At 67.3% G+C, this 109,170-nt stretch carries 114 protein-coding genes and 2 tRNA genes (2 of these 116 only partly in view); 63 read left to right on the top strand and 53 right to left on the bottom strand.

Annotated elements, in window-relative coordinates; all coding sequences use genetic code 11:
* On the bottom strand, positions 1–1,550 hold the 5' portion of the coding sequence (gene secA / locus L1087_RS03455) for a preprotein translocase subunit SecA (RefSeq protein WP_234557646.1). The gene continues 1,447 nt to the left of window position 1, outside the view; the window shows 1,550 of its 2,997 coding nt (coding positions 1–1,550); the start codon lies at positions 1,548–1,550; the stop codon falls past the left edge of the window.
* Positions 1,551–1,682: 132 nt separating this feature from the next.
* The gene (tsaD, locus tag L1087_RS03450; RefSeq protein ID WP_234557643.1) at positions 1,683–2,654 is read right to left on the bottom strand and encodes a tRNA (adenosine(37)-N6)-threonylcarbamoyltransferase complex transferase subunit TsaD; all 972 of its coding nucleotides are present in this window, start codon (positions 2,652–2,654) and stop codon (positions 1,683–1,685) included.
* 227 nt (positions 2,655–2,881) lie between these two features.
* Here tsaD and L1087_RS03445 point away from each other — a divergent pair, with 227 nt between their 5' ends.
* The 15 genes from L1087_RS03445 to L1087_RS03375 all read left to right on the top strand — a co-directional run bounded on the left by L1087_RS03445 (position 2,882) and on the right by L1087_RS03375 (position 15,729).
* A complete protein-coding gene (locus L1087_RS03445; protein WP_234557641.1) occupies positions 2,882–4,216 on the top strand; it encodes a vWA domain-containing protein in 1,335 nt (444 codons plus the stop codon).
* Between the two features lie 7 nt (positions 4,217–4,223).
* Positions 4,224–4,649 (top strand): DUF1999 family protein, encoded by a 426-nt coding sequence (locus L1087_RS03440; RefSeq protein ID WP_234557639.1) that lies wholly within the window; start codon positions 4,224–4,226, stop codon positions 4,647–4,649.
* Between the two features lie 4 nt (positions 4,650–4,653).
* On the top strand, positions 4,654–4,863 hold the full coding sequence (locus L1087_RS03435) for a hypothetical protein (RefSeq protein ID WP_038045921.1): 210 nt from the start codon (positions 4,654–4,656) through the stop codon (positions 4,861–4,863).
* Between the two features lie 68 nt (positions 4,864–4,931).
* A complete protein-coding gene (locus tag L1087_RS03430) occupies positions 4,932–6,089 on the top strand; it encodes an acyl-CoA dehydrogenase family protein (RefSeq protein ID WP_234557637.1) in 1,158 nt (385 codons plus the stop codon).
* A 15-nt stretch (positions 6,090–6,104) separates the two neighbouring features.
* Positions 6,105–7,013: a DNA polymerase III subunit delta gene (gene holA / locus L1087_RS03425; RefSeq protein ID WP_234557635.1), complete on the top strand. Its 909-nt coding sequence runs from the start codon at positions 6,105–6,107 to the stop codon at positions 7,011–7,013.
* 31 nt (positions 7,014–7,044) lie between these two features.
* Positions 7,045–8,439, top strand: coding sequence for a TldD/PmbA family protein (locus tag L1087_RS03420; protein WP_234557633.1), 1,395 nt, complete (start codon positions 7,045–7,047; stop codon positions 8,437–8,439).
* A complete protein-coding gene (locus tag L1087_RS03415; protein ID WP_234557631.1) occupies positions 8,436–9,746 on the top strand; it encodes a TldD/PmbA family protein in 1,311 nt (436 codons plus the stop codon). The genes L1087_RS03420 and L1087_RS03415 overlap by 4 nt, the downstream gene beginning before the upstream one ends.
* Before the next feature lie 43 nt (positions 9,747–9,789).
* Positions 9,790–10,044: an AbrB/MazE/SpoVT family DNA-binding domain-containing protein gene (locus L1087_RS03410; RefSeq protein WP_038041848.1), complete on the top strand. Its 255-nt coding sequence runs from the start codon at positions 9,790–9,792 to the stop codon at positions 10,042–10,044.
* Positions 10,041–10,442: a type II toxin-antitoxin system VapC family toxin gene (locus L1087_RS03405; RefSeq protein WP_038041846.1), complete on the top strand. Its 402-nt coding sequence runs from the start codon at positions 10,041–10,043 to the stop codon at positions 10,440–10,442. The genes L1087_RS03410 and L1087_RS03405 overlap by 4 nt, the downstream gene beginning before the upstream one ends.
* Complete coding sequence (locus tag L1087_RS03400; protein ID WP_234557630.1) at positions 10,439–11,374, top strand: 2-hydroxyacid dehydrogenase; 936 nt, start codon at positions 10,439–10,441, stop codon at positions 11,372–11,374. Before L1087_RS03405 ends, L1087_RS03400 begins: the two co-directional genes overlap by 4 nt.
* Positions 11,375–11,378: 4 nt before the next feature.
* On the top strand, positions 11,379–12,131 hold the full coding sequence (locus L1087_RS03395) for a sulfite exporter TauE/SafE family protein (protein WP_234557629.1): 753 nt from the start codon (positions 11,379–11,381) through the stop codon (positions 12,129–12,131).
* A gap of 383 nt (positions 12,132–12,514) precedes the next feature.
* Entirely contained in the window at positions 12,515–13,060 is a 546-nt protein-coding gene (pyrR, locus tag L1087_RS03390; RefSeq protein ID WP_234557627.1) for a bifunctional pyr operon transcriptional regulator/uracil phosphoribosyltransferase PyrR, read from the top strand.
* Positions 13,057–13,962 carry an aspartate carbamoyltransferase catalytic subunit gene (locus L1087_RS03385; protein WP_234557626.1) on the top strand — a complete coding sequence of 302 codons (906 nt, stop codon included), beginning with the start codon at positions 13,057–13,059 and terminating at the stop codon, positions 13,960–13,962. Before pyrR ends, L1087_RS03385 begins: the two co-directional genes overlap by 4 nt.
* Entirely contained in the window at positions 13,962–15,248 is a 1,287-nt protein-coding gene (locus L1087_RS03380; RefSeq protein WP_234557624.1) for a dihydroorotase, read from the top strand. The genes L1087_RS03385 and L1087_RS03380 overlap by 1 nt, the downstream gene beginning before the upstream one ends.
* A 4-nt stretch (positions 15,249–15,252) precedes the next feature.
* The gene (locus tag L1087_RS03375) at positions 15,253–15,729 is read left to right on the top strand and encodes a Uma2 family endonuclease (protein WP_135259737.1); all 477 of its coding nucleotides are present in this window, start codon (positions 15,253–15,255) and stop codon (positions 15,727–15,729) included.
* Here the strand turns inward: L1087_RS03375 and L1087_RS03370 are convergent.
* Positions 15,719–16,762 carry a quinone-dependent dihydroorotate dehydrogenase gene (locus tag L1087_RS03370; protein ID WP_234557622.1) on the bottom strand — a complete coding sequence of 348 codons (1,044 nt, stop codon included), beginning with the start codon at positions 16,760–16,762 and terminating at the stop codon, positions 15,719–15,721. The two genes, L1087_RS03375 and L1087_RS03370, sit on opposite strands and share 11 nt — an antisense overlap.
* Before the next feature lie 38 nt (positions 16,763–16,800).
* Between L1087_RS03370 and L1087_RS03365 the strand changes: the two genes are divergently transcribed.
* Positions 16,801–17,322, top strand: coding sequence for a hypothetical protein (locus tag L1087_RS03365; protein ID WP_234557620.1), 522 nt, complete (start codon positions 16,801–16,803; stop codon positions 17,320–17,322).
* 62 nt (positions 17,323–17,384) lie between these two features.
* A complete protein-coding gene (gene lon / locus L1087_RS03360; RefSeq protein ID WP_234557618.1) occupies positions 17,385–19,772 on the top strand; it encodes an endopeptidase La in 2,388 nt (795 codons plus the stop codon).
* Here the strand turns inward: lon and L1087_RS03355 are convergent.
* Positions 19,769–21,454 carry a hypothetical protein gene (locus L1087_RS03355; RefSeq protein ID WP_234557617.1) on the bottom strand — a complete coding sequence of 562 codons (1,686 nt, stop codon included), beginning with the start codon at positions 21,452–21,454 and terminating at the stop codon, positions 19,769–19,771. The genes lon and L1087_RS03355 overlap by 4 nt on opposite strands.
* A 167-nt stretch (positions 21,455–21,621) precedes the next feature.
* Between L1087_RS03355 and L1087_RS03350 the strand changes: the two genes are divergently transcribed.
* The 6 genes from L1087_RS03350 to L1087_RS13155 all read left to right on the top strand — a co-directional run bounded on the left by L1087_RS03350 (position 21,622) and on the right by L1087_RS13155 (position 28,091).
* On the top strand, positions 21,622–22,422 hold the full coding sequence (locus L1087_RS03350) for an NUDIX hydrolase (RefSeq protein WP_038041827.1): 801 nt from the start codon (positions 21,622–21,624) through the stop codon (positions 22,420–22,422).
* A gap of 71 nt (positions 22,423–22,493) precedes the next feature.
* Entirely contained in the window at positions 22,494–23,228 is a 735-nt protein-coding gene (locus tag L1087_RS03345) for a hypothetical protein (protein WP_135343854.1), read from the top strand.
* Positions 23,229–23,240: 12 nt separating this feature from the next.
* Positions 23,241–23,918, top strand: coding sequence for a hypothetical protein (locus L1087_RS03340; RefSeq protein ID WP_234557616.1), 678 nt, complete (start codon positions 23,241–23,243; stop codon positions 23,916–23,918).
* 58 nt (positions 23,919–23,976) lie between these two features.
* Complete coding sequence (locus L1087_RS03335) at positions 23,977–24,762, top strand: fimbrial biogenesis chaperone (RefSeq protein ID WP_038041823.1); 786 nt, start codon at positions 23,977–23,979, stop codon at positions 24,760–24,762.
* The gene (locus L1087_RS03330) at positions 24,762–25,232 is read left to right on the top strand and encodes a hypothetical protein (protein WP_038041822.1); all 471 of its coding nucleotides are present in this window, start codon (positions 24,762–24,764) and stop codon (positions 25,230–25,232) included. Before L1087_RS03335 ends, L1087_RS03330 begins: the two co-directional genes overlap by 1 nt.
* Positions 25,233–25,235: 3 nt before the next feature.
* Entirely contained in the window at positions 25,236–28,091 is a 2,856-nt protein-coding gene (locus L1087_RS13155; protein WP_267964668.1) for a hypothetical protein, read from the top strand.
* Here the strand turns inward: L1087_RS13155 and L1087_RS03320 are convergent.
* The 7 genes from L1087_RS03320 to L1087_RS03290 form a co-directional block, all read right to left on the bottom strand.
* The gene (locus tag L1087_RS03320; RefSeq protein WP_234554197.1) at positions 28,088–28,645 is read right to left on the bottom strand and encodes a molybdenum cofactor guanylyltransferase; all 558 of its coding nucleotides are present in this window, start codon (positions 28,643–28,645) and stop codon (positions 28,088–28,090) included. The two genes, L1087_RS13155 and L1087_RS03320, sit on opposite strands and share 4 nt — an antisense overlap.
* 4 nt (positions 28,646–28,649) lie before the next feature.
* Positions 28,650–29,552, bottom strand: coding sequence for an FAD-dependent oxidoreductase (locus L1087_RS03315; protein ID WP_234557615.1), 903 nt, complete (start codon positions 29,550–29,552; stop codon positions 28,650–28,652).
* Between the two features lie 58 nt (positions 29,553–29,610).
* Complete coding sequence (locus L1087_RS03310; RefSeq protein ID WP_038041816.1) at positions 29,611–29,943, bottom strand: hypothetical protein; 333 nt, start codon at positions 29,941–29,943, stop codon at positions 29,611–29,613.
* A gap of 9 nt (positions 29,944–29,952) precedes the next feature.
* Entirely contained in the window at positions 29,953–31,275 is a 1,323-nt protein-coding gene (gene miaB, locus L1087_RS03305; RefSeq protein ID WP_234557614.1) for a tRNA (N6-isopentenyl adenosine(37)-C2)-methylthiotransferase MiaB, read from the bottom strand.
* A 164-nt stretch (positions 31,276–31,439) separates the two neighbouring features.
* Positions 31,440–31,516 (bottom strand) — tRNA-Met (locus tag L1087_RS03300).
* Positions 31,517–31,563: 47 nt separating this feature from the next.
* Entirely contained in the window at positions 31,564–32,013 is a 450-nt protein-coding gene (locus L1087_RS03295) for a YbjN domain-containing protein (RefSeq protein ID WP_234554275.1), read from the bottom strand.
* 56 nt (positions 32,014–32,069) lie between these two features.
* Positions 32,070–33,182 carry an NAD(P)/FAD-dependent oxidoreductase gene (locus L1087_RS03290; RefSeq protein ID WP_234557612.1) on the bottom strand — a complete coding sequence of 371 codons (1,113 nt, stop codon included), beginning with the start codon at positions 33,180–33,182 and terminating at the stop codon, positions 32,070–32,072.
* A 61-nt stretch (positions 33,183–33,243) separates the two neighbouring features.
* Between L1087_RS03290 and icd the strand changes: the two genes are divergently transcribed.
* Positions 33,244–34,521: an NADP-dependent isocitrate dehydrogenase gene (gene icd / locus L1087_RS03285; RefSeq protein WP_135259749.1), complete on the top strand. Its 1,278-nt coding sequence runs from the start codon at positions 33,244–33,246 to the stop codon at positions 34,519–34,521.
* 4 nt (positions 34,522–34,525) lie between these two features.
* Here icd and L1087_RS03280 read toward each other — a convergent pair whose 3' ends face one another.
* Positions 34,526–36,313, bottom strand: a complete 1,788-nt coding sequence (locus L1087_RS03280) for an RNB domain-containing ribonuclease (RefSeq protein WP_234557610.1) — start codon at positions 36,311–36,313, stop codon at positions 34,526–34,528.
* 39 nt (positions 36,314–36,352) lie between these two features.
* Here L1087_RS03280 and L1087_RS03275 point away from each other — a divergent pair, with 39 nt between their 5' ends.
* Positions 36,353–38,068 (top strand): M3 family oligoendopeptidase, encoded by a 1,716-nt coding sequence (locus tag L1087_RS03275; protein WP_234557608.1) that lies wholly within the window; start codon positions 36,353–36,355, stop codon positions 38,066–38,068.
* A 14-nt stretch (positions 38,069–38,082) separates the two neighbouring features.
* Positions 38,083–39,138: a tRNA pseudouridine(13) synthase TruD gene (gene truD / locus L1087_RS03270; protein WP_234557606.1), complete on the top strand. Its 1,056-nt coding sequence runs from the start codon at positions 38,083–38,085 to the stop codon at positions 39,136–39,138.
* A 127-nt stretch (positions 39,139–39,265) separates the two neighbouring features.
* On the opposite strand, the gene L1087_RS03265 is transcribed toward truD, so the two are convergent.
* The 3 genes from L1087_RS03265 to L1087_RS03255 are packed head-to-tail and all read right to left on the bottom strand — an operon-like array spanning position 39,266 to position 40,723.
* Positions 39,266–39,706, bottom strand: a complete 441-nt coding sequence (locus L1087_RS03265; protein WP_234557604.1) for a hypothetical protein — start codon at positions 39,704–39,706, stop codon at positions 39,266–39,268.
* A 22-nt stretch (positions 39,707–39,728) separates the two neighbouring features.
* A complete protein-coding gene (locus L1087_RS03260; RefSeq protein WP_234557602.1) occupies positions 39,729–40,094 on the bottom strand; it encodes an alpha/beta fold hydrolase in 366 nt (121 codons plus the stop codon).
* Positions 40,091–40,723 (bottom strand): alpha/beta fold hydrolase, encoded by a 633-nt coding sequence (locus tag L1087_RS03255; RefSeq protein ID WP_038041791.1) that lies wholly within the window; start codon positions 40,721–40,723, stop codon positions 40,091–40,093. Before L1087_RS03255 ends, L1087_RS03260 begins: the two co-directional genes overlap by 4 nt.
* 22 nt (positions 40,724–40,745) lie before the next feature.
* Between L1087_RS03255 and L1087_RS03250 the strand changes: the two genes are divergently transcribed.
* Positions 40,746–41,150, top strand: a complete 405-nt coding sequence (locus L1087_RS03250; protein ID WP_234557600.1) for a PaaI family thioesterase — start codon at positions 40,746–40,748, stop codon at positions 41,148–41,150.
* On the opposite strand, the gene L1087_RS03245 is transcribed toward L1087_RS03250, so the two are convergent.
* On the bottom strand, positions 41,133–42,095 hold the full coding sequence (locus L1087_RS03245; RefSeq protein ID WP_234557598.1) for a dipeptidase: 963 nt from the start codon (positions 42,093–42,095) through the stop codon (positions 41,133–41,135). The genes L1087_RS03250 and L1087_RS03245 overlap by 18 nt on opposite strands.
* 14 nt (positions 42,096–42,109) lie before the next feature.
* On the opposite strand from L1087_RS03245, the gene uvrC reads away from it, so the two are divergent.
* A complete protein-coding gene (gene uvrC / locus L1087_RS03240) occupies positions 42,110–43,894 on the top strand; it encodes an excinuclease ABC subunit UvrC (protein WP_234557596.1) in 1,785 nt (594 codons plus the stop codon).
* Here uvrC and L1087_RS03235 read toward each other — a convergent pair.
* The gene (locus L1087_RS03235; protein WP_234557830.1) at positions 43,881–44,891 is read right to left on the bottom strand and encodes an RCC1 domain-containing protein; all 1,011 of its coding nucleotides are present in this window, start codon (positions 44,889–44,891) and stop codon (positions 43,881–43,883) included. The genes uvrC and L1087_RS03235 overlap by 14 nt on opposite strands.
* 130 nt (positions 44,892–45,021) lie before the next feature.
* Here L1087_RS03235 and L1087_RS03230 point away from each other — a divergent pair, with 130 nt between their 5' ends.
* The 5 genes from L1087_RS03230 to L1087_RS03210 are packed head-to-tail and all read left to right on the top strand — an operon-like array spanning position 45,022 to position 50,557.
* Complete coding sequence (locus L1087_RS03230) at positions 45,022–46,800, top strand: arginine--tRNA ligase (RefSeq protein WP_234557595.1); 1,779 nt, start codon at positions 45,022–45,024, stop codon at positions 46,798–46,800.
* 4 nt (positions 46,801–46,804) lie between these two features.
* Complete coding sequence (locus tag L1087_RS03225; protein WP_234557594.1) at positions 46,805–47,854, top strand: S1C family serine protease; 1,050 nt, start codon at positions 46,805–46,807, stop codon at positions 47,852–47,854.
* 20 nt (positions 47,855–47,874) lie between these two features.
* Positions 47,875–48,483, top strand: coding sequence for a deoxynucleoside kinase (locus L1087_RS03220; RefSeq protein WP_038041786.1), 609 nt, complete (start codon positions 47,875–47,877; stop codon positions 48,481–48,483).
* A gap of 8 nt (positions 48,484–48,491) precedes the next feature.
* Positions 48,492–49,100 (top strand): deoxynucleoside kinase, encoded by a 609-nt coding sequence (locus tag L1087_RS03215; RefSeq protein WP_234557593.1) that lies wholly within the window; start codon positions 48,492–48,494, stop codon positions 49,098–49,100.
* Positions 49,097–50,557, top strand: coding sequence for a Mur ligase family protein (locus tag L1087_RS03210; protein WP_234557592.1), 1,461 nt, complete (start codon positions 49,097–49,099; stop codon positions 50,555–50,557). Before L1087_RS03215 ends, L1087_RS03210 begins: the two co-directional genes overlap by 4 nt.
* Here the strand turns inward: L1087_RS03210 and trmFO are convergent.
* Positions 50,534–51,847 (bottom strand): methylenetetrahydrofolate--tRNA-(uracil(54)-C(5))-methyltransferase (FADH(2)-oxidizing) TrmFO, encoded by a 1,314-nt coding sequence (trmFO, locus tag L1087_RS03205; RefSeq protein WP_234557591.1) that lies wholly within the window; start codon positions 51,845–51,847, stop codon positions 50,534–50,536. The genes L1087_RS03210 and trmFO overlap by 24 nt on opposite strands.
* A gap of 61 nt (positions 51,848–51,908) precedes the next feature.
* Between trmFO and L1087_RS03200 the strand changes: the two genes are divergently transcribed.
* From L1087_RS03200 to L1087_RS03175, 6 genes are read left to right on the top strand one after another with little or no spacing between them, the layout of a single operon-like run.
* The gene (locus L1087_RS03200) at positions 51,909–52,205 is read left to right on the top strand and encodes a PDDEXK family nuclease (protein WP_234557590.1); all 297 of its coding nucleotides are present in this window, start codon (positions 51,909–51,911) and stop codon (positions 52,203–52,205) included.
* Positions 52,202–52,960 (top strand): imidazole glycerol phosphate synthase subunit HisF, encoded by a 759-nt coding sequence (gene hisF / locus L1087_RS03195; RefSeq protein WP_135259769.1) that lies wholly within the window; start codon positions 52,202–52,204, stop codon positions 52,958–52,960. The genes L1087_RS03200 and hisF overlap by 4 nt, the downstream gene beginning before the upstream one ends.
* A 5-nt stretch (positions 52,961–52,965) precedes the next feature.
* Complete coding sequence (gene hisIE / locus L1087_RS03190; RefSeq protein ID WP_234557589.1) at positions 52,966–53,604, top strand: bifunctional phosphoribosyl-AMP cyclohydrolase/phosphoribosyl-ATP diphosphatase HisIE; 639 nt, start codon at positions 52,966–52,968, stop codon at positions 53,602–53,604.
* Positions 53,605–53,622: 18 nt separating this feature from the next.
* Positions 53,623–54,591 (top strand): class II fructose-bisphosphatase, encoded by a 969-nt coding sequence (glpX, locus tag L1087_RS03185; RefSeq protein ID WP_135343512.1) that lies wholly within the window; start codon positions 53,623–53,625, stop codon positions 54,589–54,591.
* Positions 54,592–54,600: 9 nt separating this feature from the next.
* Positions 54,601–56,364: an adenosylcobalamin-dependent ribonucleoside-diphosphate reductase gene (locus L1087_RS03180; RefSeq protein WP_234557588.1), complete on the top strand. Its 1,764-nt coding sequence runs from the start codon at positions 54,601–54,603 to the stop codon at positions 56,362–56,364.
* Positions 56,361–57,035 (top strand): DUF58 domain-containing protein, encoded by a 675-nt coding sequence (locus L1087_RS03175; RefSeq protein WP_234557587.1) that lies wholly within the window; start codon positions 56,361–56,363, stop codon positions 57,033–57,035. Before L1087_RS03180 ends, L1087_RS03175 begins: the two co-directional genes overlap by 4 nt.
* Positions 57,036–57,205: 170 nt before the next feature.
* Here L1087_RS03175 and L1087_RS03170 read toward each other — a convergent pair whose 3' ends face one another.
* Entirely contained in the window at positions 57,206–59,056 is a 1,851-nt protein-coding gene (locus L1087_RS03170; RefSeq protein ID WP_234557586.1) for an aldehyde ferredoxin oxidoreductase family protein, read from the bottom strand.
* A 26-nt stretch (positions 59,057–59,082) separates the two neighbouring features.
* Here L1087_RS03170 and tsaB point away from each other — a divergent pair, with 26 nt between their 5' ends.
* Positions 59,083–59,631 (top strand): tRNA (adenosine(37)-N6)-threonylcarbamoyltransferase complex dimerization subunit type 1 TsaB, encoded by a 549-nt coding sequence (tsaB, locus tag L1087_RS03165; protein ID WP_135343515.1) that lies wholly within the window; start codon positions 59,083–59,085, stop codon positions 59,629–59,631.
* 4 nt (positions 59,632–59,635) lie between these two features.
* Here tsaB and L1087_RS03160 read toward each other — a convergent pair whose 3' ends face one another.
* On the bottom strand, positions 59,636–60,289 hold the full coding sequence (locus tag L1087_RS03160; protein ID WP_135259776.1) for a flavodoxin family protein: 654 nt from the start codon (positions 60,287–60,289) through the stop codon (positions 59,636–59,638).
* A 46-nt stretch (positions 60,290–60,335) separates the two neighbouring features.
* On the bottom strand, positions 60,336–61,322 hold the full coding sequence (locus L1087_RS03155) for a lipocalin family protein (protein ID WP_234557584.1): 987 nt from the start codon (positions 61,320–61,322) through the stop codon (positions 60,336–60,338).
* Between the two features lie 63 nt (positions 61,323–61,385).
* Between L1087_RS03155 and L1087_RS03150 the strand changes: the two genes are divergently transcribed.
* The 4 genes from L1087_RS03150 to aspS all read left to right on the top strand — a co-directional run bounded on the left by L1087_RS03150 (position 61,386) and on the right by aspS (position 64,339).
* Positions 61,386–62,141, top strand: a complete 756-nt coding sequence (locus L1087_RS03150) for a TatD family hydrolase (RefSeq protein WP_234557582.1) — start codon at positions 61,386–61,388, stop codon at positions 62,139–62,141.
* 199 nt (positions 62,142–62,340) lie between these two features.
* Positions 62,341–62,670: a hypothetical protein gene (locus L1087_RS03145; RefSeq protein ID WP_234557580.1), complete on the top strand. Its 330-nt coding sequence runs from the start codon at positions 62,341–62,343 to the stop codon at positions 62,668–62,670.
* Positions 62,657–62,956 (top strand): hypothetical protein, encoded by a 300-nt coding sequence (locus L1087_RS03140; protein WP_038041763.1) that lies wholly within the window; start codon positions 62,657–62,659, stop codon positions 62,954–62,956. The genes L1087_RS03145 and L1087_RS03140 overlap by 14 nt, the downstream gene beginning before the upstream one ends.
* A gap of 114 nt (positions 62,957–63,070) precedes the next feature.
* Complete coding sequence (aspS, locus tag L1087_RS03135; protein ID WP_135343518.1) at positions 63,071–64,339, top strand: aspartate--tRNA(Asn) ligase; 1,269 nt, start codon at positions 63,071–63,073, stop codon at positions 64,337–64,339.
* A 47-nt stretch (positions 64,340–64,386) separates the two neighbouring features.
* Here aspS and L1087_RS03130 read toward each other — a convergent pair whose 3' ends face one another.
* The 4 genes from L1087_RS03130 to sdhC are packed head-to-tail and all read right to left on the bottom strand — an operon-like array spanning position 64,387 to position 67,579.
* Positions 64,387–65,085, bottom strand: a complete 699-nt coding sequence (locus L1087_RS03130; RefSeq protein WP_038041761.1) for a succinate dehydrogenase iron-sulfur subunit — start codon at positions 65,083–65,085, stop codon at positions 64,387–64,389.
* Between the two features lie 8 nt (positions 65,086–65,093).
* Positions 65,094–66,827: a succinate dehydrogenase flavoprotein subunit gene (gene sdhA, locus L1087_RS03125; RefSeq protein WP_038041759.1), complete on the bottom strand. Its 1,734-nt coding sequence runs from the start codon at positions 66,825–66,827 to the stop codon at positions 65,094–65,096.
* Position 66,828: 1 nt separating this feature from the next.
* A complete protein-coding gene (locus tag L1087_RS03120) occupies positions 66,829–67,224 on the bottom strand; it encodes a succinate dehydrogenase hydrophobic membrane anchor subunit (protein ID WP_234557579.1) in 396 nt (131 codons plus the stop codon).
* Positions 67,214–67,579, bottom strand: a complete 366-nt coding sequence (sdhC, locus tag L1087_RS03115; protein ID WP_038041755.1) for a succinate dehydrogenase, cytochrome b556 subunit — start codon at positions 67,577–67,579, stop codon at positions 67,214–67,216. Before sdhC ends, L1087_RS03120 begins: the two co-directional genes overlap by 11 nt.
* Before the next feature lie 293 nt (positions 67,580–67,872).
* Here sdhC and speD point away from each other — a divergent pair, with 293 nt between their 5' ends.
* From speD to L1087_RS03095, 4 genes are all read left to right on the top strand, one after another.
* Positions 67,873–68,307, top strand: a complete 435-nt coding sequence (speD, locus tag L1087_RS03110) for an adenosylmethionine decarboxylase (protein WP_038041754.1) — start codon at positions 67,873–67,875, stop codon at positions 68,305–68,307.
* Between the two features lie 87 nt (positions 68,308–68,394).
* Entirely contained in the window at positions 68,395–69,546 is a 1,152-nt protein-coding gene (locus L1087_RS03105; protein WP_038041753.1) for an NEW3 domain-containing protein, read from the top strand.
* Position 69,547: 1 nt separating this feature from the next.
* Positions 69,548–70,471, top strand: a complete 924-nt coding sequence (locus L1087_RS03100; protein WP_135260800.1) for an ABC transporter ATP-binding protein — start codon at positions 69,548–69,550, stop codon at positions 70,469–70,471.
* Entirely contained in the window at positions 70,461–71,417 is a 957-nt protein-coding gene (locus tag L1087_RS03095) for an ABC transporter permease (RefSeq protein ID WP_038045774.1), read from the top strand. Before L1087_RS03100 ends, L1087_RS03095 begins: the two co-directional genes overlap by 11 nt.
* Before the next feature lie 60 nt (positions 71,418–71,477).
* Here the strand turns inward: L1087_RS03095 and L1087_RS03090 are convergent, their stop codons facing one another.
* Positions 71,478–71,858 (bottom strand): cupin domain-containing protein, encoded by a 381-nt coding sequence (locus L1087_RS03090; RefSeq protein WP_038041750.1) that lies wholly within the window; start codon positions 71,856–71,858, stop codon positions 71,478–71,480.
* Positions 71,846–72,472 (bottom strand): phosphoribosyltransferase, encoded by a 627-nt coding sequence (locus L1087_RS03085; RefSeq protein WP_038041749.1) that lies wholly within the window; start codon positions 72,470–72,472, stop codon positions 71,846–71,848. Before L1087_RS03085 ends, L1087_RS03090 begins: the two co-directional genes overlap by 13 nt.
* Positions 72,473–72,559: 87 nt before the next feature.
* Here L1087_RS03085 and L1087_RS03080 point away from each other — a divergent pair, with 87 nt between their 5' ends.
* Positions 72,560–74,242: a long-chain-fatty-acid--CoA ligase gene (locus L1087_RS03080; RefSeq protein WP_234557577.1), complete on the top strand. Its 1,683-nt coding sequence runs from the start codon at positions 72,560–72,562 to the stop codon at positions 74,240–74,242.
* A gap of 104 nt (positions 74,243–74,346) precedes the next feature.
* Here L1087_RS03080 and L1087_RS03075 read toward each other — a convergent pair whose 3' ends face one another.
* From L1087_RS03075 to panB, 5 genes are all read right to left on the bottom strand, one after another.
* Positions 74,347–75,495 (bottom strand): cysteine desulfurase family protein, encoded by a 1,149-nt coding sequence (locus L1087_RS03075; protein WP_234557575.1) that lies wholly within the window; start codon positions 75,493–75,495, stop codon positions 74,347–74,349.
* A 48-nt stretch (positions 75,496–75,543) separates the two neighbouring features.
* Positions 75,544–75,990 carry an RrF2 family transcriptional regulator gene (locus tag L1087_RS03070; protein WP_038041747.1) on the bottom strand — a complete coding sequence of 149 codons (447 nt, stop codon included), beginning with the start codon at positions 75,988–75,990 and terminating at the stop codon, positions 75,544–75,546.
* 23 nt (positions 75,991–76,013) lie between these two features.
* Positions 76,014–76,820 carry a metal ABC transporter permease gene (locus L1087_RS03065; protein ID WP_135343523.1) on the bottom strand — a complete coding sequence of 269 codons (807 nt, stop codon included), beginning with the start codon at positions 76,818–76,820 and terminating at the stop codon, positions 76,014–76,016.
* Positions 76,813–77,553, bottom strand: coding sequence for a metal ABC transporter ATP-binding protein (locus L1087_RS03060; RefSeq protein WP_038041745.1), 741 nt, complete (start codon positions 77,551–77,553; stop codon positions 76,813–76,815). The genes L1087_RS03065 and L1087_RS03060 overlap by 8 nt, the downstream gene beginning before the upstream one ends.
* Positions 77,554–77,671: 118 nt before the next feature.
* A complete protein-coding gene (gene panB, locus L1087_RS03055) occupies positions 77,672–78,457 on the bottom strand; it encodes a 3-methyl-2-oxobutanoate hydroxymethyltransferase (protein ID WP_038041743.1) in 786 nt (261 codons plus the stop codon).
* A 30-nt stretch (positions 78,458–78,487) separates the two neighbouring features.
* On the opposite strand from panB, the gene ruvB reads away from it, so the two are divergent.
* Positions 78,488–79,459, top strand: a complete 972-nt coding sequence (gene ruvB / locus L1087_RS03050; RefSeq protein ID WP_038043425.1) for a Holliday junction branch migration DNA helicase RuvB — start codon at positions 78,488–78,490, stop codon at positions 79,457–79,459.
* Positions 79,460–79,462: 3 nt separating this feature from the next.
* Positions 79,463–80,500, top strand: coding sequence for a DUF4388 domain-containing protein (locus tag L1087_RS03045; protein ID WP_234557573.1), 1,038 nt, complete (start codon positions 79,463–79,465; stop codon positions 80,498–80,500).
* Between the two features lie 97 nt (positions 80,501–80,597).
* Here the strand turns inward: L1087_RS03045 and L1087_RS03040 are convergent, their stop codons facing one another.
* On the bottom strand, positions 80,598–81,950 hold the full coding sequence (locus L1087_RS03040; RefSeq protein ID WP_234557571.1) for a tetratricopeptide repeat protein: 1,353 nt from the start codon (positions 81,948–81,950) through the stop codon (positions 80,598–80,600).
* Between the two features lie 73 nt (positions 81,951–82,023).
* Between L1087_RS03040 and ftsH the strand changes: the two genes are divergently transcribed.
* The gene (gene ftsH / locus L1087_RS03035; protein WP_234557570.1) at positions 82,024–83,877 is read left to right on the top strand and encodes an ATP-dependent zinc metalloprotease FtsH; all 1,854 of its coding nucleotides are present in this window, start codon (positions 82,024–82,026) and stop codon (positions 83,875–83,877) included.
* Here ftsH and L1087_RS03030 read toward each other — a convergent pair.
* From L1087_RS03030 to L1087_RS02990, 9 genes are all read right to left on the bottom strand, one after another.
* Positions 83,874–85,412 carry an FAD-dependent oxidoreductase gene (locus L1087_RS03030; protein WP_234557829.1) on the bottom strand — a complete coding sequence of 513 codons (1,539 nt, stop codon included), beginning with the start codon at positions 85,410–85,412 and terminating at the stop codon, positions 83,874–83,876. The two genes, ftsH and L1087_RS03030, sit on opposite strands and share 4 nt — an antisense overlap.
* A gap of 50 nt (positions 85,413–85,462) precedes the next feature.
* Positions 85,463–86,506 (bottom strand): galactose-1-phosphate uridylyltransferase, encoded by a 1,044-nt coding sequence (gene galT / locus L1087_RS03025; RefSeq protein WP_234557567.1) that lies wholly within the window; start codon positions 86,504–86,506, stop codon positions 85,463–85,465.
* Between the two features lie 2 nt (positions 86,507–86,508).
* Complete coding sequence (locus L1087_RS03020; RefSeq protein ID WP_234557565.1) at positions 86,509–86,922, bottom strand: hypothetical protein; 414 nt, start codon at positions 86,920–86,922, stop codon at positions 86,509–86,511.
* 250 nt (positions 86,923–87,172) lie between these two features.
* Positions 87,173–88,141, bottom strand: coding sequence for a D-alanine--D-alanine ligase (gene ddl, locus L1087_RS03015; protein ID WP_234557563.1), 969 nt, complete (start codon positions 88,139–88,141; stop codon positions 87,173–87,175).
* A 9-nt stretch (positions 88,142–88,150) separates the two neighbouring features.
* On the bottom strand, positions 88,151–88,729 hold the full coding sequence (gene pth, locus L1087_RS03010; RefSeq protein ID WP_234557561.1) for an aminoacyl-tRNA hydrolase: 579 nt from the start codon (positions 88,727–88,729) through the stop codon (positions 88,151–88,153).
* A gap of 79 nt (positions 88,730–88,808) precedes the next feature.
* The gene (locus L1087_RS03005; RefSeq protein WP_135260791.1) at positions 88,809–89,429 is read right to left on the bottom strand and encodes a 50S ribosomal protein L25; all 621 of its coding nucleotides are present in this window, start codon (positions 89,427–89,429) and stop codon (positions 88,809–88,811) included.
* Positions 89,430–89,508: 79 nt separating this feature from the next.
* On the bottom strand, positions 89,509–90,432 hold the full coding sequence (locus L1087_RS03000) for a ribose-phosphate diphosphokinase (protein WP_038043416.1): 924 nt from the start codon (positions 90,430–90,432) through the stop codon (positions 89,509–89,511).
* Between the two features lie 17 nt (positions 90,433–90,449).
* Entirely contained in the window at positions 90,450–91,112 is a 663-nt protein-coding gene (gene mtnN, locus L1087_RS02995; RefSeq protein WP_135343530.1) for a 5'-methylthioadenosine/S-adenosylhomocysteine nucleosidase, read from the bottom strand.
* Complete coding sequence (locus L1087_RS02990; RefSeq protein WP_135343531.1) at positions 91,109–91,573, bottom strand: S-ribosylhomocysteine lyase; 465 nt, start codon at positions 91,571–91,573, stop codon at positions 91,109–91,111. The genes mtnN and L1087_RS02990 overlap by 4 nt, the downstream gene beginning before the upstream one ends.
* Positions 91,574–91,604: 31 nt before the next feature.
* Between L1087_RS02990 and guaA the strand changes: the two genes are divergently transcribed.
* Genes guaA through L1087_RS02950 form a run of 8 tightly spaced genes read left to right on the top strand, consistent with a single transcriptional unit; the run spans position 91,605 to position 98,010 of the window.
* A complete protein-coding gene (gene guaA, locus L1087_RS02985) occupies positions 91,605–93,116 on the top strand; it encodes a glutamine-hydrolyzing GMP synthase (RefSeq protein WP_234557560.1) in 1,512 nt (503 codons plus the stop codon).
* A complete protein-coding gene (locus tag L1087_RS02980) occupies positions 93,116–93,685 on the top strand; it encodes a Uma2 family endonuclease (RefSeq protein WP_234557559.1) in 570 nt (189 codons plus the stop codon). Before guaA ends, L1087_RS02980 begins: the two co-directional genes overlap by 1 nt.
* 24 nt (positions 93,686–93,709) lie before the next feature.
* A complete protein-coding gene (locus L1087_RS02975; RefSeq protein WP_038041720.1) occupies positions 93,710–93,997 on the top strand; it encodes a glutamine synthetase/cystathionine beta-lyase binding protein in 288 nt (95 codons plus the stop codon).
* The gene (locus L1087_RS02970; RefSeq protein ID WP_135260786.1) at positions 93,997–94,377 is read left to right on the top strand and encodes a VOC family protein; all 381 of its coding nucleotides are present in this window, start codon (positions 93,997–93,999) and stop codon (positions 94,375–94,377) included. The genes L1087_RS02975 and L1087_RS02970 overlap by 1 nt, the downstream gene beginning before the upstream one ends.
* 4 nt (positions 94,378–94,381) lie before the next feature.
* A complete protein-coding gene (locus tag L1087_RS02965; protein WP_234557558.1) occupies positions 94,382–94,903 on the top strand; it encodes a Uma2 family endonuclease in 522 nt (173 codons plus the stop codon).
* The gene (gene rnhA, locus L1087_RS02960; protein ID WP_038041717.1) at positions 94,900–95,385 is read left to right on the top strand and encodes a ribonuclease HI; all 486 of its coding nucleotides are present in this window, start codon (positions 94,900–94,902) and stop codon (positions 95,383–95,385) included. The genes L1087_RS02965 and rnhA overlap by 4 nt, the downstream gene beginning before the upstream one ends.
* Before the next feature lie 24 nt (positions 95,386–95,409).
* Positions 95,410–97,092, top strand: coding sequence for an acyl-CoA carboxylase subunit beta (locus tag L1087_RS02955; RefSeq protein ID WP_234557557.1), 1,683 nt, complete (start codon positions 95,410–95,412; stop codon positions 97,090–97,092).
* A gap of 60 nt (positions 97,093–97,152) precedes the next feature.
* On the top strand, positions 97,153–98,010 hold the full coding sequence (locus tag L1087_RS02950) for a hydroxymethylglutaryl-CoA lyase (RefSeq protein WP_135260782.1): 858 nt from the start codon (positions 97,153–97,155) through the stop codon (positions 98,008–98,010).
* Between the two features lie 173 nt (positions 98,011–98,183).
* Here the strand turns inward: L1087_RS02950 and L1087_RS02945 are convergent, their stop codons facing one another.
* The 3 genes from L1087_RS02945 to L1087_RS02935 form a co-directional block, all read right to left on the bottom strand.
* Positions 98,184–99,428 (bottom strand): MFS transporter, encoded by a 1,245-nt coding sequence (locus tag L1087_RS02945; protein WP_234557556.1) that lies wholly within the window; start codon positions 99,426–99,428, stop codon positions 98,184–98,186.
* Between the two features lie 306 nt (positions 99,429–99,734).
* Positions 99,735–100,130: a DUF3197 domain-containing protein gene (locus L1087_RS02940; protein WP_234557555.1), complete on the bottom strand. Its 396-nt coding sequence runs from the start codon at positions 100,128–100,130 to the stop codon at positions 99,735–99,737.
* 39 nt (positions 100,131–100,169) lie between these two features.
* Positions 100,170–100,661: a DinB family protein gene (locus L1087_RS02935; protein WP_234557554.1), complete on the bottom strand. Its 492-nt coding sequence runs from the start codon at positions 100,659–100,661 to the stop codon at positions 100,170–100,172.
* Positions 100,662–100,693: 32 nt separating this feature from the next.
* On the opposite strand from L1087_RS02935, the gene L1087_RS02930 reads away from it, so the two are divergent.
* Both L1087_RS02930 and L1087_RS02925 read left to right on the top strand, forming a co-directional pair.
* Positions 100,694–100,897: a hypothetical protein gene (locus tag L1087_RS02930; protein ID WP_234557553.1), complete on the top strand. Its 204-nt coding sequence runs from the start codon at positions 100,694–100,696 to the stop codon at positions 100,895–100,897.
* Positions 100,894–101,517, top strand: coding sequence for a YkgJ family cysteine cluster protein (locus tag L1087_RS02925; protein ID WP_234557552.1), 624 nt, complete (start codon positions 100,894–100,896; stop codon positions 101,515–101,517). Before L1087_RS02930 ends, L1087_RS02925 begins: the two co-directional genes overlap by 4 nt.
* A gap of 118 nt (positions 101,518–101,635) precedes the next feature.
* On the opposite strand, the gene L1087_RS02920 is transcribed toward L1087_RS02925, so the two are convergent.
* From L1087_RS02920 to L1087_RS02900, 5 genes are all read right to left on the bottom strand, one after another.
* Complete coding sequence (locus tag L1087_RS02920; RefSeq protein ID WP_038041704.1) at positions 101,636–102,028, bottom strand: type II toxin-antitoxin system VapC family toxin; 393 nt, start codon at positions 102,026–102,028, stop codon at positions 101,636–101,638.
* Complete coding sequence (locus L1087_RS02915; RefSeq protein WP_038041702.1) at positions 102,025–102,243, bottom strand: hypothetical protein; 219 nt, start codon at positions 102,241–102,243, stop codon at positions 102,025–102,027. The genes L1087_RS02920 and L1087_RS02915 overlap by 4 nt, the downstream gene beginning before the upstream one ends.
* 63 nt (positions 102,244–102,306) lie before the next feature.
* A tRNA-Ser gene (locus L1087_RS02910) sits at positions 102,307–102,398 on the bottom strand.
* Positions 102,377–103,921, bottom strand: a complete 1,545-nt coding sequence (tilS, locus tag L1087_RS02905; RefSeq protein WP_386083362.1) for a tRNA lysidine(34) synthetase TilS — start codon at positions 103,919–103,921, stop codon at positions 102,377–102,379. The genes L1087_RS02910 and tilS overlap by 22 nt, the downstream gene beginning before the upstream one ends.
* Complete coding sequence (locus L1087_RS02900; RefSeq protein WP_234557550.1) at positions 103,914–104,306, bottom strand: hypothetical protein; 393 nt, start codon at positions 104,304–104,306, stop codon at positions 103,914–103,916. The genes tilS and L1087_RS02900 overlap by 8 nt, the downstream gene beginning before the upstream one ends.
* A gap of 31 nt (positions 104,307–104,337) precedes the next feature.
* Here L1087_RS02900 and L1087_RS02895 point away from each other — a divergent pair, with 31 nt between their 5' ends.
* On the top strand, positions 104,338–104,547 hold the full coding sequence (locus tag L1087_RS02895) for a CDGSH iron-sulfur domain-containing protein (protein ID WP_038041695.1): 210 nt from the start codon (positions 104,338–104,340) through the stop codon (positions 104,545–104,547).
* Between the two features lie 111 nt (positions 104,548–104,658).
* Here L1087_RS02895 and L1087_RS02890 read toward each other — a convergent pair whose 3' ends face one another.
* The 3 genes from L1087_RS02890 to otsB form a co-directional block, all read right to left on the bottom strand.
* Positions 104,659–105,861: a glycosyltransferase family 4 protein gene (locus L1087_RS02890; protein WP_084584765.1), complete on the bottom strand. Its 1,203-nt coding sequence runs from the start codon at positions 105,859–105,861 to the stop codon at positions 104,659–104,661.
* Between the two features lie 100 nt (positions 105,862–105,961).
* Positions 105,962–108,871 (bottom strand): maltose alpha-D-glucosyltransferase, encoded by a 2,910-nt coding sequence (gene treS, locus L1087_RS13150; RefSeq protein ID WP_326490692.1) that lies wholly within the window; start codon positions 108,869–108,871, stop codon positions 105,962–105,964.
* Positions 108,872–108,890: 19 nt separating this feature from the next.
* A protein-coding gene (gene otsB / locus L1087_RS02875) for a trehalose-phosphatase (protein WP_038041694.1) crosses the window boundary here: on the bottom strand, positions 108,891–109,170 show its 3' portion. Its footprint extends 410 nt past the window's final position; the window shows 280 of its 690 coding nt (coding positions 411–690); its start codon lies beyond the right edge, outside the window — the gene reads right to left on this strand; it ends in the stop codon at positions 108,891–108,893.

The following is a 109,170-nucleotide window of genomic DNA, read 5'->3' as shown; positions in this document are numbered from 1 at the left end:
ATGAGGCCCTCGAAGGGGGCGAGGTCCTCGTCCTTGAGCTGGGTGGGCTTTTCCAGAAGCTTCCTCAGGCGCTCCCACTCCTCCCCCTGTTGCTTCTGGCTGGCCTTCTTGAAAAGCTCCAGGCGCATCTCCAACCGGGGCAGGTAGAGGCGGGGCTCCTTGAGCATCTGGGAAAGCCTCTCCGACTTCTCGATGCTGATGGTACCCACCAATACGGGCTGGCCCCGCTCGTACTTCTCGGCGATCTCCTCCACCACCGCGTAGAACTTCCCCTTTTCCGTGCGGTAGACCACGTCGGGGAAGTCCTGGCGGATCATGGGGCGGTTGGTGGGCACCACCACCACGTCCATGCCGTAGATCTCCTGGAACTCCTTCTCCTCGGTCTTGGCGGTGCCGGTCATCCCGGCCCGCTTCTCGTAGAGGCGGAAGAAGTTCTGGTAGGTGATGGTGGCCAGGGTCTGGTTCTCCCGCTCGATCCTGACCCCCTCCTTGGCCTCGATGGCCTGGTGGAGGCCTTCCCCGTAGCGGCGGCCCGGCATGAGGCGGCCCGTGAACTCGTCCACGATGATGACCTGGCCATCCTGGACGATGTAGTCCCGGTCCCGGTGGTAGAGCTCCTTGGCCCGGATGGCCTGGATGAGCATGTGAGCAAGCTCCATGTTCTCCGGGCTGAAAAGCCCCTCCACCCCCAGGAGCTTTTCCGCCTTGGCGATCCCCTGAAGGGTGAGGTGCACGGAGCGGTTCTTCTCCTCGACGGTGTAGTCCCCTGTGGGCTCCTTGCGCACCCCAGGCTCCGGGGGAAGGCCCCTTTCCAGCTTCTTGGCGATCTCCGCCATCTTGTAGTAGAGGTCCGTGGCCTTTTCCGCCGGGCCGGAAATGATGAGGGGGGTGCGGGCCTCGTCGATCAGGATGGAGTCCACCTCGTCGATGATGGCGTAGTGCAAGGGGGTGTCGTGGCGGAGCACCAGCTGGTCCGGGCTGATGGCCATGTTGTCCCGGAGGTAGTCAAAGCCCAGCTCGGAGTTGGTCACGTAGGTGACGTCGGCCAGGTAGGCCCTGCGGCGCTCCTCGGGGGTGGAGCTGTGCTGGATGACCCCCACGGAGAGGCCAAGACCGCGGTACACGGGCCCCATCCACTCCGCATCGCGCCGGGCCAGGTAGTCGTTCACCGTGACCACGTGTACGCCCTTACCGGTGAGGGCGTTGAGGGCCACGGCCAAGGTGGCCACCAGGGTCTTGCCCTCCCCGGTTTTCATCTCGGCGATCTTGCCCTCGTGGAGGACGGCCCCCCCGATGAGCTGCACGTCGAAGTGGCGCATGCCCAAATAGCGCTTGGCCGACTCCCGGGTCAAGGCGAAGGCCATGGGGAGAAGCTCCTCCAGGCTGGCCCCCCGCCGGTGCCTCTCCCTTAGCTCGGCGTAAGCCGCCTGGAGGTCAGCGATCCGCTCCACCTCCGGTTCCAACCGGTTGGTGGGCTCCACCACTTGCTTGTAGTAGCGGGCGATCTCCCGCTCGTTGTTGTCAAAAAGCTTCCGTATGAGGCCCAGCATCCTAGGGCCGATTGTACTCCCCTTTTGGATGAGAAACCCTCCTGAGGGCCCGCATGCAAAGCCCCCTATAGCCGGCGGAAGGGCATAACCATCGCCTCCTTAGGGCCCCCACCACAGGCCACAGCGGAGCATTTAAGCCTCCTCGAGGGGCCAGTAGGCGGTGGCCCCAAGCGACAGGGGGCTTGGGGGAAAGCCCGCCTGGTGGCGCCTCCAGGCCGCCAGGGCCACCATGGCCCCGTTGTCCTGGGAAAGGCCTTTGGGAGGAAAGTACACGGTAAGCCCCGCCTCCTGGAAGCGAGCCTGCAGGGCCCGGTTGGCGGCCACACCTCCCGCTACCAGAAGCACCCTGTGGCTCGTGTCCTGGGCAGCCCGGATGACCACCTGGGCCAGGTGCTCCACCGCCGCCTCCTGAAACCCCCTGGCCAAGGCTGGAGCGGGATGCCCAGCCTCCACCAGCTGCACCGCCTTCGTCTTTAGGCCGGAGAAGCTGAACTCGTACCCCTTCTGGTCCTTGAGGGGGACGGGGAAGGGCACTTTCTCCCTGGCTTCCTGGGCCAGGCGCTCGATCTCGGGTCCCCCAGGAAAGCCCAGGCCCAGAAGCCTCGCCACCTTGTCAAAGGCCTCCCCAGCGGCGTCGTCCCGGGTGGCCCCCAGAAGGCGGTACTTTCCCAGGCCCCGAACCTCAAAGAGGTGGGTGTGCCCTCCCGAGGCCACCAGGGCCAGGAAGGGAGGCTCTAGCCCCTCGGGCCAAGCGGCGGCGATGTGGGCCTCGAGGTGGTGCACCGCGTAGAAGGGCCGCCCCAGGGCCCAGGCCAGGCCCTTGGCGAAGGTGTAGCCCACCAAAAGGGCCCCGATGAGCCCAGGGCCCCGGGTGGCGGCGATGAGGGAAAGGTCCTTAGGCCCTATCCCCGCCTCGGCCAGGGCCCGTTCCGCCAGGGGGCGGAGGACCTTCAGGTGCTCGCGGCTCGCCAGCTCCGGCACCACCCCGCCGTAGGCCTCGTGCAGGGCCACCTGGCCCGCCACCAGGTTGACCACCACTTCCCCATCCCGCACCAGGCCCACCCCGGTGTCGTCGCAGGAGGTGTCTATGCCCAAAATCCACATGGCTATCCTTCCAGCCAGGAAAAAGCCCTGTCCCCTTTCCAAGGACACTCCAGAGGAAAGCATTCGCCACTTCCCTCGTCAAAAAAGGTAACCCGGGCTGCCCTCTCAGGCGATACCCTTTCCCTGTCGTATCCGGGCACTCCCAAGGCACCTTGGCTGGCGTCGGCCTAAGCCCCATGCCACCCCTACCCTAGCAGATGCCCAGGGACCGGACTAGGCTAAGGACAATGCTCTGGCTCCTCCTTCCGGTGCTCCTCCTCGTATACCTCCTTTACCGGGCGAAGAGGCCCAGGGTGCGCCCCTGGGCCGGGGTATGGCTTTGGCAGAGGGGCAGGAAGAAGCGCTTTCGGCCCTGGCTGGACTTAAGGCTTTTCCTCCTTCTCCTGGCCGCCGCCTTGATGGTCCTGGCCCTCGAGGACCCTCCCCTGGGGCCCTCCCCCATGGTCTTCGTGGTGGATGCCTCCGCCAGCATGGCCGCCCGGGAAGGGGCCAGGACCCGGCTGGACCTGGCCAAGGAGAGGCTCCTCCCCCTCCTGGAACGGGCCCCGGAGGCGGTCCTGGTGCGGGCCGGGGAAACGCCCCAGGCCTTTGGCCCCGCCCCCGGGGTGGCCCTGCGGGGGAGGCTTTTGGAGATGGAGGCCAAGGACCGGGAGGCGGACCTGGAGGCGGCCATCGCCCTGGGCCGCAGGCTCCTCAGGGCCCCGGTGGTGGTGGCCACCGACGGCCCCGCCCCTCCCGGGGTGGAGGGGTATATAGGGGTGGGCACCCCCCAGGAGAACCTGGGTATCGTGGCGGTGGCCCAGGGGTTTTTGGCCTTGGGGAATAGCGCCAGCCGCTCCCTCACCGCCCGGGTGGAGGTGGCGGGGGAGGTGCGGGAGGTAAGGGTGCCTCCCCGGGGCTTCGCCCGCCTCGAGGGCCTCCCCCCAAGCTTTAGCGCCCGCCTCCTGAACGGAGGGGCCTTGGACCTGGACGACGAGGCCGCCTTCGGCCTCCGCCGCCTGGGGGTGGACTACCCTCCCCTCCCCGCCCTGGAACGGCTCTTCCGCCTGTTGGGGGCGGCGCCGGGGGCCGAGGTGCGGGTGCGGATCGGGGTGCCGGAGGGAGCCCCGGAGCGCCCCACCCTCTACCTGGCCCCCACCGGAGGCCCCCCCACCCCCGTCCTCCTCACCGCCCCCCACCCCCTCCTGGAAGGGGTAGCCCTCCTGGGGGAGAAGCTCCCCCCGCCCCCCAGGCCCCCCGCCCCCTGGCAGGCCCTGGCGGAGGGGGAGGAGGGGGCGGGCCTCCTCTACTTCACGGAAAAAGGGCTTTACCTGCCCCCCCTGGAGGCGGTCCAGGAGCGGCCCCTCTTCCCCCTTCTGGTCTACAACTTCCTCAAGCCTTACCGGGAAGTGCGCAGCGGCCTCCTTTCCCCCGGGGAAACCCTCCTCCCCACCCCGGAGGCCAGCTTCCTGCCCAAAAACCCAGGGGGGGCCGGGCGCTTCCTGGCGCTTTTGGCGGCCCTGGTGCTCCTTTTGGAGGTCCTCCTCTTCCGCCCCCGAGGCCAGCCCGCCCCCGAGGGATAATGGACCCATGCGCTTCCGTCCCTTTACCGAGCTGGACCTGGACCTCCTGAACCGGGTGGCGGGAAGCCGCCCCTTGAGCCTTGGCGCCGTGCGCCACTTCGCTCGCACCGGCCACTCCTTCCTGGCCGAGGAGGGGGAGGAGCCCATGGGCTTCGCCCTGGCCCAGGCGGTGTGGCAGGGGGAGGCCACCACGGTCCTCATCACCCGCCTCGAGGGCAAGGACCAAGCCACCTTGGAAGGCCTCCTGGCCGCGGTGGTGAAGAGCGCCTACGATGCCGGGGTCTACGAGGTGGCCCTGCACCTGGACCCCGAGCGCAAGGCGCTGGCCGAGGCCCTAAGGGCCCAGGGCTTCGCCATCGGCCCCCTGGTCCTGGCGGTGCGGGTCCTGGGAAGCCGGGGAGCGCGGGGGGAGACCCGGGGGGTCTTAGAATAGGGGCATGAACCGCGTGATGATCGGCATCCGGGGGGAACCCACCCCGGAGGGGATGGAGCGGATCCTGGCCGCCCTAAGGGGCCTGGAAGGGGTGCAGACCGCCCAGGCCACCGGCCCCGCCCAGCTCCTGGTGGAGTACGATCCCCAGGCCCTCACGGTCATGGACCTCATCCGCACCATCCGGGAGGAGGGCTTCCTAGCGGGCATGCTCTAAAGGCCCCACCGCGCCCAAGGCCGCGGTGGGGACCCTGGGGCAGGGTAGACTGGTACCCGAGGTGCCCCATGCTGGACTTCTACGCCATAGAAGACCTCCTCACCCCGGAGGAGAAGGAGATTAGGAAGGCCGCCCGCCGCTTCCTGGAAAAGGAGGCCCTGCCCTATATCCGGGAGTGGTGGGAGGAAGGGGTCTTCCCCACCCACCTCATCCCCAGGTTCGCCGAGCTGGGCTTCCTAGGCCCCACCCTGCCCCCGGAGTACGGGGGGGCAGGGGTTTCCAGCGCCGCCTACGGCCTCATCGCCTACGAGCTGGAACGGGTGGACTCGGGGCTCAGGAGCTTCGTGAGCGTGCAGAGCTCCTTGGTCATGTACCCCATCTACGCCTTTGGCAGCGAGGAGCAGAAGCGGGAGTTCCTGCCCAAGCTGGCCCGGGGGGAGATGGTGGGGTGCTTCGGCCTCACCGAGCCCGACGGGGGCTCAGACCCCTACGGCAACATGAAGACCAAGGCCCGCCGGGAGGGGGACACCTGGGTCCTAAACGGCACCAAGATGTGGATCACCAACGGCAACCTGGCCCAGATCGCCATCGTTTGGGCCAAGGACGAGGAGGGGCAGGTTCTGGGCTTCATCGTCCCCACCGACACCCCGGGCTTCCAGGCCCGGGAGGTGAAGCACAAGATGAGCCTAAGGGCCTCGGTCACCAGCGAGCTCATCCTGGAGGAGGTGCGGGTGCCCGAGGCCCTGCGCCTGCCCAAGGCGGAAGGCCTAAAAGCCCCCCTCTCCTGCCTCACCCAGGCCCGCTTCGGCATCGCCTGGGGGGTCCTGGGGGCCTTGGAGGCCGTCTACACCGAGGCGGTGGAGTTCGCCAAGAGCCGCTCCACCTTCGGCGAGCCCATCGCCAAGAAGCAGCTGGTGCAGGCCAAGCTGGCGGAGATGCTCGCCGACCACACCGAGGGCCTCCTCCTCGCTTGGCGGCTCGCCCGGCTCAAGGATGAAGGCCAGCTCAAGCCCGCCCAGGTTTCCCTAGCCAAGCGGCAGAACGTGTGGAAGGCCCTAAAAGCCGCCCGCCTGGCCCGGGACATCCTGGGGGGCAGCGGCATCACCCTGGAGTACCACGCCATCCGCCACATGCTGAACCTGGAAACCGTCTACACCTACGAGGGCACCCACGACATCCACACCCTGGTCCTGGGGCGGGAGGCCACGGGGCTGAACGCCCTTTAGCGGGAAGCGGCCCCCATGGTCATCGCCTTCACCGGCGACCCCTTTTTGGCCCGGGAGGCCCTCCTGCAAGAGGCCAGGCTCCAGGGCCTCACCCGCTTCACGGAGCCCACCCCGGAGGCCCTGGCCGAGGCCCTAAGCCCCGGGCTTTTCGGGGGAGGAGGGGCCATGCTGGACCTGAGGGAGGTGGGCGATGGGGAGTGGAAGGCCCTGAAGCCCCTCTTGGAGGGCGTTCCCGAGGAGGTCCCCGTCCTCCTCCTGGACCCCAAGCCCACCACCGCCCGGGCCGCCTTCTACCGCACCCGGGAAAGGCGGGACTTCCCCACCCCCAAGGGGAAGGACCTCCTCCGGCACCTGGAAAACCGGGCCAAACGCCTGGGGCTCAAGCTCCCCGCGGGGGTGGTCCAGTACCTGGCCTCCTTGGAGGGGGACCTCGGTCAGCCGGGAGGCTATCTTGAGGCCCTGGAGCGCGAGCTGGAGAAGCTCGCCCTCCTCTCCCCGCCCCTCACCCTGGAGAAGGTGGAACGAGTGGTGGCCCTGAGGCCCCCCGTAAGCGGCTTTGACCTGGTGCGGGCGGTGCTGGAGGGGGACGCCAAGGAGGCCTTCCGCCGCCTGAAGCGGCTTCGGGAGGAAGGGGAAGAGCCTTTGAAGCTCCTTGGGGCCTTCGCCTGGCAGTTTGGCCTCCTGGCCCGGGCCTGGATGCTCCTCAGGGAAAACCCCAGGCCCAAGGAGGAGGACCTCGCCCGCCTCGAGGCCCACCCCTACGCGGCCAGGAAGGCCCTGGAGCTGGCGCGAACCCTGGACCAGGGAGAGCTGCGAAGGGCTCTGGAGGTGCTGATCGGGGCGGAAACGCGGGCCAAGGCGGGCAAGGACCCCTGGCTGGCCCTGGAGGGGGCGGTCTTCCACCTCCTGGCCCTCCGCCATTGACCGGGCGGTCAGGCCCCGGTAGAATGCCCCCATGCTACAGCCGGAACTGGTGGAAGCCGTGCTGCGGAGGGCCCTCCAGGGCGGGGCCGACTTCGCCGAGGTCTACGCCGAACGCTCCAAAAGGCGGCGGATGACCGTGCGCTCGGGCAAGCTGGAGGAGGCCATCTCCGGCCTGGACTACGGGGCGGGGATCAGGCTCTTCTTCGGCACCGAGGTGGTCTACGCCTACACCAACGACCTCACCCAAGAAGGGCTCCTGGAGGCCCTGGAAACCCTCCTCCGGGCCAAAGGGGCCCTGGGGCGGGTGGACGCCCGGGGGGCCGGGGGCCTGGACTTCCGCAAAACCCTCCCCCAGGGCCTCCACACCCCCAAGGTGCCCCTTTCGGAGAAGGACAAGCGCTTCCGCCTGGAAAGGCTCCTGGAGGCTGAGGCCGGGGCCCGGATCTCCCCGGAAATCAAGCAGGTGGAAGCCAGCCTCCAGGAATGGGAGCAGGAAGTCCTGATCGCCAACACGGAGGGCACCTGGGCCGAGGAAAAAAGGGTCCGCACCCGGCTTTTCGTGCTGGCGGTGGCCCAGGAGGGCGCCGAGGTGCAGACCGGGGTGGCCGCCCCCGGCAAGAGCGTGGGCCTGGAGCTCTTCCAGCTCTACCCGCCAGGGGAGGTGGGGGCCAAGGCCGCCCGCCAGGCCCTCACCAACCTCCGGGCCAAGCCCGCCCCCGCAGGCACCATGCCCGTGGTGGTGGGAAACGGCTTCGGCGGGGTCATCTTCCACGAGGCCCTGGGCCACCTCTTGGAGACCACCAGCGTGGCCAAGAAGGCCAGCGTCCTCGCGGACCGGCTGGGGGAGGAGGTGGCCAGCCCCGCGGTCACCTACATCGACGACGGCACCCTTCCCCACGCCTGGGGCTCCACGGAGGTGGACGACGAGGGCCGCCCCACGGAGCGCACGGTGCTCATCGAAAGGGGCATCCTCAAAAGCTACATGGTGGACCGCCTGGGCCACCTCCTCACCGGCTACCCCATGACGGGCTCGGGCCGGCGCCAGGACTACACCTTCGCCCCCACCTCCCGCATGCGCAACACCTTCATCGCCCCAGGGGACCGGGAGGTGGAGGACCTCATCGCCAGCGTGGAGTTCGGCCTCTACGCCAAGGAGATGGGGGGCGGCCAGGTGAAGCCGGGCTCGGGCGAGTACAACTTCGCCGTGCAGGAAGGGTACCTCATCCGCAAGGGGCGCATCGAGGAGCCGGTGCGGGGGGCCATGCTGGTGGGCAAGGGCCCAGAGACCATCCGGAAGGTGGTGGCGGTGGCGAAGGACTGGGAAAACGCCCCCGGGATGTGCGGAAGCCTCTCGGGAATGGTGCCCGTGGAGGTGGGCCAGCCCCACGTGCTGGTCTCGGAGATCGTGGTGGGGGGTAGGGCATGACCCTGGAGGAAGCGAAGGGCTACCTTTTGCGGCGGGCGAGGGAGCTGGGCCTCCAGGCCGAGGTCCTCTTCCAGGAGGAACGGGAGCTCTCCCTAAGGGCCCGGCAAGGCGTGCTGGAGGAGATCAAGGAGGCCAGGCAAGGGGGCATCGGCCTGCGGGTGGTGGCCGGGGGGAAGGTGGGCTACGCCTACACCGAGGAGCTCTCCGAGGCCGCCCTGGAGTGGGCCCTGGCCGAAGCCAGGGACAACGCCCTCCTCTCGGGCAAAGAAGGCTTCCTACCGGAGGGGCGGCCCTTAGGAAGCCACGACCTCCTGGGGGAGGGGCTTTCCGCCCCCCTCGAGGCCAAGAAGGAGGCGGCCTTGGCCTTGGAAAGGACCCTCCGGGAAGACCCCCGTACCCGTAGCGTCCTCATGGGGGGCTACCAGGAGCGGGAGGTGCGGGTGGCCCTGGCCAGCACCCAAGGGGCCGAGGGGGCCTTCCGCACGGGCCTCGCCGGAATGGGGGGAAGCCTGGTGATGGGGGAAGGAGCAAGCCTCAAGCAGGGCTGGGACTTCCGCCTGGCCAAGGAGTTCCACGCCCTGGACCCCGGCCGCACTGCCTTGGAGATCCGGGAGAGGACGGCTAGGCTCCTGAACGCCAGGCCCCTTCCCACGGGCCGCTACCGGGCCTACCTGGAGCCCAAGGCCATGGCGGGCCTCCTGGCGGTCTTCGCCCAGGCGCTTTCCGGAAAAAACGCCTTGGAAGGCAAAAGCCGCCTCCTGGGAAAGATCGGGGAGCAGGTGGCCAGCCCCCTGGTAACCCTGGTGGATGACCCCACCCTAGAGCGGGGCCTCCTCTCCCGCCCCTTCGACGCCGAGGGCACCCCGGCCAGGCGCACGGTGGTGATCGAGAAGGGGGTGTTCAAGACCTTCCTCCACAACGCGGAAACCGCCCGGGCCCTGGGCCAGGAGAACACCGGCCACGCCCACCGCCGCTACCGGGGCACTCTGGACGTGGCCCCCAGCAACCTCTACCTGGAGCCCGTGGGCAACCTGGCCCTCACGAAGGGGGTGCTCATCACCGAGTTCATGGGCCTCCACGCGGGGGCCAACCCCGTGAGCCTGGACTTCTCCCTCCAGGCCCTGGGGCTTTGGGTGGAGGAGGGGGCGGCGCGGTACGCGGTGGAGAACTTCGCGGTGAGCGGGAACCTCCTGGAGCTCCTTCAGGCGGTGGAGGCCCTGGGGGACAGGCTGGAATGGGAGGTTCTGGGGGCCGCCTTCGGAAGCCCCGTGGTGGCGGTGGCAGAGCTTTCCTTTGCCGGAACCTAGCGCAAAGCAAAAAGCGCTTGGCGATTTGCGCTAAGCTAAAGGCATGGCCACGGTCACCCTTAGCCCCAAGTACCAGATCACCCTGCCCGCCGAGGTGCGCCGGGCCCTGGGCTTGCGCCCCGGGGAAAAGCTTCAGGTGGAGGTGGTGGAGGGGGAAATCCGCCTGCGCCCCGTGCGCCCCCCCGTGCGGGAGCTGTTGCAGGCGCTTCTCCAGGCTTACCCCAAGGAGGCCGAGGCCTTGGGAAGGGCCACAGGGCACGACGCGGTGGGGTACGTGCGCGCCCTTAGGGAAGGATGACCAGCCTGGACACCAACGTCATCCTGGCCGCCTTGGACCCCAAGGATGCCCTCCACCCCGAGGCGGTAGGCCTTCTGGAAGCCTGCGCCTCCCACGTCCTGTTCTTGAGCCCCCCGGTGTACGCCGAGCTGCGGGCCGGGGAAGGCTGGCCCCTTTTGCAGGCGTTTTTACAGGCCTTCGCCATCCGCCTGCGCCCCGAGATGCCCCTCCAGGTCTGGACCCTGGCGGGGGAGCGGTTTGGCCTTTACGCCAGGAAGCGGCGGGAAGGAGGGCTTCCCCGGCGCATCCTGGCCGACTTCCTCATCGGGGCCCACGCCGTGTACCACGGCCTAAGGCTGGCCACCTTTGATCCCACGCCCTACCGCACAGCCTTTCCCGAGCTGGAGGTGGTCCCGTGAAGGTCTTCGTCACCCGCACCCTGCCGGGCAAAGCCTTGGATAGGCTAAGGGAGCGAGGCCTCGAGGTGGAGGTCCACGAAGGCCTCCTCCTCCCCCGGGAGGAGCTCCTCCGCAAGGTGGAGGGCGCGGTGGGCCTCATCCCCACCGTGGAGGACCGCATCGACGCCGAGGTGATGGACCAGGCCCCCGGCCTCCGGGTCATCGCCTGCTACAGCGTGGGCGTGGACCACGTGGACCTCGAGGCGGCCCAGGCCCGGGGCATCCGCGTCACCCACACCCCCGGGGTCCTCACCGAGGCCACCGCCGACCTCACCTGGGCCCTCCTCCTCGCGGTGGCCAGGCGGGTGGTGGAGGGGGTGGACTACGCCCGCAAAGGCCTTTGGCGGGCCTGGCACCCCGAGCTCCTCCTGGGCTTAGACCTAGGGGGCCTCACCTTGGGCCTCGTGGGCATGGGCCGGATCGGGCAGGCGGTGGCCAAAAGGGCCGAGGCCTTTGGGATGCGGGTGGTCTACACGAGCCGCACCCCTAAGCCCCTGCCCTACCCCTACCTCCCCCTGGAAGACCTCCTGGCCACCGCCGACATCGTGAGCCTCCACGCCCCCCTCACCCCCGAGACCTACCGGCTCATGGACCGGGAGAAGCTTTTCGCCATGAAGCCGGGAAGCATCCTCCTCAACACCGCCCGGGGCGGCCTGGTGGACACCGAAGCCCTTGTGGAGGCCCTCCAGGGCCACCTCTTCGGAGCGGGCCTAGACGTCACCGACCCCGAGCCCCTGCCCCAGGGCCACCCCCTTTATGCCCTCCCCAACGCCGTCATCACCCCCCACATGGGCTCGGCGGGGAAGCGAACCCGGGAGCGCATGGCGGAGATGGCGGTGGAGAACCTCCTGGCCGTCTTGGAAGGCCGGGAGCCACCCAACCCGGTAGGATAGGCCCATGGGCTTTCTCATCGGCGTCCTGGGCGGGGCCTTCGGCGGCCTGGTGGGGCTTGGAGGGGGCGTGGTCATGGTCCCCCTGATGGTGGGGCTCCTCAAGCTCTCCCAGCACAAGGCCCACGGCACCAGCCTGGTGGCGGTCTTCTTCACCGGGCTCATGGGGGCGGTCACCTACGGGCTCCAGGGCTCTTTGAACCCGAAGGCGGCCTTGCTCCTCGCCGCCACCGCCATCCTCACCGCCAGGCTCGGGGCCCGCTACGCCCACGGCCTGCCGGAAGAGGCCCTGCGGCGGGCCTTCGGCCTCTTTCTCCTCTTCGTCTCCCTCCTGCTCCTCCTGCGGCCCCACCTGGCCCCGGTGGGCCTGGTGCAGGGGCAGGTCCTTCAGGACCTCGCCCTCCTCCTCGCAGGGAGCTTCACGGGTTTCCTCTCGGGGATGATGGGGGTGGGCGGGGGGACCATCATGGTCCCGGCCATGGTCCTCCTCCTGGGCGTGGACCAGCACACCGCCCAGGGCACCAGCCTCCTGGCCATGGTCCCCGCCAGCCTGGTGGGGGCCTACGCCCACCACCGCTTGGGGAACGTGGAGGCCCCCGTGGTCCCGGGCCTGGTGCCTGGGGTGCTGGCGGGTACCTTTCTGGGGGGGGAAGCAGCCCACCTCTTGTCCGAAAACGCCTTGCGCTGGGCCTTTGCCGGCGTACTCCTCTGGACCGGCTGGCGGTACCTGCACCCCCCTGGGCGCAGGGGCCGCCCCTAAGTATCCGCACGCAAAGGTTGCCCCGTCGGCCAAAGCCAAGGCGGCGCGCTCATGGCCTCTTTGGGACCCCCGTCGTGGCGCAAGCCACGACGGGGTACTTAGGTGCCCGCGCGCCGAGGTCGCCCCACGGGCCAAGGCGGGATCGGCCTGCCCGTGCTTCTGGGGTCCCCGCCCTGGCGCAAGCCGCCACGGGTGGCCAAAAACCCGCCGCAACGGGCCCCCCGGGGGGTCTTGTGCGGCGGCCCCTCCCGGTGTAAGGTGGGCTGGGCCTTTAAACCGGTCCCGCGAGGCCGGAAAGGGGGAAAAATGAAGCGATGGGAAAGCGGCATGAAGAAAGAAGCCGAGCGGAGGCATTGGCCTCCGCTTCTTTTTGGGGGTGAACCGTGCGCTTCAAGGCCGAGCTGATGAACGCCGAGGAGATGCGCCGGGCCCTGTACCGCATCGCCCACGAGGTGGTGGAGGCGGGCAAGGGGGTGGAGGACCTGGTCCTGGTGGGCATCCACACCCGGGGCATCCCCTTGGCGGAGCGCATCGCCCGCTACATCCGGGAGTTTGAGGGGAAGGAGGTGCCCGTGGGGGTTTTGGACATCACCCTCTACCGGGACGACCTTTCCGAGATCGGGGTCCGGCCCCAGGTGCGCCAGACCCGGATCCCCTTTGACCTCACGGGCAAGGCGGTGGTCCTGGTGGACGATGTGCTCTACACGGGCCGCACCGCCCGGGCAGCCCTGGACGCCCTCATGGACCTGGGCCGCCCTAAGCGCATCTACCTGGCAGTCCTCATCGACCGCGGGCACCGGGAGCTTCCCATCCGGGCGGACTTCGTGGGCAAGAACGTGCCCACCGCCAAAAACGAGGTGGTGAAGGTGAAGCTCGCCGAGGTGGACGGGGAGGACCGGGTGGAGCTTTGGGAGAAGGAGGCGGCATGAAGCATCTCCTGGACTTCCAAGGCTGGACCAGGGCCGAGGTGGAAAGCCTCCTGGACACCGCCAGGGTGATGGCCGAGGTCCTGGAGCGCCCGGTGAAGAAGGTGCCTGCCTTGCAGGGCTTCACCGTGGCCACGGTCTTCTTCGAGCCCTCCACCCGCACCCGCCTCTCCTTTGAGCTGGCGGCCAGGCGCATGTCCGCGGACGTGGTCTCCTTCGCCGCAGCCACCAGCAGCTTGCAGAAGGGGGAAAGCTACAAGGACACCCTCCTCACCCTCGAGGCCATGGGGGTGGACGCTTACGTGATCCGGGCCGACGCCGCCGGGGTGCCCCACCAGGCCACCCGCTGGGTGCGGGGGGCGGTCATCAACGGGGGGGATGGCCGCCGGGCCCACCCCACCCAGGCCCTCCTGGACGCCTACACCCTCCTCGAGGCCTTAGGGGGCCTGGAGGGGAAGAAGATCGCCATCGTGGGGGACATCCTCCACTCCCGGGTGGCCCGCTCCAACGCCGAGCTCCTCCCCCTCCTGGGGGCGGAGGTCTGGGGGGCCGGCCCTCCCGCCCTCCTGCCGCAGAGCCTCCCCGGGGTGCGGCTCACCCCCCGCCTGGATGAGGCCCTGGCGGAGGCGGACGCGGTGATGGTCTTAAGGCTCCAAAAGGAGCGCATGGAGGCGGGCCTGGTAAACCTAGAGGACTACATCGCCCACTACCAGGTGACGGAAGCGCGGCTCAAGAAGGCCAAGCCGGAAGCCCCCCTCCTCCACCCCGGCCCCATGAACCGGGACGTGGAGCTGGAAGGAACCCTGGCGGACTCGGCAAGGAGCCTGGTGAACCGCCAGGTACATAACGGGGTGGCGGTGCGCATGGCGGTGCTCTACCACCTCCTGGTGGGGAGGGAAAGGTGATGGGAGATATCCTCATCAAGAACGTCATGTTGGTGGACGCCCTGGGGGAACGGGGCCTCGCGGACGTCCTCATCGGCGAGGGGCGCATCCTCTCCCTGGAGGGCGGGGAGGCCCAGAGGGTCATTGAGGGGAAGGGGCGCTTCCTGGCCCCAGGCTTTTTGGACCTCCACGCCCACCTGCGGGAGCCCGGGCAGGAGGTGAAGGAGGACCTGGCCACGGGCCTTCGGGCTGCGGTGCGGGGCGGGTACACGGACCTGGTCTCCATGCCCAACACCAATCCGCCCGTGGACACCCCGGAGGCGGTGCGGGCCCTCAGGAAGAAGGCCCAGGCCCTGGGCCTGGCCCGCCTCCACCCCGCCGCCGCCCTCACCCAAGGCCAGGAGGGGAAAACCCTCACGGAGGCGGGGCTTCTCAAGGAGGCCGGCGCCCCCCTCCTCACCGACGACGGGCATACCAACGAGGACGCCGGGGTGCTGGCGGCGGGCCTTTTGGGAGCCGCGGCCTTCGGCCTCCCCGTGGCGGTGCACGCGGAGGACGCCTCCCTGCGCCGGGGCGGGGTGATGAACGACGGGCCTTTGGCCGACCTCCTGGGCCTTCCCGGGAACCCACCGGAAGCGGAGGCGGCCCGAGTGGCGCGGGACCTCGAGGTCCTGCGCTACGCCCTGCGCCGGGCCCAAGCCAGGCCCCACCTGCACGTGCAACACCTCTCCACCAAGCGGGCCCTGGAGCTGGTGCGGGAGGCCAAGCGGGCCGGTCTTCCCGTCACCGCCGAGGCCACCCCCCACCACCTGACCCTCACCGAGGAGGCCTTACGCTCCTTTGACCCCCTCTTCAAGGTGGCCCCGCCCCTGCGCACAGGGGAGGACGTGGAGGCCCTCATCGAGGGGCTTTTGGACGGCACCCTGGACGCCATCGCCACCGACCATGCCCCCCACACCCAGGCGGAAAAGGAGATGGACCTCCTGAGGGCCCCCTTTGGCATCCCGAGCCTCGAGGTGGCCTTCCCCCTCCTCTACACCGAGCTCTACCGGAAACGTGGCTTCCCCCTGAAGCGCCTGGTGGAGCTCTTCACCGATGGGCCTCGGAAAGTGCTGGGCCTTCCCCCCCTGCACCTGGAGGTGGGGGCGGAGGCCAGCTTGGTCCTCCTGGACCCCAAGGAGCACCCCGTGGACCCCAAAGCCTTCGCCTCCAAGGCCCGGTTCTCCCCCTGGGCGGGGTGGATCCTCGAGGGGTGGCCCGTCCTCACCCTGGTGGAGGGGCGCATCGTCCACGAGGCGCTAGAATAGGGGCGTGCTGCGGAAGCTCCTCGAGGCGGACGCACTCGGCCTGCGCCTGGAATGGGTGGGGGGGCTTCCCCTTTGGGAAGCGGCCCCCACCTACCGCCACCAGAAGGCCATCGACCGCATCCGGGGAAGCATCCGCCCCAAGGAGGGCTCCTGCCCCTGCGTCCACGTGGCCGACGTCTACGTCCGCTTCCCCGACGGCTCCTACAAGCGCCCCGACATCGCCCTCTTCTGCCGCGAGCCCGAGGAGCTGGACGAGGCCATTACCCTCCTGCCCGAGGCGGTGGTGGAGGTGGTGAGCCGGGGCTACGAGGCCAAGGATCTGGAAATCGCCCCCCGGTTCTACCTCTCCCAAGGGGTCAAGGACGTGGTGGTCTTTGACCCCCACACCCTCCTCGTCCTGCACCTACGCCAGAATGGAGCCTGGCGGCACGTGTCCCCGGTGGAGCTGGAACTCCTTTGCGGTTGCACCCTCACCGTATAGGGACCCAAAGCTCCTTCAGGCTTCTCACCCCCTCCGCCTCCATAAGCTTCAGCAGGCCCTTCAGCACCCGGCGGGGGAAAAGGGGACCCCCGTAGACGAAGCCCGTATAGACCTGGACCAACCTGGCTCCTAGCTTCAGGCGCTCCCAGACATCCTCAGGACCCTCCACCCCTCCCACGCTCACCAGGGTGAGGCCCTCCACCCCTGAAAGATGCCGCAGCACCTCTAGGGCCCGTTCCTTCAAGGGCCTCCCCGAAAGCCCCCCAGCTTCCTTGGCCAGGGGGCTTTTGAGGTTCGGACGCTCCAAGGTGGTGTTTACCGCCACCAGGCCCTCGAGGCCATGCTTCAAGCAAAGCTCCACCGCCTGGTCCAGGGCCTCCCAGGAAAGGTCCGGGGCCAGCTTGAGGAGGAGGGGCTTCCGGGTGGCTGGCCGCAGACGGGCGAGGAGCTCGTCCAAAAAGGGGCCCTCTTGCAGGGTGCGCAGCCCCGGGGTGTTGGGGGAGCTCACGTTGAGGACGAAGTAGTCCCCGTAGGGTTCCAAGACCCGCAACGCCTCCAGGTAGTCCTCCGCCGCCCGTTCCAGGGGGGTGTCCCGGTTTTTGCCCAGGTTCACCCCCACGGGGAAGGCAAGCCCCCTTTCGCGGAAGCGCCGAAGCCTCCTGGCCGCTCTCTCCGCCCCCCCGTTGTTGAAGCCCATGCGGTTGATGAGGGCGCGGTCCTCCAGGAGGCGGAAAAGCCGGGGCCTGGGGTTCCCCTCCTGGGCTTTTGGGGTGAGGGTCCCCACCTCGGCGAAGCCGAAGCCTAGGGCCCACCAGGCCCCTAGGGCCTTCGCGTCCTTGTCCATCCCCGCCGCCAGGCCGAGGGGGTTGGGGAAGCGAAGCCCCAAGGCCTCCACGTGAAGCCTCGGGTCCTCCACCCGCAGGAGGCGGGCGGGCACCTCCAAAAGGGGCCCCCGCTCGGACCAAAGGGCGAGGAGCTCCAAGGTGAACTCGTGGGCGGCCTCCGGGTCCAGGGTAAAGAGCAGGCGGTGCATCTCTCCCATCCTAAGGGCTCTTCCGGTAACATATGCCCGTGAAGCGCCTTCTTTTGTCCGCCCTTGGGCTGTCCCTTCTCCTTGCGGCCTGTTCGGTGAGCGTGACCGTACCCCTTCCGGAGCAAAAGGTGACCGTGGCCGCGCTTGGGGACACCTTGGGGCAGGTGATCTATCCGGCACAGGCCATGGAGTTTCCAGGGGTTCCCGCTAAGAGCGTAGAGGTCTCTGGCACCCTCGAGGCCAACCAGCCCCTAACCCTCACCCTGAACCTCTACGCCCGTCTGACCGATCCCGCCAGCGACCCAAGCTGCACCGCCCTCTCCGATTTCACCACCACCTATGCCTACGCCTGCCCAGTGGGCCCCGACGACGAAAGGGTGGGAAGCGCCACCTTCGCCTTAAGCCAAAGCACCTCCCTCACCCTGAAGGGCCAGAACCTCACCTACGGGGTGCAGGCGGGCAAGCTCTGGCTGGGAGTGCAGCTGAACCAGGCCCTGCCGGCACCCCAAGTGGAGTTCACCTTTAAAGACCTGAAGGCCACCGTGGTGGCCGGCCTTTAGCCGCCTCCCTTTGTGCCCCCAAGTCCCTTCGGCCCTGGGGGAGCCCTTATCATGGAGGGTAGATGAAGGACGTCTTGCGCCTGGAACTTCCCGTACTTCCCCTGAGGAACACCGTGATCCTCCCCCACACCACCACCGGGGTGGACGTGGGCCGCCCCAAGAGCAAAAGGGCGGTGGAGGAGGCCCTAAACGCCGACCGTTACATCTTCCTGGTCACCCAGAAGGACCCCGAGGTGGACGACCCCGTCCCCGAGGACCTCTACGGCGTGGGCACCCTGGCCGTGGTCAAGCAGGCCATGCGCCTCCCCGACGGCACCCTGCAGGTGATGGTGGAGGCCAGGAGCCGGGCCCGCCTGGTTTCCTACGTAGCCGCCCCCTACCTGAGGGCCGTGGGAGAGGTGTTGTCCGAGCCCCCCCTGCAGGACCCAAGCCTCGCCCGGGTCCTGGTGGGCGAGGTGCAGGAAGCCTTTGAGCGCTACCTGCTAAACCACAAGACCCTGCGCCTGGACCGCTACCAGCAGGAGGCGGTGAAAAGCACCCTGGACCCCGCCATCCTGGCGGACCTGGTAACCCACCACGCCACCTGGAGCCTGGAGGAAAAACAGGCAATCCTGGAGACCCCGGAGGTGGAGGAAAGGCTTAAAAAGGTCCTGGCCCTGCTTCTTCGCGACCTGGAACGCTTTGAGCTGGACAAGAAGATCGCCGCCCGGGTCAAGGAGCAGATGGACCAGAACCAACGGGAGTACTACCTCCGGGAGCAGATGAAGGCCATCCAGAAGGAGCTCGGGGGCGGGGAGGACTTCCTAAGCGAAATCGAGGAGCTCCGGGAGCGCATCGAGAAAAAGGGCATGCCCGAGGGGGTTAAGGAAAAGGCCCTCAAGGAGCTCAAGCGCCTCGAGCGCATGCAGCCCGGCTCCCCCGAGGCCACGGTGAGCCGGACCTATCTGGACTGGCTCCTGGAGGTGCCCTGGACCGAAGCCGACCCCGAGGTGCTGGACATCGCCGTCACCAAGCGGGTTCTGGACGAGGACCACTACGGCCTCAAGGAGGTGAAGGAGCGCATCCTGGAGTACCTGGCGGTGCGCCAGCTCACCAAGGAAAAGGAGGTGCGGGGCCACGCCCCCATCCTCTGCTTCGTGGGCCCCCCAGGGGTGGGCAAGACCTCCTTGGGCAAGAGCATCGCCCGCAGCATGAACCGCAAGTTCCACCGCATCTCCTTGGGCGGGGTGCGGGACGAGGCGGAAATCCGGGGCCACCGCCGCACCTACATCGGGGCCCTGCCCGGCAAGATCATCCAGGGGATGCGGCAGGTGGGGGTGGTGAACCCCGTCTTCCTCCTGGACGAGATCGACAAGCTCTCCTCCGACTGGCGGGGGGACCCGGCCTCGGCCCTTCTGGAGGTCTTGGACCCCGAGCAGAACCACACCTTCACCGACCACTACCTGGACGTGCCCTACGACCTCTCCAAGGTCTTCTTCATCACCACCGCCAACACCCTGGCCACCATCCCCCGGCCTCTCCTGGACCGGATGGAGGTCATCGAGATCCCCGGCTACACCCTGCCGGAGAAGCGCTCCATCGCCCGCCACTTCCGCTGGCCCTTCCAGGTGAAGGAGGCGGGCCTGGAGGGCAAGCTGGAGATCACCGACCGGGCCATCGACCGCATCGTGCAGGAGTACACCCGGGAGGCGGGGGTGCGCAACCTGGACCGGGAGCTTTCCAAGGTGGCCCGCAAGGCGGCCAAGGACTACCTGGAAAGCCCCTGGGAGGGGGTGCGGGTGGTGGACGCCCAGGACCTCGAGGCCTACCTGGGCGTGCCCAAGTACCGCCCGGACCGGGCGGAGAAGGCCCCCCAGGTGGGGGTGGCCCAGGGCCTGGCCTGGACCCCCTACGGGGGCACCCTCCTCACCATCGAGGCCGTGGCCGTGCCGGGCACGGGCAAGGTGAACCTCACCGGCAACCTGGGGGAGGTGATGAAGGAGTCGGCCCACGCCGCCCTCACCTACCTGCGGGCCCACCGGGAGGAGTGGGGCTTGCCCGAAGGCTTCCACAAGGACTTTGACCTGCACATCCACGTGCCGGAAGGGGCCACCCCCAAGGACGGCCCCTCCGCGGGCATCACCATGGCCACCGCCCTGGCCAGCGCCCTCACGGGCCGCCCCGTGCGCATGGACATCGCCATGACCGGGGAGATCACCCTGAGGGGCCGGGTCCTCCCCATCGGCGGGGTCAAGGAGAAGCTCCTCGCCGCCCACCAGGCGGGCATCTACCGGGTGGTCCTCCCCAAGGAGAACGAGCCCGAGCTCAAGGAGGTGCCGGAGGAGATCCTCAAGGACCTGGAGATCACCTTCGTGGAGGAGGTGGGCGAGGTCCTAAGGCTCCTCCTCCTGCCCCCCGCCCCGCCCCCCGTGGGCCCCACCGACCGGCCCCAACCGGGGGCCGGGGCCTAAACCTCCACCACCTGGCCCAAGGGAGCCAGTACCCGCAGGGTTCCGGGTGCAGGCCGGTAGGCCCTGAGCCTGAATTCCGCCAGCCCCCGCACCCCAAGCCCCAGGCGGTACACCCCTGGGGGAAGCAGAAGGAGGTACGCCAAGGGGTTTTCAGGGAGGACCGTCCCCCAAAAAAGACTGGTTCCCGAGGGAGTGGGCAGAAAATAGAGGCTCCGCTCCTCCCCCAGAAGACGCAAGGGAAAGGAAGCGGAATCGGGACCCAGGCCCAGGAGTAGCTCCTGGTACACCCGCCCCTCCAGCTTAACCACAGCCGGTTCGGAAAGCACCAAGGGTACCTCCACGGGCTCCCCGCCCAGGGAAACCAAGGAGAATACCTCTGGAGCCTCCAAAGGCAGGGAAGGCCCGAGGCCCAGCAAAACATTAGGCGGGGGGAAATCCGACCAAGGGAACTGCGGATCCGCGCTCACCCGTCGCCACTCCTTGAGACCCCGCAGCAAGGCCTTCGACTCCAAGGGCTCCCCGGCCCGGCTGAGGTGAAAGGCCTGGGCCACCGGGTCCCCTATTTGGCGAAAGGCTTCAGCCAGCTGGAGATGGAAACGAACCCTTTCCCCTTGGGGGATGGCTGAGCAAAGATAGCGGCGGAACTGAGGTTCGGTAAGCCAGTAGCGCCCTTCAAAAAAGCTGAGCCAGCCCTTATGCTCCAGTTCTCCCAAATATGCGCCAAACCCCAAAGCCTCGGCCAGGGGAGCAGGGAAAGCCCCGGGGTGGAGGGCCAGCATCTCCAAGGCTTTCCTGGTGGACTGGGAAAGGTGGCGCGCCTCGAGGGCCACCATGGCCCGCACCCGCTGGGGTAGGGCTTGGGGATTCCCCATAGCCAGAAGCTCCCGCAACACCCCCGGCCGGCCCCCACTTTCCAGGTAAAAGCGGGCCGCCTCCTCAAAGGAAAGATGGCGGAGAAACCGCTGGCGGGCCTCCGAAAACTCCAGGCGGGGCACATGGAAAACCCGGATGATCTCGGCGGGAAAACGGGCCCTTAGGGCCAAAAGAAAGGCTGGATCTTCCCCGAAAAGGCTTCTAGCCACCACCAGCACCTGCCCTGGGTTAAGGCGGAGTTTCAAGGCTTCTTCCTTGGTGGGCAGAGGATCCGAGAGGTAGAAGACCCCCGGCCCCTGACCCAGCCCCTCCCGGAGGGGTAGGCCCAACCTGCCCGCCAGCAAGCGTGCTAGCTCCTCCTGTCCCGAACCCGGCGGACCGATCAGCACCACCAAAGCGGGGGGACGCACTTCCTTTAACCCCTCGAGGAGAGGTAGGGCCTCCTTAGGAACCTCCCGGCGGGCCCTTTGCACATGCACCCAGTCGGTAAACGCTGGGGAGAGGTCCTCGAGGCCTTCCAGCACCTCCTCGCCCTCCGGAGTGGGATCCAGCTCCACGCCAGGGGGCAGTTCCAGAATCCTGCCCTGAAAGGTGCCCTTCCCGAAAACCCTGCGGAGGTGGGTAAGCTCCACCCGCAGGTTCTGCAGGGCGGCCCCGTGGCCCCAAAGGAGATCCGCCAGCTTTTCCCGGCGGGTGGGACCCTCGAGGGCCAGGTAGTAGAGGATGCCCAAGGCCTTGCGCCGCAGGGGAAGGGGACCCAAGGGTCCTTCCGCCCGGGCAGGGCCGTATAGAGGCAACCGCACCTTCATCCCTCTCACCCCGTTAACCCCATCGCTAAGAAACCATTAAGAACCTCCTCACCTTATGCCTCCAGCTTAACGCCCAAAAACCATTCGCGTGTCAGAAAAGCACATCCCCCCTTAACGTTCCCTTAACGCCCCCTTATCTACCCTTTGGGGCGAAAGGAGGTGGGACGGTGAGGCTTGGGCCTTGGACGTGGCTTCTCCTGCCCTTAATCCTGGGGGCGGCAGGTCCCCAAGCCTCCGTGCGGCTGGAAGTGAGGATTCCTGAACGCGCGGCCCTGGTGTTGGAACCCCCGGCAGCGGGGGGCAAGGTGGCGGGTCCCCTATGGGCCAGCAGGGGGGGAGGGGGGAACCCCAGCCAGCCTCCCTACTGCCCTCGCGACCCCCGCGACCCCACCCTCTGCCTGCGGGATCCGGTGGTGGTCTTTGACCTCCGGTGCGCCACCTTGGGCCCCGTGCCCCCGCACTGCGCGGGGCTTTACGGCGGGGACGGCCGCTTTCTGGACGAGGACGGGCGGCCCTACCCTCCCCTCCTCCTGGATGGGGAGGGCCGGGTGGTCCCTGGGTCCAAGCGCTTCCCCCAGTTTTTCACCCACCCCTCCATGCGCCTACACGTCTTCACCCAAAGGCGGCACTGGGCGCTTTCCGTGGCCTTTGAAACCGAGCCCACCAGTCCGGAAGGGCGGGTACTGGACGCCAGCCACTTCGCCATGCACTCCATCCTCACGGGGCGGGGCGGCGTGCCCCCCACCCCCCACTGGAAGTGCCTGGCCTACCACCCGGACTGGGACCGGCCTCCTTCCCACATCTGCCCGGCACCTCCAGGCCCGGATGGCGGGGTGCTCCTGGAGGAGGTCACCGACCACCCCGGCGGTTGGCAGTCGGTCACCCTGGGGATCAAGCTCCGGCTGGACGGTTCCGAAACGCCAGGGGAGTACGAGGGTTGGTTGGTCTACACCCTCACGCTCCTATAGGAGGCTTTTCGGCAAGGAGGCTTTTCGGCAGCAAGCTTTTGGGTTCTTAAAGCAGCAGATAGGAGGAAACCATGAAGAAGTGGCTGATCGCAGTTTTAGCCCTGGCCCTGGCGGGCTACGCCCAGGTGAACTTCCCTTCGGAGGGCGACCTGGACGGGAACATCGAGGAGCTTTGGGACGACAACCACGACCAGGCGGCGGTGAAGGAGAAGGTGCGGGTGGTGATCCCGCCCCGCTACGCCCTCCACCTCACCGAGGACGAGTGGAACCTGAACCTCAATAGCCCTCCTGAGGCTCCTTCTCCCTACGTGTTTGACCCCTACAACCCTCAGCCCCCTGCGGAGGGGTGCTACCTGGTGCCCAAGGCGGTGAAAACACCCTCTGACCTCATCCAATACGCCCTCTCTGGCGGCGTGTTCCGGCCCATCGGCGCCTACCCCGCGGCCAAGGACTACAATGGCGATGGCAAGCTCTCGGACGACGAAAAAGGCACGCTCATCTGCGTGAACCAGAAGGTGCTGCAGAAGTTCTCCAACGACCCCGACGGCTGGCAGCTCTCGGTGTCCGTAACGGGCACGCCCAATAGCGGCTTCGGCTACTTCGGCCTGGCGGACCTCATCAACCAGGTGCCCATGGGCGGCTTCTACACCAACAGCCTGCCCTACGGGCCGGCGGTGGTGGCCCAGGGAATCGGCCCCACGGGCGGCTGGCTGGACGACCTGATCGTGGAGGCCTTCTGGTTTGACGGCTCCGAGCTGGACGGCACCTACACCCTCGACGTCACCTTCACCCTGGCGGGTCTCTAAAGGAGGTAAGCCATGCGGAAGCTTTTCCTTCTGATGCTTAGCGGGCTCCTGGCCCTGGCCTTGGCCAACGGCGGGGAGGAGTGGAACGTGGGGAGCCAGCAGGCCACGGTCACCGAGCGCATCAACCTCACCATCCCCCAGCGGGTGGCCCTGCACCTCACCGAGGACGAGTGGATCGTGGACCTGAATAACCCCGTTCCCGGGCAAAACGGGGAAGGATGCTACCTGGTGCCCAAGGGATATCAGGGCACCCTTGAGGACGCCATCGCCGCCGCTTTGGCGGGCGAATTGGCCCCCATCGACACCTACCCCGCCATCAAGGACCTGAACGGCAACGGCAAGATTGACGAGGGTGAGAAGGGCACCCTCATCTGCCTGAACCAGAAGGTCCTGCAGAAGTTCTGCAACAACGGGGACGGGTGCGAGCTGGACCTCAAGGTGACCCGGACCCAGGGCGGGCCCACCTACGGCCAGGGCGGGGTGGTGGAGAAGGCCCCGGACCTGAACCACACGAAGTTCGTCCAGTTCAACGGAGTGGACGACGGCACGCCCCTCGAGCTCCTCAAGGTGCTGGGCGGACGCTTCCCCGGCTGGCTGGACGACCTCATCATCGAGGCCTTCTGGTTTGACGGCTCCGAGGTGGCGGGCACCTACGAGTTCAACTTCCTCTTCCAGCTGGCTGCCCTCTGAGGCCTAAAGGCCGCCCCCGGGCTTCCGGGGGCGGCCTTTTCCCCGCTAGAATCCGGCTATGAGAAAAACCCTTCCCCTGCTAGCCCTGCTCCTCACCGCGGCCCAGGCCCAAACCGGGGTGGGCGTGAGCCCCCCCAGGGCCCTCTACCCCGCCGCCCCCGGAACCAGCCTCACGGGGAGCATCCTGGTGGACCACCCGGGGCGTAGCGGCACCCTGCAGGTGGAGGTGGTGCTCCAAGACGTCCTCCTCCAGGCGGACGGGAAGCCCCTCTACCTGGACCCGGGCAGCCACCCCCGCTCCCTCACCCGCTGGCTCGCCGTGAGCCCCCTGGCCTTCCTCCTCCAGCCCCAGGCTGCCCAGGAGGTGCGCTACACGGTGCAGGTGCCCCCAGATGCCCAGCCCGGCACCTACTGGGGCATCGTCTTCTTTGAGTCCGCCCCGGCGGGAAGCCGGCAGGGCGCGGAAGGCCTGGGCATCCGGGTGAAGACCCGGGTGGGGCACGTGGTCTACGTGGAGGTGGGCCAGGTGAGCCGCTCGGGGCGCATCCAGGGCTTCCGCTACCTGCCGCCAAGCCGAGAAGGCCCCGCCCAGGTGCGCCTCTCCTTCCAGAACACCGGCACCGGCCTCCTGCGCCTCAAGGGGCGGGTGGAGGTGCGGGACCTGCAGGGCCGCCCCGTGGCCCAGGCGGAGGTGCCGGAGACCGCCAGCCTCCCCGGGGCCACCCACGAGCTCCCGGCGCCCCTGGACAAGCCCCTGCCCCCGGGGCGCTACCTGGTCCTGGCGGTGCTGGACTACGGGAGCCCGAGCCTCATCGCCGGGGAAGGGCGGATTGAGGTGAAGTGATGCGAAGCCTGGCCCTTTTGCTGGTGCTCGGCATGGCCCTGGCCCAGGTGCCCATCGGGGTAAACCTGCCCGAAGGCACTAGCCTCAGCCTGAATGCCGAGGAAGTGGTCTTTGACCTCACTCAAAGGAACTACCCGCCCCCCAGCTTCCCCTTCGCCTACAGCCCCACCTCCCCTTCCGGCCCCCTCACCCTGCGGCTTTTCACCAACCTGGAAGGGGGCTTCGCCGTGGAGGTGGAGGCCAGCCCCCTCCTGGCGGAAGGCGGGGGGGAGATCCCCGCCAGCCAGGTGGAGTACCGCCTGAACGGCGGGCCCTGGATTCCCCTGGGGCCCAAGGTGGTGCTCCTCACGGGAAGCGGGCCCACGGCAGGCTACCAGAGCTATGTGCTGGAGTTCCGCCTGGTGCTCACGGGGCAGGAGGTGCCCGGGGTGTACCGGGGTAGCCTCCTCTTCACCCTAAGCCGCCTTTAGGCCATGCGGGCCTTGGCCCTTCTCCTCCTTCTCGGCCTGGGGCTGGCCCTCGAGGCCCCCGAGGCCCTGGAAGCCCAGCCCGGCGGCTTCCTCAGCGTACCCGTGCGGGGGGAAGGGCGCATCCAGGCGGCGGAGGTGCCCCAGGGCCTCATCCCCCTCACCGAAGCGGTGGAGGGTGAGGGGGTGCTGAACTTCCTGGTGGGGCCGGAAGCCCGGGCGGGGGAGCACCCCCTGGTCCTGCGGGACGCCCGGGAAACCCGCACCGTGCGGGTGCGCATCCCCGTGCGGGCCGGGGTGGAGCTCCGGGTTCCCCCCGGGGCCGAGGGGGTGGAGGGGGAAAGCCTCGGTTACACCCTGAGCGTGCGCAACGCAGGCAACGCCCCGGACCGGGTGCGCCTGGAGGTGCGGAGCCTCCTCCCCTACCGCCTCTCCCAAGAGGTGCTGGACCTGGAGCCGGGGGAGGCCAAGGAGGTGCGGCTGGAGCTACGCCTGGTGGGGCGCAACCGGGACACGGCCACGGTCTTCGCCTACTCGGGCCTGGACCCCAAGGTGCGGGCCTACGGGGTGGTGGAAACCGTCATCCGCCCCTTCGCCGGGGCGGAGAAGCTCTCCCGCCAGGCCCTCTACTACCGCTTCGGCCTCACAGGCCGGTACGGACAGGACACCCTCTCCTACGGCTTCGGGCTTTCCCTATCCGGCGCCCTTTCCGACTACGTCCGCCTTGCTTCCAGCCTGGCCCTGAAGCCCGAGGGGCCCGCGGGGGAACTGGCCTTTTTGGGTGAGGGCTTCGCCCTGGGCTTCCGGGGCTACCCCGGGGTCTACCGGCTGGATGGGGAGCTCGGCCCCTTCCAGGGCTACGCCGCCTGGGCGGGGGGCGGCTTGAGCGCGGGCGGCACCTACCAGGAAGGTCCGTGGAAGGTTTCCGGGCACGTGAGCGGGCTGGGGCAACGCTTCAGCCTGGGCTACGCCCTCCAGGAAGGAGGGCTAATTCTGGTGCCCTACGGGGTGGTGAACCGCCGGGCCGACCCCGAGGCCCTGCAGGCAGGCGTCGGCCTCGAGGGCAAACTGGAAAACCGCGAGCTCAGCCTCACGGGAAGGCTAGAGTACTTGGAAGGGCTCAGGTTCCGCCTAGGAGGGGCCACCCGGATCCAGGATCCCCTGGGGTTCAAGGGCGAGGTAGCCTACGACACCGGTAACCTTCAGGGAAGCGCCAACCTGAGCCACCGCATTGACGAAGCCTTTACCCATAGCCTCACCTTCCGGCTGGCCAATACCTACGGCCTCCTCTACACCCTGGCCTACCGCCCCCTCGGGGGGCCCCTCTCCCTAAGCGGCACGGTGGGGACCCAAGGGGGTCTGGTCCTGGGCCTGGCTGCCCGCTACCGAGAGGCAGGATGGGAGCTTGGGGGCAACCTGGGGCGGAATCCCACAGGCCCCTACCTGGGCCTTTACGCCGGCTACCGGGATCGGGACTTTGGCCTGCTGGTGGGCTACACGGCCACCGACACCAGGCGCCTCCAGCTCGCCGCCCAAGGGTCCTTTCCTCCCCTGGAGGGAAGCGCGGCCCTGGGCTATGACTGGGACCAAAACCGGTTGGAGGCCCGTTTTGGCCTCGCCTATCGGGAAGGGGTGTGGGGCATGGGCCTCGAGGGCCGGTACGCCTCCGGGGTTCTCCAGCTTACCGCCTTGGGAACCTTGGAGGTCAAAGGGGGTTTCGACACCCCCGAGGAAGTGGTCCAGGCCTTCGGCGGCCGGGCCACGGGGTACGTGGAGGGCGTGGTCTTCCACGACCGGAACCGGGACGGGGTCAAGGGCCCTGACGAACCCCCTCTCCCGGGGGCCAGGGTGCGGGTGGGGGGGCTGGAAGCGGTGGCGGACGGGGCTGGGCGCTACCGCCTGGAGCTCTACCCCGGAACCTACCGGCTGGAGGTGGGGAGCCTCGAGGCCAGCCTGGCCCTCCGCCGCCGGGCGGAGGTGCGGGTGGAGCGAGGGAAAACCCTCCCCCTGGACCTTCCCGTGGAAACGGTGGTGGGCCTCATGGGCCAGGTCTACCTGGACGCAAACCGCAACGGCCAAAAGGACGAGGGCGAACCCCCCCTCCCCTACGCCCGGGTGCGGCTCCAAGGGACGGAAAGCCGCACCGCCCTGGCCGACGGCAGGGGGGTGTTCGTCCTGGGCGGCCTGCTCCCCGGGAGCTACACCCTGAGCCTGGACCCGGCCAGCCTGGACAAGCTCCAGGAACCCGGCGAGCCCCTAAGCCTGGACCTCCAGCCCGGCCCCCTGCCCCAGGTGCTCCTGGCCGCAAGGCCGGTGGTGCGGGAGATCGTGCGCACCCTCACGGAGGAAAGCCTGGCCGTGGTCCTCCTGCCCCTGCCCACGGTATTGCCGCCGGGGGCGGAGCTTCTCCTCCGGGTTCAGGTGCAAGGGGGGCCTAGCCGAGTCTGGGCCGAACTGGGGGGGCGCTCCTACCCCCTAAGCCCCCTGGAGGAAGGGCTTTACGGGGCCTACCTCCCCGTGGAGGGCCAGGGAAGCCTGGAGCTAAGGGTGGTGGCCGAGCGCGGGGCCGAACGGGCGGAGGCCGGGGCCTACCTCACCGTGCGGCCTGGCCCCCTGGCCACCCTCCAAGCCACCCCCGCCCTTTTGGACCCCGGGGAGGAGGTGCGCCTCGAGGCCCGCCTCCTCCGCCGGGCAAACCGAGTGGAGGTGCGCCTCGGACCCCTCATCGTCCCCTTGGAACGGGTAGACGACCTCACCTTCCGCGGCACCCTCCTGGCCCCCAAGACCCCTGGGGCCTACGAGCTGGAGCTCTACCTGGACGGGAGCCGGGTGCACACCGCCCGCATCCGGGTGCGGGACTAGGGAAGCTCCTCCTTGCGGTTGGCGTTGAAGAAGACCTGGGCCCCGAAGCGCTCCACCACCTCCTCCGCCGGGATATAGGTGGCCCCCAGGGTTTCCATCACCCGCCGCATCAGGTAGTCCCCCTCCCGAAGCTGCCTTTCCACCTGGGGCAGGCAGTCCTTGTGGTACAGGGCCATGAGGGGCTCCAGGTGCCCTTCCGGATTGTAGGGGACCACCACAGGATAAGGAGAGGCGAGAGCCTTCTCGTAGAGGAACTCCCAGTACCCCCGGGTAAGGAAGGGCAGATCCGTGGCCGCCACTGCCACCCAGGGGTGGCGGGCGTGGACCAGGGCCGAGTGCAAACCGGAGAGGCTGTCCGCCCCCGGCAGAAGGTCGGGGTAGACGGGAACCCCAAAGCCCGGATAGGGCCTGTTAGCCACGATAAACCGCTCCTCCGCCCCCGCCAGGCTCTCCAAGACCCATTGCAGAAGAGGCTTTCCCCGGTAGGGGAAAAGGGCTTTGTCCTCCCCGAAGCGCCGCGAAAGCCCCCCCGCCAGCACCGCCCCCGTGTACATACCCTTAGCTTAGGGCCTCCGCCAGGCGCCCGGCCAGCAGGGGAGCGTAGAGGAAGCCCGTGGAGCCTAGGCCCGTAAGGGCAAAGCCCCCCTCCACGGGGAAGAGATAAGGAAGGTCCCGGCCCCCGGGGAGGGGGCCTAACCGGAAGCGCAACCCCCGCCAGGCGGAGGCTACCAGAGGGCGGTAGCCCACCAGGGCTTCAGCCCCTGCGAGGAGCCACTCCACCTCCCCTTCCGTGGGCGGGGGCAGGTGGGGCTGTTCCTCGTGGGGCAGGTAGCTTCCGCCCAAGGCCGCGCCTGCCAGGTAGACCCGGTAGCTGATGGCCCGGGGGAAGTAGTTCAGCAGGGTGAGGACGAGGCCCGGGGTGTGCCGCCCCTCGAGGCCCAAAAGGTGCGCTCCCCGCCCACCGCCCGCGTAAACCAGCACCTCCCCCCGCACCCTCTTCCCCCCTTCCAGGACCAGGTAAGGGGGTTCCCAGGCGGCCACCCTGGCCCTGAGGAGGGGCAAGCCCTCCGCCAGGCGCTCCAGAAGGAGTCTGGGCTCAAGCCAGAAGGCGTCTTCCAAAAGGACCCCTTTCCCCTCCCAGCGGTGCCTCAGCCCCCCCAGGCGGCCCGCCACCTTGGCCCTCTCCCCTTCCGGGACCGGGCGGAAAACCCCCATGTGCAGCTCAGCGAAACGGCCGTAAAAGCTTAGGGCCGCCTCGAGGGCCCGCTCCCCCTCCGCCGCCAAGGTGAAGCGCCGTCCCCGGAGAGGGTTCACCAGGGCCACAGGTACCCGGCTTGCCTCCCCCAGGGCCTCGGCCACCAAGAGCACCCGCTCTCCCCGCTCCAAGAGGAAGCGGGCCGCGGTGAGCCCCGCCACCCCCGCCCCCAGGACCACAATCCCGGCCTCACCCACAAGACCCACGCCTACCCCCTCCCTTGGGGGAAAGAACCCCCGCCCCAGGAAGCCGCCTCCAAGAGCTTCAGAAGCGGAAGCCTTCCCCGTCCCTTCGGCAGAGTCCCCGCTCCGCCAGGCCCTCCAACAGTTCCCGGGCCCTGGCCTCGGGGAGGAAAGGAGCAAGGTCTCGAGGCCGCAACAAGCCGCCCCGCCGCCAAGCCTCCTTCATGGCCAGCCTTTCCAGAGCCGCCCGGGAGGGCCCCTTGCGCAGGAGCCCCCCCTGCCAGCGCTCCACGCCCAGGTAGGCCAGCAAGGCCCCCAAGAAGGCCAGGCCAAGCCCCCAGGGGGCGAAGCGGGAAAGGGCAAAGACCAAAGTGAAGAGCGCCAGGCTCACCAAAAGCGGCATGAAAGCCCGCACCCTTCCCTCCTAGGCCATGGGCAGGGGGATGGGGGCAGGCTCCCTGGCCCCCACCACTTCCCCGAAGAGCAGGTGCGGGGTAGCCTGCTTGATCTCCACCTGGTAGAGCCCCGGGGTGGGAGCCTGGTGGGCGGGAACCAGCACCGGGTGGTTCCCGCGGTCGTGCCCCTGCACGTACCCTTCTTCCTTGGCCACCCCCCGGACCAGGACCTCCACCGTCTTCCCCACCCACTCCAGGTTGCGGCGGTAGCTCCATTCCTTCTGCTTCTCGATGAGGCGCTGGAGCCTTTCCACCTTCACCTCCCGGGGCAGGTCCTGGAAGTGCTTGTAGGCGGGAGTACCGGGCCGAGGAGAGTAGATGAACATGTAGGCCTGGTCGTAGCCCACCTCATCGTAAAGACTCAGGGTTTCCTGGAAGTCCTCCTCCGTCTCCCCAGGGAAGCCCACGATGATGTCCGTGGAAAGCACGGCATCCGGCAAAACCTCCCGGATCCTGCGGATGCGCTCCAGGTAGTGGGCCCGGCGGTACTCCCGGGCCATGCGGCGGAGCACCCGGTCGGAGCCCGACTGCACCGGCAGGTGGATGTAGCGGGTGATGGCGGGGGTTTCGGCGATGGCCTGGATGATGTCGTCGGTGAAGTTCACGGGGTGGCTGGTGAGGAAGCGCACCCGGGGGATGCCCATCCCCCCCACCAGGCGCAACAGCTCGGCGAAGCTGGGGAAGCCCGGCTGGTCCTTGCCGTAGGAGTTCACGTTCTGGCCCAGGAGGGTGATCTCCACCACTCCCGCCGCCTTCAGTTGTTCGATCTCCTTCAGGATCAGGTCGGGGTGGCGGGAGACCTCGGGCCCCCGGGTGGTGGGGACGATGCAGTAGGTGCAGTGGTGGTTGCACCCGCGGATGATGGTCACGTGGGCGGACAAGGCCCCCTTGGGGGGCGGGGGGATGTAGTCCAGGAGGTCCTCCTTGAAGGTGAGGTCCCAGAAGCGCTCGTTCCCCTTTAAGGCCTCCGGCAAGGAGGTGAGGGCCCCAGGGCCCAAGAGCAGGTCCACCCCAAACTTCCGGGCCATCTGCTGGCCCTCGTCCAGCTGGGCCAGGCAGCCCATAAGCCCGATGAGGAGGCCCCGGCGCTCCTTCTCCTTGCGGAGCTGGCCCAGAAGGGAGCGCACCTTCTCCACGGGCTTCCCGCGGACCGCACAGGTGTTCACCAGGACGAAGTCCGCCTCCTCCACGCTCTCCACCAGCTCCCACCCGAGGCTTACCAGCTCGCTGGCCACCAGGTGGGAGTCGTACTCGTTCATCTGGCATCCGAAGGTGATGATGTGCGCCCGCATACTCCTCCAGGGGCGACCGGGGGGATCCCGGACCCCGTGGTTTCCAGTGTAGCAACATCGAGGCCCTCAAAACCAACCCCGGTCCCTGGATTCTCCCTCGAGCCCCCCAAAAAGCCACACCCCCCGGCCACGCTACCGGGGGGTGAAGCTTTGCCTTCCCTTGCTGGTGGCGGCGGTGGGACTCGAACCCACGACACCACGATTATGAGTCGTGTGCTCTGACCACCTGAGCTACGCCGCCACGGGCGCACCAGGCAATCCCCATCTTAGGGGAGGGCCCCCAGGCGGTCAAGGTTCAAAGCCGATGTGATCCATGAAGGCGGGGAGGATTTCTTCGGCGAAAAGGTCCAAGAAGCCCCTTACCGCCCCCAGGCTCACCCCGCCCGTGAGGTCCAGGTCCGACTCCACCCACACGGCTCCCTCCTCATCCAAAAAGGCCCGGCTGAAGCGGCGGTCCCGGTTCCAGGCGTTTACGGCCTCGAGGTCCGGCACCTCCTCCAGGGTAAAGCCAGCGCTTAGGGTCAGGACCCCGCACCGCTCCTCCTGACAGAAATCCAGGTAGAGCCAGACCTTGGTCAAGCCAGCCATCTCCAGACGGAACTCCTGGGCACCCGTTTTCTCGTAGGCAAGACCCGCCTGCTTGAGAATCCCTTCCACCTCGGCCGGGGTCAAGCCCTTGACCACGGCCTGCCCCAAGGCCAACCCCAAAAACAACACGCCCGCCAGCAACATCCTCATAAAACCCCTCTTCCGTCCCGGTGGGCCCCCAAACCACCTTGCAGGACACCCCTAGCCTACACGATCCCCTTCTCCTTCAGGAAACGCCCCTCCCGGAAGCGATCCAAGCGGAACGGGGTTATGTCCAGGCTCCTCGCCTTCCCATGGACCACCTCCTCCGCCATGAGCCTCCCCACCATGGCCGCCTGCTGCACCCCGTGGCCGGAAAAACCCGCCGCCACCAAAAGCCCCTCCTCCACAAAACCCAGGATGGGGTTGTGGTCTGGGGTCACCTCGTAGTAGCCCCACCAGCTGGCCTTCCGGTCCAGGGCGAGCCCCTCCAGGAAGGGGAAGCGGAAAAGGCCCGCCTCGAGGGTGGGCCCAAGCCACTCCCAATCCATCCCCTCGGCGAAGCCGGGGGGCTCGGCGGGATTGGAGCGGCCCAGGAGCACCCTGGGCCCCTCCGAGCGCAGGTAAAAGCCCGTGGCCAGGTCGATGGTGAGGGGGAAGGCATGGGGGAAAGGGGCAGGGGCCGTGGCGTAGACCATGCGCCGCACGGGGTGGATGGGGATCTCCAGGCCCAGGCCCCGCCCCACCGCCCCCGTCCAGGCCCCGGTGCAAAGGAGGAGGAAAGGGGCCTCGTACCGCCCCTTGGGGGTCGCCACCCACCAAACGCTCCCCTTCCGCTGCGCCCCAAGCAGGGGCTCGGAAAAGCGCACCTCGGCCCCAAGGCGCCTGGCCTCCCGCAGGTAATGGGCCGTGGCCCCGTGGGGGTCAATGATCCCGTCCATGGGGCCAAAGGTGGCGTAGGCCAGGCCCTCCTCCCGGAAGGGCACCAGGGCTTGGGCCGCCTCGAGGGTGAGCTTTTCCACCGGCACCCCCAGGGCCCTCTGGGTGGCCAGGGCCTCCTCCTGGACCTCCCTCAAGGCCTCCGGCACCAGGAAAAGGTAGCCGATGGGCCGGTAGCCGGCCTCCGGGATCCTTTGGTACTCCAGGATGGAGTGGTAGGAAAGGAGGATGTTCCAGGGCTCGGAGAACTGCACCCTGACCCCAGCGGCGCTCCGCCCTGTGGAGCCTTGGGCGAAGGTGGCCTCCTTTTCCAGAACCAAGACCCTAAGCCCCGCCTCCGCCAGGCGGAAGGCCGAGGCCGCCCCCACGATGCCTGCCCCCACCACCACGATGTCCGGCATAGGCCAAGTCTAGGACACTTTTCCCCCGCGGAAGGGATATGCTAGGGCCTGGAGGTACGCTATGGCCTACCAGCACATCCGGGTTCCGGAAGACGGCGAGCGGATCACCATTCAAGGCGGGGTCCTCCAGGTTCCGGACCGCCCCATCATCGGCTTCATCGAGGGGGACGGCACCGGCCCCGACATCTGGAGAGCGGCCCAGCCCGTCCTAGACGCGGCGGTAGCCAAAGCCTACGGCGGCAAGCGCAGGATCGCCTGGGCGGAGATCTACGCCGGGGAGAAGGCCAACCAGGTCTATGGGGAGCCCATCTGGCTACCCCAGGAAACCCTGGACTTCATCCGGGAGTACCTGGTGGCCATCAAAGGGCCCCTAACCACCCCGGTGGGCGGGGGTATCCGCTCCATCAACGTGGCCCTAAGGCAGGAGCTGGACCTCTACGCCTGCGTGCGCCCCGTGCGCTGGTTTAAAGGGGTGCCAAGCCCGGTGAAGCACCCGGAGTTGGTCAATATGGTCATCTTCCGGGAGAACACCGAGGACATCTACGCCGGGATTGAGTGGCCCGCGGGCACGGAGGAGGTGCAAAAGGTCCTGGACTTCCTCAAGCGGGAGTTCCCCAAGGCCTACGCCAAGATCCGCTTCCCCGAGACCTCCGGCATCGGCATCAAGCCCGTATCCAAGGAGGGCACGGAGCGCCTGGTGGCCGCGGCCATTGAATACGCCATCAAGGAGGACCTCCCCAGCGTCACCCTAGTGCACAAGGGCAACATCATGAAGTTCACGGAAGGGGCCTTCCGGGAGTGGGGCTACGCCCTGGCCCGGGAGAAGTACGGGGCCGTACCCCTGGACGGCGGGCCCTGGCACGTGCTGAAGAACCCCCGCACCGGGCGGGAAATCGTCATCAAGGACATGATCGCCGACAACTTCCTGCAACAGATCCTCCTCCGCCCCGACGAGTACTCGGTGATCGCCACCTTGAACCTCAACGGGGACTACATCTCCGACGCCCTGGCCGCCCAGGTGGGGGGCATTGGCATCGCCCCCGGGGCCAACATCAACTACCTCACGGGCCATGCGGTCTTTGAGGCCACCCACGGCACCGCCCCCAAGTACGCGGGCCAGGACAAGGTGAACCCCTCCAGCGTCATCCTCTCCGGGGAGATGATGCTCCGCTACCTGGGCTGGAACGAGGCCGCCGACCTCATCCTCCAGGCCATGGAGCGCACCATCGCCAAGGGCCTTGTCACCTACGACTTCCACCGCCTCTTGGTGGCGGAGGGCAAGCCCGCCACCCTCCTCAAAACCAGCGAGTTCGGGCGGGCCCTGATCGAGCACATGTAGCCCCCTAAACCAGGGCAAAGCGGGCTTCCAGGTTGGCCAGGTCCGCCTCGAGGAAGCGGAGGCGGACCTCGGCGTTTAGGGGAAGGGGCTGGGCCAAGGCCACCTGGGCGCTGAGGCCGAGCTCGGGGAGGAGGAAAACCCCCTGCCCACCCCGCCTTTCCACCAAGACCCCCGGCCCCTCGTAGCCCTCCTGCAGGAGGTAGACCAGGGTCCAGTGGAGCTTGCTCTTGCGCTCCGCCTCCCGCACCAGGTCAGCCACCGCCTCCGCCGCCCCCACCCGCTGCAAGAGCTCCTCCTGGGAAAGGGGCTTTTCCCCTCGGAGCCAGGCCCTGAGCTGCTGGTGGGCCACCAGGTCCAAATAGCGCCTAAGGGGGCTCGTCACCTGGGCGTAGAGGGGGAGGCCTAAGCCCTTGTGGGGGGCGGGCACCGCCTTGAGCTGGGCCCGCTTGAGGAGCTTTCTCTGCTCCCACATGGCGGCGAGGCCCTCCCCCTCCACCCTGCGGCTCGGCGCCTCCTGGGTGGCAAAGGGGAAAGGAAGCCCTTCCCGGAGGGCCAGGTGGGCGGCGGCGTAGCCCGCCAGGAGCATGGCCTCCCGCACCCAGAGGCGGCTTTCGTAGGGGGGCAAGGGGGTGAGGCGCACCCGCCCTTCCTCCAGGCGCACCTTCGCCTCGGGCAGGGCGAGGTCCAAGGCCCCCTGGGCCAGGCGCTTCCGGTGAAACGCCTGGGCCAAGGCGGCCAAGGGCCCCAAGGCGGGCTCCCCCAGGGCCTCCCGGTAGGTGAGCCTTTGCACCCGGACCCAGGAGGGGTAAAGGCGCTCCTCCAGAAGCTCCCCCTCCTCGGAAACCCAAAGCTCAAAGGTGAGGGCGGGGGACACCGGCTGAAGGCCCAGGCCCAGGCGCTCGGTGGCGGCCTGGGGCAGCATGGGCACCGTGCCTTCAGGAAGGTAGAGGTTAGCCCCACGGCGGAGGGCCTCCAGGTCCTGGGGGCTTCCCGGGGGCACTAGGGCGGCCACGTCCGCCACGTGGACCAGGAGGCGGAAGCCTTCCGGCACCCGCTCGGCGTAGACGGCGTCGTCGGGGTCTTGGCTTCCCTCGTCGTCCACGGCGAAGGCGGGGAGGCCCGTGAGGTCCTCCCGGGCCTCCTCGGGCAAAGGGGGCAGGGGGAGGTCCGGAGGGTTCAGGGGAAGGCCCAGGCGCCGGGGATGGGGGTTTTCCCACCGCCAGAGGCCCAGGCGCAGGAGGAGGGCGTGGGCAGCCTCCGGGGTTTCCGGGAGGGCCAGGGCCCGCATCAGGCGGCTTTCCCGCCGCTCCCCCCAGGCCAGGGCCTCGGCCTCGGCCAGGAGGGGGCGGTCCTCGGGAAGCCACCTCCCCTCCTTAAGCCTCCCCACCGCCTCCTGGAAGGCCTGCTCCCGCTCTTCCCGCGCCCTTTTGGCCCGCAGGAGGGCGGCAAGCTCCTCGGGGGTGCGGGCCCGCACCCGGTCGCCCTCGAGGACAAACCGCTCCCCCCTTTGGGCCAGGAGGTAGGCCCCGTAGGCGGCCTCCGGCGTGTAGGCACCGTAGACCAACTCCGCCAGCTCCTTCAGGCTCACCGCCTGGCCCTGCAAAAGCTCCCAGGCCGCTTCCTCCTCCCCCTCGGGCACCTCCAGGGGGAGCTGGGCGGGGCCAGGATGGAGAAAGAGGACATCCTTGGGGCGCACCCGGGCCCTAGCCCCATCGGGTAGGGTGAGCTCCAGCTTATCGCCCCTTTCCTCCGCCAAGGCGGGCCGGTTCTTGTAGATCACCAAAGCGGCCACGCCCCCCAGGATACGCCAGGCAAGGGTATAGTGGGCGGCATGGAGTGGGAGCTCTCCGACCTCTATGCCGGCCCCGAGGACCCCAGGCTGGAAGGGGATTTGACCGAAGCCCTGAACCTGGCAGAGGGACTGGACCCCAAGGACCTCCTGGACCCCAAGCGGGCAGAAGCCCTTTTCCGCCGCTATGAGGAAGCCTTGGAGAAGGCCTACAAGCCCTTGAACTACGCCTCCCTCTTCTTCGCCACCCGCACCCAAGACCCCGCCGCCAAGGCCCTTTTGGACCGGGTGCGGAACCGCTACACCGAGGTGCGCAACCGCCTGGTGCCCCTCGAGGTGGCCCTGCGCAAGCTCCCCGAGGAGGCCTTCCAGGCGCTTCTAGCGGAGCCCGACCTCGCCGACCTCCGGCACTTCCTGGAGAGGCAACGGGCCTACGCCCCCCACACCCTCTCCGAGCGGGAGGAGGAGCTTTTAAACCTCAAGGGCCTGGTGGGCAGAAGCGCCTGGAGCCAGTTCTACACCGAGTACACGGGCCGCTTCCGCTTCCCCGTGGGGGGCAAGGAGCTCACGGAGATGGAGGTGCGGGCCCTTCGCCGCGACCCCGACCCCGAGGTGCGGCGGGAGGCCCACCGGGTGCTCTACGGCAAGCTCTTGGCCGAAGCGCCCACGCTGAGCGCCGTCTTCAACGCGGTCTATTTGGACTACCTCCAGGACCTGCGCCTTAGGGGCTACCGCCATCCCTTGGAGCCCGTGGCCCTCCGGGACGAGGTGGAGGTGCGGGACATCGAGGCCCTCCTCGAGGCCACCCGGGCCCACTACGGCCTGGTGGAGGCCTACTACCGCTGGAAGGCCCGGCGGCTTGGGCAGGAGAAGGTGGCGAGCCCCGACCTCCTGGCCCCCCTGAGCCGGGAAAAGCCCAAGGTGCCCTTTGCGGAGGCCAAGGCGCTGGTCCTGGAAGCCTTCCGCCGCTTCTCCCCCCAGGTGGAGGAAATCGCCCGGGAGTTCTTTGAACGGCGCTGGATCGACGTCTACCCCCGCCCCGGCAAGCGGGGTGGGGCCTTCTGCTCTGGGGGGCTTCCCTCCACCCACCCCTACGTCCTCCTCAACCACACCGACGACCTGGACGCCGCCCACACCCTGGCCCACGAGCTCGGGCACGGGGTACACTTCTACCTGGCCCGCCGGCAGCGCCTCCTCAACTTTGGCGCCTCCACCCCCCTGGCGGAGACGGCCAGCGTCTTCGCGGAGATCCTCCTGGACGACCTCCTCTTAGAAAAGCTTCCCGAGGAGCAAAAGACCCTCCTCCTGGCGGAAAGGGTGGAGGACGCCGTCAACACCCTCTTCCGCCAGGTGATGTACACCTTCTTTGAGCGCAGGAGCCTCGAGGCCCGCAAGGAGGCCGCCCTTTCCCCTGAGGCCTTCCACGGAATCTGGCAGGAGGAACAGGTGCGGCTTTACGGGGAGGCCGTGGAGTGGACGGAGCTGGACCAAGCGGCCTGGGCGGGCATCCCCCACTTCGTCCACTACCGCTTCTACACCTACAGCTACGCCCTGGGCTACCTGGTGGTCCTGGCCCTTTACGGCAAGTACCGGGAGGAGGGGGAGGCCTTCGTGCCCAAGTACCTGGAGGTCCTCGAGGCGGGGGAAAGCCAAAGCCCCAAGGAGATCCTGGCCAAGGCGGGGGTGGACCTGGCCTCGGAGGCCTTCTTCCGGTACGGCTTTGGCGTTTTGGAGTCTTGGCTCAAGGCCCTCCCCTGAGCCAGAATAGGGGGATGGACCTCGTCTTTCGCCCCGAGCGCTACCCCTTTCTCACCCAAGACCTCCCCGGCGTGGGGGGCACGATCCGCCTCCTCCCCGAGGACTTCCAGGTGGAGGAGGTGCCCGCCTACCTGCCCAGCGGGGAAGGGGAGCACCTCTACTTTCTCCTAGAAAAGGAAGGCCTCACCACCCGCCAGGTGGTGGAGTTCCTGCGGGACGAGGTGGGGGTTCCGGAAAAGGCCATCGGGGTGGCGGGACTCAAGGACAAGCACGCCAAAACCCGGCAGTGGTTCTCCATCCCCCGCCAGCACGAGGACGCCCTCTGCCTTTTGGAAAACCTCCGCGGAGTAAGGCTTCTGGACGCGGGCCTCCACACCAACAAGCTCCGCACCGGCCACCTCAAGGGCAACCGCTTCCGCATCCTCATCCGAGGGGCAAAGGGCAAGGAGCGGGCAGAGGCCATCCTGAGAGTGCTCTCGGAAAAGGGCCTTCCCAACTACTACGGCCCCCAGCGCTTCGGCCTTGGGGGGCAGAACCCCGTGCGGGGCTACGAGCTGGTGAAGCGGGGCAAGGGCCGGGGTAGCCCCTGGCTCAAGCGCTTCCTGGTGGGAAGCCTCCAGAGCCTCCTCTTCAACGACTGGGTGGCCTTGAGGATGGAGAGGGGGCTTTACGACCGGGTCATCCCTGGAGACTGGGCCAAGAAGCACGCCACGGGAGGGGAGTTTCTGGTGGAGCGGGAGGAGGAGGCGGAAAGGGCCCTCAGGCTGGAGATCAGCGCCACGGGGCCCCTCTTCGGCAAGAAGTACCCCGAGGCCCAAGGGGAGGCCAGGGCGCTGGAAGACGAAATCCTGGCCCGCTATGACCTGAAACGGGAGGAGTTCCGAGCCCGCCGGGGAGCACGGAGGCCCATTCGCATCCCCCTTACGGAGTGGACCCTGGAGGAAACCCCAGCAGGGCTTTGGCTAACCTTCTTCCTCCCCAAGGGCTCTTACGCCACTAGCCTCCTGAGGGAGGTGATGAAGGTGGAGGTGGATGCCCCGGAAGAGGAAGAAACCCTGGGGGAGGGCTAAACCCTCCTCCAGCGCTGGGTAGCTGCTAAGTACCCGCACGCAAAGGTTGCCCCACCGGCCAAAGCCAAAGCGGCTTGCTCATGGCCTCTTTGGGGCCCCCGTCGTGGCGCAAGCCACGACGGGGCACTTAGAAGCGGTAGCCCACCTTGAGCTGGGCCGCCAGCTTGCCCGCGGCGACGCCCAGGTCCCCGCCCAGGAAAAGCGGCACTCCTAAGGTAGCCTTGAGGTCATACTCGGCATCCGCCCGGAAGTAAAGGCTGGTGTTGCCGAAATGGAAGCCAGGGATGACCACCCCAAGCCCCACGCCCCCCTTCAAACCCTCGGCCAGGGGATAGAGGTAGCGGAAGAGGAAGGCCCCGTTCCAGTTGCCGTGTAAGTCATTAGCGATATCCAAAGCTGGCCGCACCTCCCCCACCGGGGGCTGGAAGAGGAGGCAGTGCCAGGAGGCCTCGAGGCCAAAGCCCTGGGTACCCCCCACCACCGCCAGGGAGGGCTTTAAGTTCTCCACGGAAAATTGCGCCATGCCCAGACCGAACGCCACCGCTAAAACACCCAGAATCCTGCGCATATCCACACCTCCTATGTGCATACTACTCCATATTCACCGCCATTCGCAAGCTTTGCGCTAGGGAATCTCCAGGGAATACCCGATACCCCCTCCCCCTAAGTACCTCCCCCACCGCCTCCCCTAAGCCCCGCACCAGGATGGGGGGCGAGCCGAGGTTGGTCATGACCACAAAGCCCGCCACGTACTCGGCTAACTCCTCGGGGCTCATCTTAGGCCCTCCGGTGCGCCCGTGGCCCGGGAGGTCCAGGAGGTAAAAGGTGTAGCCCTGAGGGAGTTCCTCCGGCCACAGGCTGGCCTCCTCCGCCAGCAGGAGGACGGCAGGACCCCGGCCCACCCGGTCAAAGACCAGGTTCAGGCCGTATAGGTGCAGGTAGCCCGTGCGCCTCATAAGGCCAGCCCACCCGGTAGGGGACGAAAGCCCTCTCCCGACACGAAGTCCTTCACCAGGTCCAAGACCTCCTCCCTTGCTTCCCAAGGCACAAAGTGGCCCGCCCCCTCGAGGGCAAAGCGCACCGCCTCCCCCTTGGCGAAGTCCGCCACCTCCTTGCCGTAAAAAGGAGGGGTAAAGGCGTCCCAGGCCCCCTGGATCACCAGCACCCGGGCCCCCGTGCCCCGCAGCCAGCGGCGCTCGTCCCCCAAGGCCTCCACCCGGGAGAGCCAGGCCTCCACCCCCTCCCGGGAAAGCCCCTCCCGCCAGGCGGCGAAGATCTCCTCGTCACCCACGCTCTCCGGTCCGAAGAAAAGGGCCCGGCCCACCTGGGCGAAGCCCTCCACCCCGCCCCGCTCTAGGCCAAAGCGGAGCGCTGCCACCTTCGCCGCCAAGAGGGCGTCCTTCCGCACGATAGGCGAAAGCAGAACCAAGCTTTTGGCCTGCTCGCGGAAGGCCACCTGCAAGGCGGGGATCGCCCCCTCCCCGAAGGCCACCAGGTGAAGCCCCTCTTCCGCCGGAAGCCCGGCGAGAAAGTCCAGGCCGCTGGGAGGAGCCAGCAGCCCGGGGAACAGGCGCAGGTCAGCCACGGCCTTCTTTATACTCCAGGGCATGGAACTGGACCGCGTCCTCGGTCGGGAAACCCTGGACAGCACCCTGGGGGTGCGCTACCTGAAGCTGGAGAAGGAGGAGGTGGTGGCCGAGCTGGAGGTGACCCCCAGGGTGCACCAGCCCTTCGGCTTCCTCCACGGAGGAGCCACGGTGGCCCTGGCGGAAAGCGTGGCCAGCGTGGGCGGGTTCCTGAATTGCCCCCCGGGGCATGCGGCCTTCGGGCTGGAGATCAACTGCAACCACATCCGCAAGAAGCAAACAGGGGTCATCCGGGCGGTGGGGAAGCCCTTGCACGTGGGCCGCACCACCCAGGTCTGGGAGGTCAAGGTCTACGACGAGGAGGCAAGGCTGGTGGCGGCAAGCCGGTGCACCCTGGCGGTGGTGCCCTTAGAGCCATCCCCTTAGCCAGCGGAGCCAGTTTTCCCCTAAGAAGCCCGCGTCCCCTAGGGCCCGGAGGTCCCGGTGGCGGTCCAAGCCCTGGGGAACCGCCTGCAGGCCAAACCCCCCGTCCCAGTCCGTGCCCAGGCCCACTCCCCCTGGGCCCAGGATGGCCTCCGCATGGGCCTTGTGGCGGAAAAAGGCCTCCAGGGGAAGCCTGGGGTCGCCCCGCTTCCAGCCGGGGTCCAAGAAGGCGTTGAAGGGCACCAGGCCCAAGACCCCGCCTCGCTCCCTTAGCGCCTCCATGAGCCGGTCGGAAAGGTGGCGGGGGGAGGGCACCAAGGCCCGGGCGTTGGCGTGGGTGGCGCACACCGGCCCCGGGAAGACCTCGAGGGCCTGCCAAGCCGCCTCTTCCGCCAGGTGGGAGAGGTCCAGGGCCACGCCCCAACGGGCCATGGCCTGCAAAAGCGCCTTGCCCCGCTCGGTGAGGGGGCCCTCCTCCGCGTTGCCCCCAGCGTAGGCGTTCCCCATGGCCCAGGTGAGGGAAAGGAGCCTTAGACCCCGCTCCCTTAGGGGGAGGAGGTCCTCGGGGGAGGCCAGGGCGTGGGCCCCTTCCAGGAGGAGGAGAAGGCCCGGCACCCGGTCCTGGGGAAAGCGCTGGAGATGGGCTTCCAACCCGCGCCCATCCCGCACAAGCCGCACCAAGCCCTGGGCCTCCCAGGCCTCGTAGAGGTGAAGCTGGACCCAGACCTCCTCCTCCCAGTCCTCCCGCCCGCCCTCCCGGGGGTCCACGAAGAGGGTGGCGAAGACCACGGCCACCCCTGCTTCCCGGAGGCTTTCCAGGGTCACCAGGGGGGTTTCGGGGTGGGGGTCCACCTCCCGCAGGCGGTCCAGGGGGAGGGTGAGGTCCCGCCCCAGGGCGCGGGCGTTATGGGCCAGGTCCAGGTGGGCATCCACCATGACGGGCTCCATAGGGGCACTCTACAATGAAGCTTGTGCGGCTTGCCGAGCTTCCTCCTCTCCCCGAGGCCCCCGGGGTCTACCTCTGGCGGCGGGGGGAGGAGGTCCTCTACGTGGGCAAGGCCAAAAACCTCAGGGCCCGGGTGCGGAGCTACTTCCACGCCGAGGGCAAGGCGGCCCGCATCGCGGAGGAGGCCACCGCCTTGGACTTCATCGCCACCCGGGACGAGGTGGAGGCCCTCCTCCTCGAGGCCAACCTCATCAAAGCCCACCGCCCGCCCTACAACGTCCTCCTCAAGGACGACAAGCACTACCCCTTCCTGAAGCTCACCCACGAGCCCTTCCCCACACTCCTGGTGGTGCGGCGGGTGGAGGCGGACGGGGCCAAGTACTACGGGCCCTTCCCCGAAGCCAGCGCCCTTAGGCGCATCAAAACCCTCATCGACCGCCTCTTCCCCTTGCGCAAGAACTCGGGCTACCCCATGAAAAGGAAGCGCTACCCCTGCCTGAACTACAGCATGGGCCGCTGCCTAGCCCCCTGCGTGGGCCTAGCCGACCCCGTGGCCTACGGGGAGGTGGTGCGCCAGGTGGAGGCGGTGCTGGAGGGAAAGGTGGATGGGCTCCTAAGGGAGCTGGAGGCCAAGATGCGGGAAGCGGCCAAGCGGCTGGAGTTCGAGCGGGCGGCGGAGCTCCGCGACCAGATGGAAGCCCTCAAGGCCTTCTTCTCCACTGCCCAGCAGGCCTTTGACCCGGAGCTGGGCGACCTGGACTTCCTGGGCCTGGCCCAGGCGGGGCCTTTGGCCGTGGTGCAGCTTTACCAGGTGCGCTCGGGCCGCATCCTGGGGCGCATTAGCCGGGTGGTGGAGAAGGAGGAGACGAGCCCGGAGGAAATCCTCTGGGCCTTCCTCAGGGACCACTACCTCGAGGCCTCCCCCCTCCCCCCCCTCATCCTCCTCCCCTTCCCCCTGGAGGACCTGGAGGGCCTGGAGGAGCTCCTCCGCCGCCGGGCCGGGCGCAAGGTGGAGCTTAGGGTGCCCCAAAGGGGAGAGAAGGCGCGGCTCCTGGAGCTGGCCGAGAGGAACGCCCGGCTCGCCCTGGAAACCGAGCTCAAGCTCCGAGAAAGGCGCGGGGACCACCCCGCCCTCAAGGCCCTGCAGGAGCTCTTGGGCCTGCCCACCCGGCCCTACCGCCTCGAGGGCTACGACGTAAGCCACCTCCAGGGCCAGGCCCGGGTCTTCTCCCTGGCGGTCTTTGAGGGGGGAAGGCCCAAGCGGGCGGAGTACCGCCGGATGCGCCTCAAGGCGGGCAACGACGACTACGCCGCCATGGAGGAAGGGGTCTTTCGCCGCTATACGGGAAGCCTCAAGGACCTTCCCCTCCCCGACCTCCTCCTCATCGACGGCGGCCTGGGCCAGGTGCGGGCGGCGGCAAGGGCCCTAGAGCAGGCTGGGCTCCGCCTTCCCCTAGTGGGCCTGGCCAAGAAGGAGGAGGTCCTCATCACCCCTGAGGGGCGGGAGATCCGCCTGCCCCTCACCCACCCCGCCTTAAGGCTCCTCATCCATCTGCGGGACGAGGCCCACCAAAACGGCCTCCGCTACCACCAAAAGCGGAGGAGCCAGGAGCTATTCCAGGTGCTTGCCGGCATACCCGGCATCGGGGAAACCCGCAAGCGCCTCCTCCTGGAGCGCTACGGGGGGCTTAAGGCTTTGAGGGAAGCCCCTTTGGAGGAGCTTGCCCGCCTGGCCGGCATGAACCGCAAGGTCGCAGAGGCTTTAAAAGCTGCCCTGGATGCCCCTGTTAAGGAAACTTGACCACCACTGGCCTGAGGCGATTCTCCCGGGTTCCGTCGCCCAGTTGCCCGTACTCATTCCTTCCCCAGGCATATAGGATTCCTTCCCCGGTCAGGGCCAGGCTATGGGCATCCCCAGCCGCAATGGCTACGACTCCTCTTAAACCCTCCACCCGGCGGGCCTCCATCCGCCCTTCCTGGGTACCGTCCCCCAGCTGACCGGACTCGTTGGCCCCTAAGGCCCACACCTCCCCTTCCCGGGTCAGGCAAAGGAGGTGCTCCCGGCCCGCCGCCAAGGCCACTATTGGCGGCAAGCCTGCAAGCCGCTTTGGTGTAGCGGAATCCAGACCGAAGACATACACCGAGCCATCCCCCAAGAGGGCCGCACTGAAGCTACCCCCACCCACGGCCTGGACCACCGCGGATAAGCCCTCCACCGGCAAGGGCCGGGAGCGGGACTCCACCGTGCCGTCCCCCAGCTGGCCCGAAAGGTTGGCCCCCCAAGCGTAAAGCTGCCCCTCGCGGGTGATGGCCAAGGAGTGGAAGTACCCCGCCGCCACCGCCATTATCGGGGGAAGCCCCTGAACCCGCACCGGGGACTTCCGCATCTCGTAGGTGCCATCGCCTAGTTGGCCCTCCCCATTGGCCCCAGAGGCGTACACCACCCCGCCCTCCGCCAGAAAAAGGCTGTGCGCGTATCCTCCCGCCACGCCCACGATCCTGGGCAACCCCTCCACGCGCACCGGCCGGCCTTGGCTGGCCAAGGAACCCAAGCCCAGCTGGCCCTCCTCGTTGCGGCCAAAGGCCAGCACCCTCCCCTCTGGGTCCAAGGCCAGGGTGTGGCCCTCGCCCGCCGCCACGGCCACCACACCCTGCAGCAAAAGCGCCGGGCGGTTACGATTTAAAAAGGTTCCGTCTCCCAGCTGGCCATGGTAATTCCAGCCCCATCCCCACAAAGCGCCCAGTTTAACCACGCCTTGCTTAAGGAAGAGGCTATGCCCAGAGCCCGCCGCCAACATGCCCTGGGAAAGGGCTACCCCCAGGAACAAGAGCGTTAACCCACCCCACCGTTGCCATCCCATTCTGATTCCCAGATTAACCAGCGTCGCCTAAACCCACCTTAAACACCTGGGGTAAGATAACCCCCTGATGGTGCGCCGCGCCCTGGAAGAGGCCATTCACACCGCCCTTAAGGAGCTGGGCCTGGACCTCCGCCTCAAGGTGGCCCGGGCCCCCAAGGACAAGCCCGGGGACTACGGGGTACCCCTCTTCGCCTTGGCCAAGGAGCTAAGGAAACCCCCCCAGGCCATCGCCGAGGAGCTCAAGGCCCGCCTGGATCTGCCCCCCTTTGTGGAGGAGACCATCCCCGTGGGGGGGTATTTGAACTTCCGCATCCGCACGGAAGACCTCCTGAAGGAAGCCCTGAGGCCCAAGGGGCCTTTCCCCAAGCGGGAAGGGCTAGTCCTGGTGGAGCACACCTCGGTGAACCCCAACAAGGAGCTCCACGTGGGCCACTTGCGGAACATCGCCCTCGGGGACAGCCTGGCCCGCATCCTGGCCTATGCGGGGCGGGAGGTCCTGGTCCTGAACTACATCGACGACACCGGGCGCCAGGCAGCGGAAACCCTCTTCGCCCTAAGGCACTACGGCCTCACCTGGGACGGGAAGGAGAAGTACGACCACTTCGCCGGCAGGGCCTACGTGCGCCTCCACCAGGACCCCGAGTACGAAAGCCTCCAGGGGGGGATAGAGGAAGTCCTCCACGCCCTGGAGCGGGGGGAACTCAGGGAAGATGTCAACCGCATCCTCCTGGCCCAGATGGCCACCATGAAGGCCCTGAATGCTCATTACGACCTTCTGGTCTGGGAGTCGGACATCGTGCGGGCGGGGCTTCTGGGCCAGGCTCTGGAAATCCTGGAACGAAGCCCCCACGTCTTCCGCCCCGCTGAGGGCAAGTACGCCGGGGCTTTGGTCATGGACGCAAGCCCCTTCATCCCCGGGCTGGAAGACCCCTACTTCGTCCTGGTTCGCTCCGGGGGGGCGGCCACCTACTACGCCAAGGACATCGCCTTCCAGTTCTGGAAGATGGGCCTCCTCCAGGGCCTCCCCTTCCGTCCCTACGAAAACCCCTACTACCCCGCCCTAAGGACCAGCGCCCCCGAGGGGGAGCCCTACACCCCAGCGGCCAAGGAAACCGTGAACGTCATCGACGTGCGCCAAAGCCACCCCCAGGCCCTGGTGCGGGCGGCCTTGGCCCTGGCGGGGAGGCCGGATCTGGCGGAAGGCGCCTTCCACCTGGCCTACGAGACCGTGCTCCTGGAGGGCAAGCAGATGTCGGGGAGGAAGGGCCTTGCGGTGAGCGTGGACGAGGTCCTGGAGGAGGCAGAGCGGCGGGCCCTCAAGGTCATCGAGGAGAAGAACCCCAGGCACCCCGCCAAGGAGGAAGCGGCCAAGATGGTGGCCCTGGGAGCCATCCGCTTCGCCATGGTGAAGACCGAACCCAAAAAGCAGATCGATTTCCGCTACGCCGAGGCCCTTTCCTTTGAAGGGGACACGGGGCCTTACGTGCAGTACGCCCACGCCCGGGCCCACAGCATCCTGCGCAAGGCCGGGGCGTGGGGCGAGCCCGATTTCGCCCAGGCCACCCCGTACGAGCGGGAGCTGGCCCTGGCCCTGTTGGACTTTGAGGAGGCGGTGCTGGAGGCCGCCGAGGAGAAAACCCCCCACGTCCTGGCCCAGTACCTGCTGGACCTTTCCGCCAGCTGGAACGCTTACTACAACGCCAAGGAGGACGGGAGGCCCGCCACCCCGGTGCTCACGGCACCCCAGGGCCTGAGGGAACTCCGCCTTGGCCTGGTGAGGAGCCTGCAAGAAACCCTGAAGACGGGGCTTTCCCTCCTGGGCATCCCCGCCCCTGAGGTAATGTAAGGGCATGCGCCTCGTCCTCGCCGCCCTCCTCCTTTCCCTCTTGGCCCTGGGCCAGCGCCTGGTCTCCCCCGAGGAGGTGGCCCGAAGCCAGGTGATCCAGAGGGCCCTGCCCGCGGTGGTCCGGGTCCAGGGCTCCCCCACCGCCCCTGGGGAGAACCAGGTGGTGGGTACGGGGTTCTTCGTGAGCCCCTTCCGGGTGGTTACCAACTACCACGTGGTCCAGGGCCTTGCCGACCTTACCGTCCGCCTCACGGATGGGCGCACTTTTCCTGCGGAGCGCTTCGCCGTGGACCCAGGGATTGACCTCGCCCTCCTCACGGTGCGCGGCCTCCAGGCCCCTCGAGTGCTGGCCTTCAGCAAGACCCCCAGCACCAGCCTTCCCCTGGGCATGGGGGTGGTGGTGGTGGGGTTTCCCTTCGGACAAGGACCCCTGGCCTCCTACGGGATCCTCTCCGGCATAGGCCCCCTCGAGGTCCCCTCCCCTGACCCCAGCGTGGGGGCCGAGGTGGGGGAGTACCTCTTCACCGACGCCCCCCTCACCGTGGGCAACTCGGGTAGTCCCCTTCTCAACCTACAAGGGGAGGTGATCGGGGTGGTGGCGGACGTGGTGGGAGGACCCTCGGGGGTGGGTGGAATCGGGGTGGCCATCCCGGCGGATCTGGTGGCCCAAAGCGTACGGGACCTAGAGCGGTTTGGCATTCCCCAGCGGGGCTGGCTGGGGGCCAGCCTGGTCAGCCTGGATGAACTTCCGCCGGTGCTCCTCAGGGCGGTGGGCCTCACCACGGCCCAAGGGGCCATGGTGGACCGGGTGGATCCAGGAAGCCCCGCGGCCCGGGCCGGCCTAAGGGGAGCCCAGCGGGACGCCCAGGGGAGGCTTTTGGCCCTGGGGGATGTGATCCTGGCGGTGAACGGCAAGGCCGTGAAGGATAAAGCGGAGGTGGTCCGCCTCATCGCCCGCTACCGCCCTGGGGACCGGGTGCGGCTAACCCTTTGGCGGGAGGGACGAAGGCTCGAGGTCACCCTCACCATGGTGGCCCGGCCTGCCAGCCGTTAGGCTACCCTGCGGAGGTAAGCGTGTACATCGCCATAGAAGGCCCCATCGGTGCGGGCAAAACCACCCTGGCCCAGCTTCTTGCGCAAAGGTTTGGGGCCGAGCCCCTTCTGGAGGTGGTGGAGGAAAATCCCTTCCTGCCCCTTTTCTACCAGGACCGAAAGCGCTACGCCTTCAAGACCCAGGTCTTCTTCCTCCTTTCCCGCTACCGGCAGCTCTCCCGCCTCCGGGAAAGACCCCTCTTCGGTGGGGTGGTGGCCGACTACCTTTTTGACAAGGACGCCATCTTCGCGAGCCTCAACCTGGAGGGCCCCGAGTGGAACCTTTACTTGGACCTTTACCGGGAGCTTTCCCTGAAGCTTCCCCCACCCGACCTCACCGTCTACCTGAGGGCCCCGGTGCCCGTGCTGTTGGAGCGGATAAGGAAACGGGGCAGGCCCTTTGAGGAGGGGATGGACCCCGCCTACCTCGAGGCCCTCTCCGAAGCGTACGAGCGTCACTTTGCCCGCTACGCCCATCCCCTTTTGGTCCTGGAAGCGGACCAGCTGGACTACAGCCAACCCGGCCCCGACCAGGACCGGGTGGTGGCCCTGGTGAAGGCCCACCTTGCCCAGGACGGCAGGACCATCTGAGGTCCAACATGTATCTGGCCATCGCCGGCAACATCGGTAGCGGCAAAAGTTCCCTCACCGCCTTGCTCTCAGAGGCCTTCGGGCTGAAGCCGGTGTACGAGGCGGTGAGCGAAAACCCCTACCTGGAGGACTTCTACCGGGATATGGGGGCCTACGCCTTCCACTCCCAGGTCTTCTTCCTGGCCCGGAGGCTGCGCCAGCACCTCCTGGAGGTGAACGGGGCGAAGGCCGTGGTGCAGGACCGCACGGTCTATGAGGACGCCCTGGTCTTCGCCCAGAACCTCTACCGGGAAGGCCACTTGAAGGAGCGGGACTGGCGGACCTACCTGGACCTCTTCCAGAGCGTGTCCCCAGCCCTCAGGAAGCCCGATCTTCTCATCTACCTCCGGGCGAGCCTACCCACCTTAAGGGAGCGGATCAAGAAGCGGGGAAGGCCCTTTGAGCAAAACCTCCCCGACCGCTACCTTCTCGGGCTCAACGCCCTCTACGAGGAACTCATCGCCTCCTGGAACCTATCCCCCGTGTACGTGGTGGAGGCGGACCGGATAGACTTCGTGGAGAAGGAGGAGGACCGCCAAGCCCTTCTTGCAGCCCTACGTTCCTGGATCAAGCCATGACCTTGGAGGAGCTTTTCGCCCCCTATGGCCTAAAGGCCCCGCCCCTCCCGGTGCGGGGGATCACCCTGGACTCGAGGCGGGTGGAGCCGGGCTTTGTCTTCGTGGCCGTGCCGGGGGTGCCCCTCCCCCACCGCAAGCCCCTGGACGGGCACGACTTCATCCTCGAGGCCCTCAGAAAAGGCGCCATCGCCGTGGTGGGGGAACGGGCGCTGGCCCTCCCCGTCCCCTACCTCCAGGTGGCGGATAGCCGCCTGGCCCTGGCCCACCTCGCCCGGCGCTTCCACGGGGAGCCGGACCGGAGGCTCGCCCTCCTCGGGGTCACGGGCTCCAAGGGAAAAAGCACCACCGCCAGCCTCCTCCACCACCTCCTGCAAGCCGGTGGCAAGCAGGCGGCTCTCCTCTCCACCGTGGCCCTGAGGCTGGGGGAGGAGGCCCGCCCCCCCATGGGCCACTTCACCACCCCAGAAGCCCCGGAGGTCTACGCCTTCTTGCGGGAAGCGGCGGAGCGGGGGCTGAAGGCGGCGGTGCTAGAGGTCAGCAGCCACGCCCTGGCCCTCAAGCGGGTGGAAGGCCTCGCCTACCGGGTGGGGGTCTTCGTGAGCTTCTACCCCGACGACCACCTGGACCTCCACGGCACGGCGGAGGCCTACTTCGGGGCCAAGGCCCTTCTGGTGGAGCGCTCGGAGCTTGCGGTCCTGAACGCCGCCCTCCCCCACCTGGAGCGCCTCAAGGGGCGGCCCCACCTCCTCTTCGGGCCCGGGGGGGAGGTCTGGGGGGAGGGCCTGCGGGAGGAGGCGGAAGGCCTCCGCTTCACCCTGCACACCCCCTGGGGCTCGGGGGAGGCCTTCTTGCCCATGCTGGGCGCCTACAACCTGGACAACGCCCTGGCCGCCAGCGCCGCCGCCTTGGCCTTTGGGCTTCCCCTGGAGGGGGTGCTCCAAGGCCTTGCCACCTTCAGGGGGGTGCCGGGGCGGATGGAGATGGTGCAAAAAGAACCCTTCCGGGTGGTCATCGATTTCGCCCACACCGGCAAGAGCCTCGAGGCCGCCCTCCAAACCCTGCGCCGCACCACCAAGGGGCGCCTCCTCCTGGTGGTGGGCGCGGCAGGGGAGCGCGACCCCAGGAGGCGGGAGGACATCGGCCAGGTGGCCGCCCGCCTGGCGGACAAGGCCTTCTTCACCGAGGAGGACCACCGCACGGAGGACCTAGGGGCCATCCTCCAAGCCATGGCCGAGGCAGCCGCACGAGAGGGGGGCACCTACGAGCTGGTGCCCGACCGAAAGGAGGCCATCCTCCGTGCCCTCTCCGAGGCCCGGGAGGGGGACACGGTGCTCCTGGCGGGCAAGGGGCACGAGCGCACCCTGGAAAGGGGTACCCAGGCCCTGCCCTGGGACGAGAGGGCGGTGGCCCTGGAGGGGCTAAAGGCCCTGGGCCTAGGTGGCGGCGAGCATCCCTAGGGAAGCCACCCACGCCTCAAAGGCCCTGAGGCCCCTATGGTACATGGCCTCCCGCTTCTCCTTCTTGACCATCCTTCCCTCCACCGGAGGGACCAGCCCCCAGTTGGCGTACATGGGCTGGAAGCCCTGGGGATTGGCGGTGGCCAGGAAGCGGACCAGCCCCCCCAGCATGCTTTCCTCCGGCGGGGCCACGGGTTTTAACCCCTGGTAGCGCCGGGCAGCGTTCAGGCCCGCCAGGAATCCCGTGGCGGCGCTTTCCAAGTAGCCCTCCACCCCCGCCAAAACCCCGGCGGCAAAAAGGCCTTCCTCCTCCTTAAACTCCAGGGTCTCCCGCAGGAGAATGGGGGCGTTCAGGTAGGTGTTGCGGTGCATCACCCCGTAGCGCACGATCTCGGCGTTTTCCAGCCCAGGGATCATCTGGATGAGACGCTTCTGCTCGGGCCACTTGAGCCCGGTCTGGAAGCCCACCAGGCTCCACATGCGCCCCTCCTTATCCTCCTGGCGGAGCTGCACCACAGCGAAGGGTTCCTTGCCGGTCCTCGGGTCCTTGAGGCCCACGGGCTTCATGGGGCCGAAGAGAAGGGTTTGGTAGCCCCTTCGAGCCAGCTCCTCCACCGGCACGCAGGCCTCAAAGTACTGCAGGTTTTCCCATTCATGGGGGGTGTGCCGCTCCGCCTCGAGGAGGGCCTCATAGAAGCGGCGGTACTCCTCCTCCGTAAGGGGGCAGTTGAGGTAGTCCGCCTCTTGCGCGTAGCGCCCAGCGCGGAAGCACTTGCTGAGGTCAATGCTCTCGTAGAGGACGATGGGGCTTGCGGCGTCGTAGTAGGCCAGGAAGTGGTCGCCGAAGCGCCCCCTTATGGCCTCGGCCAAGGCGTCCGAGGTGAGGGGCCCCGTGGCTAGGATGGTGATCCCTTTAGGGATTTCTACCACCTCCTCCCGCACCACCTCTACCAGGGGATGCTGGACCAGCCTCTCGGTGATGTACTGGCTGAACTCCTCCCGGTCCACGGCCAAGGCTCCGCCGGCGGGCACCCGGGCCCTGAAGGCTGCCTCCATGATGAGGCTTCCCGCCCGGCGCATCTCCGCCTGCAGGAGGCCCTTGGCGTTGGTGGGGCCTTCCCCGCCCAAGGAGTTGGAGCAGACGATCTCCGCCAGCCCCCCGGTGCTGTGGGCCGGGGTCATTTTCTTAGGGCGCATCTCGTAAAGGCGCACGGGAACCCCCAGCCTCGCCAGAGTCCAGGCGGCCTCGCTTCCCGCCAGGCCGCCGCCCACCACCGTCACCCGTTCCATCCTTTAGATGGTACCACCCGGGCTGGTTTGGGAAAAGGGCGAGGGCGGTTAGAATGACCCTATGGCGGTGCGGCACCGGTTTAAGGTGGAGGAGGTCTTAGCCCTTTCGGCCCTGGAGCCGGAAGCCCGCCTGGAGTTACTGGAAGGCGAGGTCTACGAGATGGCCCCCATTTCCAGCGAACACGCGGGGCGTCTGGACTGGCTCCTGCAGACCCTGGCCACCCGTACCCTGGGTCAAGCGGTCTACCGGGAACCCCAGGAAACCGCCTACCGCCACCGCCTTCTGGTAAAGAAAGGGGAAAGGATCGCCCCTCTCCTCCTTCCCCAGGCAGAAATCCTTTGGAGCCCTCCCCTATGAGCCTGGCCAAGCGCATCGTCCCCTGCCTGGACGTCCACGCGGGGCGCGTGGTCAAGGGGGTTAACTTCGTGAACCTCCGCGATGCGGGCGACCCCGTGGAAGCCGCCCAGGCCTACGACGAGGCCGGCGCCGACGAGCTGGTCTTCCTGGACATCTCCGCCACCCACGAGGAGCGGGCCATCCTGCTGGAGGTGGTGGCCCAGGTGGCGGAGTCCGTCTTCATCCCCCTCACCGTGGGGGGTGGGGTGCGGAGCCTGGAGGACGCCAGGAAGCTTCTCCTCGCAGGCGCCGACAAGGTGAGCGTGAACTCGGCAGCGGTGCGGCGCCCGGAGCTGATCGCCGAACTTTCCGACCACTTCGGCGCCCAGGCGGTGGTCCTGGCCATCGACGCCCGCTGGAAGGGGGATTTCCCCGAGGTCTACATCGCCGGGGGGCGCATCCCCACGGGCCTGCACGCGGTGGAGTGGGCGGTGCGGGGGGTGGAGCTGGGGGCAGGAGAAATCCTCCTCACCAGCATGGACCGGGACGGCACCCAGGAGGGCTACGACCTCAGGCTCACCCGGTGGGTGGCCGAGGCGGTGAGCGTGCCCGTCATCGCCAGCGGAGGGGCGGGGCGGAAGGAGCACTTCCTCGAGGCCTTTGCCGCCGGGGCCGAGGCCGCCTTGGCCGCCAGCGTCTTCCACTTCGGGGAGATCCCCATCCCCGAGCTCAAGGCCTACCTGGCGGAAAAGGGCGTGCACGTGCGCTTAGACTAGGGCCTATGGACCTGAGCGCGGTGCGCTTTGACGAGCGGGGCCTGGTCCCGGTGGTGGTGCAAGACGCCCGCACCGGGGAGGTCCTGACCCTGGCCTACGCCAACCGGGAGGCCCTGGAGGAAACCCTAAGGACGCGGCGGAGCACCTTTTTCAGCCGCAGCCGCCAGGCCCTCTGGCGCAAGGGGGCGACCTCCGGGCACACCCAGGAGGTGGTGGAGGTCCTCCTGGACTGCGATGGCGACGCGGTGGTCTACCGGGTGATCCCCCACGGCCCTGCCTGCCACACGGGGGAGCGCACCTGCTTCCACCGTCCCCTTCTCTCCGGCGAGCCCGACCTGGGCTTCGTGCTGGGCCAGGTCTACGCCACCATCCAGGAGCGCCTTAGGACCCTCCCCGAGGGGAGCTACGTGGCCCGGCTCCACCGGGAGGGGCTGGACCGCATCCTGAAAAAGATTGGGGAGGAGGCGGGGGAAGTCATCATCGCCGCCAAGAACGGAAGCCCGGAGGAAGTGCGCTGGGAGGCCTCTGATCTCCTTTTCCACCTCCTCCTGGTCCTGGCGGAAACCGGGGTCGGCCTCCAGGACCTGGCCCACACCCTCTGGGAAAGGCACAAACCCCAGGGACGACCGGGAGCCTCCAGTTAGGCCCGGTATGATGGAAGCATGGAAATCGAGCGCCGACTGGTCCTCGAGGTGGTGCGGGTCACGGAGCAGGCCGCCTTGGCCGCCAGCCGCTATGCGGGCAAGGGAGACAAGGAGGCGGTGGACGAGGCCGGCACCCAGGCCATGCGCCAGGTGCTGAACGAGCTACCCATCAAGGGCACCGTGGTCATCGGCGAGGGGGAGATGGACGAGGCCCCCATGCTCTACATCGGGGAGGTGCTGGGCCAGGGCGGGGTGGAGGTGGACATCGCCGTGGACCCGGTGGAGGGCACCACCACCGCCGCCAAGGGCCTGCCCAACGCCGTCACCGTGATCGCCCTCAGCGAGAAAGGGGGCCTCTTCCACGCCCCCGACATGTACATGGAAAAGCTCATCGTCCCCCCGCCCGCCGCTGGGCTTGTGGACCTCACTTGGCCCGTCTCTGCCAACCTGAAGGCCCTGGCCCTGGCCCTGCAACGCTCGGTGGAGGACCTGGTCATCGTGGTCCTGGACCGCCCCCGCCACGAAAGGCTCATCCGGGAAATCCGGGAAGCGGGGGCCCGGGTCAAGCTCATCTCCGACGGGGATGTGATCGCGGCCTTGGCCGCCGCCATAAGGGGCACGGGGGTGCACGCGGTGATGGGGATTGGTGGAGCCCCCGAAGGCGTTTTGGCCGCCGCTGCCCTAAAGTGCCTGGGCGGGGAGATCCAGGCCCGCTTCACCCCGCAAAACGAGGAGGAACGAGCCCGGCTCAAGGCCATGGGGGGGGACGAAAACCGCATCTACCGCACGGAGGACCTGGCCCCCGGAAAGGAGATCGTCTTCGCCGCCACCGGCATCACCGACGGAGACATCCTCCAGGGGGTGCGCTTCTTCGGGGGCGGGGCCAGAACCCACTCGGTGGTCATGGGCCACGCCACCCGCATCGTGCGCTTCATCGATTCCATCCACCTCTTCGAAACCGGCGCCCGGGTCACCATCCGGGTGTAAGCTAAGGGCGTGCCCCAGCGCACCTACAGCGAAGCCGAGGCCCTAAAGCTTGCCCTGGACTTCTTCGGGGGCGATGAGCTAAGGGCCTCGGTCTTCCTCAGGCGCTACGCCCTCCGCGACCGGGAGGGGAGGCTCCTCGAGGCCACCCCGGAGGAGATGGAGCGGCGGCTGGTGCGGGAGGCCTCCCGGGTCATCAAAGGCGGCGCCCAAGAGCTTGCCTGGCTTTTCGCCGACTTCCGCTTCGTCCCCGGGGGGCGCATCCTCTTCGGCCTGGGCAACTGGCGCAAAAGCACCCTCTTCAACTGCTACTTCCTCCCCATCCGGGAGGACTCGGTGCGGGGGATCACCCGCTTCCTGGACGAGGCCGCCCGCACCTTCGCCTACGGGGGCGGGGTGGGCACCAACGCCGACGTCCTCCGCCCCAAGGGGGCCAAGGTGGGGAACGCCGGGGTGGAAAGCTCGGGGGCGGTGAGCTTCATGGAGCTCTTCTCCACCCTGGCCGGGGTCATGGGAGCCAGCGGCGGCCGGCGGGGAGCCCTCATGCTCACCTTCTCCGACACCCATCCCGACCTCCTAGACTTCCTCCGGGTCAAAACTGACCCCGAGCGAAGCCAGGTACGCCACGCCAACATCTCCCTAAGGACCACGGACGCTTTTCTACAAGCCGCCTTGGCCGACGAACCCTGGACACTTTCCTTCACCACACCCCGGGAGCACATAACCCGCACCATCCGGGCCAAGGAAGCCTGGGACCTCCTGGTGGAGGCCGCCTGGCAAAGCGCCGAACCCGGCCTCCTCTTCTGGGACCGAGTGCGCACTTGGGCCACGGCCCAGTACGGGGGGATGGAGGTGGAAGGGGTCAACGTCTGCGGGGAAGTCCCCATGGAGCCCTACGGGGCTTGCAACCTGGGGAGCCTGAACCTAGCGGCCTTTGTGCGGGCGCCTTTTTCGGAAAGAGCCCATCTGGACTTCGCCGCCCTGGAAGAAGCCACCGCCTTGGCCGTTCGCTTCCTGGACGCCGTGGTGGACCTGGGGAAGGGACGCCACCCCTTAAGGGCCCAGCGGGAGGCCTCCTTGCGAAGCCGCCGGATTGGCCTTGGGCTCATGGGCTTGGCAGACGCCCTGGCCATGCTGGGCCTCCCCTACGGCTCGGAGGAAAGCCTCCGCCTCGCCGAGGAGGTAGCGCGCCGCATCAAGGAGGCCGCCTACCGGGCAAGCGCCCGCCTGGCCCGGGAAAAAGGGCCTTTCCCCGCCTTTGACCCCAAGGAACACCTGAAAAGCCCCTTCATCCAGGACCTCCCTGAGGACCTGATCCGGGAAGTGGAGAAGGGCCTCCGAAATGCGGCCCTCCTCTCCATCGCCCCCACGGGCTCCATCTCCATCCTGGCGGGGGTGACGAGCGGCATCGAGCCCATCTTCGCCCTCACCTACCTGCGCCACGCCGGGGGGCAGGTGTTCTTAGCGGAGCACCCCCTCCTTCGTCGCTACCGCAAGGAAAAAGGCGGGGAAATCCCCGACTGGCCCACGGCCCACACCGTGGATCCTTTCCAGAGGGTGCGCCTCCAGGCCCTCCTTCAACGGCATGTTGACCAGAGCATCTCCTCCACGGTGAACCTGCCCCGGGAGACCCCCAAAGAGGTGGTGGAGAGGCTTTTCCTCACCGCCTGGAAGGAGGGGTGCAAGGGGATCACCGTCTTCCGCGAGGGCAGCCGGGAGGAGGTCATCGAACCCCTACCCCCCGTGGGGGTCTGCACCTTCTGCCAGACGGCATGACCCGCTACCGCATCGCCAGCCGGCCTTACCTCCCCTACCCCGGGGAAAGGGTGGCCCGCCGGAAGGGCCTAGGGGGTGAGTTTTTTGAGCTTCGCCCCTACGCCCCCGGGGACGAGGTGCGCAGGGTCCACTGGCGGGCCTACGCCAAGACGGGGAGGCTCTACACCCGGGTGGAAACCGCCCCCGAGAGGGCCCGCTTCCGCCTCTTTCTGGACGAAAGCCAAAGCATGCGCCTCCACGGGAAGCTCTCCTACGCGGAAGAGGTGGCGGGGCTCCTCCTCAAGATCGCCCGCCAGGAAGACCCCTTAGCCCGGCTCTTCCGGGGAAAGCCTGCGGAGATCCCCCCGGGACGGGGCACCCTGGTCCTCCTCACCGACGGCCTGGACCCCTTGCCCTGGGCCAGGATCCTCCCGAAGCGGGTGGTGCTGGTCCAGATTTTGGCTCCTGTGGAACTGGCCCCACCCCTAGAGGAGGTCCTCTTAAGGGACGTTGAAACCGGCGAAGCCCTTCCCGCGGGGCCAGAGGAGGTGAGGGCCTACCGGGAGGCCTTGGGCGCCCACCTTAAGGCCCTCCGCCTCCTGGCCCTCCTGCGCGGACGGTACGCCCTTCTCCGAGTGGGGGAACCCCCCCTTCCCGCCCTCCTACGGCAGGGGGTGCTGGAGCCCCTCTAACACCACCCCACGCGGACTCTGTCCGCGTGGGGGCCCCGGTGATACCACCCCACGGGGACTTCGTCCCCGTGGGGGCCCCGGTGAAAGGGTACCCAGGGCCTCCGCCAGGGGAAGGGCTCAGGAGCAAAGGGCATAAGCACCCCGTCGTGGCCTGGGCCACCCTGGGGGACTCAGGCGAACTCCCCTAGGCCTAGGGCCTGCAGGCGGGCCGGGTCCACCCCGCCCTCCCAGCCCGCTAGCCGCCAGTAAGTGCGCACCCCCTCCTGGAAGGCCCCGGGGTCCAGATGGGCCTCGGGGTTCCCCTGGCGGAAGGGCTGGAAAAAGCGCTCGGGAAGACGGTCCTCCTCTGGGCCAATCCCCTCCCGCAGGTTGAAAAGCCGGGTGAGCTGCAAAGCCCTCTCCCCCACCTCCAGCATTTCCTTAGGGGAAAGCCGCCAGCCCGTGGCGGCGTAAAGGGCCTCCTGCCACTCCTCCGGGGTCCAGGGCACGAAGTCGCACATCACCAGGCTGTTCACAAAGCCCCGCTCCCGGGTCTTGGTCCAGAGCATGCGCACCTTGGCCTCGGAAAGGTCCTCTATGGGCAGGGGCTGGAAGTCTTCCCCGTAGAAACGGAGCTCCTTTAAGGCCCTCCCCTCCTTAGCGAAGGCGGTGTCGTGCAGGTTGTGGTTGTGGTCCGCCCCCGTGGGGCTCACCGCGTAGCCCACCCCCAGGGCCCGCTTGAACCGGGGGTCGTGCATGGGCACCTCCTGGCCCTTCACCTGCATGGCCAGCTCCGGGTGGCCTAGGGCCTCGGCTAGCCGCTTAGATCCCAAGGCCAGAAGCTCCCCCAGCCGCCCCTCCTTGCGGGCCAGCCGCTCGATGGCGGCGATGAGGGCATCCCCGTTGCCAAAGCGGAGCCCCAGCCCCTCGTCGTCCAGGTAGCCCCGCTCCACCGCCTCCATGGCGCAGGCCACGGTCACCCCCACCCCGATCACGTCCAAGCCGTACTGGTTGCAGAGGGTGTTGGCCTTGGTGACGGCGTAGGGGTCGGTGACCCCGCAGGTGGAGCCCAAAGCCCCAAGCCCCTCGTACTCGGGCCCCCCGTACTCCGGGCGCACGTCGTACTTGCCCGTGCCCTCGATCTTCACCACCTGCTTGCAGCGGATGGCGCAGGCGTAGCAGGTGTCCCGGCCGATGCGGATGCCCAAGGCGTCTAAGCTGGTGCCGTCCAGAGCCTCGGCCCCCTCCAGGTAGCCGTCCAGGAAGTTGTGGCTAGGGAGCACCCCCCGCAGGTTGAAGGGCCGCACCGTGCCCACGGTGCCCATGGTGACCAGGCCCGCCGCCCGGTCCATGCGCTCCTTGGCCATGCGGCGGGCCAGCTCCTTAAGAAGGGCCGGGTCGTGGTAGGCGGGCAAGGTTTCCTTCCTGGCCCGGGCGGAAACCGCCTTGAGGCGCTTGGACCCCATCACCGCTCCCAGGCCCCCCCGCCCGGCGAAGTGGGCCAGGTCCTGGATCACGTTGGCGGTAAGGACCTGGTTTTCCCCAGCGATCCCGATCTGAGCGATGCGGGTCTGGCCCCCGTGGGCCTCCTTGAGGAGGGCTTCCACCTCGAGGGGGTCCTTGCCCCAAAGGTGAAACGCAGGGTGGAGGGACACCTCCCCCCCTTCCACGTGCAGGTAGACGGGCTCCGCCGCCCGCCCTAAGACCACCAAGGCGTCCAAGCCGGCGTTCTTCAGCTCGGCCCCGAAGAACCCCCCGCCCTCGGCGTCCCCGTACCCCCCGGTGAGGGGGCTCTTGGCGGCCACGGTGTTCCGCCCCGAGCCGGAGATAGGGGTGCCGGTGAGGACCCCGGGGGCGAAGACCAAGGCGTTCTCCGGCCCCAGGGGGTCGGCCCCCGAAGGCACGTGTTTCAGGAGGAGGTAGGCGGCCAAGGCCCGCCCCCCAAGGAACTTCCGCCAGAAGGCCTCGCCGTAGCTCTCGTACCAGATGCGCCCCGTGGAGAGGTCCACAAAGGCCACGCGGTCGTGGTAACCCTTGGGCATGGCCCCATGCTACCCCATCCGGTAAGATGCCCTCCGTGTGGACCCTAACCCTGGACACAGCTACCCCCTACCTTGCCCTAGGGCTGTTCCAGGGAGAGGAGGGGGTGGGAAGGGTGGTACGCGTGGAAAGGCGGCACGAGGAAAGCCTTTTCCCCCTTTTGGACGAACTCCTTGCCAAGGTGGGGGCGCGGAAGGAGGAGATCGGCGCCCTCGTCCTGGGGGAAGGCCCGGGCTCCTACACCGGCCTCCGCATCGCCCTGGCGGCGGGCTTAGGCATCGCCTTGGCCCAGGGGGCCAGGGTCTTAGCCGTGAGTTCCCTTCTTGCCGCCTGCTGGCCCTTCCTGCAGGAGGGTGGCCCTCCCCTTACCCCCCTTTTTACCGCCAGAAACCGCCTTTACTACGGGGCCACCTACGCCAGGCGGGAGGGAAGGCCCATAGAGGTTCTCCCTCCCCGCAAGCTTCGGGCGGAGGAGCTTCCCCCCACGGGCCTCCTCCTGGACCCCCCTCCGGACCCCCGGGCCCTTTACGACCTCCTCCCCTTCGCCCGCGAGGGGGTGGCGCCCCTCTACCTCTGACCCTTCAATCGGCAGCCGCCCCAGGGAGGTGGGGAAGGCGGTACTGGTAGCTGGGAAGGGGTTCCCGGAAAGAGGCACCCTGCAACCTCTCGGCCATCAGGACCAGGTTTTCCCCAGCGATGCGGGCGTCTTCCAGGAGCTCCGCGTTCTCCGCCAGGCGCCCGTTCCCCCGGCGGTGAGCGTAGACCAGACCCAACGGAGCCAGGACAAACCCCATGTAGCTGAGGGGCAGGAGCATCTGGGAAAGGGCTTGGCTGGCCCCCTCCTCCTCCGCCACCGCCAAAAGGGCCATGGGCTTGCCCAGGTTCAGGAGGCCCTGGTTCTCCATGGAGGTCATGCGCTCCAGGAGGGCCTTCATGCGGGCGGAGGCGCTAAACCAGTAAACCGGGGTGGCGAAGACCACGGCATCGGCGTTCAGGATCTTCTCCGCCACCTTGCCGAAGCCGTCCCAAGGCCCCTGCACGCAGGTATCGGGGCCGCAAGCCAAGGGGTCCACGGAGTAGTTCCCGGCGCAAAAGGGAAAGGGATGCTTCACCAGGTCCAGGCGCTCCGTGCTAGCCCCCTTGCGCCTAGCCGCTTCCAGAACCTCGTCCAGCAACTCCGCCGTAAACCCATCCGTCCGTGCCGATGCGTTGACGCCGAGCACGCGTAAGCCCATAAATATCACCCACGCACTAAACCTCCTTTAGCATAGCAGGCGCATCCTAGGGCCGCCAAGGCCCGGCCACGAACTCCCCCATGCCCCGGGCCCGCACCGCGTACCCCCTAAAGGTTCCCTCCCCTGTCACGGGGCCCTCCCAGTAGGCCATCCGGGTGGTGCGGGAGAGGATCTCCCCTTCAAGGAAGAGGGGACGGAGGGTAAGGTCCAGCTCCGGCCCCAGGAGGCGCCAGGCGAGGGTGTAGGTCCGGCCCGAGGGGCTCGTCCAGGCCTCGAGGGGCACGAAGGCCAGCTCCAGGGCCTCCGACCGCCCTAAGGGGTCCACCCGGCTCCCCAGCACCTGGACCACCCGGCCCTCCCGGTCCTTCACCTGGTAGGCCATGAGCTCGGAGCCGTCGGAAAGGTGCAGGCCGAACCAGTCCCAGGTGGCGGAAAGCCCGGAAAGCTGCTCCCCCCACTGGTGGTCCAGCCAGGCCTCCCCCCGGGCCTCCTCCCCCTGGATGCGGCCAGCGGCTCCCACCCGGGTATAGGACTGGTAGTAGAGGCGCCCCGTGGCCTCGGTGCCCGAGTAGCCGGGGGGATGGACCACGGGGGGCTTCAGGGGAAGGAAGGCGAGGTCCACGGGACCAGCCAGGAGGCGGAAGCCCTCGCCTTCCCGCCAGAAGCGCCAGCCAAAGACCTCCAGGTAGGGGCCCACCTCCGCCCGGCCCCGGGGGGCCCAGAGGTCTTGGTCAGAAGCTTCCAGAAAGACCCTCTCCCCCGTGCGCAGGTCGGTGAGGGCCAGGTGGGCGGCGTGGAAGGCCCCGAAGAGGCTTCCGGGAAGGCCCAGGATGCGGAAGGAGGGGGGCGCGTAGGCCTTGAAGAAGGCGAAGTGGAAGGCGTAGGGCTCGGCCCAGCCCGAGGCGTACCACCACTCCAAGGGAGCGGGCTTGGGGTCCCAGTCCTTGGGGTCGGGAAGCCTTTGGGGGTCCACCCCCAAAAGGGCCGGGGCGCAAGCCCCTAGGAGCAGGGGAAGAAGGAAAAGGCGCCGCATACCCTCACTTTATTCACCCAACCCTCGGGCTCCTGTTGTCTTGGCCATAAACTGGACGGAGGCATGACCGACACCCACGCCCACCTGGACTTCCTGGAAGAAAGCGAGCTGGCCGAGGCCAGGGCCCACCTTCCCGAGCTCAAGGCCGTCCTCACCCTGGGGGTGGACCCCGGCCGTTGGGAAAGGACCCTGAGCCTGGCCCAAGGAAACGTCTACGCCGCCGTGGGCCTCCACCCCACCTCGGCCCACCTCCTCTCCCCCGAGGTGGAAGAGGCTTTAAGGTATTACGCCCGTCACCCCCGGGTGCGGGCCATTGGGGAAAGCGGCTTGGACTATTACTGGACCCCCGAAACCAAGCCCGCCCAGCTCAAGGCCCTGGAGTTCCAGGCAACCCTGGCCGAGGAACTCGGACTACCCTTGGTGCTCCACGTGCGGAGCAAGGACGGGCAAGCGGAGGAAGACCTGTCCGCCTGGCTTCTTGCCCACCGACCCAAAAGGGTGGTCCTCCATGCCTTTGGCGGGCACCCGGCCTTGGAGCGGGCAGGCCTCGAGGTGGGGGCCTACTTCAGCTTCGCCGGCCCCCTTACCTACAAGAAGAACCAGGCCCTGCGGGAAGCGGCCGGGAGGCTCCCCGCAGATCGGCTCCTGGTGGAAACCGACGCCCCCTTCCTACCCCCCGAGCCCCACCGGGGAAAGCGCAACCTCCCCCACTACGTGCGCCACACTTTGGCCAAACTGGCCGAGGTGCGGGGGCTGGCCTGGGAGGAAGCGGAGGCCCTCACCGACCGGAACGCAGCCACCCTCTTCCGCTGGGCCTAGGGGTGCTGGCCCCAAGCCCCATGGGTCAGAATGGGGGGTGAGATGAAGCGGCTTCTTGTCCTCCTGGGCAGCCTTGACCTCAGCGCCAACTCCTTGAACGCCAACCGGGAGCTTTCCGTGCTCCTGCGGAAGAAGGAAGCCCCCGAGGCTTTCGCCCGGCTTCTTTCCGTGATGGAAAAGGATTTCCAGGCAGGCTTCCTTGAAAACCCCCTTTGCCCTGCCCACGGTGGAGGGGGCGGTGCCCTGGCAGGAAGCCCCCCGCTACTTCGGCCGCGTGGCCAAGGTGGAGGGGGTCATCCAGGCGGTGGAGGACCGCGGCACGGTGGCCTTTTTGAAGTTCGGCCCCGGGGAAAGCGACCTCAGGCTGGTGGTCTTCCCGAGAAGCTACGGCCTCTTCCAGCAACCCTTCCCGCAAAGCTACCTGGGCAAGCGGGTGCGGGCCACGGGCCGCATCGTCCTCTACGCCGGGTACTACGAGATCGTGCTGGACTACCCCTCGGCCCTCGAGGTGCTGGATGGAAGCCCTTAAAGCCTTGGGCCACGAGATAAGCCCCATCGAAGGAGGCTTCTACGGGGAAAAACGCCAAGGGGGTGTGGTCTACCAGGTCTTCTACTCCGAAGAGGGGAATGTGCGCCTAAGACGTCTCCGCTTCCTAAGGGAGGAGGCAAAGCCCTTAAACCTGGCCGGGGTGGCAGGGGAGTGGGCAGCCCGGTACCAGGCGGAGGAGAACTTCTTCGCTGTGGCGGACCCTCAGGACCTCCCCAGCCTGGTCCTCGCCTTTGAACGCCTTGACCAAGGGGAAGAAACCCCCTAAACTCAAGGGCAATATGCGTCTGCCGCAGGGTAATGACGCCTAGACGGGGGGCAAGGCCATCCGGCCCCCCCGGTCCCCCATGGCCGGGGGGGTCAAACCTTAAGAGGAGGGAGCATGCGGGTTCTGGTACGGGACTTGAAGCAGCATGTGGGCGAAGAGGTGGAGCTACTGGGCTTTCTCCACTGGCGGCGGGATTTGGGCAAGGTGCAGTTCGTATTGCTACGGGACCGAAGCGGCATCGTGCAGGTGGTCACTGGGGGGCAGAAGCTCCCCCTCCCCGAGTCCAGCCTCCGGGTGCGGGGAGTGGTGGTGGCCAACGCCAAGGCCCCCGGGGGCCTCGAGGTCCAGGCCAAGGCCATAGAGGTCCTCTCCCCCGCCCTGGAGCCCACCCCGGTGGAGATCCCCAAGGAGGAGTGGCGGGCAAGCCCCGACACCCTTCTGGAATACCGCTACGTCACCCTAAGGGGGGAGAAGGCCCGCGCCCCCCTTAAGGTGCAGGCCGCCTTGGTACGGGGCTTTCGCCGGTATTTGGACCGCCAAGACTTCACCGAAATCTTCACCCCCAAGGTGGTGCGGGCGGGAGCCGAAGGGGGTTCAGGGCTTTTCGGGGTGGACTACTTTGAGTACCGGGCCTACCTGGCCCAGTCCCCCCAGCTCTACAAGCAGATCATGGTGGGGGTCTTCGAGCGCGTCTACGAGGTGGCCCCGGTGTGGCGCATGGAGGAGCACAACACCAGCCGCCACCTGAACGAGTACCTCTCCCTGGACGTGGAAATGGGCTTCATCCAGGACGAGGAGGACCTCATGCGGCTGGAGGAAGGCCTTCTCCAAGAGATGCTGGAGGAAGCCCTAACGAGCGCCGCAAGCGAGATCCGGCTTCTGGGGGCGGAATGGCCCTCCTTCCCTAAGGACATCCCCCGCCTGACCCACGCCGAGGCCCGCCGCCTCCTCAAGGAGGAGCTCGGCTACCCCGTGGGGCAGGACCTCTCCGAGGAGGCGGAGCGCCTTTTGGGCCAGTACGCAAAGGAGCGCTGGGGCTCGGACTGGCTCTTCATCACCCGCTACCCCAAAGCCCTCCGGCCCTTCTACACCTATCCGGAGCCAGACGGCACCACCCGGAGCTTTGACCTCCTCTTCCGCGGCCTGGAGATCACCTCGGGGGGCCAGCGCATCCACCGCTACCCGGACCTGGTGGAAAGCCTAAGGGCCAAGGGCATGGACCTCGAGGGCTTTAAGGGCTACCTGGAGGTCTTCAAGTACGGCATGCCCCCCCACGGGGGCTTCGCCATCGGAGCGGAAAGGCTCACGCAAAAGCTTCTCGGTCTGCCCAACGTACGCTACGCCCGGGCTTTCCCCCGGGACCGCCACCGGCTCACGCCTTAGGCCCCGCCCCTGGGGTCCCCATCGCAGCACAAGCCGCGATGGGGTGTTCAGAACCGGTCGAAGAGGATGGCCCGCTTGACCTCCTCGATGAGCTGGGTCACGGGGATCTCCCGGGGGCAAGCCTCCGTGCAGTTGTAAGCGGTGCGGCACCGCCAAACCCCGCTCCCCGAGCCCAGGGCCTTGAAGCGCTCCCTCTTACCCCGGTCGCGGGAGTCAAAGATGAAGCGGTGGGCCTGGACGATGGCCGCCGGGCCCAGGTAGGTGCCGTTCACCCAGAAGACCGGGCAGCTGGTGGTGCAGCTGGCGCAGAGGATGCACTTGGTGCCGTGGTCGAACCGCTCCCGTTCCTCAGGGCTTTGCAAACGCTCCCGCGCAGGGGGCGGCTCGTCGTTGATGAGGTAGGGCTTCACCGCCCGGTAGGCGGCGAAGAAGGGCTCCATGTCCACGATGAGGTCCTTCTCCACCGGCAGGCCCCGGATGGGTTCCACGGTGATCACGTTCCCCAGGTCCTTCACCAGGGTCTTGCAGGCCAGGCGGTTTCTGCCGTTGATGAGCATGGCATCGGAGCCGCAGATGCCGTGGCCGCAGCTCCGGCGGAAGGCCAGGGTGCCGTCCTGGTCCCACTTCACTTTGTGGAGAAGGTCCAAAACCCGGTCCCAAGGTTCGGCCTCCACCTGGTAGGTGTGCCAGGTGGGCTTCTGGTCCTTGGCGGGGTCAAAGCGGAGGATCTTCAGGGTTACCTGCATGGCGCCTCCTAGTAGGTGCGGGCCTTGGGCTCAAATCGGCCCAGGACCACGGGCTTGTAGCGGAAGGTCACCTTGCCGTCGGCCACCTTGTAGGCCAGGGTGTGCTTGAGCCAGTTGGCATCGTCCCGCTCGGGGTAATCCTCCCGGGCATGGGCCCCGCGGGACTCGGTGCGGTTCAAGGCAGAGTGCACCAGGGCCTCGGAGACCTCGAGGAGGTACCCCAGCTCCAGGGCCTCCACCAGCTCGGTGTTATAGGCCTCCCCCTTATCGTCGATGGAGATGTGCCGGTAGCGGTCCATGAGCTCCTTCAGGATCTCCACCTGCTTGGTGAGGAGTTCCCCGGTGCGGAAGACGGAGGCGTGGTCCATCATGGACTGCTGGAGCTCGGCCCGCAAGACGGCCACCTTCTCCTTGCCCGTGGAGTTCTTGATGCGCTCAATGCGCTCGCGGCTTTCGCCCAGATGGTCGGCCTTGAGCTCGTGGTAATCGGCGTCCTTGGCGAAGCGGGCCGCATGGATCCCCGCGCGCCGACCAAAGACCACCAGATCCCCCAAGGAGTTGGTCCCCAGGCGGTTGGCCCCGTGCAAGCTGACGCAGGCCGCTTCCCCGGCAGCGTAAAGCCCAGGCACCACGGTGTTGTTCTCGTCCCGGATCACCTGGCCCCACAGGGTGGTGGGGATGCCCCCCATGGCGTAGTGGGCGGTGGGCATCACCGGCACCGGCTCCTTCAAGGGGTCCACCCCCAGGTAGATGCGGCTGAACTCGGTGATGTCGGGGAGCTTCTTCTCGATGACCTCAGGGGGCAGGTGGGTGAGGTCCAGGAGCACGTGGTCCTTCTTGGGGCCCACCCCCCGGCCCTCCCGCACCTCCAGGTACATGGCTCGGGAAACCAGGTCCCTGGGAGCCAGGTCCTTGATGGTGGGGGCGTAGCGCTCCATGAAGCGCTCCCCCAGAGCGTTCCTCAGGATGCCCCCCTCCCCCCGGGCCCCCTCGGTGAGGAGGATGCCCAAGGGGTAGAGCCCCGTGGGGTGGAACTGGTAGAACTCCATGTCCTCGAGGGGAAGCCCCTTGCGGTAGAGGATGGCCTGCAGGTCCCCGGTGAGGGTGTAGGCGTTGGAGGTCACCTTGTAGATGCGGCCAAACCCCCCGGAGGCGATGACGATGGCCTTGGCCTGGAAGAGGTGGAGCTCCCCAGTGGCGAGCTCGTAGGCCACCAGGCCCTTGGCCACCCCATCCTCGATGATGACATCGGTGACGTGGAACTCGTTGTAGAAGGTGATGTTGTGCTTCACGCACTGCTGGTAAAGGGTCTGGAGGATCATGTGCCCGGTGCGGTCCGCGGCGTGGGCTGCCCGGTGCACCGGGGCCTTGCCCCAGTCCTTGGTATGGCCGCCAAAGCGGCGCTGGGCGATCTTGCCGTTGGGGAGCCGGTCAAAGGGAAGGCCCATGTGTTCCAGCTCCAGGACCGCCTCGATCACCTCCTTGGCGAAGACCTCGGCGGCATCCTGGTCGGTGAGGTAGTCCCCCCCCTTCACCGTGTCGAACATGTGCCATTCCCAGTGGTCCTCCTCCACGTTGCCCAAGGCCGCCCCTATGCCTCCTTGGGCCGCCCCCGTGTGGCTTCGCGTGGGGTAGAGCTTGGTCACCACCGCCACATCCGCACCTTCCCTGGCCGCGTACAGGGCGGTGGCCAGGCCCGCCCCGCCCGCGCCCACCACGATCACCTCGTGTCTGTGCGCCATATCACTTCACCCCGAAATCGTGATTGAAAAGGGAAAGGCTTCCCAGGAAGAAAAGAAAGGCGATAAGGCTGTAGAGCACCACCTTGGCCCAGAAGCGCCTGGACGGGTTCCGAATCCAGTCGTCCAGCACATAGCGAAGCCCGTTGCCCCCGTGCAGGAGGGCTAGGGCCAGGATGAGCCAGTCGTAGACCTTCCAGGTGGTCTGAGAGAGTCTCTTGGCCACGTAATCGTAGTCGATCTTGTTGAGGTCCATGAGAACGGCGTTCATCCACATGTGGCCGATGAGCAGGAAGACCAGCACCACCCCGGAGATGCGCATGAAGACCCACCAGTAGAGCTCCAGGTTGGTGCTGGCCTCGAGCCTCGCCTCCTCGTAGCGCTTGGACTTAATCGCCATGGCCGCCTCCCAAAATGTTCCCGCCGATCCGGATCAGGAAGGGCAGGTAGAAGACCACGAAGAGAACCCAAACCCCGTACCAAAGTTGGCGCTGGTAGCGCACCCCCCAGCTGGTGAAGTCCATAAGGATGATCCGGAGGCCGTTGAACCCATGGTAGAGCACCCCAGCGACGAGGACGAGAAGCCCCAGCTGAAACACGGGCTGGTGATAGAACTTCATGAGGGCGTTGGACACCTCCGGGCCCCACATGGCGCTTGCGATGTTGGCCACGTGGAGCATGAGGAAGACCAGAATGCCCAGGCCCGAGATCCGGTGCAGGTAAAACGCCCACTGCCCCTCTCTTCCCCTGTACATGGCACCTCCTTACCGGCCTCCATCATAGCACCTTTGTTCCCAGCCCACGCGTTGGGGAGGCCACTTTCCCGGCCTCTTATACCCCCATAAGGTATAGGAAGGGCCCGTCAAGCCGGCTTATTCCCCTTGGACCCCCCGCGCCCCTTGGGGGCAGGCCCGCGGAGAAGACCCCCGGGGGGCACAGGCGATTTCCCGCCCGGAGACGAGGTATTGACAGGGGGGGGAGGGGGGGGCATAATGGGGGGCGTGCCGCGGGGGGATACCCCGGGGGGCACGGGAAGGAGGTGGTCAGGATGGAACTCTTCGGATTCGGACCGCATCTGATGGTGGACGGCTACGACGCCAATCCCGAAAAGCTCCGGGACGCCGAGCTGGTGCGCCGCGTCCTGGACGAGCTCCCCGATGAGATGGAGATGACCAAGGTGCTTCCCCCCTTCGTCTACAGCTACGGCCCCGAGGGGGAAGACGGGGTGACCGGGGTGGTGATCATCGCCGAAAGCCACATCGCCATCCACACCTTCCCCAAAAAGCGCTTCCTTTCCATCGACATCTTTTCCTGCAAGGCCTTTGACATGGCCCAGGTGCTGAGGAAGCTCACCGCGGTCTTCGAGATTGGCCGCTACGAAACTTACATGATCAACCGGGGCAAGGAGTTTCCCAAGGACCCCGAGCTGGCCCGGAAGATCGTCCTGGGGGAGCGGGAGTACCTCGAAGCGCGGGTGAGCTAGGAAAACTGCCCCCCTTTCCCGGGCTTGCCCGGGGGTTTTCATTTTGGACTCATCCTTCCTCTCTAGCTTATAGGAGGAGGCTTAGACATGGTGCGCAAGCTACTCACCCTGGTTCTTCTGGGATTCGGCGTGGCCTTAGCCCAAGCCCAGGGCTTTCGCGGTCTTTCCCTAGGCACCTCCTATCCGGAAATCGGGGTGCAACCCGGGGAGAGCGTCAACCTGACCCTCACCCTCAAGAACTACGGCCTTCCTCCCGGGGTGGTGCGGGTCCAGGTGGCCGAGGCCCCACAAGGCTGGCAGGCCAGCCTCATCGGCGGAGGCCGTTTGGTGCGGGCGGTTTACCTGACCCCGGACGGGGAAACCACCCTTACCCTTCGCCTCCAGCCTCCCAAGGAGGTGAAGCCCGGCACCTACCGCTTCCTGGTGAGGGCCGAAGGCCTGGGGCAGACCGTTACCCTGCCCATCGCCCTGGTGGTGGGCCAGGGCCTGCCGCAAAGGCTCAGCCTCGAGGCCGAGCTTCCCGTGCTCAAAGGTCCCCCCACCAGCTCCTTCCGCTACCGGGTGACCCTGAAAAACGAATCGGACCGCGACCTCCTGGTTTCCCTGGAATACGAGGCCCCAAAAGGTTGGCAGGTCACATTTACCCCTGCCTTCTCCAGCCAGCAGGTGACCAGCCTGCCCATCAAGGCCGGGGAGAGCAAGGACCTGGATGTGGAGGTATCCCTGCCCAAGGACACCAAGGCGGACACCTACGGCCTCACCCTGAGGGCCGTGGCCGGGGAGGCCAAGGCGGAGCTGGGGCTTACCCTCGAGGTCACAGGCCGACCCGAGGTGCGCTTCACCACCAAGGAGGGGCGGCTTTCCGGACAGGTGGTGGCGGGCCGGGAAAACGCGGTGAAGCTTGTGGTGAAGAACGAGGGTAGCGCCCCGGCCAAGAACCTGTCCTTCAGCGCCATGGAACCCTCGGGCTGGGAGGTGAAGTTTGAGCCGGATAAGCTGGAGGCCCTGGACCCCGGCCAGGAGCAGGAGGTAACCGCCCGCATCAAGCCCTCCCCCAAGGCGGTCACCGGGGACTACATGGTGACCCTTAGCCTCTCCGGAGCCGAGGGCCTCTCCGAGAGCCTGGACTACCGGGCCACCGTGGTGCGCTCCAGCCTTTGGGGCCTGGTGGGGGTGGGCATCATGGCCGTGGCCCTTTTGGTCCTGGGCTTCGCCGTGAACCGCTTCGGCCGGAGGTAGCATGGCGGTCATCGAAACCCATGGCCTCACCAAGCGCTACGGGCGGGTGGTGGCCGTGGAGGACCTGAACCTAGAGGTGCAGGAAGGGGAGGTCTTCGGCCTTCTGGGGCCTAACGGCTCAGGCAAGACCACCACCATTCTCATGCTCCTGGGCCTCACCGAGCCCACCCGGGGCGAGGCCCGGGTTTTGGGTCTGGACCCCATGCGGGAGCCCTTGAAGGTGAAGAGCCAAGTGGGCTACCTCCCCGACCAGGTGGGGTTTTACGGGGAACTCACCGCCTGGGAGAACCTACGCTACACCACCCGCCTTTTGGGCCTCCCCGAGGCCGAGGCCAAAGCCCGCATCGAGGAGGTCTTGCGGCGCATGGGCCTTTGGGAGGTGCGGGACCGGCGGGTTTCCGCCTTCAGCCGGGGGATGCGGCAGCGCCTGGGCCTGGCGGAGGTACTCCTGAAAAGGCCCAAGGTGGCCATCCTGGACGAGCCCACCCTGGGCTTGGACCCCGAGGCCGCCCGGGAGTTTCTGGAGCTCATCAAGGGCCTGAAGGCGGAGGGCATCACCATCCTGCTCTCCAGCCACCTCCTGCACCAGGTGCAGGAGGTCTGCGATCGGGTGGGCCTTTTCCACAAGGGGCGTCTTGCCCTTTTAGGCACCGTGGAGGAGTTGGCGCAAAGGGTCTTGGGCGGCGGCTACGAGATCCTGGTGGAGGCGGGGCCAGGTCTGGAGGCGGCCTTCCGGGAGCTGGAGGGGGTGGCGCGGGTGGAAGCGGAGGCAGGGCGCTACCGCATCCTGGCCAGCCGTGACCTGCGCCCAGAGCTGGCCCGGGTGGCCGTGGAACGCGGAGCCCTCTTCGGCCTGGCCCTGCGCCGTCCCAGCCTGGACGAGGTCTACGCCCATTACTTCAAGGAGGTGGCGCATGCGGCGTGAAGGCTCCCCCTGGACCGGGCTATGGGCGGTCTTCTTCAAGGAGATGGCCGACCACCTCACGGGCTTGAGGATGCGCATTCTGGAGGGGTTGATCCTCCTTTCCGCCCTGGCCGCCGTTTACACCGGCACCCAGACCCTGCGCCAGACCGTGGGGGAGGACCCTTACCTCTACCTGAAGCTCCTCACCACCGCCCAGGATCCCCTGCCCTCCTTCGTGGGCTTCCTCTCCTTCTTCGTGCCCCTGGCCGCCATCGCCTTGGCCTTCGATGCGGTGAACGGGGAATACGCTAGGGGAACGCTTTCCCGTATCCTCTCCCAGCCCATCTACCGGGACGCCCTCCTCTTCGGCAAGTTCCTGGCGGGGCTCGGCACCCTGGCCGTGCTTCTCACCGCCCTCTTCCTCCTGGTGGTGGGCCTAGGCCTCTTCACCCTGGGAGTGCCTCCCGGAGGCGAGGAAATGGCCCGGGCCTTCCTCTTCCTCCTGGCCACCTTGGCCTATGCGGGCTTCTGGCTGGCCTTGGGCCTCCTCTTCTCCGTCCTCTTTCGCCAGCCGGCCACCGCCGCCCTAGCCGCCATCGGGGTCTGGCTCTTCTTCGCCGTCTTCTTCCCCATCCTCACCGACCTGGCGGCAAGCGCCCTTCTCCTTCAAGCCGACCCCTTTGATCCGGAAAGCCAGCTTCGGCAGGCTAACCTGGCCCTCTGGATCTCCCGCCTCTCCCCCAACACCCTGTACGCGGAAACCCTGACCGCCGTCCTCAACCCAGCGGTGCGCTCCTTGGGCCCCATCCTCATCACCCAGCTGGAGGGCGCCGTACTGGGCACACCCCTCCCCTTGGGCCAGAGCCTCCTTCTGGTCTGGCCCCAGCTCACGGGGCTTTTCGCCCTCTTCATCCTCCTCTTCACCCTGGCCTACGTGGCCTTCCAGCGCCAGGAGGTGCGGGCCTGAGCCGCCCAGAAGGCGGCACCCGCCCTGGCCCGGGCCAGGGCGGGCCGTTTAGGGCAAGCCCTATTCCTCCAACCACTCTGTGGCGTAGGCGCTGGTCTTGGGGATAATGCAGAGGAACTCCACCGGCTCTTCCCCCTCGTTCACGTAGGCGTGAGGGGTGTCCGGGGGAATGTAAACCGCCTGCCCAGCAGCCACCTCCTTGACCTCGTCGCCCAGGTAAACCTTCATGCGCCCAGAAAGCACGTACTGCTCGTGCTCAATGGTGGGGTGCTTATGCTTGGGGATGCGGCCCCCCGGCAGGATGGTGAACTTGCGGGTGATGAAGTGGGGGGCTCCATCCTCAGGGCCGATGAGCACCTGGATAAAGGCCTTCTCCCCCCGTTCCACGGGACGGGCCTCCACGCTGGCCCCCTGCTTGACCACAGGCTTCATGGCGACCATTGTAGCAAAAGGCCCTCCACTTCCTCATCGGTGACCTCGCCGAAGTCCATGAAGTAGGCCCCCACGGCGGCGAAGTCCGGCGGGGTGGAGAGGGCCACCACCTCGGCTTGATCCTTCAGCCTCTCCACCGCATCCGGGCTGGCCACAGGCACCGCCACCACCACCCGCCGGGGTTTTTCCGAGAGAACCACGGCCAAGGCCGCCTCCATGGTGGAACCGGTGGCGATGCCGTCGTCCACCAACACCACATCCCGGCCCGCAAGGGGCACCTTTGGCCTCACCTTACGGTAACGCTCGGCCCGCCTGCGGATCACGTCCTTCTGCCGGGCTGCCTCGCGCTCCAGGTAGCTGGGGTCGGCGTACTGGTAGGCATAGGGCTTCAACACCAAGCCCCCCTTCTCCCCCACCGCCCCCAGAGCGAACTCCGGATTTCCTGGGGCTCCCACCTTGCGCACCAGGACCACATCCAGCTCCCCCCCTAGGCCTCTCGCCACCTCATCGGCCACCACCACCCCGCCTCGAGGGATGCCCAAAACCACAGGGCGTTCCAGACCCAAGGGCTTCAGGGCTTCCACCAGAAGAGCCCCAGCGTGCCTGCGGTCGCGGAAGCGCATAGGAAACCTCCCCATTCATGCTACACCGGACCATGGTCTTGAACGCGGTATAAAGTTTTTGGTAACCTGGGCCCCAAGGAGGTCAGCATGGACCACGTAGGCTCCAAACCCTGGCTCGCCCACTATGACCCTGGCGTTCCCCCAGAGGTGGAGGTCCCTGCCATCCCCCTGTGGCGCTTCCTGGAAAACAGCGCCAGCCGCTACGCCCACCATGTGGCCCTGGATTTCCTGGGCAAAACCCTTACCTATGCGGAGCTCTGGGAGAAATCCCGACGCTTCGCCGAGGGGCTTAAGGCCCTGGGGGTGAGGCCTGGCGACCGGGTGGCCATCATGCTTCCCAACACCCCCCAGTTCGTCATCGCCTTCTACGGTACCCTCCTGGCGGGGGGCGTGGGCGTTAACGTGAACCCCCTCTACACCCCAAGGGAGCTAAGGCACCAGCTCAAGGACTCGGGGGCAGAAACCCTGGTCATCCTGGATCACCTTTTGCCCCGCTTCCTGGAGGTGGAGGGGGAAACCCCGGTGAAGCGCACCGTGGTCACAGGCATCAAGGACTTCCTCCCTTTCCCCAAAAACCTCCTTTACCCCTTGAAGGCGAAGCGGGACAAGCTACCCCTGGGCTTTCCCAAACGGGAAGGCTTCCACGCCTTCTTGGACCTCCTGAAGCATCCCCCCGCCACCCCCCATCCCGCTGATCCTGAAGACCTGGCCCTTTTGCAGTACACAGGGGGCACCACGGGCATCTCCAAGGGCGCCATGCTCACCCACCGGAACCTGGTGGCCAACGTCCTGCAGATCGATGCCTGGGATTCCACCTCCAAGGAGCTTCAGGGCAAAGGGGTCATGCTGGGAGCCTTGCCCTTCTTCCACGTCTACGGCATGACCGTGGCCATGAACTACGGCATCTACTCCGGGTACAAGATCGTCCTCCTGGCCAGGCCGGAGATCCATGCCATTGTGGAGGCCATTGAAAAGCACCAGGTCACCCACTTCCCCGGGGTGCCCACCCTCTACGTGGCCTTCAACCACTTCCCGGGAATCGAGAAACGAAACGTAAAGAGCATCCGCATCTGCCTCTCCGGAGCCGCCCCCCTGCCGGTGGAGGTGGCCAAGCGCTTTGAGGAGATCACCGGGGCTCGGCTGATCGAGGGCTACGGCCTCTCCGAGGCCAGCCCGGTCACCCATTCCAACCCCGTCCTGGGGGAGGTGAAGAAAGGCTCCATCGGCATGCCCCTGCCCAGCGTGGAGGCCAAGGTGGTGGACGAGGAGGGGAACGAGGTGCCCCTGGGCGAGGTGAGCGAGCTCATCGTCAAAGGCCCCAACGTCATGAAGGGCTACTGGAACCGCCCCGAGGAAACCCAAAAGGCCCTCAAGGACGGCTGGCTCTTCACCGGGGATATGGCCCGCATGGACCAAGACGGCTACTTCTACATCGTGGACCGCAAAAAGGACATGATCATCGCCGGCGGCTACAACATCTACCCCAGGGAAGTGGAAGAGGTCCTCTACCAGCACGAAGCCGTCCAGGAAGCCGCCGTGGTGGGCGTCCCCGACCCCTACCGCGGGGAAACCGTGGCCGCCTTCATCGTCCTCAAGGAAGCCTATAAGGGCAAGGTCACGGAAAAGGACCTCGAGGCCTTCTGCCGGCAAAACCTCGCCGCCTACAAGGTCCCCCGCATCATCGAGTTCCGGGACAACCTGCCCAAATCCAGCGTGGGGAAGATCCTCAGGCGGGAGCTGCGCGAGGAGTTTGCCAAAAGGCAGCCTTAAGTACCCCGTCGTGGCTTGCGCCACGACGGGGGCCCCAAAGAGGCGATAAGCAAGCCGCTTTGGCTTTAGCCGATGGGGTAGCCTTTGTGCGCGGGTGCTTAGCTTTAGGCCCGCGCCCGGGCCACCGCTTCCCGGAACACCTCCACCGCCCGGTCTACCTCGGCCTCGGTGGTGTAGCGGCCCAAGGAAAAGCGCAAGGAGGCCCGGGCTTCCCTGGGTGAGCGGCCAATGGCCAGGAGGACATGGGAGGGCTCGAGGCTTCCGGCCGAACACGCCGAGCCCGAAGAAACCGCCACCCCCATGAGGTCCATGGCCAGAAGCAAGGCCTCCCCATCCGCACCCTTCACCGTCACGTTGACCAGCTTGGGCAGGCGGCGCTCGGGATGACCGTTGAGCTCCACCCCTTCCACGGCAAGCAAGCCCTCCTCGAGGCGCCGCCTCAAGGCCAGAAGCCGGGCAGACTCCTCGGGCAAAAGCCTTAAGGCCTTTTCCAGGGCTACCGCCATCCCTTGGGCCAGGACGGGGCTTTGCGTGCCCCCCCGCCTCCCCCCCTCCTGCTTGCCCGGCACCAGGGGGAAGAGGTCCACTCCCTGGCGCACCAGAAGGGCCCCGATCCCCTTTGGTCCATAGAACTTGTGGGCGCTTAAGGAGACCAGGTCCGCTCCCACCTCGTCCACCCGAAAAGGCACCTGCCCGACAGCCTGCACGGCATCGGTGTGAAAGAGGGCCCCGTGGGCGTGAGCGATCTCGGCCATCTCTCGGATGGGGTAGAGGGTGCCGAGCTCGTTGTTGGCGGCCATGACGCTCACCAGGATGGTGTCGGGCCTCAGGGCCTCCTCCACCTGCTCGGGGTAGACCAACCCAAAGCGATCGGGCCTGAGCCGGGTCACGGCAAAACCCAGGCGTTCAAGGAGCCGCAAGGCCCCAAGGACCGCGGAGTGCTCCACGTCCGTGCTCACCACATGCCCCTTCCCCTTGGCCAAGGCCACCCCCAAAAGGGCCAGGGCATCCGCCTCCGAACCCGAGGCGGTAAAGACCACCTCCCTGGGGCGCACCCCCAGGAGGCTTGCGATCCGCTCCCGGGCTCCCTCCAGCACCCGCCGGGCCTCCTGGCCAAAGCGGTGGATGCTATTGGGGTTGCCGAAGATTCCTTCCACCTCGCGCATGGCCTGCTGGACCTCAGGGTCCAGGGGCGTGGTGGCCGCGTAGTCCAGATAGACCAAAGCCAAGGTTTCCTCCTTGCCCCTCCCCATTCCCTTTACCAGGAGCAAGCCCTGGCAGGCCTTCCTAACACCCCTTGCCTAGCCTGCGGGCTGGAGCTGGATCAAGCGCTTGGCCTCGATGAGCTTCCGCTCCTCGATGAGGTCCTTCAAGGTGGTGCTCCCCAGGACCTGGCGCATGGCCAGGTCCACCCGCTTCCAGAGGAGCTCGGTGGAGCACTGTCCCACCTTGGCGCAGGACTCTGGGTCCTCGATGCAGGAAACCGGGGCTAGGCTCCCCTCCAGGGCCTCCACCACCTCGAGGGCCGTCACCCTCTCCGGAGGGCGGGCCAGACGATAGCCCCCCCTGGCCCCCCGCACGGAGCGGATGAACCCCGAACGCCTAAGCTGGGCCGCAATCTGCTCCAGGTAGTGCTGGCTGATGCCCTGGGCCTCCGCCACCTCCTTGAGGGGCACCGCCTCCGGGGCCTTGAGGCCGATCTCCACCAGGGCCCTAAGGCCATACTGGGCCTTCGTGGACACCCACATGCCTCCAGTATAGCGCAAAGGCTTTATTTCCTTACTGAAAATACGGTTTTCACGAAGGCCAGGCCGAACAAGGCCGCCTGCAACAACACGATGCTGGCCCCGCTAGGCCAGTCCAGAAGGAAAGAAAGGAAGAGGCCGAGCACCGTGGAAAGGGAGGCCAGGAGGAGGGAAAGAAGGGTGAGCCCGGAAAAGGTTCGGCTCAAGAGCCTGGCCGCCGCCCCGGGGATCACCAAAAAGGCCGCCACCAGAATGATCCCCACCACCTTCACCGCCAACACCAGGCTCACGGCGATGAAGCCGGAAAGGAGGTAATCGTGGAAGACCACCGGCACCCGGTCGGAAAGGGCCAGCTCCCGGTCAAAGGTGGCGTAGGCCAAGGGCCCCCACAGGGGAAGGAGAAAGAGAGCCAGGAAGAGGAGAAGGGCTATGGCCCAAAGGTCTGCCGGCCCCACCGCCAAAAGGGAGCCGAAGAGGTAACCCATGGCGTCCCCCACATACCCCCGGGCCTTGGAGAGGAAGACGGCCCCCAGGGCCACGGAGAGGGCGAAGAAGACCCCGATGGCGGTGTCCTCGGAAAGCTCGGTCTTCTCCTTCACCAAGGTGATGGCCATGGCCACCAGAAAGGTGAAGGGCAGGGCAAACCAAAGGGGCTCCCCCCTTAGGAAAAGCCCCAAGGCCACCCCAGCGAAGGCGGCGTGGGCCAGCCCATCCCCAAGGAAGGAAAGCCGCCTTTGCACCACGAAGGGGGAGAGGAGCCCAGAGAGGAGGCTCACCAAAAGCCCCGCCAGGAGGGCCCTCTGGAAAAAGGGATAACCCAAGGCGTCAAGCATGCCCACCCCCTAGGTACAGCCCGTGGGCGTGGCCCAGGTGTCCAAAGGCCTGGCGCAAGCACTCCTCGGTGAGGGCCCGCTCCGGCGGACCAAACCCCACCACCTTCCGGTTCATCACCAGGACGTGGCTGGCGTGGTGGGCAGCTTCCCAGTCGTGGGTGATCATGAGCACCGTGGCCCCCGATTCCTCCTGGTAGGCCTCCAGATACCGGTAGAGGTCCACCTCCCCCACCCGGTCCACCCCGGTGGCGGGCTCATCCAAAAGGAGGATCCTCGGCCGGCGGATGAGGGCCCGGGCCAGGTAGACCCGTTGGAGCTGCCCCCCGGAAAGCCGGCCCAAGGGGCGGAAGGCCAATGCCTCCGCCCCCACCCGCCTTAAGGCGGAAAGGGCTTCCTCCTTTTCCCAGGGGAAAAGGCGGAAGGGCCAGCGCCGCCTCAGACCCGTGGCCACCAGTTCTAGGGAAAGTGCCGGGAAGGAGCGGTCAAAGGTCTTGATCTGGGGCACGTAGCCAAACCACAGGGGATCGGTTTCTGCCAAAGGGCGCCCCAAAACCCTGACCTCGCCCCGGAAGGGCACAAGGCCCAGGATGGCCTTCAAAAGGGTGCTCTTCCCCGCCCCGTTGGGGCCCACAATGGCCACGAAGGCCCCCTCTGGCACCTTCAGGCTGACGCCCTCCAGGGCCCTGAACTCCCCAAAGCGTACGGACAGGTCTTGGACCTCGAGGGCCAACACACAAGAACGCTAATCCATTTTCAACAAGCTCGTCAAGCCCGAATCACGGCCCAGGATCCCCCGGGCCAGCCTGGAAACAGCCGGGGCCCACCTTTTGACCCAAGCCACGACGGGGTGCTTAAAAGCTGTGCTCCTCGGCGGGGAACACCCCCTCCCGCACCTCCCGCACGTACTGGGATAGGGCCTCGAGGAAGAGCTTTTCCCCCTCCAGGTACCGCTTCACAAACCGGGGTTTGAAATCCCCGTAAAGCCCCACCACGTCGTGGAAGACCAGGACCTGGGCGTCCGTGTGGGGGCCAGCTCCGATGCCCACAGTGTGGATGGAGAGCCTCTCCGTGATCTCCTTGGCCAGCTCCTTGGGCACCATCTCCAGCACCACCCCGTAGGCTCCCGCCTCCTCCAGGGCCAAGGCCCCTTTTAGAATGCGCTCGGCCTCCTCGGGGCGCTTCCCCTGTAACTTGTAGCCCCCAAGCTGGCTCGCCGTCTGGGGGGTGAGGCCCACGTGGCCCAGGACCGGCACCCCTGCCCGGCTGAGCCCCGAAACGATCTCCACCACCTCCTCCCCACCCTCCAGCTTCACCGCATCCGCCCCGCCCTCCTTAAGGAGCCGTTCCGCGGCAAAAAGGGCCCGGTCCAAGGTGGCATAGGAAAGATAGGGCAGGTCGGCCACCAAGAAGGTATCCGGGGCCCCCCGCCGGGCGGCCTTGGTGTGGTGGAGCATCTCCTCCAGGGTGACGGGCACCGTGGAGGAATAGCCCAGCACCACCATGCCCAGGGAATCCCCCACCAGGATGGCGTCCACCCCGGCTTCCTGGGCCAGGCGGGCCGTGGGGTAATCGTAGGCGGTGAGGTAGACCAGGCGTTGGCCTTTGGCTTGGCGGAACTCCTTGACCGTCCGGCGCACGGGAAAAGGCTATCATGAAAGGGCGTGGAAGTGCACCCGGACCTCGCCCTAAGGCCCAGGACCCTGGACGAGTACATCGGCCAGGAGAGGCTCAAGAAAAAGCTGAGGGTGTACCTCGAGGCGGCCAAGGCCCGGGGGGAGCCCCTGGAGCACCTTCTCCTCTTCGGCCCCCCCGGCCTCGGCAAGACCACCCTAGCCCACGTGATCGCCCACGAGCTCGGGGTGAACCTGCGGGTCACCTCGGGGCCGGCCATAGAGAAACCCGGCGATCTGGCCGCCATCCTGGCCAACTCCCTGGAGGAGGGGGACATCCTCTTCATCGACGAGATCCACCGGCTAAGCCGCCAGGCGGAGGAGCACCTCTACCCGGCCATGGAGGACTTCAAGATGGACATCGTCATCGGCCAGGGGCCGGCAGCCCGCACTATCCGCTTGGAGCTTCCCCGCTTCACCCTGATCGGGGCCACCACCCGCCCGGGCCTTATCACCGCCCCCTTGCGGAGCCGCTTCGGCATCGTGGAGCACCTGGAGTACTACTCCTTGGAGGAGCTTTCCGAAGGGGTCAGGCGGGATGCGAGGCTTCTAGGGGTGGCCATCGCCGAGGAGGCCGCCCTGGAGATCGCCAAAAGGAGCCGGGGCACCATGCGTGTGGCCAAACGGCTTTTCCGGAGGGTGCGGGACTTCGCCCAGGTGGCGGGGGAGGAAACCATCACCCGGGAAAGGGCGCTGGAAGCCCTTAACGCCTTGGGCCTGGATGAGCTTGGCCTAGAGCGGCGGGACCGGGAGATCCTGGAAACCCTGATCCTGCGCTTCGGGGGCGGCCCGGTGGGGCTGCAGACCTTGGCCACCGCCGTCTCCGAGGACCCAGGTACCCTGGAAGAAGTCCACGAACCTTACCTCATCCAGCAGGGGCTCCTGAAGCGCACCCCCCGGGGCCGGGTGGCCACGGAACGGGCCTACCGCCACCTGGGCTACCCCCCTCCCGTGGAACCCCTTCTCTAAGCCATGGTACGGGCCACCCTAGAAGAACTGGACCTGGCGGAACTCCTGAAGGCCCTAGCCGACCACCGCAAAAGCGCCGTGGTGACCTTCCGGGGGCGCCTTTACGGCAGGATCCACCTCCTCCACGGGCGCATCCTCTACGCCCGCACCGAGCCGGGGCCCCACCTAGGGGAGTACCTGGTGCGCCTTGGCCACCTTTCCCTGGAGGAAGTTCAGGAGTTAGTGGAGCACCAGGGGCGGGAAAACCCCGGCACCCCCTTGGGGGCCTTGGCCTTAGAGCTCGGCCTCATCGGGGAAGAGGAGCTAAGGGAGGCCCTCGAGGCCCAGGTCCTGGAAGCCCTGGCCACCCTTCTGGGGGAGAAGGAAGGGGAGATCCTAGCCGAGCCCCTCGAGGAGGGAAGCCAGGTGGCCCTTCCCCAGACCCTGGAAACCAAGGCCACCCTTCTGGAAGCAGCCCGGCGCTTGGACGAGTGGCGCCAAGGCCAGGTGGATCCCGAAGAGGTCTTCCACCTGGTGGAGGACCCCACCCGCCATCCCCTCACCCCGGAGGCCTGGACGGTGCTGGAGCTACTGGACGGGGTGCGCCGGGCAAGAAGCGTGGCCTTGCTTTCGGGTCTTCCAGAAGGGCAGGTTTATCACATCCTCTTTGAGCTGAAAAGCCGGGGGCTGATCCGCCCTTCCACCCTGCTGGCGGACGACCCCTTGGTCCTGGTCTTGGCGGAAAGCGGGGTGGTCAGGCGGCTTCTCCTCTACCTACTGGAGGCCCACCGCTACCGGGTGCAACTCCCCTTGGACCTGGAGATGGCCCTCCGCCTTCTCAAGGAGAGGCCCAAGGCCATCATCCTCCAGGGAGAAAAAGCCTTGGAAATAGCCCGAAAGCTCAGGAGCCACCCCGAGGGCAAGCTAGCCTCCTTGTACCTGGTGAGCGAAGCCCCCCCGGGGCTTCTCTTCCGTCCCCTCAGGGTTTTGCATCTCCCCAAACCCCTAAAGGCCCAGGAGGTGCTTAAAGCCCTGGCCCCCTTAAGGCGGGGCGGGACCTAAGTACCCCTTCGTGGCTTGCGCCACGAAGGGGGCCCCAAAGAGGCCATGAGCACGCCGCTTTGGCTTTAGCCGATGGGGCAACCCTTGCGTGCGGATATTAGTTGGGCCGCCTTCCCTCCCGCAGGATGGCCTCCGCCCGCTCTCGGTAGGCCAAAAGGGCCTGGTGCCACTCGTCGGCGGGGTGGACATGGGGTAGCACCGCCTCCGCACGGGCCAGGATCTCTTCAGGGGAGCGGTAACCCAGCTGGGCCAAGGTGTCCACCACCATCTCCTGGGCCCCTACCCACTCCCGGCTTCCCTCCTCGGAAAGCTCCGCCGCCTTACGGTAGTGGGCCAAGGCTTCCTCCAGGTGCATCAGGTCGTAGGCGATATGGCCCAGGATCAGCTCCCCCGCCGCCTCCGCCCCCTGTTGCATGGCCCTTCGGGCCACCTCCTCCGCCTCTTGGTACCGCCCCTGGCGGTACAGGGCCTCAGCCAGGTCCGCCAGCGCCTGGGCCTGGTAGGGGTAGCCCTCTTCCCGCAAAAGCGCCTCCAGGTACTCCTCCGCCTCCAGGTAGGCCCCCTGGTCCAGGGCCGCCACCGCCATCTCGTGGAGAACGTATCCCCTCTCCAGACCCTCGGCCCTGGCCAAGGCTTCCTGGAAGGCCGCCATGCCCTCGGGGTAGCGGCCCAAGCGGAGGAGGATCTGCCCCTGAAGGAGGGGGGTGCCGTAGGCCTTATGGCCGCTTTCTTCCTCCAGGGCCAGGGCCTTCAGTACCTCCTCCAGGGCCCGGTTGGGGTTATCCAGAAGGAAATGGGCCCGGGCCAGGAGGTAGTGGCGGGTGGCGGCGTCCTCCGCGGGCTCCTCCCCCACGGCCCCCGAGGCCTCCTCGAGGGCCAAAAGGGCCCTTTCCCCCTCCCCCGCCTCCACCCACATGGCGGCGGCATCCAAAAGGAGCCAGTAGCGCTCCAACCCCAAGGCCAGCTCCGCCCCCCTCTCGTAGGCCAAGGCGGCCTCCCGAAAGCGGCCAAGCCTCTCCAAGGCCCTCCCCCTAAGCCCCTCCGCCCGCCAGGCCAAAAAGGCGGGAAGCCCCTCCTTAAGCGTCCTCAGCACCTCCTCAAACCGCCCTAGGTAAAAAAGGGCCTGGGCCTGATGGTAGCGGGCCCGGGGGTCCTCCGTGGGGAGGAACAGGGCCAGCACCTCCTTTTCCCCCCGGCCCTCGAGGGCCAGAAGCTCCCCCAGAAGGGCCCGGTACAGGGGGTCGTACTCCAGCCCCCCAAGCTCATAGGCCTCCTCCAGGGCCCGGTGGGCCCTTTCCAGCCCCTCCTCCCCGTAGAGGCTGTGCACCTCCGCCAGGAGCAGAAGGGCCTCCCGGGCCTCCCCTTTGGAGCCGAACAGGGCCTTTCGGGTAAGGCGCTCAATGGCGGTATCGTAGTCCCCTTGGTGCAGGGCCTCGAGGACCCCCTTCATCGCCGCTAGAGGATACCACACCCCCCTCTTCTTTTAGCCTAAAGGCGCTACCATAGGACCAGGGAGGTAGACCTTGCCGCAACGGATTAACCCTTTCACCCTAATCTTTTTGCTCCTACTAGGCTATCTGGCCTACACCGCCTTCACGGGCCCTCCGGCCCCCAGCCTTTCCTACACCGAGTTTCGCAAGCTGGTGCGGGAGGGCAAGGTGACCGAGGTTGTCCTAGAGGAAACCCGCATCCTGGGTACCCTCAAAGAGCCAGAACGTTTCCCCACCCCCCAAGGGGGGAGCCAAGTGGCCAAGCGGTTTGCCGTGCCCTTGCCCCCCGCCCAGGTGGCAGATCCCGAACTCCTGCGCTTTCTGGAGGAAAACGGGGTGAGGATCGTCACCAAGCCCCCCTCCTTCTGGCCCCAGTTCCTCCTCTACCTGGGCCCCACCCTCCTCCTCATCGTCTTCTTCTGGTTCTTCTTCATGCGGGCCCAGGGTGGGGCCGGGCAGGTAATGCAGTTTGGCCAAAGCCGCGCCCGGCTTTACGGGAAGGAGAAGCGGGTCAGCACCACCTTCAAGGACGTGGCTGGACACCAGGAGGCTAAGCGCGAACTCATGGAGGTGGTGGACTTCCTGAAAAACCCCCAAAAGTACCTGGACCTAGGCGCAGAGATTCCCAAGGGCGTCCTCCTGGTGGGGCCCCCAGGCACCGGCAAAACCCTCCTGGCCCGGGCGGTGGCAGGAGAGGCAGGGGTGCCCTTCTTCTCCGTCTCCGCCAGCGAGTTCATGGAGATGTTCGTGGGGGTGGGGGCAAGCCGGGTACGAAGCCTCTTTGAGGACGCCCGCAGGAACGCTCCCAGCATCATCTTCATCGACGAGCTGGACTCCATCGGTAGAAAGCGGGGAGCGGGCATCGGGGGCGGCCATGACGAGCGGGAACAGACCCTGAACCAGATCCTCTCCGAGATGGACGGCTTTGAGAAGGACACCTCGGTGATCGTCCTGGCCGCCACCAACCGCCCGGACATCCTGGACCCCGCCCTCCTTCGCCCCGGGCGCTTTGACCGCCAGGTGGTGGTGGGCCTTCCCACCCTGGAAGAGCGCCGGGATATCCTCCTGGTACACATGCGGGGTAAACCCATCGCCGAGGAGGTGGACGCCCTGGAGCTGGCCCATCTCACCCCGGGCTTCTCCGGGGCCGACCTCAAGAACCTGGTGAACGAAGCCGCCCTGCTGGCGGCCCGGGAGGGGGCCAAGTCCATCCGTAAGGAGCACTTCCTCAAGGCCCTGGACAAGATCGTCCTGGGCCTCGAGCGGCCCGCCCTCAAGCTTTCCGAGGAGGAGAAGAGGGCGGTGGCCTACCACGAGGCCGGGCATGCCGTGGTGGGCGAGGTCCTCCCCCATGCGGACAAGACGGAAAAGGTTTCCATCGTCCCCAGGGGCATGGCCTTGGGTGCCCGCTGGAGCAAACCCGAGGAAAGGGTTTTGGTTTCCAAGGACCACCTCATGGACGAACTGGCCGTCCTCATGGCGGGCCGGGTGGCGGAGGAGCTCTTCACCGGCACCGTGACCACCGGGGCCCAGGACGACTTCAAGCGGGCCACCCAGATCGCCAAGCGCATGGTCCTGGACTGGGGCATGGGGGAACACTTCAAGAACATCGCCTGGGGCTCGGATTCCGGTCCCATCTTCCTGGGGGAGGAGATCGCCAAGAAGAAGGACCACTCCGAGGAAACCGCCCGCCTCATCGACCAGGACATCCGCAAGATCCTGGACGAGGCCTACGCCAAGGCCCGCCAGGTCCTCATGGAGCACGCCTCCGCCATGCACCGGATCGCCGAGGAACTCCTAAGGGAGGAAACCATCCCCGGGGAACGGGTGCGGGCCATCCTCAAGGAAACCCAGGCGGTGCAAAGGGCCTCGGAGGAAAGCGCCTAACAAAGCCCGGGCAGGGCCCGCCTGGCCTCGTCCAGGTGGGTCCGTTGTTCCGCCTCTCCCCATCCCAGAAGGGGCGCCATGAGCCCCACCACCTTGGGCAGGGCCTCCTCCGCCCGCTTCTGGTCCAGAAGGGCCAGGCCCAGCCTGCGGGCCAGCACATCCAGGGGCTTTTGGGCAAGCTCCTCCCTCACCGCCCACACCACCTCCCCCTCCAGGTAGGGAAACCCAGGAAGCAGGGGCCGATCCCCCAAGGCGGCCACCTCGAGGGCCAGGGTGCCGTAGTGGGCGTAGAGGTGCTCGGCCACCTCCTCTGGCAGGGGCAAGGGCGGCCTGGGCCCCGCCCCTAGGAGGGGGGTGCGGTGGCTTTCCGAGGGGGGCAAGGGAAGGGCGAGGTCCTCGGCCAGGCGCTCCAAAAGGTCCAGGGCCATGAGGCGGAAGGTGGTCCACTTTCCCCCGGTGAGGGTGTAGAGGCCCCGCTCCTCCTGGATGAGGTGGTCCCGCACCAAAAGCCTCGTTTCCCCCTTCCCCACCAGGGGCCTTAAGCCCGCCCAGGCGGCCAGGACCCTATCCGAGAGGTCCCCCAGGTAGGGCCGGATCTCCTCCAGGAGGTAGGCCACCTCCTCCTCCCGGGGCAAGGGGCAGGCGGTGGCCTCGGCGGGGAGGTCGGTGGTGCCCAGAAGGGCCTTCCCCCGGTAGGGCAGAAGAAAGAGGACCCGGCCATCCCGGGTCCTGGGCAGGAGGAGGCCCGCCTGCAAGGGGTAGTCCAGGACCAGGTGGGTCCCGCTGGAGGGGGTGAGGAGGGGGGGAAGATGGGGATCAAGGAGGTGGCGCACCCGGTCCGCCTGGGGGCCGGCGGCGTTCACCACCACCCGGGCAGGGACCTCCCTTTCCTTTCCCGTGAGGCGGTCCCGCACCACCGCGCCCCGCACACTTCCCCCCTCCAGGAGGAAGCCCGTGGCCTCGGCGTGGTTCAGGGCCACCGCCCCCCGCGCCAGGGCGGAGAGGATGAGGACCAGGTTCAGGCGGTGGTCGGCGAACTGCCCGTCCTGGTAGAGTACCCCGCCCAGGGTGGGGGGAAGGTCCGGGAAGAGGGCCCGCACCTCCTTGGGCGGGGCGTAGCGGCTTGGGGCCAAGCGGTGCCTTCCCGCCAGGAGGTCGTAGAGCTTGAGGCCCGCCCAGTAGTAGGGAAGCTCCAAGGGACGGAAGAGGGGGGTGAGGAGGGTTAAGGGCCTCGCCAGGTGGGGGGCAAGGTCCAGGAGGACTTTCCGCTCCCGAAGGGCGTCTCTCACCAGCCTTAGCTGGCGGCGGTCCCGGCGCCGCACCGCCAACTCCAGGTAGCGCACCCCCCCGTGGAGAAGCTTGGTGGAGCGGCTACTGGTGCCCGAGGCAAAATCCCCCGCCTCCACCAAAGCGGCCTTCAAGCCCCTTAGCGTGGCCTCCCACAACACCCCCGCCCCCGTGGCCCCACCCCCCAGGATGAGGAGGTCCAGGGGCCCCCCAAGCCTTGCCCAGGATTCCTCCCGCGAAGGGGTCACGCCTCCTCCTCCCGCCAGGCCCGCCCCACCGCCGCCAGGTCCATACTTCTTCATAAGACCTCCCGAAGCCGCCTAGCGGTGTCCTCCGGCAGGGCGTCCACCACGAAGGTGCCCGCCCCAAGCTCCGTGCCCGCCAGGAACTTGAGCTTGTCCTTGGCCCGTTTGGGGGGGTAGAACTCCACGTGGAAGTGGAAGGTGCGCTCCTCCCCCAGGGGAGCGGCGTGGAAGACCATCACGTAGGGGAAGGGCTCCCCGAAAAGGGCGTCGTAGCGGGCCACCACCCGGCCCAGAAGCCGGGCGAAGGCCGCCATCTCTTCCTCGGAAAAGGTCCAAAGCCCGGGGTGGCGCTCCAAGGGAGCCACCCAGACCTCAAAGGGGTAGCGGGCGAAGGGAGGGACGAAGGCCAGGAAGCCCCCCTCCCCGTCCACCCGGTAGGGCTCCAGGTGGGGGAAAAGCTCCTCGAGGACGGGCCTTTCCCGGAAGGCCTGGGCCTCCCGCTCCAAAAGGGGGGGCACGAAGGGGTAGGCGTAGACCTGCCCGTGGGGGTGGTGCAGGGTCACCCCCACCGCCTCGCCCCGGTTCTCGAAGGGCATGACGAAGCGCACCCCCTCGAGGGCGTAGAGGGCCTGGTACCGCTCCCGCCAGACCCAGGCCAAAAGGAGCCTTTCCTCCTCCGTGAGGGTGGCCAGGCTGCCCGTGTGGCTCGGGGTGTAGACCACCACCTCGCACCGGCCCAAGGCCCGTTCCGCCAGGACGGGAAGCCCCTCGGGGGGCGGGGGCGGGCTGGGGACGAAGGAGGGAAAGCGGTTCTCAAACACCGCCACCTGGAAGGTGGGGAAGGGGATCTCCGTGGGGAAGCCCCCTTCCCGGCTGGGGCACAAGGGGCAGTGCTCCTTGGGGGGCAAAAAGGTGCGCTCCTGGCGGTGGGCGGCGTAGACCACCCACTCCCGCCTTAGGGGGTGGTAGCGGAGGTGGGGGGCGGGAGCTAGAGCCTCCTGGGGCTCGGCCAAAGGGGGCCCCTCCAAGGGCTTCAGGCCGTAAAGGATAAGCTCCCGCCCATCGGGCTTCCGGTGGTAGCGCTTGTGGACCTCCATCCTTACCCCAGCCTACGCCCTAAAACGCCTTCTCCTACCAGGCCACCCCCGGGGGCAGGAGGCGCTCCAGGTAGGTGATACCACCCCACGGAGACTTCGTCCCCGTGGGGGCCCCGGTGAAAGGGTATCCAAGGCCCTCGCCAGGTGAAGGGAGGGAAGGGTTCAACAGCAAGGGGTATGAGCTCCAAAACGTGCCGCGACCAGAGCCTCTCCCCTTCCCAGGCCTCCCCCACCAGGCGGTAGGCCCCAGGGGGAAGCTGGGCCAAAGCCGCCTGCACCGGGAGGAAGGGGGCTTGGGCCTCGAGGGGGCTCTCCGAGAGCTCCCCTAGGCTGAACAACCGCCGGACCTCCCCCGGGGCCAGGGCTACCTCTACTTCCAAGAGGGAAAGAGCGGCCGGGCCCTCCGGCCAGCGCACCTCACTTATGGGCCGATGCGCAAGGGTAGACCCAGGGGCAGAGGCTAAGCACCCGCACACAAAGGTCGCCCCATCGGCTAAAGCCAAAGCGGCTTGCTTATCGCCTCTTTGGTGCCCCCGTCGCGGCACAAACCACGACCAAGCCACGACGGGGTACTTAAAAGGGCTTGCCCCTGGTCTCTCCTGGACCCCCGTGGCGCAAGCCGCGATGGGGTGCCTCGCTCCCACCGGGCTCAGCAGGCTCGGGACCCTACGCCAAGGCGAGCTCTACCAGGCGCCGCAGGAGCTCCGGGTAGGTGAGCCCCGCGGCCTCAAAGAGCCGCGGGTACATGCTGGTGGGGGTGAAGCCGGGGATGGTGTTCACCTCGTTGAGGTACACCTCCCCCTCGGCCAGGAAGAAGTCCACCCGGGCCATGCCGCGAATGCCCAAAAGCCTGTAGGCCTTCAAGGCCAGTTCCTGCACCGTTTCCTGGGTGCCGGGGTCCAAGGGGGCCGGGATCAAAAGCTCCGCCCGCCCAGGGGTGTACTTGGTCTCGTAGTCGTAAAAGAGGGCCTGGTAGCGCACCTCCCCCACGGGGCTGGCCTCGCCAAAGACGTTCCCCAGGATACCCACCTCCAGCTCCCGCACCCCCGAAAGCGCCTGCTCCACCACCGCCTTCTGGTCGTGGCGGAAGGCCTCGGCCAACGCCTCCTCCAGCTCGGCGTAATGCTCCACCCGGCGGATGCCGATGCTGGAACCCGTGTTGGCGGGCTTCACAAAAAAGGGGGGGTCAAAGGGGACAAAGGGGCGCTCCCCCTGATAAAGGGCCACCCAGGGAACCACGGGAATTCCCGCCTGGGCCAGAACCCTTTTGCTTAGGTCCTTATCCATGCAAAGGGCGCTGGCCGCCACCCCTGCCCCCACGTAGGGCTTACCCAGGACCTCCAAAAACCCCTGGATGGAACCATCCTCCCCCCACCTTCCGTGGAGGAGGGGGAAAACCACATCGTACCGGTCCCACGCCAACGGAGGGGGAAAGGCATGCCGCCCCATAGGAGCCACCCTGGCCCTAAGAGCGGCAAACGCCTCCTCCCCGAGGAGCCACCTGCCGTCCTTGGCGATCACGGCGAGCTCGGTGGCAAAGGGCATGTGCTCCAAAACCCCACGGGCGGAAAGCAAGGAAACCTCGTGCTCAGGGCTTCTTCCCCCGGCGATGAGAAGGACCTTGGGCGCGGACATGACTAAAGCTTAGCCCTTTTCCCCCAAGCCCTGGGAAAGATTCATGCCATTAAAACGGCCCGCACAGGGGGGAAGTCCTTCCCTCACCCAGCAGAGCACGGCTTCCTTGGCCGCCTCGAGAACCCTCTCCACCACCGGCCATTCCTCGGGAAGGAAGGGGGAAAGCACGTACTCCGCCCCCTTTTCCCGGGAAGGCGGCTTGCCGATCCCCAAGCGCAGACGGTGGAAGGCTTCCGTTCCCAAGGCCTCGGCGATGGAGGCCACCCCCCGGTTCCCCGCCGCGCTGCCCCCGGCCTTAAAGCGCAGCCGGCCTAAGGGCAGGTCCATCTCGTCGTGCACCACCAGGAGGCGCTCCGGGGGAATATGGTAAAAGCGCACCAGCGGGGCCACCGCCTGCCCGCTCAGGTTGTAGTAGGTGAGGGGCTTGAGGAAAAGCCCCTTCTCCCCTTCCACCTCCGCCTCGGCCAGCAGGGCCTCCCCCTTCTTCCGGAACTCCAGGCCCATACGGTCCAGGACCATGAAGCCCAGGTTGTGCCGGGACCTGGCGTACCTTTCCCCCGGGTTGCCCTGGCCCACCACCAAAAACATCCGCCCCCTCCCAAAAAGGGGGGTGGGATCGCCCTCAGATCCCACCCCCTCGGAAGGCAAGCCCCGCGTGGCGCCTGCCTCACTCCTCCTCTTCCTTCTTGCCCTTCTTGATCACCTCGGGCTCCGCTGGGGCCTCGAGGGCCTCCGCCGCCAGCCGCTCCACGTCCTCCGGCGGCACCACGGCGGCGATGGTTTCCTCGGGGGAGATCGCCAGCTTCACCCCTTCGGGAAGCTTCAGGTCGGCGGCGTGGAGGCTATCCCCGATGCCCAAGCCGGAAACATCCACCTCGATGAACTCGGGGATGTTGCGGGGGGAAACCCGGACCAGGATGTCCCGGTGCACCTCCTGCAAGACGCCGCCCTCCCGCACCCCCTGGGGCGTGCCCACGAAACGCAAGGGGATGTACATCTCCACGGGTTCGTCGGAGAGGACGTAGAAGTCCACGTGCTCGGGGCGGCGCTTGCGCTTGTCCAGGTTCACCTGACGCACCAGGGTGGGAAGCTCCTGGCCATCCGGCAACTCCAAAACGATGACGTGGTGGATGGAAGCCTGCCGGAAGACCTTGTCAAACTCCCCCAGCTCCACGTACACCTTCCGGTTCAGCTGCTTGTTGTAGATGACGCCGGGGAGCTTTCCCGCACGGCGCAAGGCGGCGGGCTTCTCCCCCTCCCGGTACTGGGCCTTCAAACGGTACTCCATGGCTCCTCCTAAACGCAACCGCCCCCAAGGGGCACACTATGGGAAAGCTTAACACATCCCCTTGCCTTCCTTCCACACCTCAGATCAAGGCGCTCACCGACTGGTTGGTGTGCACGTGCTGGATGGCCTGGGCCAGGAGTTCAGCGGTGGAGAGGACAGTGTAGCCCCCGTCCTTGAGGGGGATGGTGTCGGTGAAGACCACCTCGCGGATGGCAGGGTGGGCCAGGTTCTCCCGGGCTTCGCCCACTAGCACCGGATGGGTAGCCAGGACCACCACCTCGGGCAAAGCGCCGGCCTCGAGGAGGGCCTCCACCCCCCGCCTTATGGTCCCCCCGGTGGAAATGATGTCGTCCACAAGCAAGGGCCTCTTCCCCGCCACGTCCCCGATCACGTAGGTGACTGCGGTCTCCTTGGGCCCGTGGCGGCGCTTGGCCAGCATGGCGAAGGGCAGGCCCAAGCGTTCGGAAAGCCTGCGAGCCTCCTCCGCCCGGCCCGCGTCCGGGGAAACCACCACGGCGTTTTCCGCGTAGCCCCTTTCCCGAAGGTAGCGGGCGAAGAGGCGCACCGCGGAGAGGTGGTCCACGGGGATGTCAAAAAAACCCTGGATCTGGGGAGCGTGCAGGTCAATGGCGATCACCCGGTGCACCCCTACGGTTTCCAGGAGATTGGCCACCAGTTTGGCGCTCACGGGCTCGCGGCCTTGGGTCTGCTTATCCTGGCGGGCGTAGCCGAAGTAGGGGATGACGGCGTTGATGCGGCCCGCGGAGCTCCGCCTTGCGGCATCGGCCAGGAGAAGGAGCTCCATCAGGTGGTCGTTCACCGGGGGGCTGGTGGGCTGGATGAGGTACACATCGTCCCCGCGCACGCTCTCCAGGAGGCGCACCCGCACCTCCCCGTCGGGGAAGCGGTCCACCACCGCCTTTCCCAAGGGAACCCCCAGGGCTTCCGCCACCCGCCGGGCCAGATCGGGGTGGGCGTTCCCCGTGAAGATCCGGATTTCCATGGGCTCCTCCCCTTTCATTATGCCAAAAGGGCCTGGGCCAGGAGGCCAAGGCGCCTCGAGGCCTCCTGCAAAAAAGCCTGGAAGTCCCTGGCCGCCTCCTCCCCCGCCCCATCGGTCACGGCCCGGACCAGGGCCATGGGATGGCGGAAGCGCCAGGCCACCATGAGGGCCGCAGCCCCCTCCATCTCCACCGCCTGGGCCCCGTGGAGCTGGGCCAGCCTCCGTGCCTCCTCCCTGTTCGCCAGAAACCGGTCCCCCGTGGCCACCACCCCCCGCCGGAAGGGAAAGCCCAGGGCCTGGGCCGCCCTCTCCGCCCGGGCCAAAAGCTGGGGGTCGGAGGGGAAGAAGCGCACCCCAAAGGCCGTCTCCCCAGGCTCCCGGCCAAAAGGGGTGAGGTCCACATCCCACTGCACCGCCCGCTCCGCCAGCAGGAGGTCCAAAGCCCTGAGGGAAGGGTCCAAGCCCCCCGCTACCCCCAGGAAGAAGCTTTCCTTAGGAGCAAAGCGGGTTAGGACATGGGCCACCGCCGAGGCCGCCGCCACCTTCCCCACCCCGGTCTCCGCCACCAGCACCCCCTTGCCCCGGTGGAGGGGGAAGGGGGCCTCGAGGGCCTCCACCGCCCCCAAGGCCTCCCTAAGGGCTTCCGCTTCCTCGGGCTCGGCGGCGAAGAAGGCGGTCATGGCGCTAGGGGGATGGTGGGCTGGACCCTGAGGCCCGCCCTCAGGACCTTCTCCGCCCAGGCCTTGGCCCCAGGGAGGTCATGGTCCCGGTAGTTGCCGCACTCCCGGAAGCTCGCTCCGGGCACGGGCCCCTCGTGCAGGAGGACATCCCTTAGGGCGCGCTCCAAGGCCAGCAAAACCCTCTCCTCGTCCAAAGGGCCTTCCACCACCAGGTAAAACCCCGTGCGGCACCCCATGGGGGAGAGGTCGATGACCCCCTCCAGGTGGTCCCGCAGGTACCCCGCCAGGAGGTGCTCGAGGGTGTGCAAGGCCCCCGTGGGTAGGGTCTCCCGGTTGGGCTGGGCCAGGCGCAGGTCGTACTTTTCCACCACCCCACCCCCCAGGGGCTTTCTCCCCGCCAGCCGCACGTAGGGGGCCTTCACCTTGGTGTGGTCCAGGGCAAAGCTCTCCACCTCGGCCATGGCCCCATCCTACCCTGCTAGACTGGCCCATATGGTCCTGGTGCTGGACTTCGGCTCCCAGTACACGAGGCTCATCGCCAGAAGGCTCCGGGAACTCCGGGCCTTCTCCCTGATCCTGCCCGGGGACGCCCCCCTGGAAGAAGTCCTGAAGCACAAGCCCGAGGCCCTCATCCTCTCCGGTGGCCCCAGGAGCGTCTTTGACCCCCAGGCCCCCCGCCCAGACCCCAGGCTCCTGCGCCTCGGCCTCCCCACCCTGGGCATCTGCTACGGGATGCAGCTTCTGGCCCAGGAGCTTGGGGGCAAGGTGGAACGGGCTGGCCGGGCGGAGTACGGCAAGGCCCTCCTCACCCGCTACGCCGGCCCCCTCTTCCGGGGCTTGGAGGGAGAAGTCCAGGTCTGGATGAGCCACCAGGACGCGGTGACCGAGCTCCCCCCAGGGTGGCGGGTGGTGGCGGAAACCGAGGAGAACCCGGTGGCGGCCATGGAAGCCCCCGACGGCAAGACCTTCGCCGTCCAGTTCCACCCCGAGGTGGCCCACACCCCCAAGGGTATGCAAATCCTGGAAAACTTCCTGGAGCTTTCCGGGGTTCGGCGGGACTGGACCCCAGAGCACGTCCTGGAAGACCTCCTCAAGGAGGTGCGGGAGCGGGTGGGGCAAGACCGGGTTCTGCTGGCGGTCTCCGGAGGGGTGGACTCCAGCACCCTAGCCCTCCTCCTGGCCCGGGCGGGGGTGGACCACCTGGCGGTCTTCGTGGACCACGGCCTCCTGCGCCTGGGGGAGCGGGAGGAGGTGGAAGGGGCCCTTAGGGCCCTTGGGGTCAACCTCCGGGTGGTGGAGGCCAAAGAGCGCTTCCTAAAGGCCCTAAAAGGGGTGGAGGACCCGGAGGAAAAGCGCAAGATCATCGGGCGGGAGTTCGTGGAGGTCTTCAGCCAGGTGGCCCGGGAGGAGGGCCCCTTCCGCTTCCTGGCCCAGGGCACCCTCTACCCGGACGTGATCGAGTCCGCCGGCGGGCACGGGGCGGCCAAGATCAAGAGCCACCACAACGTGGGGGGCCTCCCCCAGGACCTCAAGTTTGAGCTCCTGGAGCCCTTCCGCCTCCTCTTCAAGGACGAGGTACGGGAGCTGGCCCTGCTCCTCGGCCTCCCAGACCCCATCCGCCTGCGCCACCCCTTCCCGGGGCCGGGCCTGGCGGTGCGGGTGCTGGGGGAGGTCACGGAGGAGAAGCTGGACATCCTCCGGCGGGCTGACGATATCTTCATAAGCCTTCTAAGGGAGTGGGGGCTGTATTCCCAGGTGGCCCAGGCCCTGGCGGTGCTGACCCCGGTGCGGAGTGTGGGGGTGGCGGGGGACGAGCGGAAGTACGGCTACGTCCTGGCCCTAAGGGCCGTCACCACCGAGGACTTCATGACCGCGGACTGGGCCAGGCTTCCCCTGGAGTTTTTGGACGAGGTGGCGAGGCGCATCCCCCGCAGGGTGCCGGAGATCGGCCGGGTGGTCTACGACCTCACCAGTAAGCCCCCGGCCACCATAGAATGGGAGTGATGGGCGAAGCCGCAAGGCGCCTCGAGCCCCTTTCCCTCGAGGCCTACCTGGAGCTCGAAGCCAGGTCCCCGGTGAAGCACGAGCTGGTGGAGGGCACCCTCCACGCCATGGCCGGGGCCAGCCGGGCCCACAACCTCATCGTCACCAACCTGGCCCTCCTCCTAGGCCCCCTGGCCCGGCGCCGGGGCTGCCGCCTCTACGTGGCGGACATGAAGCTCAAGGTGGGGGAACGCACCGTCTACTACCCCGACCTCATGGCCGTCTGCATCCCGCCTCCGGAAAACCCCTACTACGAGGAAGCCCCTTGCCTGGTGGTGGAGGTGCTCTCGGAAAGCACCGAGGGAGTGGACCGGCGGGAAAAGCTCTGGCGCTACCTGGCCCTGCCCTCCCTCCAGGCCTACCTTCTGGTGAGCGCCCTGGAGCGCCGGGCAGAGCTGTACTGGAAGAAAGGAGGGGAGGTCTTCTACCAGGTGCTGGAGGCGGGGGAAGTCCCCCTCCCCTGCCTGGAAGGAAGCTTCCCCTTGGAGGAGGCCTACGCCGGGGTGGACCTCGAGGGCCGCCCGGACTAAACTGGAGGGGAAAGGAGGTCAAGTATGCCCACCTTTATCGTCCTCAGCACCCTCACGGACGACGGCGCCGAAACCCTGGTGAAAAACCCCGAGCGCATCAAGGAGGTGAACCAGGAGCTGGAGCGGGACTTCGGGGTCAAGGTGGTGGCCCAGTACGCGGTCTTGGGGCCTTATGACTTCGTGAACATCGTGGAGGCAGAGGATGCCCTGGCGGTGGCCCGGGCCATGCTCCACCTCTCGGCGCGGGGCAGCGTGAAGACCACCACCCTCGAGGCCATCCCCGTGGCCGACCTCATCGCCAAGCTCAAGTAGTGGAGGTTCTGGAAACCGCCGTCTACGCCGAGGATCTGGAGAGGGCCCGGGCCTTTTACGAGGGGGTTCTGGGCCTTCCTTGCTTCCAGTTCAAGCCTCCGCGCCACGCCTTCTTCCGGGCGGGGAAGGGGGTCTTTTTGGTCTTCAACCCCCATTACACGGCAAAGGAGGAAAACCTTCCCCCCCACGGGGCCCAAGGGAGCGTCCACGTGGCCTTTAAGGTGGCGGAGGAGGAGCTTGCCTACTGGGCAGAGCGCCTCCAGGAAGCGGGGTTTCCTGTATGGTGGGCGGACTGGCCCCAGGGGAAAAGCCTTTACACCCGCGATCCGGAAGGCAACCTGGTGGAGCTCGCCCCCGCCGCCATCTGGGGCCTAGAATGAGGCCATGGCCACCCGGTACCGCTTCGGGGTAGAAGAGTTCGAGCGCCTCTTTCAGGGGGTAAAGCACCTGGAACTCCTAAGGGGGGAGATCTACGAGATGAGCCCCATTGGTCCCAGACATGTCTTCACCGTAGCTCGGCTGGACAAGAACCTCCAGGTCCTTTTGGGGGAGGAAGCCCTCATCACCGTGCAGTCCCCCCTGCGCATCCCTCCCCACTCTGAGCCTGAACCAGACCTCCTGGTGCTGAAGCCCCCCTTAGAAGCCTACGCGGAGCGCCTTCCCGAGCCCCAGGACGTCCTCCTCCTCATCGAGGTGGCCGACACCAGCCTGGAGCATGACCGGGCCAAGCTCGCCCTCTACGCCGAGGCCGGCATCCCCGAGGTCTGGATCGTGAACCTCCAGGAGGGCCTCCTCGAGGTCTACCGCGAACCCCAAGGCAGCCGCTACCGCCTGCGGGAGCTGGTGCCCCCTGGGGAGGCCAAAGCTCCCCTGGCCTTCCCCCACCGGCCCATCCCCTGGTCGTGAAGCGGGTGGAGCTTTTCACCGACGGGGCCTGCCTGGGCAACCCCGGGCCCGGGGGCTGGGCGGCGCTGCTACGCTACGGGGGCCGCGAGCGGCTCCTGGCGGGAGGAGCCCCCTGCACCACCAACAACCGCATGGAGCTCACCGCCCTCCTTCAGGGCCTAAGGGCCCTCAAGGAGCCCTGCGAGGTCCACCTCTTCTCCGACAGCCAGTACCTGGTGCGGGCCCTTCGGGAGTGGCTTCCCGCCTGGCAGAAGCGGGGGATGCGCAAAGCGGACGGAAAGCCCGTGGAAAACCAGGACCTCTGGGAGGCCTTGCTTCCGGAGCTCGCCCGCCACCGCGTCCTCCCCACCTGGGTGCGGGGGCACAACGGCCACCCGGAAAACGAGCGGGTGGACCGGGAGGCGAGGCGCCAGGCCCAGCGGCAAAAGGCCCTGTCCCAAACCCCCTGTCCCCCCAAGGGGGCTACGCTTTTTCCCCAATAAGCAGAAAAACGTTATACTAAAGCCATGCTAGGCCAGTCCACGAGCCGCCTCGAGAGCAAGCTCCGCCCGGAGGAGCGGGAAGGTCCCGTCTACAAGGCCAACAAGGACGCCTGGGTGGCCCTGGTGCGGGACTTCAGGGAAAGCCTGGAACGGGTGCGCCAAGGGGGCGGACCCAAGGCCGTGGAGCGCCAGCACAAAAAGGGGCGCCTCACCGCCCGGGAGCGCATCGCGAGGCTTTTAGACCCGGGCACGGAGTTCTACGAGCTCATGGCCTTTGCCGGGTGGGGGATGTACGAGGAGTGGGGCGGGGCCCCGGCCGGAGGGGTCATCACCGGGCTCGGGCAGATCCAGGGCCAGACCTGGATGATCATCGCCAACGACGCCACGGTGAAGGCGGGAGCCTTCTTCCCCATCACCGCCAAGAAGGTGATCCGGGCCCAGACCATAGCCTTGGAAAACCGCATCCCCACCCTCTACCTGGTGGACTCCGCCGGGGTCTTCCTGCCCCTCCAGGACGAGGTCTTCCCCGATCAGGACGACTTTGGCCGCATCTTCTACCTCAACGCCCGCATGTCCGCCCTGGGCATCCCCCAGATCTCCGCCATCATGGGGAACTGCGTGGCCGGAGGCGCCTACCTGCCGGTGATGACCGATGTCCTCCTCATGACCGAGGGGAGCGGCCTCTACCTGGCGGGGCCCGCCTTGGTGAAGGCGGCCATCGGGCAGGAGGTGACCAGCGAGGAGCTGGGCGGGGCCCGCATGCACTACGAGGTCTCGGGGACCGTGGACTTCTACGAACCAAACGACGAAGCGGCCATAGAGAGGATCCGAAAGCTCATCGCCCTCTACCCGCCCCCCAGGCTCGCCCCCTGGGCAGAAGGGCGCAAGGAGCCTAAAGAACCCCTCTACCCCGCGGAGGACCTCTACGGCCTCATCGCCCCCGACGGTTCCCGCCCCTACGACCTCCGGGAGGTGATCGCCCGGCTGGTGGATGGCTCGGAGTTCCTGGAGTACAAGGGGGGGTACGGGGAAACCCTGGTCACGGGCTTCGCCCGCATCGGGGGCTTCCCCGTGGGCATCGTGGGCAACCAGCGCCTCGTGCTGAAGAAGAAGGGCCGGATTGAGGTGGGCGGGGTCATCTATGCGGAGGCCGCGGACAAGGCGGCCCGGTTCATCCTGGAGGTGAACCAGATGGGGATCCCCCTCCTCTTCCTCCAGGACGTGACGGGCTTCATGGTGGGGAAGGAGTCGGAGCAGGCGGGCATCATCCGCCGGGGGGCCAAGCTGGTGAACGCCGTTTCCAACTCCGTGGTGCCCAAGATCACCCTGATCCTGGGAGGCTCCTTCGGGGCGGGGAACTACGCCCTGGCGGGCAAGGCCTACGCCCCCAGGTTCATCTTTGCCTGGCCCAGCGCCAAGTACGCGGTGATGGGCGGGGCCCAGGCGGCCAAGACCCTCTTGGAGCTGGAGGTGGAGAAGCTGAAGCGGGAAGGCAAGGAGCCTTCGGATGAGGAACTCAAGGAGCTCTACGAGCGCATCAAGGGCCGCTACGAGGAGACCCTGGACCCCCGCTACGCCGCCGCCCGGCTTTGGGTGGACGGCATCCTCTTCCCCCACGAAACCCGGAAGTGGCTCATCCGGGCCCTGGAGTGGGTGGCCCTGAACCCGGAGCGGGAGCCCCTCCGGGTGGGGGTGTTCCAGGTCTAAGGCCACCTCGCCCCAACAGGGTCAGGGTGGGTGCCAGGGCCAAAACAAAGAGGAGGGTCCATGGAAAAGGTGAAGTGGGTGGAATGCCCCCGGGATGCCTGGCAAGGCTTTTCCCGCTTCATCCCCACCGAGGAGAAGGTGGCTTTCCTAAAGAGGCTCCTGGAGGCGGGCTTCCGCCACCTGGACCTGACCAGCTTCGTCTCCCCCAAGTGGGTGCCGCAGATGGCGGACGCGGAGGAGGTTCTGGCCGCTTTGCCGCCCCCGGAAGGCCGCACCTACCTGGCCATCGTGGCCAACGAGCGGGGCCTGGAAAGGGCGCTAAAGGCCCCAAACCTCACCCACGTGGGCTACCCCTTCTCCCTCTCGGAAACCTTCCAGCGCAAGAACACGAACCGCTCCATAGAGGACTCCTGGCCCCTGGTGGAGGCCATGGTGCGGGCGGTGGAGGGGAGGCTTGGCCTGGTGGTCTACCTCTCCATGGCCTTCGGCAACCCCTACGGGGACCCCTGGAGCCCCGAGGCCGTCCTGGAGGCCATCGGCAGGCTTAGGGAGCTGGGGGTCAAGGAGATCGCCCTGGCGGACACCTATGGGGTGGCGGAGGCCGGGCGCATCCGGGAGGTGCTCCAGCAAGCCGCGGCCCGCTTCGGAGCCGAGGGCCTGGGGGCCCACCTCCACGCCCGGCCCGAGGGGGTCTTGGAAAAGGTGGAGGCGGTCCTCGAGGCAGGGGTGCGCTGGCTGGAGGGAGCTTTGGCGGGGGTGGGGGGCTGCCCGTTTGCGGGGGACGAGCTGGTGGGCAACCTACCCACGGAGAAGGTTCTGCCCCACCTCGAGGCCCAAGGCCTCACCACGGGGGTGGACATGAGAGCGCTCCCCCTCTTAGCGGAGGAGGCAGCCCGGCTCCGGCTCCTCTACGGCTGAGCGCCCGAGATCATCCACGCGATTTTGTACCTCCTGGAAAACAGCATAACGGTGTCGCCGACCAGAACAGGATACCGTGGGACCCCTTGGATGTACTGGATCCACCGCAGCTTCATCTTTCCATCGCCTCCTCAGCCCGGATGGCTTTGTTGGAACCCCACCTCCCCGCTCCCCTATTGCGCACCGCGCACCCTGATGTAGAGCAAGAGCGCCGCGATGAGGGCGGTTGCCGAACCACCCAAGATCAAGAGCGTTTGGACACCGAACCTCTGGAGAACCGCACCGGCACTCAGGAACACGACCACAGGGATGACCCGTAGGGCCGCATACTGAACAGCAAAGGCCCGGCCCAGGACCTCCGAAGGCAGGGTCCGCTGCAGGATGCTGGCCGTGTAGACCGAAACCAATTCGGCCGTCAGACCGGCGAGCGCCACCGCCAGCAACCACCCCTCCAGTCCCCCGACGAAGCCCAGGGACCCCACCAGGAAGCCGAACAGGACCGTGGCAAGTCCGGACAACCGGTGCTCGTCCATCCGCCTCGCCAGTGGAGCGGCTATCAGGGTCGCAGCGATGGCCCCGAGCGCCATCGCCCCGGTGAGGAACCCATAGCCAGCGGCGCCGTGGCGCAGGACCTGTTCAGAAACAACGGGCAGGGCTATGACCAGAACCGGAATACCGACGTTGACCACCACCAGATCGGCCATGGCGAGCAAAGCCGCGCCGTGGCGGCGCAGGATACCCACCCCACTCACGAAATCCTGCAGTACCCTTGGCCGCCGGCCCCGCACCACTAGGGATTCCCCGTCCATGCGACGGATCGGCAACAGAGCCGCCGACGCCACAGACAAGGCCGCATTCGCCATGAACGTGTACGCCGGGCCTACCCAGGCTAAGAGTACGCCCGTCATAACCTTGCCAAACAGGTCGCACGCGTTGCGGCTCAACCTGAGCAGCGCGTTGGCGCGTGTCAAGTCCACCTGGTCAACGATGGTCGGGACCACAGCCCCGGCTGCGACGGTAAGAAAACTGGCGGTTACCGCATGGGCCACCACAGCAAGGTACAGGTGCCACGCCTGCAAGTTGCCCAGGAGCGACAGCCCAGCCACAACCAGACCGAGCAGGGCCCGGAAACTTTCCGCAACGAGCATCACTTTTGTCCTTGAAGCGGCGTCCGCGTAAACACCAGCAAAGGGAGCCAGCAGCAGCGAAGGGACAACCTGGACGGCAAAGGCCAGCCCAAGTTGTAGGGCGCTGCCCGTCAGCTGAAACACCAGCCACGGGACGGCAAGGGAGAACACGTTCTCGCCAATGCGGGACGAGGTCCTGCTGAGGAAAAAGTAGGAGAAGGTGGGGTTTCGGGCGAAAAGCGCAAGCCCCAGCCTGGTCATCAAGGTGGCTATGGCTTCACGCCGTTTCATGCCGATTTCCTTATCCCAGGCTACCAGCGAAAGAGGGTGTGCCGCCGCATCTGCCCCCCCCGGGGCCGGGGGGTGCGCAGAGCAACTCCTGGTTTTAACCCCTCACCGTCTCTTGCACCCAGTGGGGGCTACTCAGGGTGATCTTTGGCAAGATACTTAGCGGGGAGCCCCCACTCGGCGTGGTAGACCACCAAGAAGCGGGACCTCTCTATCGGGTCCTTGGCCTTCTCGACCCGCTGCCACAAGGCCGTTAAAGGTCAGGTGGTCGGCTACGGTCATAGGCGAAGGATCCAACAAGAACGGGTATCAGGCGGCCCGCCTCAGGTAGATGCCATGGTCGGTGGGGTTGGCGATGGCGTTCACCCGGACAAGGAGCTCCTCGGGAGGAAGGCCGAGGAGGGCGGTCATCTCCCCGGGAGAGACCACGGCCTCGTAGAACCTCCGCGCCCCCCGCTCCAGGAGGAGGGCCACCAGCTCCGAGAGGGCCGCCTCGCCCCCGGGAAAGGCCGGGCCGAAGGCGTCGGGGGTGAGGAGGTCCTTCTTGCCCCCGTGGATCACCACCGCGTAGCGGGCCTCCTCCCGCCGGTCTTGCCAGTCGGTGATGAGGTAGACCTTGGCCTCAGGAAAGCGCACGCCCTTAAGGGCCTCCTTGAGGGCCTCGAGGGTCAGCCGGGGAGCAGCGCGCAAGCCCACGCGTTCCATGCTTCCCATCTTACGGCCACCCCCCAGGGACAGGGGTCCTCAGCCCAGGAGCTTGCGGGCGTAGATCACCTGGCCCGCATGGTGCTGGGCATGCTCCACCAGGTGGTGGAGGAGGTGGGCCCTGGGGGCCTTGAGCCCTTGGGTGCCCACGGAGACCTCCTGGGCAAGTTCCTCCTCCCTAAGCCCTCCGAAGGCGGAAAGGAGCCTGGCCCAGGCCTCCCGGAAGCGGGCCACCACCCGTTCCTTGGCCTCGGGCTCGCCCAAAAGCTCCCACTCCCGCCCCTTCTTGGCCCAGTCGGGAAGCTCCTGGGGGAAGGCGTAGGAAAGAAGCCGCAGGGAGCTTCCCGCGATGTGGCGCACCAGGCCGCCGATGGGGTTCACCCCCTCCTTGGGCCGCCACCAGAAAGCCTCCTCGCCCAGGTCAAAGGCCCACTTTTCCAGGTGGGCCTCCACCTCCTTCAGGCCCTTGATCCAGGCGGAGACCGCCGGGGGCACCCCCGGCTCCAGGGGTTCCAGAAAGGGCGCCGGCATGCTCCCATGCTACACCCCGTAAACTGACGGGCGTGGAGGCCTTGGTCCTACTGGCCCTCCTAGCCGGGGTGGCCTACCTCCTCGCCCGGCGGAGGACCCCTCCCGCCTGCCCCCGGTGTGGCCTGCCCCGGGCGTTGGCCCTGGAGGTTTCCCGCCACCGGCGCTTCTGCCCCCAGGTGGCCTTCCGCGCCTGCCCTTTTGACCCCAGGAAGGGGGTGTACCGCCAAAGGCGATGAACCCGGTGGAAGCCCATTGGCTGGCCCTCGAGGCGGGCCTCGCCGACTACCTGAGCCGAAAGGGCGTGGTCCCCTCCTGCCGGGCGGGGTGCTTCGCCTGTTGCTTCGGCCTGGTGACCCTCTCCCGCCTGGAGGGGGAGGCCCTCCTCCCCCACCTTACGGAGGCGCAAAGGGCGCGCCTTCGGGAAGAGGGCCCTAAGCGGCTGGCCCTCCTCAAGGAGGGCAAGGACGATCCCCGCTTTCCGAGTCGCTTCTTCAGGGAGCGAAGGCCCTGCCCCCTTCTGGAGGGGGGCCTCTGCGGGGTCTACCCCTTTAGGCCCCTGGCCTGCCGCGGCCTTCTCACCGCCGGGGATCCCGCCTTCTGCCAGCCGGAGGCCCAGGCCCCCGAGGGACACTTCCTCCAGACGCCCTGGCGCATGGCCCACCGCCGCATGGAGGCGCTTTGGGAGGAGGAAGGACAGCGCTACGGCTTCGCCGTGATCGGGGAGCTTGCGGGCCTCCTCTACCTCCTCCTCGAGGGCCTGCCCGAAACGCGGAAGGAGGTGGCAGGCCTCCTGGAGGCCCTGGGCGTGCTGGGGGGGCGGTGGGGGTTCCAGGTGGTGGAATATCCCTTACCCTGATGCCACCAGGGTGGGGACCCCGATGGATGCCATCGTATGCTGAACCCTCCCCCCAGCAGGGGGCTTGGGCACCCTTTCACCGGGGCCCCCACATGGACTTGGTCCGCGTGGGGTGGTATCAGACGGTCCAGTCCTCCAGCCGCAAGCCCGGGACCTGGCGGAAGGCCTGGTCGGCGCTCACCAGCACCAGGTCGTGGGCCTTGGCCGTGGCGGCGATCCAGAGGTCGTTGGCCCCTAAGGGCCTCCCCGCCCGCTCCAGGTCCAGGCGAAGCCAGCCGTAAGCCTCGGCCACCCGTTCGTCGATGGGCAGCACCCGCACCAAGCTGGCCAAGCGCTCCACCCGCCTTAGGTTGGCCTCCACCTTGGCGCTCTTCCTGGCCCCGTAGGAGAGTTCACCCAGGGAAACGGCGGAGATGGCCAACCGGGGCTCCCGCCAGGCCCGCTCCACCACCCGGGGATGCCCCTTGAGGTAGGCGATCCAGGCGTTGGTGTCCAAGAGGTAGAGGGTCACAGGAGGCCCTCGCGGACTTCCGGCTCCCCCTGAGGCGGACGCTCAAGCTCCCCCTCCCAGCTCCCTGCCAGGGCATAGAACTCCTCCCGGTGCGGCAGGGCGTGGCGTTCCAAAAGCTCGCGAAGGTAGGCGGAGAGACTCATTCCCCGTGCCTCCGCCTGCCGCCTCAGGGCCTCGTAGACCTCTTTGCGCAAGTAGGTGTGCACTTGGGGCATACCCTGAGTATACCTAGGCCAAATACATGGGGCCGGAAAGAGGGCGGCCCAAGAGGCCGCCTTTGGCGGAGGGGGCGGGATTCGAACCCGCGAGGCCCCTTGCGGGGCCTACCGGTTTTCGAGACCGGCCCGTTCAACCGCTCCGGCACCCCTCCCTGAGCCGGGCGAAGAAGTCCTTTAGGAGCTTAGCACACTCCCCCTCCAAGACGCCACCCCGCATCCCGCCCCCCTGGCCAAAGCGGGTGAGGGCCCCTTCCTTCAGGTTCTCCGCCCCGTAGACCACCTCCACCCCGGCCTCCCTCAGGGCGTGGTGGCACATGCGGCAGGGCTCGAGGGTCACGTAAAGCCTCCCTCCCCGGGCCCACCTGCCCATCCGGCGCAGGAGGAGCATCTCCGCGTGGGCCGTGGGGTCTTGGGTGGCCTCCACCCGGTTGTGGTCGGCGTGGACCTCCTCCCCCACCACCAGCACCGCCCCCACCGGCACCTCCCCCTCCCGGAAGGCCGCCCGGGCCTCCTCTAGGGCCAGGGCCATGAGGCGCTCCTCCTCAGGGGGCGGGAAGAGGCCCAAAACCTCCAGGACCCGCCTCCCTTCCGCCCGCACGGGCCAAAGCCCCTTGAGCTCCTTGGGCACCCCCTTCTCTGCCAGGAAGTCCCGGAGGCGCTTCCTCCCAAAGGGCCTTTCCAGGTAGTCCCCCGGCTCCGGCCGGCGGAAGCCCGGGGGCAGGGGCAGCTTGGGCTCAGGGGGGATGAGGAAGAGGGTGCCTCCCTTGCGCCTTGCGGTGTGCCCGCCCGGGAGGGTGGCGGCCTTGCCCGAAAGGGCCTCCTCCAAAAGGGCGATGAGCCTCCCCTCGGGCCTGAGGTCCAAGGCCTCCAGCACCCGCCTCAGGGCCCGCCGGCGCAGAACCGGAGGGGCCTCCAGGAGAGGCACCGCCCGGAAGGCGGGCACGAAGAAACGGGGGTCGGGGAGGAGGCGGGCCTCGGCTTCCCGCTCCAGGTGGGCATCTTCCGCCTCCCGCACCCCGGCGAAGCGGCAAAGGGCCTCCTTGGCCCGGGGAAAGCGCCCCTCCAGTAGGGGAAAGACCACCAGACGAAGGTAGTTCCGGTCCAGGGCCGGGTCCTGGTTGGAGGGATCCTCCCGCCACGCTTCCCCCAGGGCCTTTAGGTACGCCCTTAACTCCTCGCGGCGAAAGGCCAAAAGGGGCCGCACCACCAGCCCCTCCTTTTCCCGGATACCCAAGCCCCGGGCCGTGCCCTGGAGGAGCTTGAGGAGCACGGTTTCCGCCTGGTCGTCCAGGGTGTGGGCGGTGAGGATGGCCTTGGCCCCCACCTCCTTGGCCACCCGGTGGAGGAAGGCGTAGCGCACCTCCCGGGCCACCGCCTCCAGGTTCTCCCCCCGCCTCTCGGCGATCCTCCCCACCTCCACCCGCTCCCCGAAGAAGGGAAAGCCGAGCCGCTTCGCCAAGGCCCGCACGAAGGCCAGGTCCTCCCCGCTTTCCGGGCGCAGGGCGTGGTCCAGGTGGGCCACCACCGCCTCCCGCCCGGCCCGCCGCACCAGGTGGGCCAAGGCCACCGAGTCCCCTCCCCCAGAGACCGCCAGCACCAGGGGGTCCTTGGGAGCCAGCCGGGCGAGCCGCGCGCGAAAGGCCTCTTCCAGTTCCCCGGGAAGCGCCTCAGGCAAGCCGGGCCACCTCCGCCTTCAGGGTGGAAAGGCAACAGCGTCCCAGGGGGTTCCTCTGATCGCAGGCACAGCGCTTGGCCCTTACCCCCTCCTCCACCTGGGCCACGGGGTCCAGCCCGTGGCTTAGAGCCTCCGCCAGGCCCTCCCTAGCCCAGCCAAAGCAGTAGCAGATGAGGGAAGCCCCCTTTTCGTAAATGGGAAAGCGCACCTCCTCCAGGGTGTAAACCCCCTCCTGCCCGTAGTAGACCACGGGACAGGCGGGGTCCTGGCAGAGGTAGTGGGGGCTTTCGGGGTCGAGCCGGGCGAGGGCTTTCCCGGTGAGAAAGTTCTTCACCGTTTTCAGGGGCACCTCGAGGCCCGCCTTGCCGTCTTGCGGGCATACCATGCTTCCACTATAGCGGCGGTATCCTAACGCCATGAGGATTCGCTTCCGGGAAAACGGCCCCTACGTCCTGGACCTGCCCGAGGGAACCCCCTTCCGCCTGAACGGGGAGGAGATGCGGCTAGAAAGGGCCAAGCTGGCCCTTTGCCGCTGCGGCCAGTCCGGAAACAAACCCTTCTGCGACGGGAGCCACAAGGAAGTGGGGTTCCAGGCGGAAAAGGGGGAGGTGGAAACGGCACCTTAGGGGCTCCCCAAAGGCCCGAAGGACGAGAGCCCAGCCCCAGGGCCCCTGGACCAGGAAACACTTCCTCTGCCCTTCCCCGGGAGCCCCTCGAGGGCTGCGGGCTCCACTGCCTCACTCCTGGGGCAAGGGATGCCCCTCCCCGTCTGGCCGCCCCCCAAGCCTTGCCGGTTGATGGGGCCTAGGCCTTTCCCCTTGCTTGCGCCAAGGGCTCAGCCCGGAAGCGGGACCCCGCGGCTGCGGGGGGGAGGCAGGAAGGACCTCGCCGCGCCCACGGGCCTCCTCCAAGAGCTGGCGGTACACCACCTCGTAGCGCTCAGCCATCGCTGAACTGGAAAAGTTCTGCTCCACGTGGAGCCGGCACGCCCTACGGTCCAGCTTGTCCACCCGCTTGACCGCTTCCACCATCTCTTCCACAGTGCGCGAGCGGCAGATCCACCCTGTAACCCCCTCCTTAACCACCTCCTCCACCGAACCCCCAGGAAAGGCCACCACTGGGGTGCCGCAAGCCATGGCCTCAGCCATGACCAGTCCAAAAGGTTCGGGCCAATCAATGGGAAAAAGGAGGGCTAAGGCCCCCCTTAGGAGCTCGGCCTTTTGCTGCTCGTCCACCTCACCCAGGTACTCCACGCCCGGCGTGCTCAAAAGGGGCAGGAAGTTGACCTCTGCCCACGCACGGTCCGCGGGGTCGATCTTGGCGGCAATTTTAAGGGGAAGGCCAAGGCGCCTGGCCACCTCAACGGCTTGGATCGGCCCCTTTTCCGGCGAAATCCGCCCCAGAAAAACCAGGTAGGGCGGATCCGCAGGCTCGGAGGAGAAGGAAAAGTTCTCAAGACGAATACCGTTATAGACCGTGGCCTGCCAGCGCAGGGAGAGGTCCCTCACGGGGGCCCGCTGGCTATGGCTGATGCTGACCAAGGGCTGTTCCGGGAAACGGGACAGGATCCGACGAATCTCTGGCAGATCCAAGCGGCCATGCAGGGTGGTCAGGGTGGGGGTTGGGCTATGGCGGGCGAAGGGAAAGGCCAAATAGTCCACGTGGGAGTGGATGATGTCAAAACGGTCCGCCTGGGCGTAGACCTCCTCCAACATGGCTATGTGGAGAGCCAAACCATCCCTGGCCCCCAAAAGGCGCAATCCCCCCTCCGCCATCGGCACCAGGCGGGCGCTGGTGCGGGAGTCCGCCGAGGCGAAAAGGGTAACCTCATGCCCACGGCGCACCAGTTCCTCCACCAAGGCATGCACCACCCGTTCCGTTCCACCATAGAACTTGGGTGGAACGGCCTCATAAAGCGGCGCAATCTGAGCGATCCGCATGGCCTAACCCTCCTTTTTATCCCAGGGAAGGAGAACCGGGCGGTCCCCCAGGCTCGTCCGCCAAGGGGATGGCGCCGCCCCAACCCTTATTATAGAGCAGCTACTGGACCTCTTGGTCTCCAGCCTTCCTCCGCCAACGCTCAAGGACCCTTTTCCGGCCAGACCCCTCCTTCCATAGGGCCTGTTCTTGCGCCAAGGCCAGCATGGCCTGGGGGAACCCCACAGCCTGCACCTCGCCCTGGTTCACCTCCTGGTAGGCCTGAAGAAGAGCCGCCTCCAGAAAGTCTGCGGCCAGATCCACCCAAGCCTCCGCTCCTTCCCTCTCTTCTGCCGCCAGATAGAGGGCCCGCTCCAGGTCGTAGGCCAGCCGGGCCAGGTCCTGAAGGGGAAGGCCCCTACCCTCCCTACCCAAGGCCAGAAGGAAAACCTCCCCTCCGGCCTCCACAAAAGCCTCTAAACCGCGGTTCAGGAGGGGTACCCCCTCCCCCTCTCCCTCCGCCTCCCCCAAGGCCCGGTGCAAAAGGGCAAGCCGCACCCCCAAAAGCCGGGCCAGGGCCTCCAGCTCCCCGAGGGCATGGGCCACCAAACCTAAGGCCCCCTCCCCAACCGGGTGGTCTTGCAACCGGGCCAGGCCCTCCCCCGCCAGCCTTAAGGCGTAGGCAAAGGCGTCCTGGGGACGGGGGGAAGGGAGGGTACCGGTGAGGGCCAAGGCCCGCCGTTCCTGGCCTCGAGCCCGGTAAAGCCCCCCTACGGGCTTCAGAACCCAAGGGAGATCCAGGCGGGGCAAAAGGCGCTCCGTACGGTCCAGCCCCCCATCCTGGACCAACCCCACCTGGAGCCAAACCCCTTCCCCTGCCGCCAAACCCGGGCGGAGAAGCTCCAGGGCTTCGGGAAAGGGACCCGGATGACGACCCCGGTAGTGGGCCCTGAGGCTCCGGCCCTCAAACCCTTGGGCAAGCCTCCTCAAGAGGAGGTCGTAAAACCCGGGGTCCTGGGAGAGCTCAAAGAGGTATCCCCCTCCCCGCACTCGGGCGAAAAGCCCCGGGCCTTCCCCTTCCGGGCGCAGGGCAACGGGCAGAAAGGCCTCAAGGGAACCCTCCTCCCCCTCGAGGCGCAGGAGGGTGAGGTACAAAGGGGGCGCTTTCTGAAGGCGAAGGGCGTCTTTGAGCTCCACCCGCTCGGGCCTTAAGGCCAGCCAACTCCGCTCCCCAAGCACCCTACCCAAGGCGCTTAGGAAGGAAGCCCGGGCCCTTTCGTCCGCCAAGGTATCGATGAAAAGACCCTCCACGCCCCCGGAAAGGGACACAACGGGCAGGTCCTGGGGCGCCTCCACCTCCTCCTCGGTCGCCACCCAATCGGGAAGGTACAGGCGCTCCACTTCTGCCTTGGGCCTCAGGGTGAAGAGGATAAAGCCATGGGGACCCAAGGCCAGGCGGTAGCGGTCCTCCACTGGGGGAAAAGGGCTTTGGGAAAAGAGCTCCACCGGAACCAGGCCCACCTCCCCCTCCAGGGGCAGATCAAAGGCTTGGGAATACCGAGAGAGGTTGGCCACCACCAAGACCCTTTCTCCCTGGTACTCCCGTTCGTAGGCCAGGATGCGACGGTTTTCCACGGGCAAAAGGCGGAGGCTCCCACGGCCCAAAACCTTGGCGTAGCGGTTCCGGATGCCCAGGAGACGGCGGACGAAGTTGAGAAGGGAATGGGGATTTTCTTGTTGGGCCTCCACATTGACAAAGTGGTAGCTGTAGGGCCCTTCGCTCACCGGGGGAAGGAAGAGGCGGTGGTAGGGGGCCCGGGAAAAGCCCGCGTTCCGGTCGGCGGACCACTGCATGGGGGTCCTGACCCCGTTGCGGTCCCCCAGGAAAGGGTTATCCCCCATGCCGATCTCGTCCCCGTAGTAGAGGATAGGGCTTCCCTTTAGGGTGAAGAGGAGGGCGTGAAGCAGCTCAAACCGCCGCTTATCCCCACCCAGAAGGGGCATGAGTCTGCGGCGGATCCCCAGGTTGATCCGGTACCTGGGGTCGGGAGCATAAACCTCCCAGAGGAACTCCCGCTCCTCCTCCGTGACCTTCTCCAGAGTTAGCTCGTCGTGGTTACGCAGAAAAAGGGCCCACTGGGCGGTTTCCGGTATGCCTTCTGTTTCCTGAAGCATGGCCTCGATGGGGCCCCGGTCCTCCCGGCGCAGGGCCAGGAAAAGACGGGGCATCAGGGGGAAGTTGTAGGCCATGTGCACCCCATCCCCCTCCCCGAAGTAGGGGAGGGTCTCCTCGGGCCACATGTTGGCCTCGGCCAAGAGAACCTTACCGGGGCCATAGCGTTCCTCCAAGGCCTTGCGCAGGCGTTTCACCGCCTCAATGGTTTCGGGAAGGTTTTCGCAACTGGTCCCTTCCCGCTCGTAGAGGTAGGGGATGGCGTCCAGGCGGAAACCGTCCACCCCCATGTCGGCCCAGAAGAACATCACCTGGTGCATGGCCCGCTCCACCTCGGGGTTGTCCCAGTTGAGGTCGGGCTGGTGGTGGTAGAAGCGGTGCCAATAGTAGGCCCCGGCCACCGGGTCGAAGGTCCAGTTGCTGGGCTCGAAGTCCTGGAAGATGACCCTGACCCCCTTGTACTTGTCCGGGGTATCGCTCCACACGTAAAAGTCCCGCAAGGGGCTACCCGGCTTCCTGGCCTCCTGGAACCAAGGGTGGTCGATGGAGGTGTGGTTGAGGACCAGCTCAATGATGACCCGCATCCCCCTGGCGTGGGCCTCGTCCAGGAAGCGCCGGAAGTCCTCGAGGGTCCCGTGGACGGGCAGGATCTGGTAGTAGTCGGCGATGTCATACCCGTCGTCCCGCAAGGGGGATTGGAAGAAAGGCATGAGCCAGAGGGTGTTGACCCCCAAGGCCTCGAGGTAGGGGAGCTTCTGCCTCAGGCCCTCAAAGTCCCCGTAACCATCGTCGTTGGCGTCAAAGAAGGAGCGCACGTGCAACTGATAGATGACCGCATCCTTGTACCAAAGGGGATCCACGATCCCCAAGTATGCGCCGTTAGAGGTAGGACTTCAAGTAGGCCAGCACCGCCTCCACATCCCCTAGCCGCCCCTCCGCTAGGGTGGGCCCGGGGCCCACCTTCAGGGTCAGCCCCCTCCCCTTAAGGGCCTGGAAGGCGGACTCATCGGTGGCATCATCGCCGATGTAAACGGGGGTGTGGCCGGGGTGCCTTGGCAAGAGGCGCAACACCGCCTCCCCCTTGCTGGCTCCCTTGGGCTTGATTTCCAGGACCTTCTTCCCTCTAAGGGCCTCGAGACCCAAGGCCCGCAAAAGGTCC

The organism is Thermus tengchongensis, from assembly GCF_021462405.1.
Classification (GTDB): Bacteria; Deinococcota; Deinococci; order Deinococcales; family Thermaceae; genus Thermus; species Thermus tengchongensis.
Note: the sequence above shows the minus strand (reverse complement) of the source record. Positions and strands in the feature narration are given on the sequence as shown.

Excerpts from the sequence above, each read along its gene's own strand:
- L1087_RS03275 (WP_234557608.1), top strand. The coding sequence starts at position 36,353 with ATGGAGTGGGAGCTCTCCGACCTCTATGCCGGCCCCGAGGACCCCAGG.
- L1087_RS03250 (WP_234557600.1), top strand. The coding sequence starts at position 40,746 with ATGGAACTGGACCGCGTCCTCGGTCGGGAAACCCTGGACAGCACCCTG.
- L1087_RS03405 (WP_038041846.1), top strand. The coding sequence starts at position 10,041 with ATGACCAGCCTGGACACCAACGTCATCCTGGCCGCCTTGGACCCCAAG.
- L1087_RS03170 (WP_234557586.1), bottom strand. The coding sequence starts at position 59,056 with ATGCCCAAGGGTTACCACGACCGCGTGGCCTTTGTGGACCTCTCCACG.
- L1087_RS02890 (WP_084584765.1), bottom strand. The coding sequence starts at position 105,861 with ATGCGGATCGCTCAGATTGCGCCGCTTTATGAGGCCGTTCCACCCAAG.
- speD (WP_038041754.1), top strand. The coding sequence starts at position 67,873 with ATGGAACTCTTCGGATTCGGACCGCATCTGATGGTGGACGGCTACGAC.
- L1087_RS02900 (WP_234557550.1), bottom strand. The coding sequence starts at position 104,306 with ATGGTATGCCCGCAAGACGGCAAGGCGGGCCTCGAGGTGCCCCTGAAA.
- guaA (WP_234557560.1), top strand. The coding sequence starts at position 91,605 with ATGGTCCTGGTGCTGGACTTCGGCTCCCAGTACACGAGGCTCATCGCC.
- L1087_RS03345 (WP_135343854.1), top strand. The coding sequence starts at position 22,494 with ATGAAGAAGTGGCTGATCGCAGTTTTAGCCCTGGCCCTGGCGGGCTAC.
- L1087_RS03225 (WP_234557594.1), top strand. The coding sequence starts at position 46,805 with ATGCGCCTCGTCCTCGCCGCCCTCCTCCTTTCCCTCTTGGCCCTGGGC.
- hisIE (WP_234557589.1), top strand. The coding sequence starts at position 52,966 with ATGGACCTGAGCGCGGTGCGCTTTGACGAGCGGGGCCTGGTCCCGGTG.
- lon (WP_234557618.1), top strand. The coding sequence starts at position 17,385 with ATGAAGGACGTCTTGCGCCTGGAACTTCCCGTACTTCCCCTGAGGAAC.
- L1087_RS02925 (WP_234557552.1), top strand. The coding sequence starts at position 100,894 with ATGAACCCGGTGGAAGCCCATTGGCTGGCCCTCGAGGCGGGCCTCGCC.
- miaB (WP_234557614.1), bottom strand. The coding sequence starts at position 31,275 with ATGCGGGCGCACATCATCACCTTCGGATGCCAGATGAACGAGTACGAC.
- L1087_RS03100 (WP_135260800.1), top strand. The coding sequence starts at position 69,548 with ATGGCGGTCATCGAAACCCATGGCCTCACCAAGCGCTACGGGCGGGTG.
- sdhA (WP_038041759.1), bottom strand. The coding sequence starts at position 66,827 with ATGGCGCACAGACACGAGGTGATCGTGGTGGGCGCGGGCGGGGCGGGC.
- icd (WP_135259749.1), top strand. The coding sequence starts at position 33,244 with ATGGCCTACCAGCACATCCGGGTTCCGGAAGACGGCGAGCGGATCACC.
- L1087_RS03245 (WP_234557598.1), bottom strand. The coding sequence starts at position 42,095 with ATGGAGCCCGTCATGGTGGATGCCCACCTGGACCTGGCCCATAACGCC.
- L1087_RS03260 (WP_234557602.1), bottom strand. The coding sequence starts at position 40,094 with ATGAGGCGCACGGGCTACCTGCACCTATACGGCCTGAACCTGGTCTTT.
- L1087_RS03330 (WP_038041822.1), top strand. The coding sequence starts at position 24,762 with ATGCGAAGCCTGGCCCTTTTGCTGGTGCTCGGCATGGCCCTGGCCCAG.
- L1087_RS02945 (WP_234557556.1), bottom strand. The coding sequence starts at position 99,428 with ATGAAACGGCGTGAAGCCATAGCCACCTTGATGACCAGGCTGGGGCTT.
- L1087_RS03385 (WP_234557626.1), top strand. The coding sequence starts at position 13,057 with ATGAAGCATCTCCTGGACTTCCAAGGCTGGACCAGGGCCGAGGTGGAA.
- tsaD (WP_234557643.1), bottom strand. The coding sequence starts at position 2,654 with ATGTGGATTTTGGGCATAGACACCTCCTGCGACGACACCGGGGTGGGC.
- galT (WP_234557567.1), bottom strand. The coding sequence starts at position 86,506 with ATGGAGGTCCACAAGCGCTACCACCGGAAGCCCGATGGGCGGGAGCTT.
- L1087_RS02965 (WP_234557558.1), top strand. The coding sequence starts at position 94,382 with ATGGCCACCCGGTACCGCTTCGGGGTAGAAGAGTTCGAGCGCCTCTTT.
- L1087_RS03420 (WP_234557633.1), top strand. The coding sequence starts at position 7,045 with ATGCTACAGCCGGAACTGGTGGAAGCCGTGCTGCGGAGGGCCCTCCAG.
- hisF (WP_135259769.1), top strand. The coding sequence starts at position 52,202 with ATGAGCCTGGCCAAGCGCATCGTCCCCTGCCTGGACGTCCACGCGGGG.
- L1087_RS02935 (WP_234557554.1), bottom strand. The coding sequence starts at position 100,661 with ATGCCGGCGCCCTTTCTGGAACCCCTGGAGCCGGGGGTGCCCCCGGCG.
- L1087_RS03410 (WP_038041848.1), top strand. The coding sequence starts at position 9,790 with ATGGCCACGGTCACCCTTAGCCCCAAGTACCAGATCACCCTGCCCGCC.
- L1087_RS03155 (WP_234557584.1), bottom strand. The coding sequence starts at position 61,322 with ATGCGGCGCCTTTTCCTTCTTCCCCTGCTCCTAGGGGCTTGCGCCCCG.
- mtnN (WP_135343530.1), bottom strand. The coding sequence starts at position 91,112 with ATGACCGCCTTCTTCGCCGCCGAGCCCGAGGAAGCGGAAGCCCTTAGG.
- L1087_RS03290 (WP_234557612.1), bottom strand. The coding sequence starts at position 33,182 with ATGCCGGACATCGTGGTGGTGGGGGCAGGCATCGTGGGGGCGGCCTCG.
- sdhC (WP_038041755.1), bottom strand. The coding sequence starts at position 67,579 with ATGTACAGGGGAAGAGAGGGGCAGTGGGCGTTTTACCTGCACCGGATC.
- L1087_RS03090 (WP_038041750.1), bottom strand. The coding sequence starts at position 71,858 with ATGGTCGCCATGAAGCCTGTGGTCAAGCAGGGGGCCAGCGTGGAGGCC.
- L1087_RS03265 (WP_234557604.1), bottom strand. The coding sequence starts at position 39,706 with ATGCGCAGGATTCTGGGTGTTTTAGCGGTGGCGTTCGGTCTGGGCATG.
- L1087_RS02980 (WP_234557559.1), top strand. The coding sequence starts at position 93,116 with ATGGGCGAAGCCGCAAGGCGCCTCGAGCCCCTTTCCCTCGAGGCCTAC.
- L1087_RS03215 (WP_234557593.1), top strand. The coding sequence starts at position 48,492 with ATGTATCTGGCCATCGCCGGCAACATCGGTAGCGGCAAAAGTTCCCTC.
- L1087_RS03415 (WP_234557631.1), top strand. The coding sequence starts at position 8,436 with ATGACCCTGGAGGAAGCGAAGGGCTACCTTTTGCGGCGGGCGAGGGAG.
- L1087_RS03435 (WP_038045921.1), top strand. The coding sequence starts at position 4,654 with ATGAACCGCGTGATGATCGGCATCCGGGGGGAACCCACCCCGGAGGGG.
- L1087_RS02955 (WP_234557557.1), top strand. The coding sequence starts at position 95,410 with ATGCTAGGCCAGTCCACGAGCCGCCTCGAGAGCAAGCTCCGCCCGGAG.
- L1087_RS02895 (WP_038041695.1), top strand. The coding sequence starts at position 104,338 with ATGAGGATTCGCTTCCGGGAAAACGGCCCCTACGTCCTGGACCTGCCC.
- L1087_RS03380 (WP_234557624.1), top strand. The coding sequence starts at position 13,962 with ATGGGAGATATCCTCATCAAGAACGTCATGTTGGTGGACGCCCTGGGG.
- L1087_RS03340 (WP_234557616.1), top strand. The coding sequence starts at position 23,241 with ATGCGGAAGCTTTTCCTTCTGATGCTTAGCGGGCTCCTGGCCCTGGCC.
- L1087_RS02915 (WP_038041702.1), bottom strand. The coding sequence starts at position 102,243 with ATGCCCCAAGTGCACACCTACTTGCGCAAAGAGGTCTACGAGGCCCTG.
- L1087_RS03040 (WP_234557571.1), bottom strand. The coding sequence starts at position 81,950 with ATGAAGGGGGTCCTCGAGGCCCTGCACCAAGGGGACTACGATACCGCC.
- L1087_RS03320 (WP_234554197.1), bottom strand. The coding sequence starts at position 28,645 with ATGTACACGGGGGCGGTGCTGGCGGGGGGGCTTTCGCGGCGCTTCGGG.
- L1087_RS03445 (WP_234557641.1), top strand. The coding sequence starts at position 2,882 with ATGCTCTGGCTCCTCCTTCCGGTGCTCCTCCTCGTATACCTCCTTTAC.
- L1087_RS03080 (WP_234557577.1), top strand. The coding sequence starts at position 72,560 with ATGGACCACGTAGGCTCCAAACCCTGGCTCGCCCACTATGACCCTGGC.
- pth (WP_234557561.1), bottom strand. The coding sequence starts at position 88,729 with ATGTTTTTGGTGGTGGGCCAGGGCAACCCGGGGGAAAGGTACGCCAGG.
- L1087_RS03045 (WP_234557573.1), top strand. The coding sequence starts at position 79,463 with ATGGTACGGGCCACCCTAGAAGAACTGGACCTGGCGGAACTCCTGAAG.
- tsaB (WP_135343515.1), top strand. The coding sequence starts at position 59,083 with ATGCCCTCCGTGTGGACCCTAACCCTGGACACAGCTACCCCCTACCTT.
- L1087_RS03440 (WP_234557639.1), top strand. The coding sequence starts at position 4,224 with ATGCGCTTCCGTCCCTTTACCGAGCTGGACCTGGACCTCCTGAACCGG.
- L1087_RS03210 (WP_234557592.1), top strand. The coding sequence starts at position 49,097 with ATGACCTTGGAGGAGCTTTTCGCCCCCTATGGCCTAAAGGCCCCGCCC.
- truD (WP_234557606.1), top strand. The coding sequence starts at position 38,083 with ATGGACCTCGTCTTTCGCCCCGAGCGCTACCCCTTTCTCACCCAAGAC.
- ddl (WP_234557563.1), bottom strand. The coding sequence starts at position 88,141 with ATGTCCGCGCCCAAGGTCCTTCTCATCGCCGGGGGAAGAAGCCCTGAG.
- L1087_RS03160 (WP_135259776.1), bottom strand. The coding sequence starts at position 60,289 with ATGGGCTTACGCGTGCTCGGCGTCAACGCATCGGCACGGACGGATGGG.
- L1087_RS03430 (WP_234557637.1), top strand. The coding sequence starts at position 4,932 with ATGCTGGACTTCTACGCCATAGAAGACCTCCTCACCCCGGAGGAGAAG.
- L1087_RS03150 (WP_234557582.1), top strand. The coding sequence starts at position 61,386 with ATGACCGACACCCACGCCCACCTGGACTTCCTGGAAGAAAGCGAGCTG.
- L1087_RS03070 (WP_038041747.1), bottom strand. The coding sequence starts at position 75,990 with ATGTGGGTGTCCACGAAGGCCCAGTATGGCCTTAGGGCCCTGGTGGAG.
- L1087_RS03335 (WP_038041823.1), top strand. The coding sequence starts at position 23,977 with ATGAGAAAAACCCTTCCCCTGCTAGCCCTGCTCCTCACCGCGGCCCAG.
- L1087_RS03105 (WP_038041753.1), top strand. The coding sequence starts at position 68,395 with ATGGTGCGCAAGCTACTCACCCTGGTTCTTCTGGGATTCGGCGTGGCC.
- L1087_RS02975 (WP_038041720.1), top strand. The coding sequence starts at position 93,710 with ATGCCCACCTTTATCGTCCTCAGCACCCTCACGGACGACGGCGCCGAA.
- L1087_RS03000 (WP_038043416.1), bottom strand. The coding sequence starts at position 90,432 with ATGGAAATCCGGATCTTCACGGGGAACGCCCACCCCGATCTGGCCCGG.
- aspS (WP_135343518.1), top strand. The coding sequence starts at position 63,071 with ATGCGGGTTCTGGTACGGGACTTGAAGCAGCATGTGGGCGAAGAGGTG.
- L1087_RS13155 (WP_267964668.1), top strand. The coding sequence starts at position 25,236 with ATGCGGGCCTTGGCCCTTCTCCTCCTTCTCGGCCTGGGGCTGGCCCTC.
- L1087_RS03175 (WP_234557587.1), top strand. The coding sequence starts at position 56,361 with ATGACCCGCTACCGCATCGCCAGCCGGCCTTACCTCCCCTACCCCGGG.
- L1087_RS03120 (WP_234557579.1), bottom strand. The coding sequence starts at position 67,224 with ATGGCGATTAAGTCCAAGCGCTACGAGGAGGCGAGGCTCGAGGCCAGC.
- trmFO (WP_234557591.1), bottom strand. The coding sequence starts at position 51,847 with ATGGAACGGGTGACGGTGGTGGGCGGCGGCCTGGCGGGAAGCGAGGCC.
- L1087_RS03075 (WP_234557575.1), bottom strand. The coding sequence starts at position 75,495 with ATGGGGAGGGGCAAGGAGGAAACCTTGGCTTTGGTCTATCTGGACTAC.
- L1087_RS02990 (WP_135343531.1), bottom strand. The coding sequence starts at position 91,573 with ATGGCCGAGGTGGAGAGCTTTGCCCTGGACCACACCAAGGTGAAGGCC.
- L1087_RS03370 (WP_234557622.1), bottom strand. The coding sequence starts at position 16,762 with ATGCACCGCCTGCTCTTTACCCTGGACCCGGAGGCCGCCCACGAGTTC.
- L1087_RS03235 (WP_234557830.1), bottom strand. The coding sequence starts at position 44,891 with ATGTTGGCGGCGGGCTCTGGGCATAGCCTCTTCCTTAAGCAAGGCGTG.
- L1087_RS03130 (WP_038041761.1), bottom strand. The coding sequence starts at position 65,085 with ATGCAGGTAACCCTGAAGATCCTCCGCTTTGACCCCGCCAAGGACCAG.
- holA (WP_234557635.1), top strand. The coding sequence starts at position 6,105 with ATGGTCATCGCCTTCACCGGCGACCCCTTTTTGGCCCGGGAGGCCCTC.
- L1087_RS02950 (WP_135260782.1), top strand. The coding sequence starts at position 97,153 with ATGGAAAAGGTGAAGTGGGTGGAATGCCCCCGGGATGCCTGGCAAGGC.
- L1087_RS03200 (WP_234557590.1), top strand. The coding sequence starts at position 51,909 with ATGGCGGTGCGGCACCGGTTTAAGGTGGAGGAGGTCTTAGCCCTTTCG.
- L1087_RS03005 (WP_135260791.1), bottom strand. The coding sequence starts at position 89,429 with ATGGAGTACCGTTTGAAGGCCCAGTACCGGGAGGGGGAGAAGCCCGCC.
- L1087_RS02940 (WP_234557555.1), bottom strand. The coding sequence starts at position 100,130 with ATGGAACGCGTGGGCTTGCGCGCTGCTCCCCGGCTGACCCTCGAGGCC.
- L1087_RS03140 (WP_038041763.1), top strand. The coding sequence starts at position 62,657 with ATGGAAGCCCTTAAAGCCTTGGGCCACGAGATAAGCCCCATCGAAGGA.
- L1087_RS03065 (WP_135343523.1), bottom strand. The coding sequence starts at position 76,820 with ATGCTTGACGCCTTGGGTTATCCCTTTTTCCAGAGGGCCCTCCTGGCG.
- uvrC (WP_234557596.1), top strand. The coding sequence starts at position 42,110 with ATGAAGCTTGTGCGGCTTGCCGAGCTTCCTCCTCTCCCCGAGGCCCCC.
- glpX (WP_135343512.1), top strand. The coding sequence starts at position 53,623 with ATGGAAATCGAGCGCCGACTGGTCCTCGAGGTGGTGCGGGTCACGGAG.
- L1087_RS03095 (WP_038045774.1), top strand. The coding sequence starts at position 70,461 with ATGCGGCGTGAAGGCTCCCCCTGGACCGGGCTATGGGCGGTCTTCTTC.
- L1087_RS03395 (WP_234557629.1), top strand. The coding sequence starts at position 11,379 with ATGGGCTTTCTCATCGGCGTCCTGGGCGGGGCCTTCGGCGGCCTGGTG.
- L1087_RS03085 (WP_038041749.1), bottom strand. The coding sequence starts at position 72,472 with ATGCGCTTCCGCGACCGCAGGCACGCTGGGGCTCTTCTGGTGGAAGCC.
- L1087_RS03295 (WP_234554275.1), bottom strand. The coding sequence starts at position 32,013 with ATGAGGATGTTGCTGGCGGGCGTGTTGTTTTTGGGGTTGGCCTTGGGG.
- L1087_RS03355 (WP_234557617.1), bottom strand. The coding sequence starts at position 21,454 with ATGAAGGTGCGGTTGCCTCTATACGGCCCTGCCCGGGCGGAAGGACCC.
- L1087_RS03230 (WP_234557595.1), top strand. The coding sequence starts at position 45,022 with ATGGTGCGCCGCGCCCTGGAAGAGGCCATTCACACCGCCCTTAAGGAG.